Here is a 104,311-nt window from a genome sequence, read left to right on the forward strand (position 1 = left end):
CTCACCCGGATCCAGCGCACCAATTCGGCGACCGGTTTGACCGAACGCCCTTGGCGTCAGCGCGATCGTATGTTCGTTCTCGGTGATCCGGCTCACGGTTCGCACCGCCACCACAAAGAAAACGCTGTACTCGTCTCCAGCTACCTCGAAGCCTTGGAACTGGTGCGAAAAGGCTTCGCCATCCGCATGTCGGATGGTCGATCAGCGCCCAGTCTCGTCGCGCCGGGCTCGCTTGAGTTTATCGTCGAGCCCGTCAACCGGCTCGACGACCTGTGGACTTACACCATGCCCGAGCCGCCCTTTTCACTGGAAGCGGTCATGGTTGAACTGAAGCAGCACCTGCGATCGCAAGCCGCGGATTTGGGTCTAATCGCCAGCGGGGACGCAGCGAGCGCATTCATCGGCTTTCCATTCGATCCGGTCGACGATGGCGAGAGCAGCGAAGCGCTGGAGCGCATCGACTTATCGCGGTTCAACATGACGCGCATCGTCACCGCCTCCTATCATAGCGCGTTCCGTCCAACCGCCGAGAGCCGATCGATCTCGGAGGACGACGTCGAAGAGCTGGAGCAGATCATGGTCGGCTCACTCGCTCGGTTCAGCCGTCGGCACGGTTCGCCGCTCGACCGCGAGGGAAGTGCGCTCCAGCGAACGATCCTTTCGGCCTATTACAGGTGGAAGATCGCTGATGGCTGTTTCCTCGCAAGCGAGGCGTCAGACGGAAAGGACGGCGCAATCGATCAAAGCGTTACCGAGGCAGTGGCGGCTCTCACCGGCATGCCGGCGACCGCTGTACGCAACACGCTCAGCCGCGATGGCCTGAGCGTGGTCAGGTCGAAACTCGACCTGCCGGCGCTGACAGACTGGGTCGTCACCCGCCGTAACTTCTCGCCTCTACGTGAAGAGGAGACATACGAGGGGCGGTGGGCTTGGAGGATCGCCAACGATCTTCACGATCAGCCGGGACCCACAGGGTTCGCGAAAGCCCGCTCCCGGATTGCCGACCCTTTGCCCGACCTCGACGAGGCCGAAGCCGCTGTCATGAAACGCCGCGCCTCTAACGAGATGCCGACCGCGGCCGAACTGCGACGCTACGCTTTGGCGCTGCATGTCTCGCCTGACTCTCTGTTCTCAGCGCTTCAGACCCTTTTCGGTCGGCGCTGATCTGCGTCCGCAACTCTAAATCCACAAAGGAAGCTATGGCCCAGTCTCTTTTTCCGCGCTTCGCCACGACCGTCCGCGATCTCACCGATGTCGAAGTCTCCGACCCGCGCACTTCGGCCAAACTGGCCTTGGCGCATGCCGATGCGGGCGGCCGAACCGTGTCGATGGTCTACGCTCCATTCGACCATATGAACCCGACAGCGCGCATCGCCATTGTCGGCCTGACGCCAGGCCTTCAACAAGCCCGGAACGCGCTTTCGGCTGCACGAGCCGCCCTGCGTCGTGGTGCCAGCGTAAATGACGCAGCTGCGGAAGCGAAGGTGTTCGCCAGCTTTTCGGGTCCGATGCGCGCCAACTTAGTCGCCATGCTCGATCGGATCGGCGTTGCGCGGCGTCTCGGGCTTGCGTCCACCGCCTTGCTCTGGAGCGAGCGCGCAGACCTCGTCCATTTCACCTCGGCGCTACGCTACCCGGTCTTTGTCGATGGCGAAAACTGGTCCGGGCAGCCCGACGCGCTTCGCATCCCGCCTATGCGGCACTGGCTGCTGACCTATCTGGGCGAAGAACTGCGCTCGTTGCGCGGCGCGCTCCTGGTACCGTTAGGGCCGAAGGTCAGCATGATGCTCGATTACCTAGCGGATCAGGGCATCGTAGATCGCTCGACCATTCTGGACGGTCTTCCCCATCCGAGCGGGGCGAATGCCGAGCGCATCGCCTACTTCCTTGGACAGAAGCCCCGCGATCGGCTTTCGGCGAAGACGAACCCGACGCGGCTGGATGCTGCTCGTGCGTCGCTCGAGGCGAAGCTCAAGGCCGGGTAGCGAGCAAATGAGCGGAGGCCTTCGTCCTCTGCTTGAGTTTCAGCGCGACAAGCTCGACAGTTTCCCGGCCACGGCATGGAGTCTTTTGGTCGGCCGGTTCCTCGGCGGCATGGCGATTACACTGATCGCGCTCGGCATCACCACATCGCTGTTGCGTTACAGGCTTTACGACGCGGACCGGGCGATCAGCCGCTCGGTCGCGTTCGGCGCGTTGACGCTGGCGCTGCTCGCGGTCTTCGCCGGCAGCGAAAAAATCATCGAAGTGCTGGGAGAGGAATATTTCGGCGAAAGCCTGGGCGCACTGGCCGGCGGGATCGGCGCGGCGATCGCGGCTGTGATGATTGCGCCGTTGCATCACCGCGTGACGCATTGGGCAGAACATCGTTTTCAGGGCGCACTGATCAAGCTGCGAACCGGCCTGCCGCTGCTGGTCGGCGACATGCGCGAAACCGCGACGCCCACGCATCTCGCTGAGGTGCTGCTCGATCGTGTCGAGAGCGGCGTGCGAGCAAGCCGCGGCGCTATCGTAATCGATAGTAAGGTGGCGGCGGCCAAGGGGATCGCTGTTGATGCGGTACAGGAATGGCTTGGCGCTTGGGTCGTGTCATCACAAGTCAGCGCACTCGATTGCGATCGAACCGACACGTTGTTCCCGTTGCGCGCCCCATTATACGCCGACGGTGTCGGGATGGTCGGCTGGCTGCTATTGGGCGGGCGGCCCGATGGAAGCTTCTACGGCAAGGACGAGCGCGTCACTATCGCCACGATATCTGAGCCCACCGCCCGCGCGCTGGCGATTGCCTTACAGCGCGCCGCACGAGAAGCGGCACGCGCCGAGGAGATTGGCGCGCTGCGCGGGGAAATCGGCGATCTTCGCGCGATCGTTGCGCGTCTCGGAAGCCATCGTCGCGCGGGATTCCGCCCTGCCGCGGAGGGTGCGTAACTGCCGCCATCGATTGATCCAGCGAACGACAGCTGGGCAATCCTCGTTCCCGAAAGGTGTCGGACTGCAAACCACCAGTTCCGGCCGCACGCAGCAGCGAAAAACGATACTGCAGGGGGTCGGGCGATTGGCGCCCCGGAGGCGGACGCTAGGGCGGCGCGTAGGAATGCGCGATCGGCTTAGCAGCCGGGGCCGCGGCAGCCGAGCGTTACATAATTGTGGGAGACGAGACGCCACTCGGTCGATCGTTTCGACCAGTGCGCTAAATAGGTGCCGTATGGCGTCGCGGCACCCGATGGCCGTTCCGCCGGGCATCGCCAGTTGCCGATTTCGGCGGCTCTCAACACGCCGCCGGCCTGGCCCACGGTGATGTTCGCGGGCTGCCTGACACAGCGGTTCGCGGGGTGCGGCGAGGCAAAATCATCCGCCCAGCGTTGCCGCATCTCCTCCTTGCTGCGAATGATGCCGTCATTGCCGCCAACCAGCACATAATCGTCGGCCGCCATGCGCATCGTGCCGTCGAGATCGCTGGCGGCGATGGCCGCGTTGTTGGCGCGGCGAAGTTCGATGATGGCCGCTTTCTCGGCTTTCATTTCGGACGCTGTCGGCGGCTTTGCCATGCCGGCGGCGCTCAGCGACACGGCGAGGGTCAGGCCCATCGGCCAGCTATAGCGAAATGACATGATCCGGACCCCCAGTCCGCCGCACCTTAGTGGGGATGGCCGACGAGGGAAATGCTTCTTCGGTTGGCGATGGTGCCGGCTGTTGGCGAGGAGAAGAAGCGGGATCCCGGGCCGAGCCCAAGTGAAAATTGACGATGTCCGCTCCCCACCAGCTTCGGACCCTCATAAACGCGCGACGGAGGGCTCGCGTGAGCGTCGGGTTTTAGGGACACCGATCCGCGTGCTGAACGGCGGCAGTTAGGGCGCAAAGCTGCCGTTGCACTCCTGCTAAATAACCGTGCCCTTACTTCAGATCGCCGCCCCAAAGCGGCCGACCGCTACCCACCATTTGTCCAGCTCGCGCCTATCTGCACGAATGCACCTTCGAGTTTTCCCCATCGCCGACAGCGACCGGCACAATGCCTTGCCAATTCACCAATCAAGATAACGCGCGAAAAACGGCGGTCTGGCAGGTAACACGAGCTACATGCTGCCTCCTGAAACGCTATTGCGCACTTTCGATCGTTTTTACAGATTGATGGTAAGTCATTGAGTTTCTTTTAGCCTAAGAACTCAATTTTTACACCGTTGCCCGCAGAAAAACGTTGTTGTTAGTAGCTTGGGAAGCTTCTGCTCTGCCATTGAGCTACACCCGCGACAACAACGACTTGACGCCGTTCTGACCGCCTTTGGAGGACCGGTTTACAAAGCCGGATTACGATCCTCCTGCAATCCGACGGTCACCTGCCACGTTACGAGCGGTGTCGTCAACGTCGATACGACGCACGCATTCACCCACGTCTGGCCACCTCCGTGGCAAGATCGGTGGGCGTCATGGCTTGGCCACCTAGAAGACCGCGTCTACCAATTGCCTGAAGGCGTCGGCGCGGTGGCCGATCGCATGTTTTTGCGTGAATTCCATTTCGCCGAAGGTCCGGTCGTGGCCGTCGGGCAGGAACATCGCGTCGTAGCCGAAGCCGTTCGGTCCACGGGGGGGCCAGACGAGCGTGCCGTCGACGCGGCCTTCGAACCATTCGACATGACCGTCGGGCCAGGCGAGCGCGAGCGCGCAGACGAAATGCGCGTCGCGGGGCGGGTCCGGCTGGTCGTTCAGGCGGTCCTCGACGAGCCGCATCGCGAGATCGAAATCCTTGGCCTCGCCCGCCCAGCGCGCCGAGAAGATGCCAGGATCGCCGCCCAACGCATCGACGCACAGCCCGCTGTCGTCGGCAAGCGCGGGGAGGCCCGACAGGTCGGCGGCCTGGAGCGCCTTAAGCTCGGCGTTGGCGACGAAGGTGGTGCCGGTTTCTTCGGGTTCGGGCAGGTCGAGATCGGCAGCGGACACGACCTCGAGCCCGTGGCCCTGGAGCAACTCGGCGATCTCGCGGACCTTGCCCGGATTGTGGCTGGCGATGACGAGCTTGCCCGCGGCGAGCTTGCGGATCGCCTGCGGATCCCTGCCTTCGCCGCTCATTTTACGGCTTCGGCCTGGGCGCGGAAAATGTCCTGGCAGCCCATCCGCGCGAGGCGGAGCAGCCGGAGCAGGGCTTCCTCGTCATAGGTCGCGCCCTCGGCGGTCGCCTGCGCCTCGGCGATGTTGCCGTTTTCGAGGAGGACGAAATTGGCATCGGCGTCGGCGTTCGAATCCTCGTCGTAATCGAGGTCGAGCACGGGGTTGCCCTTATAGATCCCGCAGCTGACCGCGGCGACCTTCTGCGTCAGCGGGTCGGTCGTCAGCTTCCCGCTCGCCATCAGCCCGTCGATCGCGAGCCTGAGCGCGACCCACGCGCCCGAAATCGCGGCGGTGCGGGTGCCGCCATCGGCCTGGATCACGTCGCAATCGAGCGTGATCTGGCGTTCACCCAGCGCCTTGAGGTCGGTTACGGCGCGCAAACTGCGGCCGATCAATCGCTGGATTTCCTGCGTCCGTCCCGATTGCTTGCCCTTGGCGGCTTCGCGATTGCCCCGGGTGTGCGTCGCGCGGGGCAGCATGCCATATTCGGCGGTCACCCAGCCTTCGCCCTTGCCGCGCAGCCACGGCGGCAGCCGTTCCTCGACGCTGGCGGTGACGAGCACCTTGGTGTCGCCGAACCCGATCAGGACCGATCCTTCCGCGTGGCGGGTGAAATGGGGTTCGATCGTAATTGCGCGCATCTGGTCTGGCGCACGGCCGCTGGGGCGCATGGGTGTTCCTTCGATTGGTTCGGCGGCGGGCGTAGCCTTTCGGATCGGCGCTCGCCAGCCTAGATGTCCACCATGGTCACCACCCCCGTCACCGAATTGACCGATCGTGCGCGCGACATCTTTCGCGCGGTGGTCGACGGTTATGTCGAGAACGGGATGCCGATTGGGTCGAAGACGATCGCGCTGGCGTCGGGGCTCAATCTGTCGCCCGCGTCGATCCGGGGCGTGATGCAAGAGCTCGAGGAACTCGGCCTGCTCGCCAGCCCGCACACCAGCGCGGGGCGGATCCCGACCGAGCGGGGGCTGCGGCTGTTCGTCGACGGGATGATGCAGGTGCTCGAGCCGAGCGAGGACGAACGCGCCGCGATCGAATCGCGGGTCGGCGGCGGCGGCCCGGTCGAGGAAGCGCTGGCGGCGACGACCGCGGCGCTGTCAGGGCTGTCGGCGTGCGCGGGGCTGGTGATGGTGCCCAAGCGTGAACTGACGCTGCGCTCGATCGGATTCGTGCCGCTGTCCCCCGATCAGGCAATGGCGGTGCTGGTGAGCGAGGACGGATCGGTCGAGAACCGCGTCGTCGCGCTGCCGCCGGGGATGAACCCCAGCGCGCTGGTGGAGGCGGGCAATTACATGACCGCGACGCTCGGTGGGCTGACGCTGGTCGAGGCGCGGGCGCGGGTCGAGCGCGATCTGGCCGCGGGGCAAGCCGCGGTCGATATGGCGGCGCGCGCGCTGATCGAACAGGGGCTGGTGGTGTGGAGCGAGGATGCCGCGCGGCGCCCGGTGCTGATCGTGCGCGGGCAGGGACGGCTGATCGACGCCGCCGCCGCCGCCGATCTCGACCGGGTGCGCGATCTGCTCGACGATCTGGAGGGCAAGCAGGAGATCGCCGGGCTGCTCGACAGCGCGCGCGCGGGCGACGCGACCCGGATCTTCATCGGGGCGGAAAACAAGCTGTTCGCGCTCAGTGGCTCGTCGGTGATCGCGCGCCCGTTCCGCGGGCCGGGCGGGCGCGTAGTCGGCGTGGTCGGGGTGATCGGGCCAACTCGGTTGAACTATGCGCGCGTCGTGCCCATGGTTGATTTTACCGCAGCAACGCTCGCCCGCTTGATGGGTTGAACACTGATGGACGTGAACACAGGAACCATGATGACCGACAACGACGATACGCAGGCGACCGATCTGCGCGAAGAGACCGCCGACGCCGCGCCCGAACTGGCCGAGCACGACCGGATCGGCGAGCTCGAACACCAGCTCGCCGAGGCGAAGCAGAATGTCCTGTACGCGCAGGCGGAGGTCCAGAACGTTCGCCGCCGCGCCGAGCGCGAGGCGCAGGACGCGCGTGCCTATGCTGCGACCAACTTCGCGCGCGACATCCTGTCGGTGAGCGACAATCTGGCGCGCGGGCTGGCCGCGATGCCCGCCGATCTGCGCGCGGACGACAAGATGAAGGGCCTTGTCGCGGGGCTGGAGGCGACCGGGCGCGAGCTCGACACCGTCTTCGCGCGCCACGGGATCACCAAGATCGAGGCGATGGGCGCGATGCTCGACCCCAACAAGCATCAGGCGATGGTCGAACTGCCTAGCGATGCCGAACCGGGGACGATCGTCCAGGAAATGCAGGTCGGCTATATGATCAAGGACCGTTTGCTCCGCCCCGCGTTGGTCGGAGTCGCCAAGAAGGGAGAATGATGCCCCATCATGATACCGGTCGCGACGACGTCGGTCGGTTTGCCCGCTTGTTCGGGCGAGCCGACCCCTATCGTCTGGCCGCAGTGCTGAAGCGGCGCCCGCGCAAGCGGCGCGGCAAGGACGATGATGGGCACGAGCCGTGCCCGGTCGAGCCGAACCGGCCGCTCGATCTGTCGGGCGGCGCAGCGGCGGCGCTGGAATTCGACACCTAATATCGTCCCACCGTCATGCCGGACCAAGTCCCGGGGTGACGGCGTGGCTTGGTTGGGGTTAGGGCGGAATCATGAACCAGAACCTCACCGCCGAACGCCCGACCTTCGTTACCCATCTCGAATGCTCGCTGACCGGGCAGTGTTATGACGCCGACACGCTCCATGGGTTGTCGGAGGCGGGGCGACCGCTGCTCGTCCGTTACGATCTCGATGCGGTTGCGGCGAATCTGCCCAGGCCGATGCTCGACGCCCGCCCGACCGACCTGTGGCGCTGGCGCGAACTGCTTCCCGTGCGCCGGACCGCGAACGTCGTCAGCCTGGGCGAGATCGAAACCCCGCTGGTGGCGATCCCAGTTTCGGGCGGTGCCAATGTGCTGGTGAAGGACGAGGGACGGCTTCCCACCGGCAGCTTCAAGGCGCGCGGGCTCGTCATGGCGGTGGCGATGGCAAAGGAACTGGGGGTGACGCGGATCGCGATGCCGACCAATGGGAACGCGGGCGCCGCGCTCGCCGCCTACGCCACCCGCGTGGGGATCGAGACGATCGTGTTCTGCCCCGAAGACACCCCCGAGGTGAACGTCCGCGAGATCGCGCTGCAGGGTGCGCGGGTGTGGCGCGTCAACGGGCTGATCGACGATTGCGGCGCGATCGTCGGCAAGGGGGCGGCCGAGGGGCGATGGTTCGATTTCTCGACACTGAAAGAACCCTATCGGATCGAGGGCAAGAAGACGATGGGGCTGGAGCTCGCGGCGCAATTCGGGTGGAAATTGCCCGACGCGATCTTTTATCCGACCGGCGGCGGCACCGGGCTGATCGGGATGTGGAAGGCGTTCGACGAGCTGGAGGCGATGGGCTGGATCGGCGCCGAACGCCCACGCATGTACGCGGTTCAGGCGTCGGGCTGTGCGCCGATCGTCAAGGCGTTCGAGGCGGGCCAGGAACATGCCGAGCGGTGGGAGGACGCGCATACCGTCGCGGCGGGCATTCGCGTGCCGAAGGCGGTGGGCGATTTCCTGATCCTGCGCGCGGTGCGCGCGAGCGGCGGCAAGGCGGTCGCGGTGGGCGATCCCGCGATTCTGCAGGCGGTCGACGATGCCGCGCGGCACGATGGCTTGCTGCTCTGTCCTGAGGGCGGCGCGACGCTGGCGGCCTATCGCGAGGCGGTGAAGATCGGCGAGGTCGACCCCGGTGAAACCGTCGTCCTGTTCAACTGCGCGACGGGGCTGAAATACCCGATGCCCGCCGCGCCGCGCACGCTCGACCGGCACCAGCCGATCGACTTCGACGCGCTGTGAACCGTCGCGGCGCGGGCCGATTTGCATATCGGCCCGCCACCGCCCATATTCACGATTATCCTAGTCGCATATCGACGGATTGCCCGGCGAGTCGAATCGGCGGGATCCGCCTTTCCCTGCTGCGTCCATCCCGAATAGGAGCAGCCCTTGGCCGATAATCCCGCTTTCTACCGTGCGCGTGCCGCCGAACAGCATGCCGCTGCCGAAGCCGCCACTCTCGACAATGTCCGCGATCGCTGCGAGCGCGCTGCCAAGGCGTGGGACGAAATGGCGGCCCGCGCCGAACGCACCGAAACGATGCGCCATGCGCGCGAAGCGAAGGCGCAACAGGCGCGGATGGAACTCGCCGCCGCCGGTTGAGCGGCCGACTCGCAACCTTTCTGCCCTCCCAACCATTCTCACCCCGTCACGATCGTTGCGTGGCGGGTTCAGGGAGATGGGATATGCGTAGGTTGTTATTGGGTGTCGGCGCGGCGATGACGCTGGCAGGGTGTTCGGCCTTGGGCGGCTATGGCAGCAGCGGATTGGGTTCGGGCTATTCGGCTTATGACTACAACCGGCCTGACCCGAGCTACAACGGCTATTACGCCGATCGCTACTACACCCAGAATTCGCGCTATGGCGAACGCCGGATGGCGAACAACGACCGCGTCTATGTCGGCCAGAACGGCCAATATTATTGCCGTCGTCCCGATGGCACGACCGGGTTGATCGTCGGCGGCATTGCGGGTGGTGCCCTGGGCGCATTGATCACCTCGGGCGGATCGCAGACGCTGGGTACGCTGCTCGGCGCGGCAGGCGGCGCGATCGCGGGTCGCGCGATCGACCGCAACAACGTCAAATGCAAATGAGTCGACACGGGGAGCGGTAACGCTCCCCGACGATTTTCCGGCGGTATTTCGAGTTTGACTGCCTAGGCAATAATTGCCACGGCAACGAGATGCCGTTTTATTCCGCTTCGGATTTCTATCCCGATTCGTCGTTGGGCTATCTGGCGCGGCGGGTTTTCCAAATTTCGACCGTGGGACTCGAACCGGTGTTCGAGCCCGAGGGGATCACGCTAACCCATTGGTTGGCGCTGGTGTCGATCCACCTCAATCCGGGTAGCACCTGCGCCGATCTCGCGCGCGACATCGCGCATGACAAGGGCGCGACCACCCGGCTTATCGATGCGCTGGTCGAACGGTCATGGGTTGAGCGCGACCGCGACGGCGCTGATCGCCGGGTCGTGAAGCTGTCGCTCACCGATGCGGGCGAGGCGGTGGCGCAGCGCGCGCGGCTGAAGGTGATGGCGCGCTGGAATGCGTGGCTTGCGGACTGGTCGAACGAGGACGCGGCGGAACTCGTCCGGCTGTTGCAGAAACTCCATACGACGCTCGCCGATGCTAGCGAGGACGGCGCATGAACGGGCACCGCTGGCTGGCGCCGACGCTGTTGCTCGCGGGCTGTGCGATTCCGGCGGCCAAGCCGGCGGTCGCGCCGATCGCGCCCGAAACGCTCGGATTGGCGACGCTGCCCGCGCCGACGATCGCCGATTCCTGGTGGACCGCGTTCGGCGATCCGCAGCTCGATCGGGTTGTGACCGATGCGATCGCGGGCAATCCGACGCTCGATGCCGCGCTGGCGCGTTTGCGTCTGGCGGAAGCGACGCTATCGACCCGGCGCGCCGCGGATGGACCCGACGTCACGCTTGACGGGTCGGCGGCGATCGCGCGGCTGTCGGGCAAATATACGATTCCGCCGCCCTATGCGGGGTCGGTGCGATTCGTCGGCGATAGTCATGCCGGACTGGCGTGGAACCTCGACCTGTTCGGGCGTCAGCGGGCGGCGATCGCGGGGGCGCGGGCCAGCGCGGATGCGGCGCGGCTCGACCTCGTCGCGGCGCGGATCGCGCTCGCGGGATCGGTGACGCAGATCTATATCGATCTCGCACGCGCCGAAGAGCAGGCACGAATTGCGCGGCGTACGATCGCGGCGCGGCAGGATTCGCTGCGGCTCGTCAGGGTCCGCATTCGCAGCAAGCTTGCGAGCAATCTTGAAGCGACCGCGGCGCAAACGCTGCTCGCACAGGCGCAGGGCGCGCAGGTGCGGGCCGCGGGCGCCCGCGCGCTCGCCGCCAATGCGCTGGCTGCGCTCGCGGGGCGGGGGACCGACTACGCCGCCGCGATCGGCCCGACGTCGCTGCGCTTCGACGCCGCGATTGCGCTGCCCGCGCGCGTTCCCGCCGATCTGCTCGCGCGGCGGGCGGACATCGCCGCCGCGCAGGCGCGGATCGAGGCGGCGGCGGCGGGACGACAGGTCGCGCGCCGATCCTTCTATCCCAACATCAATCTGTCGGCACTCGCTGGGTTTCAGGCGATCGGGATCGGCAACCTGCTGAGCCTCGATGCGGGCACCGCCAATGTCGGCCCCGCGATCCACCTGCCGCTCTTCGACAACGGTCGGTTGAAGGCGGGGCTGGCGGGTGCGACCGCCGAACTCGACGTCGCGACCGCGGATTACAACGATCGCGTGATCGGTGCGGTGCGCGAGGCCGCCGACGCGATCGCGCTGATCGGCAACCTCGCCGACCAGCGCGCGCATGCACGCGAAGTCGTGACAGGGTATGCCGAAACCGGGCGGCTCAATGCGATCCGCGTCTCGAGCGGGCTCGGCAGCAAGCTCGACCTGGTCGACAATGACGTCCGCCAACTTGATGCGGAACTCGCCCAGGCCAACCTTGCCGCCGATGCCGCGCGCCAGCGGGTCGCGCTGGTGATGGCGATGGGCGGCGGTTTCTCGACGTCACAAGAGTATCAGCCATGACCGCCGACGCCCCTGTCCTCGACGCCCCCGTTGCCGAGACCCCCAGCACCGTGGTGCAGCCCGCCGCCCCGCAGGCATCCGCCCCGATCACCCCGGAAACACCCCCGGTTGCACCCGCGGGCAAGCCGCGCGCCCGGCGGCGTGGGCTGACAATCCTGGCGATCGTCGTCGTCATCGGGCTGATCGTCTGGGCGCTGGCGCATTTCCTGCTCGCCAAGCCCGAAGAAGTGACCGACGACGCTTATGTCGCGGGCGACGTCGTTGCGATCACCGCGCGCGAATCGGGCACCGTGCTCGCGATCCGCGCCGACAATACCCAGACCGTCACCGCGGGGCAGGCGTTGATCGACCTCGATCCCGCGACCGCCGACGTCAACCTTTCCTCGGCGGCGGCAGACCTGGCGACCGCGGTGCGATCGACCCGCGCCGACTTCTCGAAGGTCGGCGCGAGCGACGCGGGTGTCGTCCAGGCGCGCGCGTCGCTATCGGCGGCTGAGGGTGACTATACCCGCCGCCGGTCCGCCGCCGCCGCGGGCGCGATCTCGGGCGAGGAACTCAGCCACGCCGCCGACGCGGTGAAGGTTGCGCGCGCCACCCTGCAGCTCGCGCTGGCGCAGCAGAACCAGTCGCGCACCGCGGTATCAGGCACCGATGTGGCGTCCAATCCGTCGGTCCTCGCCGCGATCGCCGCGTATCGCCGCGCCGCGATCGCGCGCAGCCACATGCACATCGTCGCGCCGATCACCGGCGTCGTCGCACAGCGCACCGTCCAGCTCGGCCAGCAGGTCGCGGCGGGTACCCCGCTGATGGCGGTCGTCCCGCTCGATCGGGTCTGGATCGACGCCAATTTCCGCGAGACGCAGCTCAAGGATCTGCGCATCGGCCAGCCCGCGACCATCACCGCGGACATGTATGGCGGCGATGTCGTCTATCACGGCAAGGTGGTCGGCGTCGGCGCGGGTTCGGGCAACGCCTTCGCGCTGCTGCCGCCGCAGAATGCCAGCGGCAACTGGATCAAGATCGTCCAGCGGGTGCCGGTGCGGATCGCACTCGATTCGCGGGAACTCCATGCCAATCCGCTCCGGATCGGGCTGTCGGTCAAGACGACCGTCGATACCGCGAACCGCTCGGGTCGGCGGCTGGGCACGCCCGCGAAGAACAGCGGAGCGACCTATGGCGGCGAGGCAACCGGCGCGTCCGATCCCGCGGTCGAGGCGCGGATTCGCCAGATCATCGCGGCCAATCGCTGATGGCTGGGGCGCCGCCTGGCGGCGCTGAATTGCCCCCGCTCCGGGGGGGATCGCTCGCGCTGGTTTCCATCGCGCTGGCGCTCGGCACCTTCATGATGGTGCTCGATTCGACGATCGCCAACGTGTCGCTGCCGACGATCGCGGGCAATCTAGGGGTGTCGGCGGATAATTCGATCTGGATCGTGACCGCCTTCGCGGTCAGCCAGGGAATCGCGGTACCGCTGACGGGATGGCTGATGGGCCGGTTCGGGATGGTCCGCACCTTTTGCGTCGCGGTGGCGCTGTTCACGCTCGCCTCGTTCCTCTGCGGGATCGCGTGGAGCCTGCCCTCGCTGATCGTGTTCCGCGTGCTCCAGGGCGCGGTCGCGGGGCCGATCATGCCGGGCAGCCAAGCGCTGCTGATCTCGGTCTTCCCCAGCGACAAGCGCGCGACCGCGCTCGGCATCTGGTCGATGACGACGCTGGTCGCGCCGATCATGGGGCCGATCCTGGGCGGCTATATCAGCGACAATTACCATTGGGGCTGGATCTTCCTGATCAACGTGCCGTTCGGCATCTTCGTCAGCCTGATCTGCTGGCGCGGGCTGAAGACGCGCGAGACGCGGACGCGCAAGCTGCGGATCGACAGTGTCGGGCTGATGCTGCTGGTGGTGTGGGTGGGATCGATGCAGGTGATGCTCGATCTCGGCAAGGACGCCGATTGGTTCAACGATCCGATGATCGTCGTCCTCGCGGTAATCGCCGCGGTGGGCTTCGTCGCGTGGATCATCTGGGAATTGACCGACGCCAACCCGACGGTCGACCTGTCGCTGTTCGCGAACCGCAACTTCGCGATCGGCAACATCGCGTTTTCGCTGGGCTATGCGGTGTTCTTCGCGAACATCCTGCTGTTGCCGCTGTGGCTCCAGACCCAGCTTGGCTACACTGCGACCTGGGCCGGGCTGATCGCGGCGCCGAGCGGACTCGTCGCGGTGCTGATGACCCCGCTGGTCGCGCGGCTCAGCGGCAAGTTCGACGCGCGGTTGCTCGCGACGGTGGCGTTCGCGGCGTTCGCGGTATCCTATTGGATGCGCTCGGAGCTGACGACCAACGCCAGCGCGTGGGATTTCATGCTGCCGCTGCTCGTCCAGGGCATCGCGATGAGCACTTTCTTCCTGTCGATGCTGACGATCGCGCTCGATCGCATCCCCCCCGAACGGATGCCGTCGGCGACGGGGATGTCGAACTTCACCCGGATCGTCGCGGGATCGTTCGCGGCGTCGATCATCACCACCGCGTGGGATCGCCGCGAGGCGTTCCACCAGAGCCGCCTGGCGGACGCGGTCGGAACGGGCATGCCGCTCAATATGGCGCGCACCGCGCTCAATAATCTGGGGCTGACCGATGTTCAGGCCGCCGGGGCGGTGACCCGGCAATTGGTGGGGCAGGCGTATCTGCTCGCGTCGACCGACCTGTTTCGGGTGTCGGCGTGGCTGTGCGTCGCGCTGATCGTGATCGTGTGGTTCACCCGGCGGCCCTCGGGCGGGGGCGCACCGGTCGCCGCGGACTGAGCCTTATTGCTTGACCACGGTGCGATGCATCGGTGCGAGTTTGGCGAGGAAGCGGTTCTGCGCGTCGAACCGGATATGTTCCTTGCGCATGGCGGCCTGGAGATTCTCGACCAGCGCCGCGAAGTCGGCCTGCTGGACGCCCATGTCCTTGTGCGCGGCGGCCATCGTCCGCCCGCTATAGTCGCAGGGTCCGTGGAGGATGTAGCAGAACTGCTCTTTCAACGTCCGCCGCAACCGGACCATGTCATGGCCCTTGAAAATATCGGAGATGCGTGGATCGATCAGGCTGCGATCGACCGTGTCGTCGACGATCCGCGCGATTCCGGCGGCCTCGTGGAAGGCGCGCCACATTGCGGTCCCGCGGAACGGCGTCGCCCCGGCATTGGCGCTGTCATGCACATAGGACGCGACCGGCTGTTCGGTGGGGACGACCGCGGCCTGCGGGCCGAGGACTAAGAGGAGGGCCAGCGTGAGCATCGCATATATCCTTGCGCTAAAAACCGCCTTGAAGCGACATGAACAGCCCGCGTTGCTTCTCGACGGTGGCGATGGCGCCCAGATCGGCATAGGCGGCGGTAATCGAGAGATGACGCTGGATCGCCCACGCGGCGAAGAGGTCGTAGCTGTCGGTTTCGCGCGCGAAATTCAAATTATTGGGCTTCATCCGATATTCGACACCGACGAGCAGGTTGCGCGCGAGCAGCTTGCCCGCCGATCCCTCGACCTGCGCGGTCCGGCCCGGCTGTTTGTCGCCACCGAAGCCCAGCAGGCCGAACTGGTTGGCCTTGGTGAACCGTACGGTGGCGTTGAACACCATCGATGCGGGTAGCCAGACCTTGGTCGCGGCGACGTAGAAATCGACGCCCTTATAGTCTCGCCCGCCGACCGCGCGGATGATGTTGCCGTGCTCGGCGATCTTGTACTGCGCGCCGACCGCGATCTGCGGCAGCAGCGTGTCCTGATCCCACACCGCATCGCCGATCACCCGCAGCTTCGCGCCGAGAACGTGCTGGCCGAAGGTGAACCCACGACCCAGCCCCAGCGCCGCGCCCGCCGCGCGGGTGTCGAACCGCTGGTAGGCATAGGACAGCTCGACCAGGTCGGAAATGCCGATCGCCGCCCCCGCGGATGCCAGGTCGAAATCGGGGAGCGCGACATACGTCGCATGCGCGGTGCCGCCGGTGCCGTCTTCGGTCTCGTCGCCCGCGATCACCGCCCAAGTGGCCAGCCCGCCGCCCGCCGCGCCCTCAATGCTAGACATGCCCCCGGTCAGTAACAGTTTGCCGCCCTCGCGCCGTTCCGCGGCATCGGCGGGGGCGACAACCGCAATGATGCTAAGCGCGGCAACGACGGGCAGTAATTTCCTGGTAGACAATGACATCGACGGCCCCCGGCTTCGATGCTCAGGTGGCGGATAATGGTTAACATTCGGTAGGGGCGCGCTTCACCGATCGGCAACCACGTGGCCCTATTGACGAGTAATATGACCCCTCGCCATGCCATCATCGCCATTGCGCTTGCCATTTCCGGGGGCGCCCACGCGGCCACCGTAACGATCGACGTTCGCGGTCCCGATGGGCAGCCGCTGAGCGATGCGGTGGTCGTCGTCGAGGCCGCAGATTCACCCCGTGCCCCCCCTCACGGCACCTATGTGATGGAGCAGCGGGGAATCGCGTTTCAGCCGCACATCCTCGTCGTGCCGGTCGGAGCGACGGTGGCGCTGCCCAATCGCGATGCGGTGCGGCACCACGTCTATTCGTTTTCGAAAGCGAAGAAGATCGATCTGAAGCTCTACGGCAAGGAGGATCAACGCAGCATCGTGTTCGACAAGGCGGGCGTCGTCGCGCTGGGCTGCAACATCCATGACAGCATGAGCGGGTTCATCTACGTCACCGCCAATCCCTTCGCGGACCGCGCCAATGGTCAGGGCCGCGTCCAGATGACCGATGTCCCCGCCGGGAAAGCCACCGTCCGCGTCTGGTCGCCGTCGATCCGGGCGCCGAACAACACCCTCGTCCAGTCGGTCGTGATCCTCTCCAGCGGCTTTGCGACCACCTTTACCATCCACCGCTGATGATTCTCCGCACCCCCCGATTCCGGACGCTCCGCACTAGGCTGGCGGTCCTCTACACCGCGCTGTTCGCGGTGGCGCTCGCGCTGCTCGGCGGGGTGGTGCAGACGATGATCTGGTCGCACGCCCGCAACTCGGTGCGGGCTGAGCTGTCAGCGAGCGGGAGCGTGTACGACGGGCTGTGGGCGCTCAAGGCGAAGACGCTGACCGACACCGCGGATGTGCTCACCCGCGATTTCGGTTTCCGCGCGGCGGTGGCGAGCGAAGACGTGCCGACGATCGAATCCGCGCTGGCGACGCTGCGCGGCCGCGCCGGGGTCGACCATGCGGTGCTCGTCAACCTTGACGGATCGGTGGTCGGCTCGGCGGGACGCCTTACCGCGATGATGGCGACGATGCCGCATCGGCTACGTGGGGGTCGCCAGGATGCCGTTGTGAATGCGGGCGGAGCGACCTTCAGGGTCGTCGTGTCGCCGATCCTCGCCCCGACCGAAATCGGCTGGGTGGTATTCGTCGTTCCACTCGACGCGCCTGAAATGCGTACCTTGGCACGGTTGTCGGCGATTCCTCTCACCGTAACCATCCTGCGTTTGGGAGCAGGAGGGCATTGGACATCGGGCGATGGAACGGTAATCGCGGACAAGGCGGTTGATCAACTCGTCGCCGCATCGACGCGTGAACGTCCACTCGCGACGGTCTCGCTCCCCGATGGCCGCGCGTTTGCGTCGGCCAAGCCGCTGATCGGCGTCGGCGGACGCCCCCAGGCGGCGCTGTTGCTGCGGTACCCGCTCAGCGCCGCGCTCGCGCCCTATATGCCGCTGGAGGTCGGATTGGCGCTCGCGGGGATCATCGGCATCCTTCTCGTCGTGATGGGTAGCATCAGGCTGGCGCGGGGCATCGCGGGGCCGATCGCGGCGCTCGATGCTGCCGCGCGTGCGCTCGAGGAGGGATCGCGCACCGAACTCGCGGTCGTCGGCGACGACGAGATCGGTCGCCTAGCGCATAGTTTCAACCGCATGTCGGCAGGTATCCTCGAACGCGAACATCGCATCTCGCACCTCGCGTTTCACGATTCGCTCACTGGCCTGCCCAATCGTTCCTATTTCCGCCAGTCGCTCGACCAAGCGATCGCGCGGGCCCCGCGCGCGGGCGAGCAGGTCGCGGTCCTGTGTCTCGATCTCGACGGGTTCAAGGGCGTCAACGACACGCTCGGCCACCCCGTCGGCGATTCGCTGCTTCGCGAGCTGGGCGATATCCTGACCGAACTCGCGCCCGACGGGCTCGTATCGCGGCTTGGCGGTGACGAATACGCGATCATCCTCCAGGGCCGGTTCGACCCCGATCGCCCGCGCGCGCTGGCGCAAGCGATCCTCGATCGCACGTCGCAGCCGATGAAGACCGATGGCCACCAGATCGCGACCGGGTTCAGCATCGGCATCGCATTCGGCCCCGACGACGGCGACGATCCCGACCAGTTGCTCAAGAATGCCGACCTCGCGCTCTATCGCGCCAAGCGTGACGGGCGGGGGGTCTTTCGCTTTTTCGAACCCGCGCTCGACGCCGCCGCGCGCAAGCGTCGCCAACTCGAACTCGACCTGCGCGAGGCGATCCAGACCGGGCAGTTCCGCCTTAATTTTCAACCCGTCTTCAATCTCAAGGAAAACCGGATCGCGGGATTCGAGGCGCTATTGCGCTGGAATCATCCGACCCGCGGCGAGGTCGGCCCCACCGAATTCATCCCCGTCGCCGAGGAAACCGGGATGATCGTCGCGATCGGCGAATGGGTGATGCAGGAGGCGTGTCGACAGGCGGCGGCGTGGCCCGAGGATGTCCGCGTTGCCGTCAACGTCTCGCCGCTGCAGTTCCGCAACCTAAGATTCAAGGCGGTGATTCTCCAGGCGCTGGCGCACAGCGGCCTCGCGCCGCACCGGCTGGAGGTGGAGATTACCGAGACCGTGTTCCTCGACGGCGAGGATCATGTGCTCGACTTGCTGCATGGCCTGCGCGAAATCGGGGTCCGCGTCGCGCTCGACGACTTTGGCACCGGCTATTCGTCGCTGAGCTACCTGCGTAGTTTTCCATTCGACAAGATCAAGATCGATCGGTCGTTCATCACGGGAGTCGCGACCGACGATGGCGCCGCGGCGATCGTGCGCGCGATCGTTGATCTCGCCGGTGCGCTCCACATGGAAACCACCGCGGAGGGCGTCGAGGACGGCGACCAACTCGCGCTGCTGCGTGGGCAGGGCTGCGGCAATATCCAGGGCTATTTCTTCAGCCGCCCGGTCGAGGGGGCAGGGGTCGCAGCGCTGCTCAGCACCGTGTTCGCGCAGGCTGCCTGACCCGTCGGTAGCCGACAATCCGGCGCGCGTCGCCGCGGAGCTATTTCCTACCGGGGGCGGAGCGAAAAGCCCCCTCAGCCACGCGCCGCATACAGCGCGCGCGTCCGCCTTGATGCCGTTACCGAGGCGCTCGATACCGGCGATGCGCTGGCGGGGGCGCGCCGCGCCTTCCTGGCGGATCATGGCCGGGTGTTCCGCATCCTCGACCTCCTTCAAGCGGGGTGGTACCGCAACGACTGGCTGCGCGAACGCTTCGTGTCGATGTGCCGCGATCCTGACGTCCAGCGGCTGACATGGGAGGCGTATATGAACAAGGAGCTGGTGACGGCGCAGCCCGAGGCGCATCTGCGGCTGTTCTTCGCCAATGTCGGCAATGTCGTCACAGCGCGGTTCGGGAAGCGGCCATCGCCGCCCGCGAACGATCAGTCTGTGGCAGGCAGTGGCGCGGCGATCGCGCGATCGATCGCCTGACCATCGGGCGCGAACACTGCGACCTGCACGCCATGCGCGCGCGTTGCTTCGGCGTGCGCCGCCAGCAGGTCGCGCACGGTCGGATCGCCGACCAATTGGCGCGCGCGGCACAGCATCAGGATCAGGTGGATCGCGACTACGGGATACTGTGCCGCGGCATGGCGCAGCGCCTTTAGCGGCGCATCGAACAGATCCTCGAACGGTTCGATTGCGACATGAACGCGCGCGGTGCCAGCCTCGTCGCCTAGCCACGGGGCATCTTGGGATAATTGACCCTGGGCGGTCATCGCCGACCCGAGCGCATCGACGCACGCGAGCGCGGTGTAGAAATCGTTTACCGCGGGGGACAGCGCGCGCGCCGCGATCTCGACGAGCAGCCGGACGGTGAAGCTCGATCCTTCCGACGCCGAGCGATAACCGCTGAGCGCGAAGTGCTTGGTCAAGTGCTCGTCATCGGTGCGCGCGCCGACAATGCGTCCCAACGCCTCGCCCTTGATCCGGTAATCACCGGGGAGTGCCGACACCTCGATCCGCACATCGAGCCGCTGTGCCGCGCGCACCAGCGAGCCGAAGTCGATCGATTCGACGAACCCCGATCGCGGCGCTGCGATCACCGCGCCACGCGTCCAGTCGGTGTCGACGGGCGGCGCGACGACGTCCGAAAACGCGCTGGCATCGTCGACGATGCGCCGCCTGAGATAAGCGATCACGGTATCGATATGGATCGTCCGCGCCAGGTCGTGCAACGCCATTGCGAGCCAGCCGAGCAGCAAGATCGTCGCCGCAGTCAGCACGACCAGCGTCAGTCGCGCGACGTGCGCGCCGCTCGCGTCGGGGTCGACCGCCAGCAGCGCGATCAGCGACGCCGCCAGTCCCGACAGCAGCAGCCCCAGCGTCACACGCGTCAACCGCCGTGCAATCCAGATGTCGATCAGCCGCACCCCGAGCGTGCCCCCCGCCAGCGTCAGCACGAGTAGCGTGATCGAAAAATACAGTGCGATCAGCGCGACATGGACGGCGACCAGCGAACTAGCCAGTTCCTGCGCGGCCTTGCCCGGAATCGCGAGCGGCCAGCCCTGGTTGGCCAGCGCCGTCGACGCACCCACGGCATCGAGCCACAGCAAGACCGCGACGATCACCAGGGTCGCGACCAGCATCGCGATCGGCACGCTCCAGAAGCTTCCCCATGCGACGCTGCCGAGCCGCCGCAGCGGCGATCGCGCCCACGACACTGGTTTCATGCAACATGCCCAAACGGCTGGTTGAGCCGCACGATCGCCCGGTTGAGCACCGCGGCGAAGCTGACCCAGACGAAATAGGGCACGATCAGCCACCCCGCCAGCGAGGACAGGCTGCCGAGTCCCAGCATCATCGCGCCCACCGACACCCACAGGAAGACGACCTCAATGAGCGACCAATCGGGGCGCTTCCACTTGAAGAATAGTGGCGACCAGAGAAGGTGGAGTATCCCGTTTACTGCAAAGAAGAGGATCACGTCGGTGTGCGCCGCCGCAGTGGGCGCGGCACGCCAGGCAAGCACCCCCGCCCAGGCAGCAAGACCGAGGATGATGGTCCAGGCAGGGCCGAACAACCAACTGGGTGGCTGAAACGAAGGCTTCTTCAGCCCGTGGTACCACGCACCGATCTCGGTCAACACGCCGCCGGCGCCGCCGAGTACCAACGCCCATGCCACTGCGGCGATCGTCTCTGTCATGGCGATCATCCTCGCTGGCTTGGGATAGGTTGAATGCGCTCAGCGTAGGTCGCGGTTACTGAAAATGGCAAGGCGGGGATCAGCTCATCGCGATTGGATCAGGTGATCAATCGCTTGAGCGTCGCGAGCTGGTCCGCCTCCGCGGCGGGTTTGTCGGTGCGGATCCGCGCGATGCGGGGGAAGCGCATCGCGATGCCCGATTTGTGGCGTTTCGATTCGTGGATCGAATCGAACGCAATCTCCAGCACGAGCGATTTTTCGACCTCGCGGACCGGTCCGAACCGATTCAGCGTGTGGTTGCGGACGAACTTGTCGAGCATCTTGAGCTCCTCGTCGGTAATGCCCGAATACGCCTTGCCGACCGGTAGCAGTTCGCCCTCATCGGTCCAGCAGCCGAAAGTATAGTCGCTGTACCAGCTCGACCGTCGTCCATTGCCGCGCTGCGCGTACATCATCACGCAGTCGGCGGTCAGCGGATCGCGCTTCCATTTGTACCACAGTCCCGCGCGACGCCCGCCGGTGTACGCCGAATCGCGGCGCTTGAGCATCACGCCCTCGATCGCGGCGTCGCGGCTGCCCGCGCGGATCGTCTCGAGGTCGGTAAAGTCGGTGGCCTCGATCACCGGGCTGATGTCGAACCGATCGGGGTCGAGGCGGGGGAAGAAGGCTTCGAGCCGACCGCGGCGCTCGGTCCAGGGCAGCGCGCGCAGGTCTTCCTCGCCATCGACCAGGATGTCGTAGAGCCGGACGAATGCGGGATAATCGGCGAGCATTTTTTGGCTTACCACCTTGCGGCCCAGCCGTTGCTGGAGCGCGTTGAAGCTGGCCGCCCCAGCGCCATCATCGAGCGCGCCGCCCTGCGCGTCGCCCTTCACCAGCAGTTCGCCATCGACCGCGCCGGGTTCGGTAAAGGCCGCGGCCACATCAGGGAAGCTGCCGGTCACATCGTCGCCGGTGCGGCTGTAGAGCCGGGTCTGACCCGCAACGTGGACGATCTGGACGCGGATGCCGTCCCATTTCCACTCGGCGGCATAGTCGGCGAGATCGACGCGAACGTCTTCCAATGGGTGTGCGAGCATGAACGGGCGGAAGACGGGAACGTCATGCGCGGTGGGCTGCGGCGCGGTGCCCGCGCCCCAGGCGAACAGCGCGGCATAGGGCGGATCGATGCCGTGCCACACCTCCTCGACCGCCTCGACATCGAGCTCGAATGCCTGCGCGAGCGCGGTTTTGGCGAGCCGCGCGGACACCCCGATCCGCATGCCCCCGGTCGCCATCTTGAGGAGCGCATAGCGTTCCTCGGCATCCGATCGATCGAGCATCGCGGCGAGCGCGGCGGGGGCATCCGAGCGTGACAGCCGCAACAACCGCTCGACCGCTTGCGTGATTGTGAGCGGGTCGTCCGCGGGGGCGGGGGCGGGGTTCGGCCAGAGCAACGCCACGGTTTCGGCGGTGTCGCCGACATAGTCGCGGCTCATCCGGAACAGCACCGGATCGACCCGCGCCTCGATCAGCGCCCGGATCACCGCGGGCTTGACCCCGGGGATGTCGATCTCCCCGGTCAGCGCGGCCATCGCCCAGCCGCGATCGGGATCAGGCGTGGCGCGCAGATAGTCGGCGATCAGCTTCAGCTTGGCATTGCGGCTGCGCGTGTAGATCAGCGAATCGAGAAGCGCGGCGAAAGCGTGCATGGTCGCTGCGTCAGTCGACGATGTCCTTGACCGCTTTCCCCGCGAGCAGGCCCAAAACGAGGAATATCACGAACAGCGCGATCGCGATGAAGAACAGGATCTTGGCGATGCCGATGAAGGCACCACCGATGCCGCCGAAGCCGAGCAACGCAAGGACCAGACCGATGACGAGGAACAGGACGGCGAATTTCAACATCGATGGTCTCCGGTAGAGAGGCGGTAGATCAGCCCTTGCGGCTGGCTTCGAACAGGAACCAGGCGCGTTCCTCGGCCTGGTCGGTCCATTCGTCGACGATCCCGCTGGTGGCGTTGTCCTTCGCATCTTCGGCGGCGTCCTTCACCGCGCGAAAGGCTTCGACGAGCTTGAGATTGTCGTCGCGCAACTCGGCGAGCATCGTGGCAGGCGCGACAAACTCGCTGTCGTTGTCCGCGATCGTCTGCCGGCGGGCGATTTCGCCGATCGAGCGCAGCGTGGTGTTGCCGGTCTTACGGACGCGCTCGGCGATCGCGTCCGTAACACCCAGAATCTGCGCGGCCTGCGCGTCGAGCAGCAGGTGGTAGTCGCGGAAATGCGGGCCGGAGACGTGCCAGTGGAAATTCTTGGTCTTGAGGTAGAGCGCGAAACAATCGGCGAGGCTCGCGTTGAGCGCATCGGCAACGCTGCGGGTATTGCCAAGGCTCGTCGGGGTGTCGAGCGCGGGGTTGGGCTTCTTTTTGGTCATGGTCGCTCCAGCGATGGTCGGTTCGCTGGATGAACGTCACGGTTGCGAAATGGGTCCGTGGCCAACTGATTTCTGGTGAGGGACCTCAGAGCAGTCCGAGCGCGCTCATCGCGACCCCGACGCCCGCGACGATGAACAGCGCCGCGATGATGCGCCGCGCGATCACCAGCGGTAGCGCGATCCAGGCATTCTCCCCCAGGCTCGCCGCGGTCGCGACGACCGCGAGCGAGCCGAGCGTCGCGCCGACGACCGCGAGCGACGGCAGCGGTGACCGCGCGGCGAGCGCGAGGACCACGAACTGGATGCCGTCGCCGAACGCCAAGATGAAGAACCCCAGGAAACTGGTCGCGGTGGCACCGATCCGCCACCCGGTCAGCCGGTCGGGAGGCTTGACCGTGCCGACGACCCCGGTGCCGAGCAGGAGCAGGGCGATCGCGACGAACAGTTGTTTCGCTTCCGGTGTCAGCCTGGGCGCCAGCCATGTACCGAAGGTCGCGGCGATCGCGCTTGCAGCCGCCAGCGCCAACGCCGCCATCGCGACGATGAGCCATGGTTTGCGGTAACGATCGGCGAGGATCGCGGCGAGCCAGGGGATGCGATCGCCGATCTGGGCGAGCGCGGCCACGACCAGCGCCGCCATCAAGGCGTCCATTATCCCGCCAGGCGCACCGAACAGGCGGCGGCGAACGAATCGCACGCGGCCAGGTCCTGGCGCTCGCTCGTCACCGCGTCGTGGAGGACCGACAGCCAGCCATGGACCAGCGCGCCATGTTCGCCGCGTGACAGCGCCGAATCGAGGAAATGCGCGACCGTCACCGCGGGATTGAGCCCGTTGCGATGCGCAATTGCGCGGATCGCATCGACGTCCAACGCCAGTTCGCAGGCCCGCGCATAGGGGGCCTTCACGTCAAGCGCGGCGATTCGCGCCGCCAAATCCGCCTTTACCCCGTCGATGTCGATGCTCTGCCCCATGGTCCCGCTCCCGTTGTCGTGCCCCCGTCTGAGGAAGCTGCGCCTCGAAGGGTAAACAGGCGGTAAAGCGTGTCGTCCGGTTGACTTCGCGCGAGGCTTGCGCCATGCGCCGCCCCTGATCGAGGGGCCGCGCCTTTGCTGCCGCTCTCGTCGTTTTATGCAGGATTGAGGGCTCATGGCCAAGCCAACCACCGTCAAGATCAAACTCGTCAGCTCCGCGGACACCGGCTTCTTCTACGTCACCAAGAAGAACCCGCGGACCAAGACCGAGAAGCTGAGCTTCAAGAAATACGATCCCGTCGTGCGCAAGCATGTCGAGTTCAAGGAAGCCAAGATCAAGTGAGGCGCGGCCCCGCGGGGCCGTCCGGCTGGAGTGTGGGAGCCGCAAGCGATTCGCTTGCGGCTCTTTTCACGCGTCTGACGTGAAATTCCTCCCCGGCACGGGGAGGGGGACCGCGCCGAAGGCGTGGTGGAGGGGCAGCCCGAATGCTAGCCCTGCTTGGCTACCCCTCCACCGGCGTTGCCGGTCCCCCTCCCCCAATGGGGGAGGAATGTCGCGGGCTAATCAGCGCGCCGACCGCATCCATGAACCGCGCCAAGCTGATCGGTTTGGAGACATAGGCGTCCGCGCCCGCCGAACGGATGCGCTCTTCGTCCTCACGCCCGGCATAGGCGGTGACCGCCATGATCGGGATCGCGCGCAGCGCCTCGTCGGCCTTCAGCTCCAGGATCAGCTCGTAGCCGGTGACGTGCGGCATCTGGATGTCCATCACGATAAGGTCAGGGCATACCTCCCTTGCGCGCGCCACCGCTTCGCGCCCGTCGCGCACCGGCTCGGCGACGAATTCGTGCGCGCGCAGCAGGTCGCAGAAAAGCTTCAGATTGAGTTCGTTGTCCTCGACAACGAGCACCCTTTTTGCCACCCGCGCACCGATCCTTTCGTTTCGGGGTGATTAGGCAATGCGCGAGAGCGAAGCAATCGACAGCAAGAAGGGCGCGCGCGACGCCGCCGAAGCGTTGGCGCTGCGCGCGCTGGTGTGGACGCTGGTCGAGCCCGATCGAGCGCTGCGGTTGCTCGACGTCACCGGCCTTACCCCCGCCGACCTGCGCAGTCGCGCCAGCGATCCCGCGGTGTTGACCGCCGCGATTACCTTTCTCGAAGCCCACGAACCCGATCTGATCGCGTGTGCCGAATCGCTCGCGGTACGACCCGAGGCACTGGTGCGTGCGCGCGAACTTCTGGAGACGACATGAAATCCCTGCTGATCTGCGACTGCGACGAAGTGTTGCTCCACATGGTCCGCCATTTCGGGACCTGGCTCGACGAAGCGCACGATATCGATTTCGACCTGACCGGCGGCAGTTTCGAAAACAGTATGACGCGACGCGATGGCAACTCGGCACCGACGCGCGACGACATGTGGGCGATGCTGCGGCAATTCTTTCCCGGCGAAATGCATCGCCAGACGCTCGTCCCCCACGCTGCCGAGGCGCTCGCACGGATCGCGGTGCGCGCCGATATCGTGATCCTCACCAATTTGCAGGACGATTGCCGCCAGCCGCGGATCGAACAGCTCGCCGCGTTCGGGATCGCGCACCGCGTCGAGTGCAACCAGGGCGGGAAGGGCCGCCCGGTCGCGCGGCTGGTGGCGGAATATGGCGACCCGGTCACGGTGTTCGTCGACGATCTGGCGGTGCATCACGAATCGGTGGCGGAGCACGCCCCGGGGGTGTTCCGGCTCCACATGATCGCCGAACCCGAGCTGGCGGGACACGTTCCCCCCGCACCGCACGCCAGTGCGCGGATCGACGACTGGCGTGCGGCGGCAGACTGGATCGACGCGCGGTTTGCCGAGGGGTTGACCGCGACCGGCGAGCGACCCAGAGCGGCAGCATGACCGATCGTATCGATACCAAGCTCGCCGAGCTCGGCCTCTCGCTTCCCGAGGCCGCCGCTCCCGTCGCCGCCTATGTTCCCGTCGTCGAGGCGGGGGGGCTGGTCCATCTGTCGGGGCAGTTGCCGTTCAAGGACGGCCAGTTGATCACCGGGCGGCTCGGCGATGACGTCGACCTCGAAGGCGGGCAGGATGCGGCGCGCGCGTGCGCGCTGATGATCGTGGCGCAGCTCAAGAAATATCTCGGCGATCTAGCGCGGGTCGAGCGGATCGTAAAGCTCGGCGTGTTCGTGAATTCGACCGGCGATTTCACCGACCAGCCCAAGGTCGCTAACGGCGCGTCCGACCTGATGGTCGCGCTGTTCGGCGATGCTGGCAAGCACGCGCGTTCGGCGGTCGGCGTGCCGACGCTGCCGCTCGGCGCGGCAGTCGAGATCGACGCGATCGTCCAGGTGTCGGCGAGCACGCTTTCCTGATCCGCCCGGTTGAGTGCAACCCGGTGCGCTCTATCTTGAGGCGTACATGACCTCGCTCACCGCCCGCCTCGCCGATGGCGTCGCCGCGATCCCCGCCGACCAATGGGATGCGTGCGCCGGGCGTGACCATCCGTTCATGTGTCATGGCTTCCTCACCGCACTCGAGGAATCGGGTAGCGTCGGTGGTCGTTCGGGGTGGCAGCCGATCCCGATCGTCGTTGATGGCGCCGATGGCGCGCCTGCAGGAATCGCGCCCGCCTATGCGAAGAGCCACAGCCAGGGCGAATATGTCTTCGACCATGCCTGGGCGGATGCGTGGGAGCGCGCCGGCGGCGCCTATTATCCCAAGCTCCAGCTCGCCGCGCCGTTCAGCCCGGTGCCGGGGCCGCGGCTGTTGCTCCGCGACCCCGCCGCCGCGCCCGCGCTGATCGCGGCGGTCGAGGCGGTGACCGACCAGCATAATTTCTCGTCGGCGCACGCGACGTTCGTCGAGCCCGATCAACTGCCGCTGTTCGAGGCGGCGGGGTGGCTGGTGCGCGAGGGGACGCAGTTCCACTGGCGCAACCATGGCTATGCGACGTTCGACGATTTTCTGGGCGCGCTCGCCAGTCGCAAGCGCAAGGCGATCCGCAAGGAGCGGGCGGCTGCGATCGAGGGGCTGACGATCCGCCACCTGACGGGCGCGGATATCCGCCCCGAACATTGGAACGCGTTCTGGGTCTTCTATCAGGATACCGGCAGCCGCAAATGGGGCCAGCCGTATCTCAAGCGCAGCTTCTTCCCGCTGCTGGCGGCTGCCCTTGGCGACAAGGTGTTGCTGATTCTCGCCGAACGCGACGGCGTGCCGATCGCGGGGGCGCTCAACCTGATCGGTGCGGATACGCTGTATGGGCGCTATTGGGGGTGCATCAAGGAGGTGCCATTCCTTCATTTCGAGCTTTGCTATTACCAGGCGATCGACGCCGCGATCGCGCGCGGGCTGACGACGGTCGAGGCGGGCGCGCAGGGCGAGCACAAGCTCGCGCGCGGTTATGTGCCGGTTCCAACCTGGTCGGCACATTACATTCCCGACCTGAATTTTCGCCGCGCGATCGCGGATTTCCTGGTCCGCGAGCGCGCGGGGGTCGAGGCCAATCAGGCTTATCTCGGCGAGCTGACGCCCTTCCGCCGGGGGAATAACGGCTGACCGTTGCCGATCCCTTCGTCGCGTAGCGCCGCGTCGTCTCGGTGGTCGACGCGGAACAGTACGTCGGTCCCCGATCGCCAGACGGGAACGAGCCCGCGGTTGAGCGACGGATCATAGGCCGGTGGGTTGAGCAGCCACACATAGTCGAACGCGTCGCGCGGGAACCAACGCATCGCCAAATCGATCGGCCGCCACCATTCGCCGCGGCAATACTGGTCGGTGACGATCTGGGATGGGTCGTGCGCGAACCCGCCCGCGGGCCAGTAGCGCGCGGTCAACAGCTGCGCGCCGGGCATCGACCATTGGTCGTTGGTGTAGGCGAAGCGCCGCTCTAGCCCGATCGCGGGGATGTGTTCGAGCCGCGAATAGGTCCAGTCGTCCTGGCACCGCCGCCCGACAAACGTCACCATCTTCGCGCCGCGTGGGATGTGATCGAGCGCGGGCAGGACGCGGTCGTAGCGTTGCGCATACAAGTAATAGCTTGCGGTCGTTGCCGCGATCCGGACCCCGAAGAAAGCAAGGCCCAGCGAGGCGATCACCGCCGCGCCGCGCATCGACAGTCCCGGCTTGGGCCTAAGCGCAATCAGCGCGATCGCGAACACGAAGGGGGCGAGCCGCATGTCGGCATAGGCCGACCCGAACACGATTCGCGGCAGCAGCAGATAGACCGCGAACAGGAACAGCGCGGACAGGCCGAGGTTGCGCGAATATTCGACCCGGGTGTCGCGCACTCCCTTGAGCAGGATTACGAACAGCACCGTGACCGAGGCGATGTCGAGCGCCATCCAGCGATCACGCAGGACCATCAGCACCCAGTTCATCTTGGCGCGCCAGTGGAACCAGTCCGCGGTCTGCCCAGTGACATGATCGCCCGATCGCCATACGATCATCAGCACGAACGGCAGCGCGAGCGGCAGGCACCCGAGCCCCGCGCGCACCCAGCTTTCGAGCCAATGCCCGCTCGCCCGATCCCTGCGCAGGTCGTGCTGTCGGATCATCTCGGCGGAAAAGGCAAGGACACCGAGCACGCCCCAGCCGAAGGTGTGGCAGACCCACAGCGCGCACGACAATGGCACGAACAGGATCGCGCGCCACCGCAGATGGCCGAGCCGCGCGAGCCGCAGCCACAGCGCGAACAGGTTAAGCGCCAGCGCGATCGATAGGGCGAAATTTATGAAGCCGAACTGGAATGGATAGCTATATGCCAGCGGCAGCGCGAATAGTGCGGTCGCAGGAATACGGCCGTGAACTTCGCGCGATATCCACAGCAGCCCGGATACCGTGAGTGCGGGGATCGCGATCACGATCAGCTTTACCGCGGGTTCGAGCCCGACGATCGGCGCGAGCGGGACGATCATGAGGTCGATGCCGAGATTGCCGATCAACGACCAGTTGAAGTCGAACCAGTCGGCGAGCCAGGCGTGCGCGTCCCCGTCGAGCTGTACGCGATACCGGCCCATGTGGCCGGGCAGGTCGACGAGCGGCGGAATCGTCGGCCAGAGCAGCGGCGCGATCGACATGAGCACCATCAGCAGGACGAACGTCCGCGTCTGCCACCAGTGCGCCTTCTCCTGCCCCTGCATGGCGGACGCCTTAGAGCGCGGGGGCAGCCTTCGACAAGCGATTGCGCGTGAAGTTCATGGAGCCGTCGCGCGCGCGCAGCCGCGCGACGGCTGGCATGCTCGCGCATGCCATCAAATAATCCACCCGCTACCGATCGGTGCTCGCGCTGCGGCGCGCGGTCTCGGTAAAAGCGATATATCGCCAGATCAGCGGTATCGTTGCGATGATAGGGTGCCGCCACCATATCATGCCGCGTGGCACCGAGAATGCACGACACTGCATCGATCGAGACCAGCACGCGCGCGTGCACAAGGGTGGCTAGCGCGGTGATCGCGGCGGGCGATCCGCAATCCCCGTTACGCTTGACGCGCGCGTCGCCGGTAGTCGTCAGCGCGCTTGCGGCGAGCGGGTAGAGCATTTCCGCCGACGCCAGCCCTGCCGCCGCCATTCGGACGCCGCCGAGGGCGTGCGCCGGCATAGGCACCGCACAACTGGATCGCGGTTATCGCCAGCGTGGCGATTTGGAGCGCGGCGCTAGGCGCGACCAGTGCATCTGAAGCCCCATGCCCCACCGATGTTGCGCAAGATCGATCCAGGACTGCCCCTCCAGCCAGTCGCGCACCTGCTGGAGCGGCATGACATCGGCAGTGTCGGGCAAGCGAAGCTGCACGAGGTTTGCCCAGTTGCGCCACGCCCAGACCATGCTGAGCACAAATGCGAGCGCGGTGGCGATCGGAATGTCGTGGCGCGTGCGCGTGGTCACCCCCGAGGCGTAGCATAGCCGCGCGTAAGGCTGCGTTAGAGACACATTTACCTTCACCCGGAGGTACCCGGGTGTGAGGATGACGTCAGCCTTGGTCGCGTCGCCCCAACAGCCGCAGCCGCAACGCGTTGAGCTTGATGAACCCCGCCGCGTCGCGCTGGTCGTAGGCGCCCTGATCGTCCTCGAACGTCACGACCTTTTCCGAATAGAGCGAGAAGGGTGATTTGCGCCCGGTGACAGCAACGCTGCCCTTGTAGAGCTTCAGCCGGACGGTGCCGGTTACCTTTTCCTGGCTGTGGTCGATCGCGGCCTGGAGCATCTCGCGTTCGGGGCTGAACCAGAAGCCGTTGTAGAGCAGTTCGGCATAGCGCGGCGCGAGTTCGTCCTTGAGGTGCGCGGCCCCGCGGTCGAGCGTAAGCTGCTCGATCCCGCGATGCGCAAGGTGATAGATCGTTCCGCCCGGCGTCTCGTACATGCCGCGGCTTTTCATGCCGACGAAGCGGTTTTCGACGAGATCGAGTCGCCCGATGCCGTGCTTGCGACCGAGGTCGTTGAGCGTTTCGAGCAAGGTCGCGGGGCTCATGCCGACGCCGTTGATTGCGACGCCGTCGCCACGCTCGAAATCGATCGTGATCGTCTCGGGCTCGTTCGGCGCATCCTCGGGATTGACGGTGCGCGAATAGACATAGTCGGGAACCTCGTCCCACGGATCCTCGAGCACCTTACCCTCGGATGAGGTGTGGAGCATGTTGGCGTCGGTCGAGAACGGCGCTTCGCCGCGCTTGTCTTTGCTGACCGGAATCTGGTGCTGTTCGGCGAATTCGATCAGCCTCGTGCGGCTGGTCAAATCCCATTCGCGCCACGGTGCGATCACCCGGATATCCGGGGCGAGCGCGTAGTAGCCGAGTTCGAAGCGGACCTGATCGTTACCCTTGCCGGTCGCGCCGTGGCTGACGGCGTCGGCATTGACCTGGCGGGCGATCTCGATCTGGCGTTTGGCGATCAGCGGGCGCGCGATGCTGGTGCCGAGCAGGTATAGTCCCTCATACAGCGCGTTCGCACGCATCATAGGAAACACGTAATCGCGCACAAATTCTTCGCGCAGATCATCGATGAATATGTGCTCGGGCTTGACCCCAGCCATCTCCGCCTTCTTCCGCGCGGGCTCGAGTTCCTCGCCCTGACCCAGATCGGCGGTGAAGGTGACAACCTCGCATTGGTAGGTCTGCTGGAGCCATTTCAGGATCACGCTGGTGTCGAGCCCTCCCGAATAGGCGAGGACGACACGGTTTACGGACTCGGTCATAAAAACAGCTCCTTCGAAGGCGCGGCGCTTAGGGGGACGACAGCGTATTCGCAACCGTGCGCAGCCGCGTGGAGCTCATCGTGCGGCGCGCCGCGGCGTTCATCCGCGATACAAGTGGGGGCGTTCATGCGCCCGAGCATGACATCCATGCTCTGTAAATTGCTGACCCTTCTCGCCCTGTCCGGCCTTGCCGTGTCCGCGCTGGCACAGGAAACCGAAACCTCGGCGGCGGCGAAGTTCAAACGCGAATTCGCGCTCACCGATGCCAACAAGGACGGGGTTTGGAGCCGGTCGGAGGTCAACGCGCGGATCGCGCGGATGCGGGTCGGCAAGGGCAAGGCGGACCAGGCGCAGGTCAAGAAGCTCGCCGACCTGTGGTTCACGACCGCCGACATCAACGACGATGGCAAGGTCACCGAGCCGGAGGCGGAAACGCTGCTCAAGACGATGTTCCATAGATATGACGCCAACCGCGACGGCAAGATCGGCGGTGGCGAGCGCGCTGCGGCGAAAGCGGATCTAAACAAACGGTGACGCTACCAGTCTAAGCGGCGAGTGCCCGTTCCGCCTCCGCGATGTAATCGCGCGTGAGCGGCAGTTCCAACCGGCTGCGCGATAGCTGGACCTGATAGTTGCACAGCCCGCCGTGGCGGAATGCCGCGCTCGCGCCGGCCAGATAAAACAGCCACATCCGATAAAACCGCTCGTCGTAGAGATCGACGATCGCGTCGCGCGCGGCGACGGTGCGATCGTACCAGTGATCGAGGGTCAGCGCGTAATGGACGCGCAGCACCTCGATGTCGGTGGGGAACATTCGCAACCCTTCATAGCCCCGCACGATCTCCGACAGCGCGGGGTTGTACCCGCCGGGGAAGATGTATTTCAGCGTGAAATCGTCGGTGACGCCGGGGCCACCCATGCGCCCGATCGCGTGCATCAGCATCACGCCGTCGGGGGTCATGAGGTCACGGCACTTGGTGAAGAAGGTCTTGTAGTGCGCGGGGCCGACATGTTCGAACATCCCGACCGACACGATCCGGTCGAACTGCCCGGTGACGGCGCGATAATCGATCAGTTCAAACGTGACCTTGTCGCCGACGCCCGCTTCTTCGGCGCGGCGGCGCGCCACCTTGATCTGCTCCTCCGACAGCGTGACGCCGAGAACCTCGGCCCCGGTCTTCTGGTGGAGGTACAGCGCCATTCCGCCCCATCCGCACCCGATGTCGAGGACGCGCATCCCGGGCTTCAGCGCCAGCTTGGCGGCGATATGCGCCTTCTTGTCGGCCTGCGCCTGTTCGAGCGTGTTCGTCGGGTCGGTAAAATAGGCGCAGCTATATTGGCGGTCGGCATCGAGGAAGAGATCGTAGAGCCGATCCGACAGATCGTAATGATGCGCGACATTCTTCCTCGATCGGCGCGCCATGTTCACGCGGTCGATGCGGTGGGTCACCGCCTGGAGCATTCGCCTTCCGCGCGAGGGGACCAGCGCGTTGGCCCCCGCTTCCCACGGATCGTTCGCGGTCAGCAGGTTAACCAGATCGCGGATATCGCCCTGCTCGACGACCATTCGCGCGTCCATATACGCCTCCGCTGCGCCCATCGCGGGGTTGCGGACGATGTAGTTCGCCGCACCCTTGTCGGTGAAGCGGATCGTGACATCGGGGAACGCCGGGTCGGGCGCGCCATGCGTGGCGCGCTTGCCGTTTGCATGGATGACAGTGAGTTGCCCGCGCTTGACCCGGCGGGCGAGGAACAAATCGATCAACGCCATGCGCGTGCGCTTAGTCGGTCAGATGCCCGCGTACCAATCGTAATCGACATTGTCTTCCCAATAGCCACCCTTGCCCTTGCCGATGCCCTCGAGGCTCGCGACCGCCTTGACGCCCATCACATACTTGGCGTGCTTGTAGCCGAGCTGGCGTTCGACCCGCAGCCGCACGGGGGCACCGTGCGCGACCTCGAGCGGGGCACCGTTCATCTTCAGCGCCAGAATCGTCTGCGGGTGGAACGCGTCGATCGTGTCGATCGATTCATAATAGGGTTCGCCATTGTAGAGATCGGCGCAGGTGAACACGACGTAGCGCGCCGACCGGCGCACCCCCGCCGCCTTCAGGACGGTGCCGAGCATCGGGCCCTGCCACTGGCCGATCGCGCTCCAGCCCTCGACGCAATCGTGTCGCGTGATCTGGGTGCGCGCGGGCATCGCGGCGAGTTGCGCGATGCCCAGCGACAGCGGGCGGTCGACGAGCCCATCGACGGCAAGCCGGTAATCGGCGAAGCGGTTGGCGACCATCGCGTCGTAGCTGGGGGTGGCGGGATTGCGAGTACCGTTGGCGCGGAAGATCGGCGACATCTGGTCGGGACGGTATTCTGGCGCGAGCGCACCGCGATCCTGGAGCGCGCGCTGGAGCCCGTAATGGATGTCCTCGCCCGAAAACAGGATTTTGCGCGCGGCGGGGATCTGCGCGACCTTGTCGCATCCGGCGAGCAGCAGCCCCGCCCCGCCCGCGATCAGGGTGCGGCGCTTCACGAGAAGATCAGTCATTTGGCGGGCTCCGCGGAGGGGGTGTCGTCGGCGGTGTCGGCGGGGACGCGCCAGCGCCCGGTGATCATCGATCGCAGTTCGTTGCCGACCCCTGCCAGGATCACCAGGATCAGGTGGACGACGATGAACAGGCTGATCCCGCTCATCGACAGAAAATGGATCGACCGCGCGGATTGCCGCCCGCCAAGAATATCGAGCAGCCACGGCCACGCCGCGTCCATTCCGGGCGAAATCGCCAGCCCGGTCAGGATAACCAGCGGCAGCAGGACGAAGATCACAGCGACATAGGCCAGCTTTTGGAGGATGTTGTACGCGCCCGGGTGGTCGGGATCGTGGAATCGGAAGGCAAGATGCTCCCTGATGTCGTGGAGCAGCGTTGACGGCTTCAGTTCACCCGCACGGATCCTGAGGTCGCGCTGGATATGCCGGTTGACGAGGCTCACGATCATGAACGCGAGCATGCCGAAGGCGAGGACTAGCGCGAACAACAGATGCCAGCGGCGCGACAGCGCCAAGTTGTAATGCCCCGGGATCGTCAGCCACGCCGGGAAATGGGGCGGCTGAAACCAACTGTAGTCAAAATTCGCGCCGTACGGTCCCCAATAGAGCCGCGGATGCGCATTCGAGATGCCGAGCCCGCTGCCGATCAGGATGAAGATCGCGAGCGCGTTGATCCAATGCCAGATTCGGGTGGTGAGCGCGTGGCGACGGATCAGCGTGCCAGATGGGGGGGGGGAATCGTCCATGGGCTCCCGTTCGCTCTAGCCAGTGCCGCGGTTACATAGCAGAGATTGCGGTATGAGCGACTGGCATTTCTATGAACCCCGCGACGGCCACAGGCTGCCGCACGATCCCTTCAACGCGATCGTCGCACCGCGCCCGATCGGATGGATCAGCACGGTGTCGGCCACGGGGGCTCACAACCTCGCCCCTTACAGCTTCTTCAACGCGCTGAATTATCACCCGCCGCTGATCGGCTTTTCGTCGACGGGGCGCAAGGACAGCCTGGCGAACGCGGAGGCGACCGGCGAATTCGTCTGGAATCTGGCCACACTCGGCTTGGCCGACGCGATGAACGCCAGTTCTGCCACGGTTGACGCCGATGTCGACGAATTCGCGCTGGCCGGTCTGGAGACCGCGCCGTCCCGGCTCGTCGCGCCGCTGCGGGTCGCGAACAGTCCGGTATCGTTCGAATGCAAGGTGACCCAGATCGTCCGCCTGACGACGAAGGAAGGCACCGAGCTCGACCAGTGGTTCGTCGTCGGCGAGGCGACCGGCATTCATATCGATACCGCGATGCTGGAGGATGGCGTCTACCAGACCGCGCGTGCGCGCCCGATCATGCGCGGCGGTGGCCCCGCGGATTACTTTTCGATCGCCGAGGAGCAGTTGTTTCGGATGCGCCGCCCCGCCTGATCGGTGCAACCAATCCGCGCGCGACACGTCGTTTGACCGATGCGTGTCGTGACCTTGCCCGAACCCGATGATTTCGACGCCTGGCGCGATGCGGCGCGCGCGCTTATCGCCGACGCGGTGCCGCCCGAGGATGTCGTCTGGCAGGTCGGCGATGCGCCCACCGACCTGTTCGCGGGCGAAGCCGAATCGCGCGCGACCGCGCCATCGACCGGATTCGTGGTGCCGCGCGCATTCCTCGATCTGGCGCGCACCGTCGTGCTGGGCAGCGACCCCGAACGCTTCGCCCTGCTCTACACCTTGCTCGACCGGCTGCGCCGCGAGCCCCGGCTCGTCGAGGACAAGGCCGATCCGCTGGTGCGGCGGCTTGAGCGAATCGCCAAGGACGTCCGCCGCGACATCCACAAGATGCGGGCGTTCCTACGTTTCCGCGAGGTCGAGGAAGCAGCAGGCAAGCGCTTCGTGGCGTGGTTCGAGCCCGACCATCACATCGTCCGCGCCAACGCCGCCTTCTTCGTCAACCGGTTCGCCAGCATGCGCTTTTCGATCCTGACCCCGACGGTGTCGCTCCACTGGGATGGAAAGAACCTGAGCGAAGGCCCGGGTGCCAGCAAGGCGGACGCGCCCGACGGCGACCCGATCGAAGCGGTGTGGAAGACGTATTACGCCAGCATCTTCAACCCCGCGCGCGTGAAGATCGGCGCAATGCTGAAGGAAATGCCGCGCAAATACTGGAAGAACATGCCAGAAACCACGCTGATCCCGGCGTTGATCGCGGGCGCACAGGGACGCGAGAGCGGGATGATCGAGGCCGCGCACGGTGCCATCGGGGGGAACAGCGTGATCGCGTGGGACGCGTTGCGCGAAGAGGCGATGGGGTGCACCCGCTGCCCGCTCTACCGGCCCGCGACGCAGACTGTGTTCGGCGAAGGCCCGGTCGATGCCGCGCTGATGTTCGTCGGCGAACAACCCGGCGACCAAGAGGATATTGCCGGACGCCCCTTCGTCGGCCCCGCGGGACAGGTGTTCGACCGGGCGCTGGGCGAAGCGGGGATCGACCGCAGCCTCAGCTACGTCACCAACGCAGTGAAGCATTTCAAGTTCGAACAGCGCGGCAAGCGCCGCATCCACGCCAAACCCGGCACCGGTGAGATCGAGGCGTGCCGCTGGTGGATCGAACAGGAGCAGGCGCTGGTGAAGCCGCGGATGACGGTGGCGCTCGGCGCGACCGCGGCGCGATCGCTGTTCGGCCGGACGATGACGATCGGCCGCGAACGCGGGCGCGTGCTGGAACTGCCCGCAGGCGGAGCGGCGTGGATCACGGTGCATCCGAGCTACTTGTTGCGACTGCCCGACGAGGCGCAGAGGGCCGACGAGTTCGCGCGGTTCGTCGACGACCTGCGCGGAGCGCACGCGGCAATCGGTTAGCCGACGACGCGCCGATTGACCGCGTTGCATCGGCGTTGCGACGCGGATTTGATTCGGAACGAAACCGGAATCATGCTAGGGGTTATCCATCATCGGACATGTTTCCGCAGGCCCCTTATGACCGTGAGCGCGCGACGCTCTCGCCTGCCCATCAAGTTGAACTCTATGGATACCAATTACCTCCTCCAACGCGAACAGGTGTCGCTGTGGATGGCCGTGAACGCTGACTGCCGTGAGGCGCGCTATGCGCATCGCGGGCTGGCGCGGGGCTATGGCGCGCTGCTCGCTCAGCGCGATTTCCCGCACCGCCATCCGACTGGTCGGGTGACCCGGGCGTGACCGACGGTACGACCTCGCCCCAAGTCTCGCCGCAGCCCACGACGTCACCACCGCCCTCCAACCACCGACCGTCGACGATCGAACGCGCCTATCAACTGGCGCGGTCGGGCAGTTGCGGTAGTGTCGACGACGTGCGTCGCTCGCTGGTGGCGGAGGGTCATGACAGCGTCCTCGCGCATCTCAGCGGCCCGACGATCAGGCGCGCGCTCGCGGCGCTGTGCAAGAGCGCGGTCGAGACGCGCTAGCCGCGCCGTCGGTCACATCGATCGCGGATCGGGTCCCATCCGGCCGTCGGCGCGATCGAGCGCGTCGATTGCGGTCATATCCTCGTCGTCCAGCGTCAGATCGAGCGCAGCGACATTGTCGCTGAGGTGATCGGGGCTCGACGCCTTGGGGATCGGCGCCAGCCCGTGCGCGAGGTGCCAGGCGATGACCACCTGCGCCGCCGATCGCGCATGCTTATCCGCGATCCCGACAATCGTACCATTGTCGAGCAGCGTCTTGCCCTGGCCGATCGGGCTCCAGCTCTGCGTCACGATCGCGTGGTCGGCATGATAGGCGCGCAGTTCGCGCTGCTGGAAATCGGGATGCAGCTCGATCTGGTTGACGACCGGCGTCACCCCGGTCGCACCGATGATCGCGTCGAGATGGTCGGGCAGGAAGTTCGACACGCCGATTGACCGCGTCTTGCCCGCCGCACGCAGGTCGATCAGCGCCTTCCACGCACCGACGTACTGCGCCTGTCCGGGGGCGGGCCAATGGATCAGATAGAGATCGACCGCGTCGACCCCGAGCAGCGCCAGGCTTTCGTCGAGCGCGGCGGCCGGGTCGCCTTGACGATCGTTCCACAGCTTGGTCGTCAGGAACACGTCGGTGCCCTGCATCCCCTGTCCGACGCCGCGTTCGTTACCGTAGATCGCGGCGGTGTCGACCAGCCGAAAGCCGGTATCGAGCCCCTGACGGACCACCATCGCGGCCTGGGTTTCGGGGACTTGGTAGGTGCCCATGCCAAGCTGGGGCATGGTGCGGCCATCGTTGAGGGTCAGGTTGATCATGCTCCCGTGAACCCGCCGCGCCGCAGCAATGTTCCGCATCATCGCGGCCGTGCGCCCCCAGCCGCAGAGGCCCCGTTGAGGAGGTCATCGCTCGCATCCTTGCCGCTTTGGGCTTTTCATCGCACGCACGATGGCCCAAGTCGCAGCCCCATGATCGACAAATTCCTGGCCGCAATTGCCACCTTCGTGATTGGCGTCATTTCCAGCGGGGGGTATCTCGGCATCGCGCTGCTGATGGCGATCGAGAGCGCGTGCATTCCGTTGCCGTCCGAGATCATCATGCCGTTCGCGGGCTATCTGGTCTCGACCGGGCAGTTCAACCTGTACCTCGCCGCGACCGCGGGGGCGATCGGGTGCAACATCGGATCGCTCGTCGCGTACGAGGTCGGCAAGCATGGCGGGCGACCGTTCGTCGAACGCTGGGGCAAGTATCTGCTGATCGGCCCCGACGAGATCGACCGCGCCGACCGGTTCTTCGACCGGTTCGGCTCCGCGGCGGTGCTGATCGGGCGGCTGTTGCCGGTGATCCGGACCTTCATCGCGTTTCCCGCAGGGGTCGCGCGGATGCGCTACGTGCCGTTCCATCTGTATACCTTCATCGGATCGTGGCCGTTCTGCTTCGCGCTGACCTGGATCGGGATGAAGCTGGGCGACAAGTGGAACACCGATCCCAGGATCAAGGCGGCGTTCCATTCGGCGGACGTGGTCATCGTCGCGGTGCTGGCGGTGCTGATCGCGCTGTACGTCTGGCACCGGATCAGCGCGATTCGGAAGAGCCGCGCCTGAGCGGATTTACTGCGGCGCCGGGTCAGGCGATGACCGTGTCGCTCGACCGGTCGCCATAGTGGAGCACGCCAAGCACGACCGCGACGAGCAGCAGCGCGGGCACGTCGCCTGCCAGATGCCCCATCCGCATCGGATCGGTCCACGATTGCACCGCCATGATCACCGCATGGACCAGGCTGGACCAGATCGTGAATTCGATCAGCGCGGCGTGCGTGGCGGGGGCACGCGCGGCGCGGATCAGGAACACGCCGAGCGTCGCGTAGATGCCGACGATCATCATGAAATAATGCGACGCGGCGGGCGGGCCTTCATGCCACGCCCAGCCCGACGGCCACACCATCGCGAGCGGATAGACCAGGCAGAACACGATGCCGAACGCGATCAGCGCGGCCTGCAATAGTTGGTGACGAGACATGGTACTGCTCCCCCGGGATGGTTGGACGCGACCTGTTACTGAGCATCAAGATTATAACGGATGCGAACCGAACGCAATCAGGGGGTCAGAACCCGGCGAGAGGGAGCCAGCCGCCGCGCCAATGGTTATGCCCTCCGAAGGAGACGATGATGACCCAGGCCAAGTGGAACGACACGCTGATCGCGGAGAGCGACGATATCGTCACGGTGGAGGGGAATGCGTATTTCCCGAAGGAGGCGATTGCGCCCGCGATGCTGAAGGACAGCGCGACGACGAGCGTGTGCCCGTGGAAGGGGACCGCGCATTACTACACGCTGGTGGTCGACGGCGCCGAGAACAAGGACGCGGCGTGGTATTATCCCGAGCCCAAGGATGCCGCGAAGGAGATCAAGGGGCGGGTCGCGTTCTGGAAGGGCGTAACGGTGGGGTGAGGCGCGGGGGGGCGCCTAAAGTTCACATAAGGTCACGACCGTACGCATTGCGCGCGGGGGCCGCGCGGGGGGCGATGTGCCCAAAGTTCACAAAAGGTCACGCCACGACGTGATGCGCGTGCGGTCGGCGTCCATGTCGTCAACATCGTCAATGTCGTCCAACTCGTCCAAGTCGTCCAGGTCGTCCAGATCGTCCAACTCGTCGTCGTCGTCATCGTCGTCGTCGAGGTCGGCGTCGGGATCGAGCGACCGTTTCACCGCCTCGATCCGGGCCTCGATCCGCGCCTGGGATTCGGCGTCGGGGACGAGCGCGTCGTCGCCCGCTTGTCGCCGCCGCAGCCAGGGGGGCAGCTCGCCGCCGCTCAGGTCGGCGATCGTCAGCGCGGCATTGAGATCGTCGGCATCGAGCAATGCGGCGGGATCGGCGGGGCGCGGCGGCGAGAGCGATTCGATCCGGTCGGCGAGCGCCGCGCGCGGCGGTCGCGCGCGGATCGCCCCCGCGGCGGGGGCGTCGCGCCCGGCATCGCCGAACCGTTCGGGCTGGAGTTTCCGCAGCAGGAACATCAGCAGTCGGTCGTTCTGGCGAAAGCGCCGCCCGACGCGGCGGCCGTCGCGATCGAACACGGGTTCCTCGCTGCCGTGGATCGCGCGATCGAACGCGGTCGCGATGAGCACGTGCGCGCCCTGTTCGAGCGCGGCGTCCCACGCGGCGGCGAACGCCGCCCCGTCGCGCGCGCGGCGCAACCGATAGGCGGACGACGCCGACATCCCCACCGCCTCCGCCGCGGTGGTGACGCACGCGGTGTCGGCGAGCGTTTCAACGAACAGCCGCTGTTTGTCGGGCGACCAGCCATCGGGCCGCCGCCGCCGCAGCACCGGCACCCAGTCGTAATCGTCGGGGTTCGGCCCGCCGTGCGCATCGGCGGGGATCGGTAACGCTGGCGGCGCGGTCGTCACGAGCGCCGCGGCGCGCGGGGGCGGATCGGCGAGGATCGGGATGGCGAAGGCGCCGGTCGGCAAAGCGTCGACGGTGCGGCGAAGCGGGCGTCGGTGGGTCATCGACGAGGATAAGCCATAACCGCGGCGTGTAGGACAGCGGTTTTTTCGAGGTGGCAGGGGTAGGGGAGTCGCTGTGTGACTTGCGTTGTTCGACTGTGTGTATCACATAGCTAGTTGTGATCGTCGACTTCGATCCGGCGAAGGACGCCATCAATCGCGCCAAGCACGGCGTGTCCTTGGCGTTCGGTGTGCGGGTGTTCGAGGATCGCGAGATGTCGATCGTGCCGACGGTGCGGATCGGCGATGAGGAAGAACGGTTCAAGGCGATCGGGCTGATCGACGGCAAGCTGTGGACGGCGATCCACGTCTGGCGCGGCGCGGTCGTGCGGCTGATCTCGGTAAGACGGAGCAATGTAGGTGAACAAAGAGACTATGATCGCGATTCCGGCGGACCCGAATGATCCCGAAGACCGCGATGTCAGCGTCGCGGGGGTCGAGCGTGGCCTGATGGGGCGGCGTATCCGGCGGCTGCGGCACCGGCTGGAGCTGAGCCAGGAGGCATTCGCGGCTGCCTATGGCATCCCGCTCGCCAACATCCGCCAATATGAGATCGGTCGCCACATGCCCCCGCCCGCGGTGCGCGCGTATCTGAAGGTGATCGAGGCGGAGCCAGAAGCGGCGGCGCGCGCGGTGGCGGCGTGAACGAGAGCCGCCGCCATTCCCCGTTCGTGGGCAACACGACCGCCCCGAGCGACAAGCCGTGGAAGCAGCAGCATGCGCGGCGCGTTCGGCGGGCGACGCATCAGGCGCTCGGTCAGACGCTCGGTCAGACGGGGGACGGCGATGCGGTGTCCGCCAGCCGCTATGCGTTCGGGAGCGCGGCGTGGGATGGCATCAAGGACGGCAAGCAGCGCGTGGTCGACCCGGCCTCTAGGTGGCTGCGGAAGTAGCGGTTGCTGCGTCGGCGTATTGCAGGTGGTGCCGTGCGGGTATCATTATTGAGGGCGATGCGCCGCAGCGAGTTTCGTGCATTTAATAAGCTGTGAACGTAATTCGTAACAAACCCAAACTGCGCCGAGCTAAAAACCAATTCCATTTTGCAACTCGGCAAACTTGTCAAAACCACTAATCGCTTCATCCAGCTTACCTCGACGTTCAAGGGCGACGAAGAAGGCGCAAGAGCGCGCTTGGCAGTTAATCGATTTTTCCGGATTGAATTCAATATCTGTGAAGCCGTCTACTTTGAAAAGCCTCTGCAGCCATGCCCGCTCTGGTAGAATAGCGTTGACATACAACCAGTCATAGAAAACGCTTTTAGGACATAGCGGAAAAATCTCTCCCTCAAAATCGAAGCGCGTCAAATTTCCTGATTCTTTTAATCTATTATCTCGCTTGGCATCTCGCGGATCAATGTAATAAAGGTCATTATAAGGGCCGCCATCTTCGAAAACCTTGCTGCCTTGAAATGCACATTCCAGCGGAACAAGTAGTCCATCTTTCAGGCGTACCTTTTGATGAAATGCGCTCAAGCGTCTGCCAATTTCACGATCAGATTTACTCGAAACTTCCAGCAGATATGTCAGACCGCGAGAATGCGCCGCTTCATGCAAGGCCTCGACATTCTTCCGTTTTTGGCTGGCAGCCATTCCAGGATGCCATTTGAACGCAATTGGCATCTCGAGCACAAGGCTTTTGCCTGACAGATTAGGCACAAAAACTGGTCGTTCAGCCATTGGGAATGTTCGTTATTAGGTTGATAGGGATGTGGCTGGGCACCAGTATCTCACATTTTTTTGCTGCTTTAAGCCGTTCTTGTACGGCGGGATCCTTCCAGTCGGTACGAGTATATATGACTTTGAGGTCCAAATTTCTAATCATCTCTTCAGCAGGTCGCGGTACTGCGTCTGCACGGTTTGAAACCGTATCAACGATCAGTGTGTCGGGGATACGTAGCACTTGGGGCGATATTTTCAGGAACAGAGAGTCCGCAATCCGCCCCTGCTGGCGCGCAATCCATTCCATCGGGTGATCGTCGAAGAAACAAAGGTGAACGAAGGCATCCATGCCGCTCCGCCGATCGGCATCAAGACTCCAGTCATTTCCCCCAGGAGCAATCGCAACGCGCTCCTTTTCTTTTTGCGCTCGCGTATATAGAAGGCCGCTTGCTCTAATTAGAGCCAAGTTTCGCGTGTCGGTAAAATGATAAAAGCCACCCCGGATCTTCGTCAGTATCTCAATCAGCTTATCGATATCGCTCACCTTCCTCTCCTCTCTTGAATCAATCGTGTTCCCGCCCGCCAGCCCCGATATACAACTCGCTCCCCTTCTCCCTAAACCGCTCACTCATCTCCGCCATCCCCTTGAGCGCCGCCGCCTTGCTGGCAGCCGCGGTCTCCGCACCCGTCGGACCACCCGTAGCGATGAACGCGTCGGCGGGCTGGTTCTGCTTGGCGGCGAACTCCCGCACTTCCTGGCTGATCTGCATCGAGCAGAATTTGGGGCCGCACATCGAGCAGAAATGCGCGGTCTTGGCGCCTTCGGCGGGGAGGGTCTGGTCGTGGTAATCCTCGGCGGTGTCGGGATCGAGGCTGAGGTTGAACTGATCGCGCCAGCGGAAGTCGAAGCGCGCGCGGCTCAGCGCGTCGTCGCGCATCTGGGCGGCAGGGTGGCCCTTGGCGAGATCGGCGGCGTGAGCGGCGAGCTTGTACGTGACGACGCCGACCTTGACGTCGTCGCGGTCGGGGAGGCCGAGATGCTCCTTGGGGGTGACGTAGCAGAGCATCGCGGTGCCGTACCAGCCGATCATCGCGGCGCCGATGCCGCTGGTGATGTGGTCGTAGCCCGGCGCGATGTCGGTGGTGAGCGGCCCGAGCGTATAGAAGGGGGCCTCGCCGCAGACCTCGAGCTGCTTGTCCATATTCTCCTTGATCTTGTGCATCGGCACGTGGCCGGGGCCTTCGATCATGACCTGGACGTCGCTCTGCCACGCGCGGTGGGTGAGTTCGCCGAGGGTGTAGAGTTCGCTGAACTGCGCTTCGTCGTTGGCGTCGGCGATGCTGCCGGGGCGGAGGCCGTCGCCGAGGCTGTAGGCGATGTCGTACGCCTTCATGATCTCGGTGATCTCGTCGAAGCGCTCGTAGAGGAAGCTCTCGCGGTGGTGGCTGAGGCACCATTTCGCCATGATGCTGCCGCCGCGGCTGACGATACCGGTGACGCGTTTGGCGGCCATGGGCACATAGGCGAGGCGGACGCCGGCGTGGATCGTGAAGTAATCGACGCCCTGTTCGGCCTGTTCGATGAGGGTATCGCGGAAGATTTCCCAGGTCAGCTCCTCGGCGACGCCGCCGACCTTTTCGAGCGCCTGATAGATCGGGACGGTGCCGATCGGGACCGGGCTGTTGCGGATGATCCATTCGCGGGTGTCGTGGATGTTGCGGCCGGTGCTGAGGTCCATCACCGTGTCCGCGCCCCAGCGGATCGACCAGACCAGCTTGTCGACTTCGGCGGCGACGTTGCTGGCGACCGCGCTGTTGCCGATATTGGCGTTGATCTTGACCAGGAAGTTGCGGCCGATCGCCATCGGTTCGGATTCGGGGTGGTTGACGTTGTTGGGGATGATCGCGCGGCCCCTCGCGATTTCATCGCGCACGAACTCCGGCGTGACGTAATCGGGGATGCTCGCGCCGAAGGATTCACCGTCCCGCGCGTATTCCTTGAGCTGCTGGCGGCCGAGGTTTTCGCGGGTCGCGACATATTCCATCTCGGGGGTGATGATGCCGCGGCGGGCGTAGTGCATCTGGCTGACGTTCTGGCCTGCTTTCGCGCGGAGCGGGCGGTGGACGACGCGGGGGAAGCGGGCAACGCCGCCGCTGCGGTCGGGGCCGAGCTGGCCGTTATCCTCGGGGCGGAGCGCGCGGGCGTCGTAGCTTTCGACATCGCCGCGTGCCTCGATCCACTGGCGGCGGAGCTGGGGGAGGCCCGCCATGATGTCGATGTGCGCGTTCGAGTCGGTGTAGGGGCCGCTGGGGTCGTAGACGCGCAACGGGGGCTCGCCGCTCGACGGGTCGAGGTGGATTTCGCGCATCGCGACGTTCAGCGGACCGACGTGGATTTTCTTCGAACCGCGGATCGGGCCGGTGGTGACGCCGATTTCGGTCTTCGCTTGAATGTCGGCTCCTTCGACTTCGCTCAGGACAGGCATGCGTCTTGCTCCAAATATGCACGGAGCAAGGATGGCCTGTTCGCGACCTCCCTCCCTCCGCCGGTCTCAACCGGATCAGGTTCGGCGGGTCGCAGCCGGATAGCTGCCTCTCAACCGCTCGTGCGGTCCCCCGGGGATGCGCGCAACATAGGCGCATCCCCGGGCGGGGCAAGCATCATCAGAAGGTGTAGGCGAGCCCGACGGTGCCGAGCCACTGGTCGCGCGAGCCCGCGACGCTGACGATCGGGCTGTCGCCGAAATCGTTGAGCAGCCGCGAATAGGTGCCGCCCGCGACGATCTTGAAGCCATGGAGCAGGTCGCCGCTCAGCGCATAGGTGCCGATCGCGCCGAGCGTGTAGTTCTTCCAACCGCCGCGCGCGGTATAGGCGGGCAGGCCGCTCGCGACGCTCTGCGCCTGGGTGACGGTGAAATAGCTGCGCGCATAGCCGTCGCCGACATGCTCGCCGGACACGAACAGCCCGACCGCCGCCTTGGTGCTGAGCGGGGTGAAATAGTTGATCGTCGGCTGCCAGATCCCGCTCTTGTGGACGCCGTTAACGTCGTAGCGATAGCTGAGCGACAGCGAGAGCCGGTCATAGGGGCTGGTGATGACGCCGGTTTTGCCGATCCCGACGAAGCCGCCGAGTTCGATCGCGGTGCCGAGTTCGCCGAGCGCGCGGACGCGGCGATCGTCGATGCTCTTGATGCTCGATCGGTTGAAGTTGACGACCCCGATCGGCCCCGCCTGGAAATCGATCGTGTCGCCCGCGCGGTTGGGGATCAGGTCGACGCTGGCGCGGTTGCCCGCGAGCGTGAACGCGAACCCGTCGTACGACCCGATCGCGCCCGGCGCGGGGGTGAAGCGATAGTCGTTCGAGCCTTCGTAATCGGGCAGATAGACGCCGCCCGCGCCGATCGTGATCGAATCGCCGTCGACATCGAAATCGGCCGCGGTGCTTGCGGTCGCGCCTGCATCGGGGGGTGACCCCGGTGACGACTGGGCAAGGGCGGGGGTGGCGACGCCAGCGGCGGCGAGCGCCAGCAGGGCAGTGGGGAAAAGGCGCAAGGGGGGTGGCTCCAAACCTGTTACGTGCGCGCAACGCACGGGGATGACATTCTTTCCGTCGGCGATACTCTAGAAGATGTAGCGCATCCGCACCGGTTGCGTGTCGGTATCGCTGGCGATGTCGAACTGCGCGGCGGTGAAGCGCGGCGGGCCGAACGTCACCGCGGGATTGCGCGAAAAGCCGAAGCCTTCGCGCGGGATGCCGGCAAAGGTATCGAGCTTGGCATTGCCGTTCTCGTCATGGATCACCGCGATCGCGTATCGACCGTGAGGCAGCCCGGCGAAGCGAATCGTGCGGACGTTGGCGGCGACCGATCGGGTGGCGGCATCGCCGTCGTCGACACAGGCGGGGAAATTGTCGGGGTCGGCGGTCAGGCAGACGCGGATCAGCCCCTTGGCATTGCGCAGGTGATCGACATCGACGTCAAGCGTCGCGATCGGTGCCGCCCCTACCGCGAGCAACCCCGACCCCAGCGCGCCGATCGTCACCAGCACGGCGCGCCGCGCGCGCGTGCGCCGCGGCGAAGTTGCCGAGCCCCCGGTCGGTGGCGCATAGTCGGTCCCAGAAGCGGAAATACAGGCCATAATTGCATCCGTACTGATCGTGATGCCGCTGATGGTGGCTCGCGGTGATCAGCCAGCCCCCGAACGGCCCACCCCACAGAAAACGCGGGAAGATTTCCCATCCCATGTGATTGGTCACGCCCATAACCGTCATGATCGCCAACACCAAGCCGAGAGCGGCGACGTGGATCGGAATGACGAGCACGAGTAGCGGAATTATCACAGCCCCGGTCAGCGCCTCGATCGGATGGAACGCCATCGCCGCCCAGGCGGTGGGCGGGCGGCTGGCGTGGTGGACCGCGTGCGCGAGGCGGAACGGGCGCGGGCGGTGCATCCAGCGGTGGGTCCAGTAGAACCAGGTGTCGTGCGCGAAGAGATAGACCAGCACCGATACGGGCAGATACCAAAGCGGCATCGCTTCGATCGCGGTATAGACGCGGGTCCAGCCATGCGCCCGCCAGCCCCAGGCGAGGATGCCGGCGGGGATGCCGTAGATCGCGGCGGACGCGAGGCTCCACAGCACCTCGCGCCGCATCTGCGCATCCAGTCCGCGATAGAGGCCGGGGTGGCGCAGTCGCGTCGCCAGCGCAAAGCCCCCGCTCGCCACCAAGTAGCGCACGCCGACGATCGCGGTCATCGCCAGCGCAGAAAGCAGGAGGGGCAGCCAGACCGACATCGGCCACTGATACGCATCGGTGAAGCGTGACGCCAGCACCGTCGCGCCCGCGTGACGCACGAGGCGTTGCGGGGCCGGGGGCGAAACAGGCGCCGCCATGCGCTTTACGCCATTTGGGGTAGCGCACGCGTTCACATATCGCCTACGCGTGGGAGCGTGACTGCGTGATCGGGCACCCGGCTTTATCCGATTTTTGTGGAGCCCGCCGCATCCGCGTCGGGCATGCGGCTCAAGGGACGGGCATGAAGCACTTCATTGGGCGATTTCTGCAGGAGGCAGCGGGTTGAGCATCGTCGCCGTCGGCGCCGCGATGCTGATCGCGAACGCCTATCAGCCACTGGTCATCGTCGGCATCGATCCTGCCCCGCCGCCGATCGCCCCGCTGCCGATCGCGGCGCCGCCGCGCGAAGCGCAGGCAAGCGCCGCGGCGGAGGGGATGGCTGCGGAGGTCGAGCCACAAACCGCGCCGGGCGAGCGGGCCGCGGCGGCGGTGCCTCGGCCCCCGATCACGATCCCCGCGCCGACGCCCCCGTCCGCCCCGGCGACGATGGATGCCGATCCGCCGATCACGATCCAACCGCCGACGCCCCCGCCCGTACCGCTGACGATGTACGCGGATCCTCCGGCGCAGCAGGCGCTCGCGCCCGTGAGCGATGGCGAACCATCGATGATCCAGGGTGCGCAGGCGGATATCGTGGTCGTCGGGCGCGCCGGTCACCCGCCGGGAGACCCCTTAGAGGCGATCAACGAACAATCATTTGCGTTGACGCAGAAGGCGGACACGGCGGTGGTCGGACCGATCTCGCGGGTGTACCGCAGCATCGCGCCCCAACCGCTGCGCGACGGGTTGCGCAATGTATTTCGCAACCTCCACGAACCCGACAATTTCCTGAATTTCGTGCTGCAACACAAGATCGGCAAGGCCGCCGAAACCGTGGCGCGTTTCGCGATCAATTCGACGCTGGGCGTGTTGGGGCTGTTCGATATTGCACGGCGCAAGCCGTTCAAGCTGAAGCCGCGGACCAACTCGCTCTCCAACACGCTCGGCTTCTACGGGGTCGGACCCGGCCCGTTCTTCTTTCTGCCGCTGATCGGGCCGACGACGCTACGCGACGCGCTCGGCAATGCGGTGGACGGGCTGGTGCTACCGACCGCGGTCGGGAAACCGTTTACCGGGACGACCTATACGGTGCCGAGCAGCGCGTTCCGGTCGCTCGACCACCGGGTACGGATCGACGACAAGTTGAAGGACATCAAGGCGGCGCCCAATCCCTATGCCGCGGCGCGAACCTATTATCTGGCGCGTCGCCAGGCCGAGATCGACCAATTACGAGGCCGGAATACGCCGAAAGCGGACGGCAACACGCTTCCCGGCGGCACGCCGCCTCCCGCGACCGACAGCGAAGGCGGGGGCACACCACCATAAGATGAGTGGCTTGGCTGCCACGGCGGCGGCGGTAGTCGACGCGATTGCTGCAGTGCCCAGGAACCAGCGAGCGCGGGTCACACCCCGGAGGGGAACGAGCCGATCGCAATGCCGTTGCGCGGCAGTTTGAAGCGGATTTCGCGGTTGGCGAAATCGATCGCGACCGAGCGGAACAGGCGGAGCGAATCCATCCCCAGCAGCACTGCGGGGCGCTTTTCGAGCCCGAACCGCTTGAACGGCGGCGCATCGGCGAACGCGATCTGGAAATTCTGGAAGCCAATGCCGCCGATCTCGATCCCGTCGACGCTGAACGAATTGGCGACGAGCGTACCCCCGGTCGCCGACAGCATCGAGATCGGGCCGAGCGGGCGCAGCTTGCTGGCCATCATCGTCTGGAGCGCGATGTTGCCGACGCTCATCGCCGAGCCGGTGTCGATCACGACCGCGATCTTCTTGCCGCGATAGCGCGCGTCGGTGACGATCAACTGGCCGTAGAGCGATTGCGCGGTGATAACGATGTCGTCGGAATTGCGGCGGATCGTGGAACTGCGCTTGCGCGACGGCCGGAGCACCATGCGGTTGCGATCGAAATCGATGTCGACGCTATGCCCCTGGAGCGCGTCGATCCCGAGCATACCGGGCGCACCGAGGTTGCGAGTTTCGAGCGCGGGGGCGTCGATCGTTTCGTGGCTGATCGTGCTGACGCTGAGTTCGGGGACGATCACGGTGGCGACGCTGGTGGTGCCCGTCATCGCGATCACGCGGACGCCGGGCCCGGCGGGAAGGCCGAGGATTCCCGCGAGTTCACGGCTGACGACGGTGCGTTCGGCGCCGGTGTCGATGATGAAATTCCACGGCCCCCGGTCCTTGATCGACACGGGGACGGTCAGCCGGGTCTGCGCATTGCCCAGCGCGATGTCGAAATCGGACAGCGGGGCGACGGGATCGGTCGGCGGGGGGATGACGATCTGCGCAGACATCACCGTCGCCGCCGCAGCGGCCAGCGTGGCCAGGATCGCTCCGTTGATCATGATCCGCGGAGGATGCGCCCGATCCGGGCCTTTGGCAAGGCGTGCGTTTCGTTCGCCCTTCGCCCCACCTTCCGGCGGAGGCCGGGGCGACATGAAGGAGGCTGGCGCGCGCCGACGTAAGGTCGATCCGGTTTTGGAACCGTTCGCCCTGAGCTTGTCGGGCTCCCATGAAAGTATCACTTTCATGGGGCCGGGTCGAAGGGCTTCAGTCTCGCCGTGCTTCGACAAGCTCAGCACGAACGGATCAACGTAACGTCATCGCGCACTAATCCAGCCGCATCGCCTCCGCCGCGAGCGCTTCGGCCTCGATCAGCAGCGCGTCGTCGGCGGTGTTGGTGGCGACCTTTTCGCGGCCGATCAGCGTCAGCACGGGCACCGCGAGCGGGGTGACGCGGTCGCGGTCGACATGGACCATCGTGTCGGCGGCGCGATCGAGCAGGTGCGCGAGCCGCCCGACGTCGGTCATTTTCGCGCGGGCATCGTCCCATGCGGCCTGGAGGAGGAGGTGCGACGGTTCGTATTTGCGCAGGACGTCGTAGATCAGGTCGGTCGAGAAGGTGACTTGTTTGCCGGTCTTGCGCTTGCCGGGGTGCTGGCGCTCGACGAGGCCGCCGATCACCGCGACTTCGCGGAACGCGCGCTTCAAGAGGTGCGATTGCTGGACCCAGTCGACGAATTCATGTTCGAGGATGTCGGGGTTGAACAGGCTCGCGGGATCGGTGACCGGGTCGATCGAATAGGTCGCGAACGCATAGTCGTTGGCGACGAATCCCAGCGGTTTGAGCCCCTGCGTCTCCATCCGCCGCGTGATCAGCATCCCCAATGACTGGTGCGCGTTCCAGCCTTCGAAGCTGTAGGCGACCATGTAATGCCGCCCCTCGCGCGGGAAGGTCTCGACGAGCAACTGCCCCGGCCCCGGCAGGACCGACCGATACGCCTGGAATTCGAGCCATTCGCGCACGTCGTCGGGAAAGCGCGCCCATTCCTGCGGGCTGGCCAGGAAGCCGCGGACGCGGTCGGCGAGGTTGGTCGACAGCGGCATCCGGCTGCCGCCATAGGTCGGGATGCGCGCCGGTTTCGACGAGGCGCGGACGATGACGTCGGCGGTGTCGATCTTCATCACCTCGCAGCTCAGCCCCGCGAAGAAGAAGGTGTCGCCGATCGACAGCGACGCCGCAAATCCCTCCTCGACCTTGCCGAGGTTGCGCCCGTTCTTGAAGCGGACGGCGAGCATCGTCGATTCGACGATGATCCCCGCGTTGAGACGGTGTTGCGTCACGAATTTGGGGTGGCTGACCCGCCAGAGTCCGTCGGCGTCCCGGGTCAGCCGCTTGAACCGGTCGTAGGCCTTGAGGCTGTAGCCGCCGTCGCTGATGAACTGGAGCACACGGTCGAACAGCGCGTCGGTCAGCGCCGAATAGGGGAGGGCGGAGCGCACCTCGTCGAGCAGCGCCGCCTGGTCGAACGGGGCCGCACACGCGCACGCCATGACGTGCTGCGCGAGGACGTCGAGCGCGCCGAGGCGGAAGATGTCGGGATCGAGCTCGCCCGCCTCGACCGCGTCGAGCGCGGCGCGCGCCTCGAGATATTCGAAGCGGTTGCCGGGGACGACGATCGCCTCGCTGGGTTCGTCGAGCCGGTGGTTGCTGCGCCCGATCCGCTGGAGCAGGCGGCTCGATCCCTTGGGTGCGCCCATCTGAATGACGCAATCGACATCGCCCCAGTCGACCCCGAGATCGAGGCTCGCGGTCGCCACGAGCGCGCGCAACCGCCCCGCCGCCATCGCGCCCTCCACCTTGCGCCGCGCCTCCAACGCGAGGCTGCCGTGGTGGACCCCGATCGGAAGGCTCATGTCGTTGACCTTCCACAGATCCTGGAAGATCAGCTCGGCAAGGCTGCGGGTGTTGCAGAACACGATCGTCGTCTTGTGGGTCTCGATCTCCGCCATCACCTGTTCGGCCGCATAGCGCCCCGAATGCCCCGACCAGGGGACGCGCCCCTGCGGCAACAGGATCGCGATGTCGGGGTCGGCGCCCTTGTCGCCGATGACGAGGTCGACGGTGTCGATGTCGCCGTCGGGGGCGAGCCACGCGCGATAGCCGTCGGCGTCGGCGACGGTTGCGGACAGCGCGACGCGGCGCAGGTCGGGGCTGATCCGCTGCAACCGCGCCATGCACAGGTTGAGCAAATCGCCGCGCTTGCCGGTTGCGAAGGCGTGGACTTCGTCGATCACGATCGTCCTGAGCCCGGCGAACATCGTGAAACTGTCGGGGTAGCTGAGCAGCAGCGACAGCGATTCGGGGGTGGTGAGCAGGATCTGCGGCGGCTTGACGCGTTGGCGCGCCTTGCGGTCCGACGGGGTGTCGCCGGTGCGGGTTTCGACACGCAGATCGACCCCCATCTCGTCGAGCGGGGTGACGAGGTTGCGCTGGATGTCGACCGCGAGCGCCTTCAACGGCGAGACGTAGAGCGTGTGGAGGCCGTCCCTTGGGTGGTCGATCAGGTCGGCGAGGGTGGGGAGGAACCCGGCGAGCGTCTTGCCCGCCCCGGTGCTCGCGACGAGCAGCGCGTGGTGACCGGCGCGCGCGGCGTCGAGCATTGCGAGCTGGTGGCGGCGGGGTTGCCAGCCGCGGGTCGCGAACCAGTCGGTGAGGGGTTGGGGGAGGGCGGTCAACGCGCGCCGCGCTCGCTGCCCTCACCCCGTGGCGGCGATGCCGCCTTGCCCCTCTCCCGGTGGGAGAGGGGAGGAGCGCCGCAGGGTTCTGCGGCGTGGGGGGGTGAGGACAGGATGGAACCGGGCGTCATCCCAACCATATAGTCACGATGGCAAAGCTCGGCGACTGGATCGAACCGCATCCGCACGGAATCTACGTCAAGCCCGCCGATGCGTGGATCGATCCGTCGATTCCGTCGGCCAGGGCGCTCGTCACCCACGGCCATGCCGACCACGCCCGCGGCGGCCATGCCGCGGTCTGGGCGACGCCGGAAACCCTCGCGATCATGGACGCGCGTTATGGCGAACAGGCGGGGCATCCGGTCGGTTATGGCGAGACGATTCGGCTGGGGCCCAAGGACAACGGGGTCGATGTCGGCTTCGTCCCTGCTGGGCATGTGCTGGGATCGGCGCAGATCGTGCTCGATTATCGCGGCGAGCGCGTGGTCGTGTCGGGCGACTATAAGCGCCGCGCCGACCCGACCTGCGCGCCGTTCGAGCCGGTGAAATGCGACGTCTTCGTGACCGAGGCGACGTTCGGGCTGCCGGTGTTCCGCCATCCCGAGACGGGGGACGAGATCGACAAGCTGGTCGCTGCGCTCCACGCCAATCCCGATCGCTGCATCCTCGTCGGCGCCTATGCGCTCGGCAAGGCGCAGCGGGTGATCGCCGAGCTGCGCGAACGCGGGCATGAAGCACCGATCTATATCCACGGTGCGCTGCAGCGGCTGTGTACGCTGTATGCCGAGCATGGCGTTCGGCTCGGCGAGCTGATCCCGACCGCGGACGTGCCCAAGGCGGCGATGATGGGGCATGTCGTGATGTGTCCGCCGGGCGCGCTCAACGATCGCTGGTCGCGGCGGCTGCCCGATCCGATCACCGCGATGGCGAGCGGGTGGATGCGCGTCCGCCAGCGCGCGCGGCAGAAGAATGTCGAGCTGCCGCTGATCCTGTCGGACCATGCCGACTGGGATGAACTGACCGCGACGCTGATCGAGATCGCGCCGAAGGAGGTGTGGGTGACGCATGGCCGCGACGATGCGCTGGTCCATTGGTGCATGACCCGCCAGATCAAGGCGCGCGCGCTGGCGCTGGTCGGGTTCGAGGACGAGGACGATTGAGGGCTAGCGATCGAGGGGCTCCCCGGCAGCAGGCGATAATCCGTTCGTCCTGAGCTGGTCGAAGGACGCGTGACGCGAGACTCGCGATTGGGGCACGTGCTTCGACAGGCTCAGTACGAACGGAAGTTTGGGGTGCTGGCTGGACAAGCGCTCTTGCGCAGGCCCGAAACTGCGGCATGATGCTTGCCCTACCGCTTTTGACCGAGGACCTTTCATGCATCGTTCGCTGCTGCTTCTCCCGTTGCTGTCGCTCGCCCTCAGTCCTGCGGTCGCGCAGGACATGCCCCAATCCGGCGGCAAAGGTGGCGACAAGTCGGTGATGGAACAGGCGAACGAGACCGCCAAGGACGAGGCCGCGGCGGGGGTCGCGCTGGCGCCGGTCGCCGAGCGCGAGGAAAAGTCGAAGGGCGCGGTGACGGTCGACGGGCGGCGATTGGGCTATACCGCGACCGCGGGAACGCTCACCGTCCGCGATACCGAGGGCAAGCCGACCGCGAGCATGTTCTACGTCGCCTATACGCTCGACGGGGTGAAGCCGGGGACGAAGCGACCGATCACGTTTTTCTACAACGGCGGACCGGGCAGCCCCAGTTTCTGGCTCCACATGGGGTCGTTCGCGCCGGTGCGGCTGCGCACCGCCAACCCCGAATTCATCAAGCCCGCGCCGTTCGATTTCGGGCCGAACCCCGACACGTTGCTCGACAAGACCGACATCGTGTTCCTCGATGCGATGGGCGCGGGCTATTCGCGCAGTCTGGGCGATACCAAGCCCGCGGCCTTTTATGGCGTCGACGAGGACGCCGACATCTTCGCCAAGGCGATCATCCGCTATTCGACCAAGTTCGGGCGGTGGAACAGCCCGAAGTTCATTTTCGGCGAAAGCTATGGGACGACGCGGTCGGGGGCGCTGGCGTATCAGTTGCAGGACCGCGGGATGGCGCTGAACGGCGTCGTGCTGCTGAGCTCGATCATGAACTATGGCTATCGCCAGCCGGGGCTCGACCAGGTGTATATCAACTATTTGCCGAGCTATGCCGCGACCGCCTGGTATCACAATCGCCTCCAGAATCGCCCGGCCGACGTCGCGACGATCGTGGCGCAGGCGCGCGCGTTTGCGAACGGACCCTATATGGCCGCGCTCGCCAAGGGGCAGACGATTTCGCCGGTCGAGCGCGACGCGGTGGCGACTCAGATGAGCCAGCTGACCGGGCTGTCGGCGGACTTCATCAAGCGCGCCAACCTGCGCGTCGATCTGGCGCGATTCCAGAAGGAATTGCTCCGCGACAGCCGCCAGACGATCGGGCGGTTCGATTCGCGCTACATGGGGGTCGATGCCGACGCGGCGGGCGAGCGCCCCGAAACCGACGCGTCGTCGGACGCGATCTCGGGCGCGTTCATCGGCACCTTCATGGACTATGTGACGCACACCTTGGGGTACAAGACCGAGATGCCGTACCGCCTCAGCGCGCGCGATTCGGCGGGATGGGCGTGGAACTGGAAGCACGAGGCACCGGGGCGCGGCGGCGAACAGAACAACCCCAATACCGCGGTCGACCTGGGCGCGGCGATGCGCGGCAATCCGTATCTGAAAGTGCTGTCGCTCAACGGCTATTACGACATGGCGACGCCGTTCTTCGGGACCGAGTTCGATCTCAACCACATGCTGCTCGAGCCGGGGCAGCAGGGTAATCTGGCGTTCCGCTATTATCCCGCGGGGCACATGACGTATCTCAACCCCGAGGCGCTCCACGCGATGAAGCGCGACCTGTCGGCGTGGTACGACGAGGCGGTGTCCGACGCCAGGCGTGCGACGCCGCCGCAGGCACCGTCGCTGTCGGGTGACGTCGCGGGGGATACGCCGCCGGGGTGACCCGCCGCCGTGGTCGCGCAAGCCGCCGAGATCGCTTGACAAGTCGGGTCGTTCGGCTGACGCGGCGGGGCTGCCAGCCGCTCACAGGCTGGACGTCCTGGGGGAGATGTCATGCTTCGTTGTTCGCGCGCGCTACTGCCGCTGTTGTTGGTCTCGGTCGCCACCCCGGCGCTGGCGCAGACCCAGCCGCAAGCGAGGGCGGGGACAACCGCCACCGCCGCAAAAGAACCGGTCGACCGGATCATCGTGTTCGGCGACAGCCTGGCCGACGGCGGCTTTTTCGTACCGCTGATCCCGAACCTGCCCGCGGGGGCGGGCAGTTTCACGACCAATCCCGATCCGGTCGCACCCGAAGTCATGGCGGCGCGGCTCGGCATCGACCTGAAGACCGCCTATGGTACCACCGCCGCGATCGGCACGAACTACGCGATCGGTGGCGCGCGCGTCACCGCCGCCAATGGCGCGAGCATTCCGATCGCGAGCCAATTGTCGGGCTATCTGGCGCGCGGCGGCACCTTCGGCCCGCGCGATCTGGTCTATATCCAGGGCGGGGGTAACGATTATTTCGCGTACAACGCGCTGGGCGCGAACAACGATGCGATCCTGACTACCGCGGCGACCCAGCTGGCAGCGGTCGTCCAGCGGGCGCAGGCCGCGGGCGCGCAGCGGATCGTGACGCTGGCGGTGCAGAGCGGCGGCGCACCCGCGCTCCAGCTGTTCAACCGCACCTATGCCGCCGCGCTCGCCGGCGCGAACGTCAACGCGCTGTATTTCGACACCAACAAGCTGTTCAACGAGATCGTCGCCAACGCCGCTGCGTTCGGTATCACCAACGTGACGGGGCAGGCGTGTACCGTGTCGTCGTCGCTCTTTTGCACGCAAGCGACTTTGGTCTCGCCCAATGCGAACCGCACCTATGTCCTCGCCGACAGCGTCCACCCGAGCGGGATCGTGCAGGAAATCCAGGGCAATGCGATCGCCAGCCTGGTGCGCGCGCCCGAACAGGTCGCGGGCCTCGGCTATGCCGCGCAATCGATGTTCCGCGCGCAGCGTGACCTGATCGAGGGCGCCGAACGCGGCAATGCGGCGCGCGCGGACCAGCGGCTCGCGCTGTTCGGCAGCGTCGGCTATCATTATTACAGCAAGACCGGCAGCAACCAGGTCATCGGGATCACCGAACGCGGCTTTGCGGCGACGCTGGGGGCCGACCTGTCGCTGAATGACACATCGGGGATCGGCATCGCTGGCGGCTATGGCGACGGCCATGGCGATTTCTCGCTCGGCACGGGCAGCTATCGCGCCAAGACCTGGACGGTGAACGGCTATGCCCGCGCCGGGGTAGGGCCGTTTCGCGTCATCGCCGACGGCACCTATGGCAGGATCAACTACGACCGGATCTCGCGCCGGGTGCAGCTGGGGCCGGTGTCGCGGACCAACCGGGGTGAAACCGACGGCGATTATGTCGCTGGACGCGTCAGCGCGGCGGTCGACCTGTTCAGGGCGGCGGGCGTCGGCGTCGGCCCCGATGTCGCGGTGCAATACGAGAAACTGACGATCGATGGCTATGCGGAAGGCGGCACGACATCGACCGATGTGGCGTTCGGTCGCCAGCGGATTCAAGGCTGGACGGGGCGGGCGGGGATGGTCGCGCGGGCGCTGCCGGGATCGCCGGTCGGCTTCTTCGCGCGCGCCGATTACGAGCGCAATTTCACCGACGATCCGCGCCGGTTCACGATCACGCCCGCGGGCGCGCCGATCAGCTATACCACCAGCGTGACCAGAGCGGATCGTGAATATATGAGCTATGCGATGGGGGTCGATGGCCAGTTGATCGGCCCGCTATCGGCCCGGGCGGGGGTCAGCGGCTACGCGCTGCGCGACGATCGCGATATCGTCACCGCCTTTGCCGGATTGTCGATGGCGTTCTGACCCGACGTGCTGGAGGGGCGCGTCGGCTACCCCTCCAGCGCGCGTTGGCGGCGGCGCTGGACCGAGCTGCCGATTCCCAGCGCCTCGCGATATTTGGCGACGGTGCGGCGCGCGATGTCGAAGCCCTTGGCGTTGAGCAGGTCGACCAGCGTGTCGTCGGAGAGGATCTTGGTGCCCTCGGTCGCGATCAGCGATCGGATCGCGGCCTTGACCGCCTCTGCCGACACCGCGTCGCCGCCGTCCGCCGCCTGAATCGCGCTGGTGAAGAAATATTTGAGCTCGAACTGGCCGCGCGCGCAGCTCAAATATTTGTTGCTGGTGACGCGGCTGACGGTCGATTCGTGCATCTCGATCGCGTCGGCGACGCGCGCGAGGGTGAGCGGTTTGAGGTGCGCGACGCCGTGGAGGAAGAACGCCTCCTGCTGTTTCACGATCTCGGTCGCGACCTTGATGATCGTGCGCTGGCGCTGGTCGAGTGCCTTGACCAGCCAGTTGGCGGACGCGAGCGCGTCGGACAGCCAGGCCTTCGACGATTTGTCCTGCGGGCCGGTGCTGAGTTCGTTGTAATAGCGGCGGTTGACGAGGACGCGGGGCAGTGTCGCGCCGTTGAGTTCGATGCCCCACCCAGCGACCGTCCGGACGACGAACAGGTCGGGAGTCACCGCCTGCGCGGGTTCGCCGCCATAGCGGCAGCCGGGCTTGGGGTCATAGCCGCGCAGTTCGCGGATCATGTCGGCCATGTCCTCGTCGTCGACGCCGCACAGCCGCTTGAGCCGCGCGAGATCGCCGCGCGCGAGCCAATCGAGGTTCGCGATCAGCTTGGCCATGCACGGGTCGTAGCGATCGGCTTCCTTGGCCTGGAGCGCGAGGCATTCGGCGAGGTCGCGCGCGCCGACCCCGGTGGGATCGAGCGTGTGGATCAGCGCCAGCACCTGTTCGACCCGCGCGAGCGCGACCCCGAGCCGGGTCGCGACATCGAGCAGCGGGACGGTGAGATACCCCGCCTCGTCGATCTGGTCGATCAGATGCTGCGCGATGAACCAGTCGCCGCCGCTGACCACCGCGCCCGCCTGCGCGAACAGATGGTCGGCGAGCGTCGCGCCGGTATCCGCGAGGGCGTCGAGATCGGGCGCCTCGCCGCCCATCGACCCGGTCGCGCCGCCGGTCATCGAGAGGCCGCCGTCGAAGCTGCCCCCGCCATCGGCGACGCTGTCCTGCTGATGGCTTTCGGTTGCGTAGTCGAGGTCGAGCGGTTCGGCCGCGGCGGTGCCCGCGGCGGACCCCGCGACCAGTTCGTCGGCACCCGCGGGATCGGGCGCCTCGGCGCGTTCGGGGCGGACGATTTCGTTGGTCTGCGCCGCCTCGAGCAGCGGGTTCTTCTCGACCTCTTCGGCGATGAACCCTTCGATTTCGAGGTTCGACAGCGCCAGCAGCTTGATCGCCTGCTGGAGCTGGGGGGTCATCACCAGCGATTGCGACTGGCGCAGGTCGAGGCGGGGGGCGAGACTCATAAAGTCCTTCTCCCCTTGTGGGAGAAGGAGGGAGCGGTGCGCAGCGCCGCGGAAGGATGAGGGGGAGTGGTGGGAGGTGACGTCCCCCTCACCCTTCCCACTGCCTTCCGCAGCGGGCCCCTTCCCTCTCCCACAAGGGGAGAGGGAGAACTTGGCCGAGGCGCATGTTCCCTCATGATCCTACAGCGAAAATCCCTCGCCCAGATACAGGCGGCGGACGTTGGCGTCGGCGACGAGTTCGGCGGGGCTGCCGCTGAACAGCACGCGGCCGTCGTAGATGATGTACGCGCGATCGACGATGTCGAGCGTCTCGCGGACATTGTGGTCGGTGATCAGCACGCCGATGTCGCGCCGCTTCAGATCGATCACGAGGTCGCGGATGTCGGCGATCGAGATCGGGTCGATCCCCGCGAACGGTTCGTCGAGCAGCATGATCTTGGGATCGGCGGCGAGCGCGCGCGCGATTTCGGCGCGGCGGCGTTCGCCCCCCGACAGCGCCATCGCGGGGCTGGCGCGCAACTTGGTCAGCCCGAAATCGTCGAGCAAGGTTTCCAGCTTGCGCGCGCGTACGGCCTTGTCGGGTTCGGAGAGTTCGAGGACGGTGAGGATGTTCTTTTCGATCGACAGCCCGCGAAAGATGCTGGTTTCCTGGGGCAGATACCCCAGCCCCATGATCGCGCGGCGGTACATCGGCAGCCCGGTGATATTCTCGCCATCGAGCATGATCCGGCCCGAATCGGGCTTCACCAGCCCCATCACCGAATAGAAGCACGTCGTCTTGCCCGCGCCATTGGGGCCGAGCAGCCCGACGACCTCGCCCTGGCCGACCGTGACCGACACGTCGGTGAGGACGGTGCGCTTGTCGTACGACTTGGCGATCGAGACGACCTGGAGCCCGACGCTGACGGGGGCTTCGTGGATCGGTTCGGCGTGGTCCAGTGTCTCGGTGACTGCGTCCATGGATCGGATGCCTCGCAACAAAGGGTTACCGGATGCTTACCGCATCGGTGGTTGGCAGGAAACGTGCATGGCGCATGTCCGGCCTGAGCGAAACCCCCGAAACGGTGGAACGCCGACCGGCGTGCGATCAGTTGCTGCGGTCGGGAACCGAAAAGGTGCCGGTGACCCGGCCACCGCGCTGGGTGACGCCGCTGCCCGCGCCGCTCGACCCCGCGACCGAGGATCCGTCGATCACCGCGCGACCGGAATCGAGGTTGAGCGTCAGCCGCCCGCCGTTGACGGTGTTGCCGCCCTGGTCGAGCGTCACCGCGCCGAGCATCGTAACGACGCGGCGGTTGAGGTCGTAGATCGCATATTGGCTGCGCGCGGTCTGATCGGGGCGGTGGACGATCACCCCGCCCGCGGCATCGAGCCGCGAGACCTGCGGATTGCCGCCGACGACCTGGCCGGTGTAGCTCACCGTCATCCGCGCCGCGTTGAGCGTCATTTCCGCCTGCTTGACCGCGACGCTGCCCGACAGGACCGCACGATTCGCCTTGTCCTGCAGTTCGATATGGTCGGCGGAGAAGTCGATCGGCGCGCGCGAATTATGCGCGCGCTGCGCCAGCGCAGGCGACACCGCGATCAGCGCGCCGAGCGCGAGGGTCAGGATCGGGGCGGGGAGAGGGAAGACGCGCATCGCAGCTATTTCGTGCGTCCGGGGACGATCCGCAAGCGGGCATGGCCATCGAGCGTCACGGTGCGATTTTCGAGGTTCGCGCTCATGCTGTTGGCGCTGAACGTCCCCTGCGGCACGGTGCCGGTCGCGGCACCCTCGCTCTGCATCCGGCGCTGCTTGAGGTCGATCGTCGCGTCGCTGGTCTGGAGCCGGTAATTGTCGGGGGCGCGGACGACGACGGGGCCGTCGATCTTCACCCGTTCGGTGTCCATGTCGTAGCGCCCGGTGTTCGCCTTGATCTGCGCGGGGCCGTCGGGCAGCTGGATTTCGGCGGCGAGCTGGTTCAATTGGACGATCGGTTCGGCCGAGCTCTGCTGGATCGCGGAGCCCGCGTTCAGCGCGAACTTCTGGCCCTTGGCATCCTGGCCGCGATAGGTGGCGGACTGGATCTTGAGGCGTTCCTTGGCGACGGCGACCTTGTTCTTGTCGAGCACGAACGACACATCGCCGCCCGCGGTGAGCGGCGCCATGACGAGGAACGCCGCCAGCACCCCGATCGCGATCGGCAGCGCGACGCCGAGCACGCCGACGAGCTTATCGTGGCTCGATCCCGGCGCGGCCCAGGACTGGCGCCCCGACCGGTCGCGCTGCGTTATCGTCGACATCGCGGGCTACGCATGCGCGAAAATGTCGGTTTCGGGCCAGCCCGCCAGATCGAGCGCGGCGCGCGCGGGGAGGAAATCGAAGCACGCCTGCGCAATCCCCATCCGGCCTTCGCGAACCAGCCGCCGGTCGAGTTCCGCACGGAGGCGGTGGAGGAAGCGCACGTCGCTGGCGGCATAGTCCTTTTGCGCGTCGCTCAACTCGGGCGCGCCCCAGTCGGACGATTGCTGTTGTTTCGAGATATCCTGGCCGAGCAGTTCGCGGACGAGTTCCTTCAGGCCGTGGCGATCGGTATAGGTCCGCACCAGCCGCGAGGCGATTTTGGTGCAATACACCGGCGCCGCGACGACGCCGAGATAATATTGGATCGCGGCGATATCGAACCGGCCGAAATGATAGAGTTTGACGCGCGCCGGGTCGGCCAGCAGCGACTTGAGGTGGGGCGCGGCATAGTCGCTGCCGGGGCTGAAGCGGACCAGATGCTCGTCGGCGCCGCCATCGGATAGCTGGACCACGCAGAGCCGGTCGCGCGGGGTCAAAAGCCCCATCGTCTCGGTATCCACCGCGATCGCGGCGCCGGGCGCGAACAGATCGGCGGGGATGTCTTCTTCGTGGAAATGGACGGTCATCGTCGCGCCCTACGCCACGTTGCCTGATCGCTCAATGGGCCTGATCGCTCAATGCGTCGTCGGGGGCCGGGGCGTTGGGCTGCGGGCCACCTTGCGCCGCCGGGCGACGATGTTGAGCGTCTCGACCAGCGCGGAGAACGCCATCGCGGCGTAGATATAGCCCTTGGGCACATGCACCCCAAAGCCATCGGCGATCAGCACCAGCCCGATCATCAGCAGGAACGACAGCGCGAGCATCACGACGGTGGGGTTGCGGTTGATGAAATTGGCGAGCGGATCGGCGGCGACCATCATCGCTCCGACCGCGACGATCACCGCGACGATCATGATCGGCAACTCGTCGGTCATCCCGACCGCGGTCAGGATCGAATCGATCGAGAACACCATGTCGAGCAGCAGGATCTGGACGAGCGCGCTGCCCACCGTCATCGCCGCCTTTCCGGGAACGCCGGGAGCGGTATCGCCGGTGTCGGTATCGTGATCGACATTGTGGTGAATTTCCTTGGTCGCCTTCCAGACCAGGAACAGCCCGCCCGCGATCAGGATCAGGTCGCGCCATGAAAATGCGGTGTCGAAGGTCGGTTCGCCATGCGGACCCGGCGCGCCGACGAGGCCGAGGTCGATCACCGGCGCGGTCAGCCCGACCAGCCACGCGATCATCGACAACAGGATGAGCCGGAGGATCAAGGCGAGCCCGATCCCGAGTCGCCGAACCTTGCTGCGCTGCGCCGCGGGGAGCTTGTTCGACAGGATCGAAATGAAGATCAGATTGTCGATCCCGAGCACCACCTCCAGCACGATCAGGGTGAGGAGCGCGGCCCAGGCGGCGGGGCTGGCAAGGAGGATAAACAGGGCGTCCATCGCTACCCTGTGCCGTCTGCGCCACAAGGTGGCAAGTATTCGTGGCGAACCCGCGCGCAGACCACCGAATTTACATGCAGCGTCTTGCATATTGCGCTATGGCGATTCTCAAGGCGCAAAAGGTTTCGCGCCCGGGGGTCCGCGTTCGTCGTCCGGCGCGTGGGGTTTCGACGGGATGGATTGCGGGCGAACCGGGAAGACGAACAGGGTTATGGGTTTTGATAAAGGTGGCCGCGGAAATCGTGGCGGGCGCGGTCGCGACAAGCGTGACAATTTCGGTGGCGACGAATTCGGCGGCGGCGGAAGCAGTTTCGGCGGCGGTGATCGCGGCGGCTTCGGTGGCGGTGGCGGTGGCGGCGGCTTTGGTGGCGGCGATCGTGGCGGCTTCGGCGGCGGCGGCAGCAGCTTCGGGGGCGGCGGTGATCGCGGCGGCTTCGGTGGCGGCGGTGGCGGCGGTGGCTTCCGCAGTGGCGGCGGCGGCGGCGGCGGCTTCAGTGGCGGCGGTGGCGGCGGTGGCCGCGGCATGCCCCCCCAGGTGGTCGGCGAAGGCACCGGCATCGTCAAATTCTTCAACGGGCAAAAGGGCTTCGGCTTCGTCGTGCGCGATGATGGCGGCGAGGACGTGTTCGTGCATATCTCGGCGGTCGAACAGGCGGGGCTCACGGGTCTCGCCGAGGGTCAGCCCCTGGGCTTCACGCTCGTCGATCGCGGTGGCCGGATCTCCGCGACCGACCTCAAGATCGACGGCGAGCCGATGGCGGTCACCGATCGCGGTCCGCCGCGCGAGCGTGAAGAGCGCGGCGGCGGCGGCGGCGGCGGCAATGCCGGTGGCCCACAGCGCGAGCTGACGGGCGAGAAGGCGACGGGCACGGTCAAGTTCTTCAACGCGATGAAGGGTTTCGGCTTCATTCAGCGCGACGATGGACAGCCCGATGCGTTCGTCCACATCTCGGCGGTCGAACGCGCGGGGATGCAGACGCTCAACGAGGGTGACCGGCTCGAATTCGAGCTCGAGGTCGATCGGCGCGGCAAATATGCGGCGGTCAACCTGCAGGGCGCGTCGTCGTAACGACCGACTCGTAAAGCGCGGGTTCACCCGCGATCATCGAACGAACGGCCCGCCCGGCATCGTCCCGGCGGGCCGTTTGCGTCTTGGCGTGGACGGCGAGCCGTTTGCGGATGGCGCCGATGGCGAACAGCGAAGGATGAGCGGATGACGAAGCGCGGATGGGGATGGCTGACGGCGGGGCTGGCATTGTTGCCCGCCGCGGCGATGATCCCGCGCGCGCAGCAGGCTACGCCCGCGATCACATCTGCTCCCGCGCCCACGCCAGCCACGACGCCCGCGCCGGTCCCGTTGCTGACCGCGCGCGTCGTCCACCGCTATCCGCACGATCCTGCCGCCTTCACCGAAGGGCTGATCTGGCACGACGGCGCGCTCTACGAGAGCGTCGGGCTGGAGGGACGGTCGGAGGTGCGCCGCGTCCGGCTCGCCGATGGCATGGTCGAACGCCGCGCGACGATTCCCGCGAGCCAGTTCGGCGAAGGGCTGGCGGCATGGGGCGACCAGCTCGTCAGCCTGACGTGGCACGATGGCGTCGCGCACCGCTGGAGCGCCGCGACGCTGACACCGGTGGGGACCGCGCGTTATACCGGCGAAGGCTGGGGGCTGACCGCCGACGCGACCTCGCTGATCCGTTCCGACGGCAGCGCGACGCTGACCTTCCACGATCCCGCGACGCTGGCGGTGCGTCGCCGCGTGAATGTCACCGTCGGTGGCCGCGCGCTGACCGAGGTCAACGAACTCGAATGGGTCGACGGCGCGATCCTCGCCAATGTCTGGCACCAGCCATTCCTGATCCGGGTCGACCCCGCCGACGGTCATGTCACCGCGGTGATCGACCTCAGGCCGATCGTCGCCGAGGTGAAGGCGCGCGACCCCGAGGCAGTCGCCAACGGGATCGCATGGGACGCCAAAGGGCGACGGCTGTTCGTGACGGGCAAGCTGTGGCCGATGCTGTTCGAGATCGCGATCGAGGGGTGAGCGATCAATAACGGGAGAGTCTGATCGACCCGCCCTCAGCGCCGACAGGCTCAGCACGAACGGGTTATGGTGGTGCGATCAACTATGATCGCGCCCTACACGCCGACGACCTTGGTGATCGGTGATCGTCTCAGTCACTCACGATGCACGAGTTTAATCGTTTTTGTCGTTCTGTGTAACCGTGTAGAACGACCGGGACTTTCGCATTTTCAGGAGAACAGAGATGGATGCTCACACCAGCGGCGATCCCCTGGGCAATGGTTGCCCGATGAAGAACGAGGCGGCGGTGCGCTCGCTGCTCGGGCGGACCAACCGCGATTGGTGGCCCAACCAGATGTCGATCGACATCCTCCACCAGAACGGCCTGACCGGCGACCCGATGGGCGACGATTTCGACTATGCCGAGGCGTTTCAGACGCTCGACCTCGCCGCGGTGAAGCAGGATCTGACCGCGCTGATGACCGACAGCCAGCCGTGGTGGCCGGCCGATTACGGGCATTACGGCCCGTTCTTCATCCGCATGGCGTGGCATTCGGCGGGTACGTATCGCACCGGTGACGGGCGCGGCGGCGCGTCGTCGGGGTCGCAGCGGTTCGCGCCGCTGAATTCCTGGCCGGACAACGGCAACCTCGACAAGGCACGCCGCCTGTTGTGGCCGATCAAGCAGAAATACGGCCGCAAGCTGAGCTGGGCGGACCTGATGATCCTGGCGGGCAACGTCGCGATCGAATCGATGGGTGGCCCGGTGTTCGGCTTCGGCGGCGGTCGCGCCGACGTGTTCGAGCCCGAAAAGGACATTTATTGGGGCACCGAGGAGGAATGGCTAGGCGATACCCGGATCGACGAAGAGCAGGAGAAGGTGCTCGAGAACCCGCTCGCGGCGATCCAGATGGGGCTGATCTACGTCAATCCCGAAGGGCCGGGCGGCAACCCCGATCCGCTGGGATCGGGGCGTGACATCCGCGAGACGTTCGCGCGGATGGGGATGAACGACGAGGAGACCGCCGCGCTGACCGCGGGTGGCCATACTTTCGGCAAGGCGCATGGCGCGGGCGACGCGAATCTCGTCGGGGTCGAGCCCGAGGGCGGCGATATCGCGGCGCAGGGCTTTGGCTGGATGTCGACGCACGAGACCGGGATTGGCGACCACACCATCACCAGCGGGATCGAGGGCGCGTGGACGCCGACGCCGATCACGTGGGACATGACCTATTTCGACAACCTGCTCGATCACGACTATGAAATCGTGACGAGCCCGGCGGGCGCCAAGCAGTGGCAGCCGGTCGGCAATCCGGCAGAAACCCAGGCACCCAAGGCGCACACGCCCGGCGTCAAGGTGCCGACGATGATGACCACCGCCGACATGGCGATGAAGAAGGACCCCGCCTACTTCGCAATCATGCAGCGGTTCCGCGCGAACCCCGATCAGTTCGCGGATGCGTTCGCGCGCGCATGGTTCAAGCTGTGCCACCGCGACATGGGCCCCAAGGCGCGCTACCTTGGCCCCGACGTTCCCGCCGAAGACCTGATCTGGCAGGATCCGATCCCCGCCGCCGATTATGACATGATCGACGCGGACGACATCGCGACGCTGAAGCAGGCGATCACCGATTCGGGGCTGTCGGTCGCCGAACTGGTGACGACCGCCTGGGCATCGGCGGCGACCTATCGCGGGTCGGACCATCGCGGCGGCGCCAATGGCGGGCGCATCCGGCTGGCGCCGCAGAAGGATTGGGAGGTCAACCAGCCCGACCAGCTTGCCAAGGTGCTCAAGACGTATGAGGGCATCAAGGCGGACTTCGACGGCAAGAGCGGTTCCACGCAGGTGTCGATCGCCGACCTGATCGTGCTCGGCGGTTGCGTCGGGGTCGCGAAGGCGGCGAAGGATGCGGGTCATGCGGTCGACGTGCCGTTCACCCCGGGCCGGACCGACGCGAGCGCCGAACAGACCGACGCCGAAGGATTCGAGGTGCTCGAACCCAAGGCCGACGGATTCCGCAACTATCTGCAGGTCAGCTTCAGCGTGCCGACCGAGGAACTGCTGCTCGACCGTGCGCAGTTGCTGCGGCTGAGCGCGCCCGAGATGACGGTGCTGGTCGGTGGTCTGCGCGTGCTCGGCGCGACCCACGGCGGGTCCCAGCACGGCGTGCTGACCAAGCGTCCGGGACAGCTCACCAACGACTTCTTCGTCAACCTGATGGATATGGGCACCGCGTGGAAGGAAGTCGACGAGAGCGGCGATGAGGAATATGTCGGCACCGATCGCGCGACCCACGAACACAAGTGGACCGCGACGCGCACCGACCTGGTGTTCGGATCGAATTCGCAGTTGCGCGCGATTTCGGAAGTCTATGCGTCGAACGACGCGGGCAACAAGTTCGTCCGCGATTTCGTGTCGGCGTGGATCAAGGTGATGGACGCGGATCGGTTCGACCTGGCGGCATAAGCCGCTCACCCGATCGGTTCGATGAGATCGGCCCCTCGCGGTAACGCGGGGGGCCGGTTTCATGTCAGCGTGGCACGCGGCGATGGTGACGGGAGCGAACCGGTCGATCGGGCGTTTGGCCTTCACATGACCATCACACCCCGCACTATCGTCGCCGGAGCCGCGCTTGCCGCCGCGCTGGCATCTCTCACCGCCTCGCCCGCGCTGGGCGCTCAATCGACCCCGAATGCGGCGGTTGCGCCATCGCCGATCGACGCCGCCGCGCTGAAGTCCGCCGCGTCGGAGTCGGCGACGCAGGCATTCTACCAGCGCAACGGGTGGCGGCCAGTGTGGACCACCGACGCGGCGCAGGCGTTTGATGCGGCACTTGCCGATCGCGCGCAGCACGGGCTCGACAAGGTCGAGTTCCTCCAGAATCCCGACAGCCAGAACAAGGCCGTGCAGGAAGTCGCGCGCACCGGGGCCGCGCTGCGCTATGCCTCGGCGCTGGCCAAGGGCGTGGTCGACCCCTCGACGCTGCACGACGTCTATACCATCCCGCGCCCCGGCCCCGATCTGATCGGCGGGCTCACGAAGGCGGTGGCGGAGGGGAATCTCGGGGCGTGGTTCGCGAGCCTCGTCCCGCAGGATGGTGATTATGCCGCGCTGTCGAGCGCGTACCGCCGTTATGCGGAGCAATCGGGCGGTGGCACTGCAGCGATCGCGGATAACGGGCTGATCCATATCGGCGACCGCGACCCGCGCGTTCCCGCGATCGTCCAGCAGTTGCGCGGCGGCGGTTATTATTCGACCGCCGGTGGCTCGACGGGGCAGGGCGCGAGTGCTCCCGCGACTGGCGGCGCTGCGTCCGGGAACCAGTATACCGCGCGGATCGCCACCGCGATGAAGCAGCTTCAGCGCGATTATGGGATCCGGGCGGATGGCGTCGTCGGCCCCGATACGCTTACCGTGCTGAACCTGAGGCCGGGCGACCGCGCCCGCGCGCTCGCGGTGGCGATGGAACGGCTGCGCTGGCTGCGTCGGGCCCCGCCCGCGACTCGGATCGACGTCAACACCGCGGCGGCGAGCCTGAACTATTATCGCGACGGCACGCTGGTCGACACCCGCAAGGTGATCGTCGGGCAGCCGGGCCGGGAAACCCCGTCGTTGCTGGCGCCGATCTATCGCTTGGTCGCCAACCCGACCTGGACGGTCCCGAAGTCGATCGAGAAGGCGGAGATGGCGCACGTCGGGGCGAGCTATCTCAAGAGCCACAATATGGTCCGCCGCGGTGGCTATATCGTCCAGCTGTCGGGGCCGACCAACGCGCTCGGGCTGGTGAAGTTCGACATGAAGGACGATCAGGCGATCTATCTCCACGATACCGAAGCGCCATCGCTGTTCGATCGCAGCCAGCGGCAGCTCAGCCACGGCTGCGTCCGGGTGTACGATGCGCTCGGCTTCGCGCAGATGATCGCGGCGGACGAGGGCGTCACCGAGGCCTGGGACAAGGCGCACGCGGGCAGCGACCAGAGCTTCGTCGCGCTGCCGCACGAAATTCCGGTGCGGTTGCTCTACCACAATGTGTTCGTCGATGCGGGGGGCGACATCGCGTTCCGCACCGATCCCTATGGCTGGAACGCGCCGATCGCCAAGGCGCTCGGGTTTCGCGATACGTCGAATGCGCGCGCGCACGCAGACGCGATCGACCTGGGGCCGTAGGAATGGCCGTGGCACCACCGCATGGGAGTTTGAGAGCATGACCCGCCTGACCATCGATTTCGTCTCCGACGTCGTCTGCCCGTGGTGCGTGATCGGGCTGCGCGGGCTCGAGATCGCGCTCGACCGGATCGACGATGTCGAGGCGGATATCCGGCTCCATCCGTTCGAACTCAATCCCGCGATGGGGCCTGAGGGGCAGGACATCGGCGAACATATCGCCGAGAAATATGGTGCGACGCCGCAGCAATCGGCGGCCAACCGCGACGCGATCCGGCAGCGCGCGGCGGAAGTGGGCTTCACGATGAGCGCCGCGCCGGGTGGGCGGATCTACAACAGCTTTGACGCGCACCGGTTGCTCGATTGGGCCGGGGAACAGGGTAAGGCGCTCGCGTTGAAGCACGCGCTCTTCACCACCTATTTCACCGAGCGGCGCGACATCGGCGATCACGCGGTGCTGGTCGACGCGGCGCAGGTCGCGGGGCTCGATGCCGACGCGGCGCGGGAAATCCTGTCCAGCGATGCGCATGGCGACCGCGTCCGCGAGGAAGAAGCGCGCTGGCGGCGCGAGGGCGTCACCGCGGTGCCGACAATCGTGATCGACGACCGCTATATGATCTCGGGCGGGCAGCCCGCCGACGCGTTCGAACGCGCGCTCCGCCAGATCGCCGCCGAGGTCGAAGCGCGCGCCCCGGCCTGAGCGTGATGACATGCGATCGATCAACTCCCAACCGTTCGCCCTGAGCTTGTCGAAGGGCGTGAGTCTCACCGTGCTTCGACAGGCTCAGCACGAACGGGTCGGTGAACGTGTCCGCGCGCTACGATGAGCGCGTAAGGTTGGCGCTTCCCCCGATTGCCGATAAGCCTCCGCGTCAAACGGGGAGGGGGACGATGAGCGCCACGATCGATGATACCGCGCGGAGGCGCCACGGGCGGCTGTTTTCGATCATCGGCGGGTCGGCGGGCAATCTCGTCGAATGGTATGATTTCTACGCCTATGCCGCGTTCGCGATCTATTTCGCGCGGGTGTTCTTCCCCGCGGGCGACCGGACCTCGGCGCTGCTCGGCACCGCGGCGATCTTCGCGGTCGGGTTCTTCATGCGGCCGCTCGGCGCGTGGATCATGGGCATCTATGGCGATCGGCATGGGCGCAAGGCGGGGCTGACGCTGTCGCTGGTGCTGATGGCGGGCGGGTCGCTGATGGTCGCGGTCGCGCCGACCCACGCGATGGCAGGGGTAGGGGCGCCCGCGATGCTGCTGGTCGCGCGGATGCTGCAGGGGCTGAGCGTCGGCGGCGAATATGGGGCCAGCGCGACCTATCTGTCGGAAATGGCGACCGACCGGAACCGGGGTTTCTGGGCGAGTTTTCAATATGTCACGCTGATCGGGGGCCAGTTGTGCGCGCTGCTCGTCGCGTTGTTGCTGGGTGCGGTGCTCAGCGAAGCGCAGCTCCAGGCGTGGGGGTGGCGGATCCCGTTCGCGCTCGGCGCGGTGCTCGCGCTCGGCGTCTATCTGATCCGGCGGCGGCTCGACGAGACCGACGCGTTTCGCGCGATGCCCGCGGATCGGCCCGCATCCTCGCTCGGCAGGCTGTGGCGCGAACACCCGCGCGAATTCCTGCTGGTCGTCGTCATCAGCGCGGGCGGCGGGCTCGGCTTCTATGCGTACACGACGTACATGCAGAAGTTCCTGGTCAACACCACCGGCTTCGCGCGCGACACCGCGACCCAGATCATGACCGCGGCGCTGGTCGTCTACATGCTCGCGCAGCCCGCGTTCGGCGCGCTGTCCGACCGGGTCGGGCGCAAGCCGCTGCTGCTGTTCTTCGGGATTGGCGGGATGATCGCGACGATTCCCGCCTTCTCGCTGCTCAGCCATGCCGGCTCGCCGCTCGTGGCATTCGCGGCGATCGTCGGGCTGCTGATGCTGTTGTCGGGCTACACCGCGATCAGCGGGCTGATCAAGGCGGAGCTGTTCCCCTCGCACATCCGCAATCTGGGGGTGGCATTCCCCTATGCGATCGGCAACGCGCTGTTCGGCGGGACCGCCGAATATGCCGCGCTGTTCGCCAAATCGCGGGGGTATGAGAGCGGCTTCTACTGGTATGTCGCGGTGATGCTCGCGATCACCAGTTATGCCTTCTGGCGGCTCCCCGAAACCCGGTCGAGTGCGCTGGTCGGGCGCTGATTTTGCGCCTAGTCTGGCGACATAAAAGATAACGGGGACGGACCAATCGATGCGTAACGACGTGACCGCGGTAATCGCGATGCTGCTGGCTGCCCCCGCGACCGCGCAGACCGCACCGCCGCAACAGACCGAGAAGCCCGCACAATCGCAGGCTCCCGAAAACCAGGTGCTCAACCCCGATCAGCGCGTCACGGGATCGTTGCCGCTGCCGACTCCCGCGCCGACGCCGACCCCCGCCGCGGCGAAGAAGCCCGACAAATGGAACGTCGAGGCGCCGCGCGGCCTCACCACGCACACCGTGCCGATCGCGGTCGACGAGGGGACGTGGATGAACGTCGACGTCGCACGAGACGGGCAGCGAATCGCGTTCGACCTGCTCGGCGACATCTACACGATGCCGATCGCGGGCGGGACGCCGCGCCGGATCGCAGCTGGGCTGAGCTACGAACACCAGCCGCGCTTTTCCCCCGACGGCAGGCGGATCGCGTTCGTCTCCGATCGCGCAGGGGGCGACAATATCTGGATCATGAACGTCGACGGCAGCGACAAGCGCCAGCTGACCAAGGAGGATTTTCGCCTCCTCAACCAGCCGAGCTGGAGCCCCGACGGGCGGTTTATCGTCGCCAAGAAGCATTTCACGACCGGGCGGTCATTGGGCACCGGCGAGGTGTGGTTATACTCGGTCGCGGGCGGCGGCGGGGTGCCGCTCGTCAAGAAGCCCGACGAGGTATTCCAGAAAGAACTCGGCGAGCCGATCTACGCCGCCGACGGCAAATCGGTGTTCTTCACCAAGAACGTCACCCCCGGCCCAATCTTCGAATATGCGCAGAACAGCTATACCGACCTGTTCGACATCCTGCGCTACGACATGGACACCGGCGAGACGACGACCGCGGTGTCGGGGGCAGGCGGGTCGGTCCGCCCGACGCCCTCGCCCGACGGCAAGCGGATCGCGTTCGTCCGGCGCGAGGCGGGCCGCTCGAAGCTCTACGTCAAGGATATGGCGAGCGGCGAGGAGCGCAAGATCTACGACGCGCTCGACCAGGACGTCCAGGAAACCTGGGCGGTCACCGGGGTCTATCCCAACATGGCGTGGACCCCCGACAATCGCAGCGTCGTGTTCTGGGCGGGCGGCAAGATCCGCCGCGCGAACGCCGATGGCGCCGAGTCCAGCGTGATCCCGTTTGCGGTCAACGACGAGCGTGTCGTGATCGATGCGACCCACCCGCAGGTCGCGGTGTCGCCCGACAGCGTCATTACGAAGATGCCGCGCTGGGCGAGCGTGTCGCCCGACGGGCGCACGGTGGTGTTCGAAACGCTCGGCAAATTGTGGACCAAGCCGGTCGCGGGCGGTGCGCCCAAACGGCTCGTCAGCGGCGACGGCGACGCGTTCGAGATGTGGCCGAGCTGGTCGCGCGACGGCAGCCGGATCGCGTTTATCGGCTGGACCGATGCGGGGCTGGGGCAGGTCCGCACCGTGGCGGCGGGGGGCGGATCGGCGAAGGACGTGACCAGCCTCGCCGGGCATTACAGCTTCCCGCGCTTTGCGCCCGACGGCAAGACGATCGTCTTCCAGCGGACCGAGGGCGGCTTCCTCACCGCGGCGCGCGGCAGCGAAAATCCCGGCATCTACAAGGTCGCAGCCACTGGCGGTACCGCCGGCCTCGTCATCGCCAAGGGCAGCGAGCCGCAATTCGCGACCGCGAGCGACCGCGTGTTCTTCATCGCGACCGAAAAGGGTAAGCGCCAGCTCGTCAGCACCGACATGAGCGGCCAGGCCAAACGCGTCCATGCCTCGGGCGAGCTCGTCAACGATTACCAGGTGTCGCCCGACGGACGCTTCGTCGCGTTCCGCCAGAATTACGAGGCGTTCGTGATGCCGCTGATGCCCGGCGCGCAGGAGGTGAGCGTCGAAACCAAGAAGGGGGCGCTCCCCGTGACCCGCGCGAGCGGCGAGGGCGCGGACTTCATCAACTGGTCGAACGGCGGCGACCGATTGCACTGGTCGCTCGGCCCGACGCTCTACACCGTCGCGACCGACACGCTGTTCCGCGACGCCCCGGTCGCCGACGATGCGCCGAAGTTCGTGCCCCCCGCGACCGGGGTGTCGCTGTCGATGGACGTCGCCGCCGACAAGCCGACCGGGACGATCGCGCTGACCGGCGCGCGGATCGTGACGATGTCCGACACGGCAGGCGGGATCGTCGATGACGGCGTCATCGTCATCCGCGGCGACCGCATCGTCGCGGTCGGCCCGCGCGCGGCGGTGGCGATCCCCGCGGGCGCGAAGACGATCGATGTCGCGGGCAAGACGATCATCCCCGGCCTGGTCGACGCGCACGCGCACGGGCCGCAGGGCGAGGACGACCTCGTCCCGCAACAGAATTGGGTATCGCTGCTCAACCTGGCGATGGGGGCGACGACGATCCACGATCCCTCCGCGCGCGCCGCCGAAATCTTCGTCGCGTCGGAAATGCAGCGCGCGGGCAAGATTGTCGCGCCCCGCATCTTCTCGACCGGGGAGATCATCTACGGCGCGAAATCGCCCGATGTGTATGCGGAGATCGACAGTTATGAGGACGCGCTCGCCGATGTCCGCCGCCTCAAGGCGGAGGGCGCGCATAGCGTCAAGAACTACAACCAGCCGCGCCGCGAACAGCGCCAGATGGTCGTCGCTGCCGCGCAGGCGGAGGGGATGGAGGTCGTGCCCGAGGGCGGATCCTTGTACCAGATGGACATCAGCCTGATCCAGGACGGCAATTCGACGCTCGAACATAATCTGCCGGTCGAGCATTTCTACAAGGACGTGGTCGATCTGTGGACGCAGACCAAGACCAACTACACGCCGACGCTCGTCGTGACGTACGGCGGGCTCGCGGGCGATCCGTATTGGCGCCAGCACATGGACGTGTGGAAGCACCCGATCGTCTCGAAATACGAGCCGCCGGCGATGCTGCTCGCGCAGAACGCACGGCGGACGATGGCGCCCGAGGATGCGTTCGTCGACGACGAGAGCGCACGCGAGGCCAAGAAGCTCGCCGACAAGGGCGTCCAGGTGTCGATCGGCGCGCACGGCCAGCAATCGGGGCTGGGCCCGCATTGGGAGATGTGGAGTTTCGTGCGTGGTGGCTGGTCGCCGGTCGAGGCGCTGCGGGCGGGGACGATCATGCCCGCGACCTCATTGGGCTATGCCAAGGACGTCGGCTCGCTCGAAGTCGGCAAGCTCGCCGATCTGGTCGTGCTCAACGCCGATCCGACCGTCGACATCCGCAATTCGGACAAGATCGAGTCGGTCATGCTCGGCGGGCGGCTCTATGATTCGGCGACGATGAACGAGGTCGCGACCGGCACCCGCAAGACCGCGCCGTTGTGGTGGCAGCAGGCGGGCAACGGCCTCGGCGGGATGCCCGCGGTGGAGAGTGCGACCGGCGGGGATTGACGCCGTCGTGCGCTACGAATCAAACAGCATCACCGCGGCGGGGCGTTTCGCGGCGGGGATGGCGCGGCGTTCCTTGACGAAACCGGCGCGCGCATAGGCGCGGCGCGCGCGGTAGTTGCCGATCGCGGGGTCGATCGCGACGATCGGCACGCCGCGGCCGCGCAGATGCTGCGCGAGCAGCCGGACATAGGCGCTGCCATGCCCCATCCCGATCATCGCGGGATCGCCGATGAAGGTGTCGATCGCGCGGGTGCCGCGGGGCAGGTGCGCGAACTGCGGCGAAGGCCAGGTATGGACCGCATAATGCTGCGCGAAGGCGAACGGCGTGCCGTGATGCGCGACGATCAGCATCGCCATCGCGGGTTCGTCGAGATCCTCGGTCAGCAACCCCGCCTCGCGTTCGGGTTCGCCCCACCAGCGCCGCGCGCCGGGCGTGTCGAGCCAGCGCCTGACCATCGGCAGGTCCGCGCGGATCATCGCGCGGAAGCTGTAGCGGTCACCTAAGATCGCGCGCGACCTTGGGATCGCGCAGCAAGCCGTCGATGTGGCTGCCCTCGTCGAAGCTGTCGTCGGCAAGGAATTTCAGCTTCGCGGCATATTTGTTCTGGACGCGGCCCGCGACCTCGCGCTGGAGGTAGGCGGTGTTGGTCCTGAGCGCCTTCAGCACCGTCGCCTCGTCCTTGCCGAGCAGCGGCTTCACGAACACCGTGGCGTGGCGCAGATCGGGCGACATCCGCACCTCTGTGACCGAGACCATGTGTTTCGCGAGCGTTTCGTCATGCACGTCGCCGCGCGCGAGGATTTCGGACAGCACGTGACGCACCTGTTCGCCGACGCGCAGCGTGCGGACCGACTTTTCCTGGGGTTCCTTGTTCATTTCATCCTCCAATCCCTCTCCCCCTGTGGGAGAGGGAGGGAGCCGACCCGGAGTCGGCGGAAGGGTGAGGGGGAGTAAGGGGGTCGCAACGTCCCCCTCACCCTTCCCACTCGCTAACGCGAGCGGACCCCTTCCCTCTCCCACAAGGGGAGAGGGAGATTCCTACAGCGTGCGTTCGCGCATCTCGACTTCGAAGGTTTCGAGATAATCCCCGGCCTTGATGTCGGTGAAGTTCTGCGTGAACGTGACACCGCATTCGAGCCCGGTGCGGACCTCGGCGACATCATCCTTGAAGCGACGCAGCGACGCGATTTCGCCCTGGTAGATGATGACATCGTCGCGGGTGATGCGCGCCTTGAGCGCCTTGCGGATGACGCCTTCGGTGACGAGGATACCCGCCGCCTTGCCGTGCTTGCCCGCGGAGAACACGTCCTTGATCTCGGCGCGGCCGACGACGGTTTCGAACGCTTCGGGGCCGAGTTCGCCCGCCATCCCGGCGCGGATCTCGTCGATCAGGTCGTAGATGACATCGTAATATTTCAACGCCACCTTGTGCCGATCGGCGATCTCGCGCGCCTTGGCGTTGGCGCGGACGTTGAAGCCGATGATCGGCGCGCCGCTGGCACCCGCCAGCGTCACGTCGCTCTCGGTGATCCCGCCGACGCCCGAATGAAGCACGCGCGCGCGGATGAGATCGGTCGAGATCTTGTTGATCGACGCGACGATCGCCTCGACCGTCCCTTGGGTATCCGCCTTGACGACGAGCGGATATTCGATCGCCTGCTTGTCCTTGAGCGCGGAGAACATCGTCTCCAGGCTGGCGGGCGCGGTCGTGGTGCGCTTTTCGAGCAGCACGCCCTGGCGATATTCGGCGACCTCGCGCGCACGGCCCTCGTTCTCGACGACCTGCATCGGATCGCCCGCCGACGGCACGCCCGACAGGCCGAGCACCTCGACCGGCATCGACGGACCGGCTTCCTTGACCTGGCGACCCTTGTCGTCGACCAGCGCGCGGACCTTGCCGCTTTCGGCGCCGACGACGAACACGTCGCCGACCTTCAGCGTGCCGCGGTTGATCAGGACGGTCGCGACCGGGCCACGGCCCTTGTCGAGCTTCGCCTCGATCACGGTGCCTTCGGCGGCGCGATCGGGGTTGGCCTTCAGTTCGAGCAGTTCGGCCTGAAGCTGGATCTTTTCGATCAGCGTATCGAGCCCGGTTTTCTTGAGCGCCGAGACCTCGACGTCCTGGACGTCGCCGCCCATGCCCTCGACCACGACGTCTTCGCTGAGCAGGCGTTCGCGGATCTTCTTTGCGTTGGCCTCGTGCTTGTCGATCTTGTTGATCGCGACGATCATCGGGACGCCCGCGGCCTTGGTGTGCGCGATCGCCTCGATCGTCTGCGGCATCAGCCCGTCGTCGGCGGCGACGACCAGCACGACGATGTCGGTGACGTCGGCACCACGCGCGCGCATCTGCGTGAACGCTTCATGCCCAGGCGTATCGAGGAAGGTGACCTGGCTCTTGTCCTTGAGCGTCACCTGATACGCGCCGATGTGCTGAGTGATGCCACCCGCTTCGCCGCGCACCACGTCGGTGCCGCGCAATGCATCGAGCAGGCTGGTCTTGCCGTGATCGACATGGCCCATGATCGTGACCACCGGCGCCCGCGGCTTGAGCGATTCGGGCGAATCGTCGGTGGTGTCGAGCACCAGGTCGATGTCGCTGTCGCTGACGCGGACGATATTGTGGCCGAATTCGGTGACCAGCAATTCGGCGGTATCCTGGTCGATCGTCTGGTTGACGGTAACCGGCATTCCCATCTTGAACAGCGTCTTGACAAGGTCCGCGCCCTTTTCCGCCATGCGGTTGGCGAGTTCCTGGACGGTGATCGTGTCGGGGACCTGGACGTCGCGGACCTGTTTGATCTGCGGTTCGCGCGGACCGCCATAGGACCGCTTTTCCTTTTCACGCGCACGCTTCAGCGCGGCGAGGCTGCGCGAGCGCGCGCCATCGTCGCCGAGCGCGCGGTTGACGGTCAGCTTGCCGCCGCGCCGTTCGTCGCCCTTGCGGTCGCGCGGTTGCGCCCGGCTGGCAGGCGCGTTGTTGCGCGGGGTCGCGACGCCGCTGGGCAGCGCACGATCCCTGGACCCCGCCGCACCCGCCGCGACGGGTTGCGCCGCGGGTTCGGGCGCAGGCTTGGGTTGCGGCTTGGGAATATCGGGACGCGCGACCGGCGAGAAGCGGCGCGGCGCGGGCATCGAGGGATCGAGACCGAGGCCTGCGAGCGGTGCGGGCTCAGGCGCTGGCACTGGCTCGGGGGCAGCCGTTGCCACCGGTTCCGCGGCCTTGCCGACCTCGGGCTCGGGCGTCGCAGCCTTGGGCGCAACCGATTCGGGCTTGGCGGGCGCGGGGGCGGCAGCGGCAGGCTCTGCCTTGGCGGGCGCCTTGGCGGCTTCCTCCTCGGCGCGCTTGTTCTCGTCGGCGCGGCGGCGTTCCTCGTCCGCGCTGGCGGCGCGTTCGGCGTCCTGACGACGGCGCGCGTCTTCCTGCGCGTTCATCCGCTGCTCTTCGGCTTCGCGCAACAGCTTGGTCTGGCGTTCCTGCGCCGACAGATTGTCGGTGGGCGCGCGCGGCGTCGGCGCGGGCGCGGGGGCCTTGGCCTCGACCGGGGCGGGCGTCGGTTCGGGCGCGACCTCGGCGGCAGCAGGCGCAGCGTCACCCGGGCGCAGCACGCGGCGACGCTTGGTCTCCACGATCACCGTGTTCGAGCGGCCGTGGCTGAAGCTCTGCTTCACCTGGCCGGTCTCGACCGTGCGCTTCAGCCCGAGGGGCGCGCGCATGCCAAGCTTCGGCTTCTCGTTGTCGGTCTCGCTCACTCAAGTTCCTCGTATTCGTCTGTGCCCATGGGGGCCGTGTCGGGGCCGGACGATTCCGGCGCGGATGAACCTCGCGAGGGGGATTCGCGGGGCACGCAGGGCAGGTCAGGTCCGATAAAATGCAGCCAGCGAGCGAGCGCCTTGCTCACCCGCTCCGCTGCAGCGCGGTCGGTCAGACCGATATGTACCACATTCTCGCGGCCTAGCGCCAACGACAATATGGGTCGCGGGATCGGCAGTGCCAAGCCCCTGAGGTCGGACCCCTCGCGATCCGACCCGACGCGCCATGCCTGGTCGAGTTTGCGGTTGCCGTCGACCGCCGCATCGGCGGCGTGATAGAGCGCGGCGAGCTGCCCCGATCGCGCCGCGGCGGCGATCTTGTCCGACCCGGTCAGCAGCGTGCCGCTTTTCGATTCGAGGCCGAGCCGATCCATCGCGTTGCGGTGGAGCGCGGTCTCGATCAGCGTCGGCAGGTCGTCGGGAATCGTGAAGGGCTCCCCCTTGAACGCGCGCGCCAACGCTCCGCGCAAGCGCTTCTTGGCGATTGCGGCTTCGAGTTCGGTGCGGGTCACCCCGATCCACGCGCCGCGCCCGGGGGCCTTGGCGCGGACGTCGGGCCACACCTGACCGTCGGGCGCGAGCGCGAGCCGCACGAGATGATCGCGCGCCTCGCGGTCGCGGGTCAGGATGCACGAGCGGATGGGGTCGCCCCCATCGCGGTCGGTTACCGTCAGCGCCTCATCGGTCGGGTGCCGCATGCGCGTCCTCCCGACTTCCCGGCGCATCGCGGTCGGCGATCAGTTGGCCGCCCGCGGCGTAGTTTTCGGTCGAGACTTCCTCGATCACGATCTGCACCGCCGCCGGATTCTTGCCCAGCCGATCGACGAGCGAGCGCGTGACGTCCGCGACGACGGCGGCCTTCTGGTCCTTCGTCGCGGACCCCGAGATGCGGATCGAGACGAACGGCATCAGGCTTCGTCGCCCTCCGCGGTTTCGGTCTCGCTGGTGTCGGCAGGCTCGGCGGCATCGGACGGCGCGGCGGCGGGTTCTTCGTCGAACCAGTGCGCGCGCGCGGCCATGATGATCTCGTTGCCCTGTTCGTCGCTGAGACCATAATCGCTGAGGATGCCACCCTTGGGCTCGGGGCGCTTGGGGGCGTCCTCGTTGCGGCGGCGCGGTTCGACGCGCTTCTTCTCGACCAGTTCGTCGGTCGCGAGATCGGCGAGATCGTCGAGCGTCTTGATCCCCGCCTTGCCGAGCGTCACCAGCATCGCCTCGGTGATGTACGGCATGTCGGCGAGCGCATCCTCGACGCCCATCGCCTGGCGTTCTTCGCGCGCGACGGCTTCGCGGCGGTCGAGCGCTTCCTGCGCGCGGCTCTGGAGCTCCTGGCCCAGATCCTCGTCGAAGCCTTCGATTCCCGCGATCTCGTTGAGTTCGACATAGGCGACCTCTTCGAGGCTGCCGAAGCCTTCGGCGACGAGCAGCTGCGCGAGCGTCTCGTCGACGTCGAGCTCGCCCTGGAACAATTCGGTGTTGGTCGTGAATTCCTTCTGGCGCTTTTCGGACGCGTCCTGTTCGGTCAGGATGTCGATCGCCTTGCCGGTGAGCTGGCTGGCGAGGCGGACGTTCTGGCCGCGGCGACCGATCGCGAGCGACAGCTGGTCATCGGGAACGACGACCTCGATCCGGTCCTCTTCCTCGTCGATCACGACGCGGCTGACCGATGCGGGCTGCAACGCGTTGACGACGAAAGTCGCGGTGTCTTCGGACCACGGGATGATGTCGATCTTCTCGCCCTGCATTTCCTGGACGACCGCCTGAACGCGGCTGCCCTTCATGCCGACGCACGCGCCGACCGGGTCGATCGACGAATCGCGGCTGATCACGCCGATCTTCGCGCGGCTGCCGGGATCGCGGGCGGCGGCCATGATCGTGATGATGCCGTCGTAGATTTCGGGGACTTCCTGCGCGAACAGCTTTTTCATGAAATCGGGGTGCGCGCGGCTGAGGAAGATCTGCGGGCCGCGGTTTTCGCGGACGACCTTCAGGATCAGGCTGCGGATGCGATCGTTGACGCGGACGACTTCGCGCGGGATCTGCGCGTCGCGGCGGATGACGCCTTCGGCGCGGCCGAGGTCGACGACGACGTGGCCGAATTCGACGCGCTTGACGACGCCGGTGATGATCTCACCTGCGCGGTCCTTATATTCCTCATACTGGCGCTCGCGCTCGGCATCGCGGACCTTCTGGAAGATCACCTGCTTGGCGGCTTGCGCGGCGATCCGCCCGAATTCGATCGGGGGCAGCGGATCGACGATATAGTCGCCGATCGCGGCACCCGGCTGGAGTTTTTCGGCACCCTTGACGTCGACCTGCTTGAAATAATCGTCGACCGCCTCGACCACCTCGACGACGCGCCACAGGCGCAGATCGCCGGTGGTGGGATCGAGCTTGGCGCGGATGTCGTTTTCGGCGCCGTAGCGCGATTTGGCGGCGCGCTGGATCGCGTCCTCCATCGCCTCGATCACGATCGCCTTGTCGATCATTTTTTCGGTCGCGACCGCATTGGCGATCGCGATCAGTTCCGCGCGGTTGGCGGTGGCGACGCCAGCGGAGGCGGGGCCGGAAGCGGCGGGGGTGGCCATCAGTTCAGTTCCTCAATGGGCGTCTCGTCGGACGCATCGTTGTCGTCAATATCGTCGAATTCGTCGGCGCCGTCGCTCGGCGCCGCTTGATAGAATACCTCGTCGGCTTCAGCCGACGAGAGGGGGGCGGTGGCGGCGAGCAACCGGTCGGTGATCGTCAACTTGGCGTCCTGAATCTGCACGAACGACACCGTCATCGCGTGATGCCCGCGGACATCGATCGTCACCGCGTCGCCCTCAGTTCCGACCCCGACTCCGACGATGTCGCCGGTCAGGATCTTGCGACCCTCGATCGGCTCGACGAGCTTGACCCGGACTTCGTGGCTCGCCCAGTCGCCATAGTCGGCAAGGCGGGTCAGGGGGCGATCGATGCCGGGCGAGCTCACCTCGAGCCGGTACGCCGCCTCGATCGGGTCCTGCTCGTCGAACAGGTCGGAGATGCGGCGCGACAGTTCGGCGCAATCGTCGATCGTCAGCTGGCGGGTGTCGGGGCGTTCGGCCATCACCTGGAGCGTGGGATCGGATTTGCCGCCGATCATCTTGACGCGCACAAGGTCGAAGCCGAGGCTGCGTGCCTCGGGCTCGATCAATTGCGTCAATGCGGCGATGTCCGCCATGGGGTGCTCCGGATATAGGTGGCTAGATACAGGTGGCCAGATACAGGTGGAAGGCGCCGCGGAGCTGAGCCCCGCGACTTCTTTCACCTGACGATGTAAGAGTTCGAGGATGATATACGCGCAGCCGTCGCGCGGCGCAAGGCGGCAACCGCGCGCCATCCGGGGCGTTGGTCTTGACACATCCAGGAGTCTCCCATGAATCGCGTCCTTCTGATCGCCACGCTGCTCGTCGGCACCGCGTGCACCGCGCAAACCAACCCCGCGTCCCCGAACGCGCAACAGCCCGGCGCCGCAGCGGAAACGCCGACGATGCCGCAGCCGCCGGGCGCGACCGACGCGGTACCGAACAATGCGCCCAAGGCGACGGTGGCGAACGTGCCCGCGACGACGGGCCGCGCCAACCTGGCCGACAGCAAGCCACCGTTTGCGATCACGACGCTGGGGACATTCGATTCGCCGTTCGCGATGGCGTTCCTGCCCGACGGACGGCTGCTCGTCACCGAGAAGGGCGGCACGCTGAAGCTGCGCGAAACCGATGGCGGCATCGTCGGCGTTGCGGGTGTGCCGGCGGTCGAGACCGGCGGGCAGGGCGGGTTGCTCGATGTCGCGGTCGCGCCCGATGTTGCAGACAGCGGCGTGGTGTATCTGAGCTACGCCGAATCCGGCGCGGGCGGCCCGGCGTTGGCGCTGGCCAAGGGCAGGCTGGTGTCGAAACCGGTCACCTGCGTGCGCGCGCCCTGTTATCCGGTGGTATCACTCGAGGGCGTGCAGGTGATCTGGCGGTCGGGATCGAACGGGCCGGGCGGGCAGTTCGGATCGGTCATCGCGTTCGCGCCCGATGGCAAATCGCTGTTCCTGACCTCGGGCGAACGCCAGCGCTTCACGCCCGCGCAGGACCCCGGGCAGGCGCTCGGCAAGATCGTCCACCTGACGCTCGACGGCAAGGCCGCGGCGGACAACCCGGCCTACGCCAGGGGTGGTGTCGAGGCGATGACGTGGTCGAGCGGGCATCGCAACCCGTACGGGCTGGTCTTCACGCGTGACGGGCGGCTGTGGGAAGAGGAGATGGGGCCGAAGGGCGGCGACGAACTCAACCTGATCGAACCGGCCAAGAATTACGGCTGGCCGATCGTTTCGAACGGTGACAATTATTCGGGCCAGCCGATCCCCGACCAGCCGAGCCGCCCCGATCTCGCCGAACCGGTGCTATGGTGGAATCCGGTGATCTCGCCGGGTGGGATGATCGAATATACCGGCGCAATGTTCCCCGAGTACAAGGGTTCGCTGTTGATCGGCGCGCTCTCTGCCAAGGCGCTGATCCGGGTCGCGCTCGACGGCGCGAAGGCGACCGCGGTCGACCAATGGGCCATGGGCGCGCGCATCCGCGATGTCGCGCAGGCGCCCGATGGCGCGATCTGGGTGCTCGAGGATGGTGGCCGCGGGTCGAACGGGGCGTTGTTGCGGTTGGCGAAGCCGTGATTAATCCTCCCCCGCCAGGGGGAGGTGGGCCGCGTAGCGGGTCGGAGGGGGAGGGAACGACCAACCATCGTTGGGGGTCCTCCCCCTCCGTCAGCCAGACGGCTGCCACCTCCCCCTGGCGGGGGAGGATTGCAATCAGTCCCGGACGATCAGATAGTTCATCCTTGCCGCCGAGATCGGCTTGGCGGGGTCGTCCTGCCAGGCGGTGGCGACGACGTTGGCGACGCGGTTGCCGAGCCGGGTGATCGTCCCCGAGGCGTAGGTGGTCTTGTCGCGCCCGCCGCGCATGAAATCGATCGTGACGTTGATCGGCTTGATCCGCGCCGCGCCGCCGCCTTCATCGCCGCCTTCATTGTCGCCTTCGCCTTCCAGCGCATACTGGAGCGCGGCGATCGCGGCGACCTCCAGCAACCCGGAGATCGCGCCGCCCTGAAGGAAGCCGGGGCGCCCGACCACGTCGTCGTGGAACGGCATGACCAGGATCGGTGCGCCGTCGGCGTCGCGCTCGACCTCGGCCTTCAGCACATCGGCGTAGGGGGGCAGCTTCATCGCTCGGTTCCCGGGTACGCGCCCTGCGGCAGCATGAAGGTCGCGGCGACGTTAGCGATCGGATCGGCGGGGTCGCCGTCGTGCGCCAAGCCGCGCGTGAACGCGATCGAGCGCGTCACGCGCAGACATTCGGCGCGGCCGATCACGGTGCGGCCCGGCGTCGCGGGGCGCAGATAATCGATCCTGAGGTCGAGCGTCGCGTGCGGCACGAACGCGTCGACGCGTCGCCACACCGCCAGGCTGGTCGTCATGTCCATCAACGCGATGATCGGGCCGGACGCGAGCACACCGCTCGCCGGATCGCCGATCAGGTCTTCCGAATAGGGCAGCGCCATCTCGACCCACGTCGCCTCATGCGCGTGAAGGCGAATGCCCAGCCGTCCGCCATGCCCCCAGGTGCCGCGCGCCATGAACCGATCGAGATCGAAACCACTCATCCGGCGCTCTCCTACACGCCGAACGCGGTAGCGTAACGTGCCTTGCTTGGGTTAGCGTGACGCCGAGCAGGAGAGAACCATGACCGACCGCGTCACCATCACCGTCACCGACCAGATCGCCGACGTCCGCCTGACCCGCGCGGACAAGATGAACGCGCTCGACCCCGCGATGTTCGCCGCGATCGGCGCGGCGATCGATTCGCTTGCGCGCCGCACCGACGTGCGCTGCGTCGTGCTGTCGGGCGAGGGGCGCGCGTTCTGCGCGGGGCTCGACATGGCGAGCATGGCAGGGGGTGGTTCGGGGACCGGGCGCGAGCGCAACGACCAGGGCAGCATCCTGCCGCAGCACGTCACCTGGGGCTGGCGCAACCTGCCGATGCCGGTGATCGCCGCGGTCCATGGCGTCGCGTTCGGTGGGGGTTTCCAGATCATGTCGGGGGCGGACATCCGGATCTGCGCGCCGGACAGCCGGTTCGCGATCCGCGAGACCTATTGGGGGCTCGTCCCCGATATGGCGGGGTTCCCGATCTGGCGCGGGCTGGTGCGCGACGACGTGCTGCGCGAACTGGTCTATACCGCGCGCGAATTCGATGCGGGGGAAGCGTTCGTCCACGGTTTCGTGACGCGCATCGCCGACGATCCGCATGCCGCGGCGATGGACCTCGCGCGGGCGATCGCGGCGCGCAATCCGCACGCGATCCGTGGCGCGAAGCGGCTCTGCAACATGGCGCACGACGCCGATCCGCGTGCGATGCTGGAGGCGGAAACGACCGAGCAGATCAAGGTGATCGGCCAGCCCAACATGATGGAGGCGGTGGCCGCCAACATGGCCAAGCGCGAGGCGGTGTTTGTGGATTGAGGCGGCACCCCCCCCCGTCATGCCGGGCTGGTCCCGGCATCCAGAGCCAAACAGCGCAATACTCGTGACCCTGGACCCCGGGACAAGCCCGGGGTGACGAAGGCTACTCCACCCAGTCGAGCCCGATGTCGCGATAGGTCTCGCGGTCCTCGTCCCAGCCCGGCTTTACCTTGACGTGGAGGTAGAGGTGGACGGGCTTGCCCATGATCCCCGCCAGTTCCGCGCGGGCGCGCGCGCCGATCTCGCGAATTCGGGCGCCGCCCTTGCCGAGCACGATCGCGCGCTGGGTCGGGCGCTCGACCAGGATCTGCTGGTGGATTTCGACCGATCCGTCGTCGCGCTCGGCATAGGTTTCGGTCTCGATCGTGCTCGCATAGGGGAGTTCGGCGTGGAGCTGGAGATAGAGTTGTTCGCGGGTCACCTCGGCGGCGAGGCTGCGCTCGCTGGCGTCGGAGACCTGATCCTCGGGATAATGCCACGGTCCTTCGGGCATCGCGGCGGCAAACGCGGTCTTGAGTTCGGCCACGCCATCCCCGGTGCCGGCGCTGACGAAAAACGTCTCGGTGAATGGCAGCAACGCGTTCAGCCGCTCGGCGTGGAGCAGCAGCTTGGGCTTGTCGGCGACATCGACCTTGTTGAGGATCAGATAGGTGGGCTCGGGACGCCCGACGAGGCTCTCGATGATCGCGGTCACCTTGGCTCCGACCCCGCCCTTGCCATCGACGACGAGCGCGAGGACGTCGGCGCCCTCCGCCCCGCCCCAGGCGGCGGCGACCATCGCGCGATCGAGCCGCCGCTTGGGCTCGAAAATCCCCGGCGTATCGACCAGCAACAGCTGCGTCTGGTCCTCGATCGCCACCCCCATTAACCGCGCGCGCGTCGTCTGAGCCTTGGGGCTGACGATCGCGACCTTCTGCCCGACGAGCGCATTGACGAGCGTCGACTTGCCCGCATTCGGCGCGCCGACGATGGCGACGAGGCCGCAGGATTGGGTCATGATCGTTGGTCTTTCGGAGCAAGGGAATCAGGCTCAGCCCGAACGGTCGGGGATGAACGCACCACCTCCGTTCGCCCTGAGCTTGTCGAAGGGCATTGTCGATTCCTCGCCAATAGGCTGAGCCGATCCCAATCGCCATCGATCAATGCCTGTTTCTTGGCACGCGACCAGCCCTTGATCCGGCGTTCTGATTCCAGCGATTCCATTCGCGAGGGAAATTCCTGGCACCAGACAAGGGTTACTGGCCGACGTTTGCGGGTGTGCGCGCACCCGATCCCCAGGTGATGAGCGCCAATGCGCGTTTCCAGATTGTCGGTGTGACCGGTGTAGAAGCTGTCGTCTGCGCAGCGCAGGATGTATGCCCAGAACGACATTGGCCGGAGTTTGCGCGCATCAGCGCCCTTCGACAAGCTCAGGGCGAACGGGGGGAGAGTATCGGCCCTACGTCACTTCGTGGCGAGCTTGTCGACGCACGCTGGGCCGATCAGCCGCCCAGCTTCGCCAGCAACGCTGCCGCGGCCGCGGTCTCGGCTTCCTGTTTGTTGGTGCCGGTCGCGCTCGCTTCGTCTTTGCCGACCGTCACCGTGATCGTGAAGCGCGGCGCGTGGTGCGGCCCCGACCGGTCGGCCACCGCATAGCTCGGCGCGCGGCGGTTGTGCGCGGCGGCCCATTCCTGGAGTTGCGACTTGGGGTGTTGCGGTGCCTTGGCGTCGGCGTGGACGCGGGTTCCCCAGGTGGTGCGGATCAGAGTGCGGGCCGCGTCGAGGCCGGCTTCGCGATACCATGCGCCGATCAGCGCCTCCATCACGTCGCCCAGGACATTGTCGCTGTCGATCGCGCCGTCGTCGCGCGCCTGTTTGCCGAGCCGCAGGTGATCGCGGACGCCGACCTCGCGTGCGACGTCGGCGCACACCGCGCCGGTCACCAGCGCGTTCAGGCGTTTCGACAATTGTCCTTCGGCATCATGGGGAAATACTTCCCACAGCCATTCGGCGATCACCAGCCCGAGCACGCGGTCGCCGAGAAATTCGAGCCGCTCGTAATTCTCGGTACCCTGGCTGCCGTGCGTCAGCGCGCGCGCGAAGGGCGCGGGGTCGGCGGGCGCGCGGCCGAGCAGCCCCGCGAGCCAGTCGTCAAGCGGCTCGCTCAGAATCCCTCCCCGATCCGGTCGAGGCGTGCGGCGCTCACCCACGTCCACGGCTTCAACCATGACGACGATCCGTCGGTCGAGAAGAAGGTGACGACCGCCTTGCCCTCGATCCGTTCCATCGGGATGTAACCCATGCCCTCGGGGTAGGCGAAGCGGCTGTCGGCGCTGTCGTCGCGGTTGTCGCCCATCAGGAACACGTCGCCTGGCGGAACAGTATAGACGTCGGTGTCGTCGGCCTGCGGGATCATCCGCTGGTCGAGCACGTCGTAGCTTTTGCCGCCGGGCAGCGTCTCGCGGAACCGCGGGTAGCGACAGACCGGCTGGCCGTTGGAACCGACGCCCTGGAACGGGGTGTCGCACAGCCGCGCGGGGAAATTCGCGGTCAGCGGCAGCACGAAATCGGCGACGCGTTGCTTGGGGATCGCCTTGCCGTTGAGCCACAGCTGGCCGTGGCGCATCTGGACGGTATCGCCAGGCAGGCCGATCACGCGCTTGATGACGTCGTGATCGTCGTCGCCGGGCGAGCGGAACACCACGACGTCGCCGCGCGCGGGGGTGTGCGGCAGGATGCGACCGGGGATCAGCGGCAGCCCCCAGGGCAGCGACCAGCGCGAATAGCCGTAGTTCCATTTCGACACGAACAGGAAATCGCCGATCAGCAGCCGCGGCAGCATCGATTCGCTGGGGATATAGAAGGACGCGAACACGAAGCTGCGCACGATGAACACGATGATCGCGAGCTTCAGCAGGAAACTCAGCGTCTCGCGGGTTTCGGATTGGGGAGCGCGCTTGGTCCTGGCCATGCGTCGCGGGGTGCCGCGGGGTCGCGTCCGCGTCAAGCGGAGCCTTGCGCCCTACCGACCGTTCCGCGATGGCCTATATGCGGCTGCTACCCGACGAAGGAGTGACATGATGAGCGACTGGTCCACCATCGAGGCGTTGCCGTCGCCCACGCTCGTCGAGCTGTTCGCCGCCGACGCCGAGCGGCTCGCGATGTTCAGCACCGATGTCGCGGGGATCCATTTCGACTGGTCGAAGACGCATCTGACGCGCGAGGCGGTCGCGGCGTTCGAGCAATTGTGTGCGGACCGGGACCTGGCGGGCAAGCGCGCCGCGCTGTTCGCGGGCGAGCACGTCAACGTCACCGAGGATCGCCCGGTGACGCACACGATGGAGCGCGGCGAGGGCAACCCCGACATCGTCGCCGAGGCGCGGAAATTCCACCAGCGGATGCGCGCGCTGATCGACGCGATCGAAGGCGGCGCGCTGGGCGAGATCAGGAGTATCCTGCATGTCGGGATCGGCGGATCGGCGCTCGGGCCGCACCTGCTGGTCGACGCGCTGGGCCGTGACGAGAAGCGCTACGAGGTCGCGATCGTCTCGAACGTCGATGGCGTCGCGCTGGAGGATGTGTTCGCGCGGTTCGATCCCACGACGACATTGCTCGCGGTCGCGTCGAAAACCTTCACGACGACCGAGACGTTGCTCAACGCGGCATCGGTGATCCAGTGGATGACCGAGCACGGCGTCGACGACCCCTATGGCCGCGTCGTCGCGCTGACCGCCAATCCCGACAAGGCGGTGGAGTGGGGGGTCGACGAGACCCGCGTGCTGCCGTTCAACGAAGGCGTCGGCGGGCGCTATTCGCTCTGGTCGTCGATCGGTTTCCCTGCCGCACTGGGCCTCGGTTGGGGGGTGTTCGAGGAACTGCTCGAGGGCGCGGCCGAGATGGACCGGCATTTCCGCCTGACCGCGCTCCACGAAAACGCCCCCGCGCTCGCGGCGTTTGCGGACCTGTATTACACCCAGGTCCGCCACGCCGAGACGCGCGCGGTGTTCGCGTATGACGAACGGCTGCGGCTGCTGCCGAGCTATCTGCAACAGCTCGAGATGGAATCGAACGGCAAGAGCTTCACCGTCGATGGCGAGCCGGTCGGCCGCCCGACCGCGGCGATCACCTGGGGCGGGGTCGGCACCGAGGCGCAGCACGCGGTGTTCCAGTTGCTCCACCAGGGCACGCATCTGGTGCCGGTCGAATTTCTCGGCGTGATCGAGGGCGGCGATACGCTCGACGAAAATCATCATCGCCAGCTGCTGCTCAACATGTTCGCGCAAGGCGCGGCGCTGATGAAGGGCAAGCCCAACGCCGACGATCCCGCGCGGAGCTATTCGGGGGATCGCCCGTCGTCGACGCTGCTGCTCGACGATCTCGACGCGCGGACGTTGGGGGCGCTGATCGCGTTCTACGAACACCGCGTGTTCGTGAACGGGGTGCTGCTCGGGATCAATTCGTTCGACCAGTTCGGGGTCGAGCTCGGCAAGGAAATGGCCAAGGCCGCGGACGAGGGCGGGCAGGAATTCGATGTCTCGACGACCGATCTGATCAAGCGCGCGGGACTCGATTGACCCGATTCGCCCACTAACCCCCGTTCGGGCTGAGCTTGTCGAAGCCCGGTACCGGACCGCCAGCGCCCTTCGACAAGCTCAGGGCGAACGGAGTTTATCATGACCAACTACGACTACGACCTCTTCGTCATCGGCGCCGGTTCGGGCGGCACCCGCGCGTCGCGCGTCGCCGCTGCACATGGCGCGCGCGTCGCGGTGGCGGAGGAGTATCGCGTTGGCGGCACCTGCGTCATCCGCGGCTGCGTGCCGAAGAAACTGCTCGTCTACGGCGCGCATTTTGCGGAAGATCTGAAGGACGCCAAGCGGTTCGGCTGGCAGGTGCCCGACGATTGCGATTTCAGCTGGCCGACGCTGCGCGACAATGTGCTGGAAGAGGTCGACCGGATCAACGCCGCCTATACGACGACGCTCGAAAGCCACGGCGTCGACATCATCCACCAGCGCGCGACCGTTTCCGGCCCCAATGAAGTCACGCTCGCCGACGGGACCAGGAAGACCGCTGCCAAAATCCTGATCGCGGTCGGCGCGCATCCCGCGGTGCCCGACTGTGTCGGCCACGAACATGGCATCACCAGCAACGAGGCGTTCCACCTCGACGCGATCCCGAAACGCGTGCTGATCGCGGGCGCGGGCTATATCGCGAACGAATTCGCGGGGATTTTCCACCAGTTCGGCGCGCACGTCATCATCATCAATCGATCGAAGGAAATCCTGCGCGGGTACGACCAGGCGATCCGCGACCGGTTGCTCCAGATCAGCCTGATGAAGGGCCTGGAATTCCGTTTCGATGCGACGTTCGAGGGGATCGAGAAGGGCGACGACGGCTGCCTGACGGTCACGATGGCGAACCACGAACCCGCGGTCGTCGATCTCGTCATGTTCGCAACCGGGCGGCGCCCGAATACGCGCGACCTGGGGCTCGACACCGCGGGGGTCGAGCTCGACGACATGGGCGCGGTGGTGGTCGATGCGGACAATCGCTCGACGTGCGACAGCATCTTCGCGGTCGGCGACGTTACCAACCGCATCCAGCTGACCCCGATCGCGATCCGCGAAGGGCAGGCGTTCGCGGACACTTTCTTCGGCGGCAAATCGGTCCGGATCGATTACGACAATGTCCCGAGCGCGGTGTTCAGCCATCCCCCGCTCGCCGCAGTCGGGATGACCGAAAGCCAGGCCCGCCAGAAGCTGGGGTCGGTGAAGGTCTACACCAGCGATTTCCGCGCGATGAAGAACGTCCTCGCAGGGCGCGACGAACGCGCGCTCTACAAGATGGTCTGCGATGGCGATACCGGCAAGATCGTCGGGCTCCACATGATCGGGCCGGACGTCCCCGAAATCCTTCAGGCCGCGGCGATCGCGGTGAAGGCGGGGCTGACCAAGGACCAGTTCGACGACACCGTTGCGCTGCATCCGACGATGGCCGAAGAACTGGTGCTGATGAAGTGACGGGCAGTTCTGCTTCAACCACCCCGGCGGAGGCCGGGGCGCAGGTGGGATAATCGCAGTTGGTTGGCGGTGCGCCGCGTTACCGCGACCTCTCCAACTGGGCCCCGGCCTTCGCCGGGGTGGTAGTTGGTGGCGTCACTCCCCCCGAAACACCCCCGCACGCCGCTCGTTCACCGCTCTTACGCCCTCGGCGAAGTCTGCGGTCTTCTGCAACCACGCTTGTTCCGCCAGCTCGTGATCGGTCTGCCGCTGGACGAGGTCGAACAGGTCGCCGCGCATCGTCTGGCGCGTCGCCTGCACCGCGAGCGGCGCGCCCGCCGCGATTTCGTGCGCCAAGTCCAGCGCCGCCGCGGCGGGATCGTCGGCCAGCGTATCGGCAAGGCCCCAGGCCGCCGCCTCTTCGGCACGGATCCGGCGCCCGGTCAGGTTCATCAGCAGCGCGCGTTGCTTGCCCACGATGCGTTCGAGCACCGCGGAGATGCCGAACCCCGGATGAAAGCCGAGCGACACGAAATTGGCGGCGAATTTCGCGTTCGGGCCAGCGACACGGAAATCGGCGACCAGCGCAAGCCCCAGCCCCGCGCCGACCGCGGCCCCCTGAACCGCCGCGACGACCGGCTTCTTCACCGCGAACAGCCTGGCGGCGGCGACATAGAAAGGGTTGCGCTCGCCCGGGGCCTGCGCGTCGGCGACCGGATTGGCGTTGGCGAGGTCCGCGCCCGCGCAGAACACCTTGCCCTCCGATCGCAGCACGATCGCGCGCACATTGCGATCTGCGTCTGCCCGGGCGAACGCCGCGCCCAACCCCTCGATCAGCACGAGGTCGGCGAAATTCACCGGTGGTCGGGCAAAGGTGACGATCGCCACATGGCCATCGTGCGTGGTCGTTACCGTCATCGTCTCGCTCCGCTTCCCAAGCGCCCGGTGACGCCCTAGACCGACGCCATACCCGTCACTCGAAAGGCAAGTCCATGCGCGAAGCCGCCATCGTCTCCACCGCGCGTACCGGAATCGGCAAGGCGTACCGCGGCGCGTTCAACGCGACCGAGGCGCCGGTGCTCGCGGGCCATGTCATGAACGCCGCGGTTGAGCGCGCCGGGATCGACCCCGCGCGGATCGACGACGTGTTCTGGGGAGTGGGCAACCAATGGGGGACGCAGGGCGGCAACGAAGGGCGGATGGCGATCTTTGCGGGGCAGTTGCCGCAGAGCGTTCCCGCCTTCACGCTCGATCGCAAATGCGGGTCGGGGCTCACCGCGGTCGCGCTCGCGGCGCGCACGATCATCGCGGGGGAGGCCGACGTCGCGCTCGCGGGCGGGCAGGAATCGATCAGCTTCGTCGTCACCAAGGACGCACCGCGCTACGTGAACCAGTCGGTGATCGCGCACGAACCCGCGGCCTATATCCCGATGATCGAAACCGCCGAGATCGTCGCGACCCGCTACGGCATTTCCCGCGAAGCGCAGGACGCCTATGCCGCGATGAGTCAGCAGCGCGCCGCCGCGGGGATCGCCAGTGGCGCGTTCGTCGAGGAAATCGCGCCGATCACGGTCGAAAAGGCGCTGTTCGACAAGGAAGGCAACCGGACCGGCACCGAAACCGTGACCGTCACCCAGGATGAGGGCATCCGCGCCGGGACCACCAAGGAGGCGCTGGCGAACCTCAAGACCGTCTGGCCCGGCGGCCAGTTCAGCGGCCCCGGCACCCGCGTCACGGCGGGCAACGCCAGCCAGTTGTCCGACGGTGCCGCCGCGCAGATCCTGATGGATCGCGCCACCGCCGAGAGCGAGGGCAAGGAGATCCTTGGCATCTATCGCGGCTTCCAGGCGGCGGGCTGCGCGCCCGACGAGATGGGAATCGGGCCGGTATTCGCGGTCCCCAAACTGCTCGCGCGCGCCGGACTGTCGGTTGGCGACATCGGCTTGTGGGAACTCAACGAAGCGTTCGCGTCGCAATGCCTTTATTGCCGCGACACGCTCGGCATCGATCCCGAGAAATACAACGTCAACGGCGGCGCGATCGCGGTCGGGCATCCGTTCGGGATGACCGGCAGCCGGTTGGTCGGCCACGCGCTGATCGAAGGCCGCAAGCGCGGCGTGCGTTATGTCGTCGTGACGATGTGCACCGCGGGCGGGATGGGTGCAGCGGGGTTGTTCGAGATCGTGTGAAGGGCTCACCCACCCCGGCGAAGGTCGCGGTGGAGGAAGGAACAGACATGGCGACAGTGATTACCGGCGCATCGGCGGGGCTCGGCGAAGGGTTCGCGCGGGCGCTCGCGGCGGAGGGCAAGGACCTGATCCTCACCGCACGGCGCGGCGACCGGCTCGACACGCTGGCGGCGGAACTCCGCGGCACGGGCGTGAAGGTTGACCTTTTTGCCGCCGACCTCGCCGATCCTGCCGCCCCGACCAAGCTCATCGCCGACATCGCCGCGGCGGGGCTGGGGATCGACACGCTGATCAACAACGCCGGGTTCGGGCTGCGCGGCCCGGTCGCCGATCTCGACACCGACCAGCAACTCGGGATGATCGACGTCAATTGCCGCGCGCTCGTCGCGCTCAGCCGCGCAGTGCTGCCCGGCATGATCGCGGCGGGGCAGGGGGGCATTTTGAATGTCGCCTCGACCGCGGCGTTCCAGCCCGGGCCGTGGATGAGCGTCTATTACGCGACCAAGGCGTTCGTGCTCAGCTTTTCCGAAGGTCTCCACGAGGAAGTGAAGGACCGCGGCATCCGCGTCGCCGCGCTCTGCCCCGGACCGACCCGGACCGAATTCGCCGAGGTTGCGGGGATGGGCGACAGCGCGCTGTTCCAGCGTTTCGCGAGCGATGCCGACGCGGTGGTGCGCGATGGCCTGAAAGCGCTCGCCGCGAACCAGGCGGTGAAGATTTCGGGCGCGATGAACCTGGTGAGCGCCGAGGCGATCCGCTTCACCCCGCGCGGCCTCGCGCGCCGGATCGCGGGATCGCTGCAAAAGGGCCGGGCACCCGCGCGATAATCGTTGCAGCGCCGGAACGCTTTGGGATTTCTCAACGTTGATATTCCGACCGCGCAGCGGCGTGGTGACGCTTGGGAGAGTTTTAATGCTTTGGACGATCGCTGTTATCTTGCTGGTGCTGTGGGTGCTCGGCTTCTTCGCGTTTCACGTCGCCGGTGGTTTGATCCACCTGTTGCTTGTGATCGCGGTGATCGTCGTGCTCGTGAAGCTGTTCACCGGTCGCGGCGTCTAGCCGATCGGCCCGTCGGGTTTGATGCCCGACGGGCCGACCTTTATTGCGCGAACAGCAATACCGGGGTTTCGAGAAATTTCTTGAGGCTCTGGACGTAACTCGCCGCATCCCAGCCATCGACGACCCGGTGGTCGCAGCTGATCGACAGGTTCATCAGTTTCGCGCGGCGGATATCATCGCCGCCAAATACGGGCCGTTCGACGATCTTGTTCGGCCCGATGATCGCGACTTCGGGACGATTGATGACCGGGGTCGTCGCAATCCCGCCGAGCGGCCCCAGCGATGTTACCGTGATCGTGCCGCCGCCCATTTCGTCGGGCTTCAATTTGTTGGCGCGAGCCGCTTCGGCGAGCCGCCCGATTTCGGTTGCGAGCTGCCAGACATTCTTGTCCTGCGCGTCGCGGATCACCGGCACGGTCAGCCCCGCGTCGGTCTGCGTCGCCATGCCGAGGTGGACCCGCCCCGACCGCGTCACGATCCCCGCCTCATCGTCGTAGCGCGCGTTGAGCATCGGAAATTCGGGCAGGCTGCGGCAGATCGCGACGATCATCAGCGGCAGCATCGTGAGCTTGGGCCGACCCCCGCGATTCGCGTTGAGATCGGCGCGCATCGCCTCGAGCGCGGTGACGTCGATCTCGTCGACATAGGTGAAGTGCGGGATGTTGCGCTTCGACGCCGCCATGTTCTCCGCGATCCGGCGGCGCATCCCGATGACCTTGACGGTTTCGTCGTCGCGCGCGCGCGACGCGTGGGGCTGATGATAGCCCTCGCCCGCGCCGTAGCGGAGGAACGCGTCGAGATCGGCATGGCGAACGCGATCGGAATCGGTCTTTACCTGCGAGAGGTCGACCCCGAGATCTGCGGCGCGGGCCCGGACCGCGGGGGAGGCGAGCGCCTTGTCCCTCTCCCCTTGTGGGAGAAGGGGGGACCCGCTGGCGGAGGCAGTGGGGGGGTGAGGGGGAGTTGGCGCGGACACCGCTTCCTCACTCCCCCTCACCTTCCCACTCGGCTCTGCCGAGCGGGCCCCTTCCTCTCCCACAGGGGGAGAGGAGATTTTCTCGACCCCCGGATTTTCCGCCTCATACTGCTCAGCCGTCTCGACCTGCGCTGCGGTCGGCGGTGCCGCCTCGACGACATCGGTCGCGACCGCGTCTTCGGTTTCGATCACGACCAGCGCGGCGCCAATCGACACCTGGTCGCCGACCTCGCCCGCCAGTTCGACGACGGTGCCCGATACCGGCGATTCCATCTCGACGGTCGCCTTGTCGGTCATCATGTCGGCGATATTCTGGTCTTCCTCGACCGTGTCGCCGACCGCGACGTGCCAGGCGACGATCTCGGCTTCGGCGATGCCCTCGCCGATGTCCGGCAGCTTGAAGGTGAAGCGGGCCATCTATGCGTCCTTCATGATCTTTTTCAGTGCCTCGCCGATGCGGACGGGGCCGGGGAAATACGCCCATTCGAGGCTGTGGGGGTAGGGGGTGTCGAACCCGGTGACGCGCTCGATCGGCGCCTCGAGGTGGTAGAAACAGCGTTCCTGGACCAGCGCCGACAGTTCGGCGCCAAACCCGCTGGTCCGCGTCGCTTCGTGGACGATCAGGCAGCGGCCGGTCTTCTTCACCGATGCCTCGATCGTCTCGATGTCGAGCGGGACGAGCGTGCGCAGGTCGACGATCTCGGCATCGACACCCAGTTCGGCGCAGGTCGCGATGCAGACATGAACCATCGTGCCGTAGCACAGGATCGTCACCGCCTCGCCCGCGCGGACCACCGCGGCCTTGCCGAGGTCGACCTTGTAATAACCGGTCGGCACCTCGCCCGCGGGGTGTTTCGACCAGTTCTGCGAGGGCTTGTCCCAATAGCCGTCGAACGGGCCGTTATAAATGCGCTTGGGTTCGAAGAAGATCGTCGGATCATTGTCCTCGATCGCCGCGATCAGCAGCCCCTTGGCATCGTACGGGGTCGAGGGGATCACGGTCTTCACGCCCGAGATATGGGTGAAGATGCCCTCGGGGCTCTGGCTGTGGGTCTGGCCCCCGAAGATGCCGCCGCCGAACGGCGAGCGGACCGTGATCGGCGAGATGAACTCGCCCGCCGAGCGATAGCGCAGCCGCGCCGCCTCGCTGACCAACTGGTCGAGCGCGGGGTAGATGTAGTCGGCGAACTGGATTTCGGGGACGGGGCGAAGGCCGTACGCGCCCATCCCCACCGCGACGCCGATGATGCCGCATTCGGTGATCGGGGTGTCGAACACGCGGGTCTTGCCGTGCTTTTCCTGCAACCCCGCGGTCGCGCGGAACACGCCGCCGAAATAGCCGACATCCTCGCCCATCACGATCACGTCGGGATCGCGCGCCATCATCACGTCGAGCGCGGAGTTGATCGCCTGGATCATGTTCATGCGGGTGGTGGGGGGTTCTTGGTCGGTCATGCTGTCACTCAAAACCCCTCTCCCCTTGTGGGAGAGGGAGGGGCCCGCTCGACGCAGTCGAGTGGGAGGGTGAGGGGGACGGATGCGAGACACACTCCCCCTCATCCGGCGCTACGCGCCACCTTCTCCCACAAGGGGAGAAGGGATTTACTTCCGATCCCATGGCCGGCCGCTCGCGGTTTCTTCGGCGAGCATCTGCGCGCGTTGTTCCTTGAGGTGCCACGGCATTTCCTCGAACACGCCGTCGAACAGCGTGTCGAGCGGCTGGTGGAGACCGTGGCCGAGGATGCCGTTCTTCTCGGCTTCCTTCTGCTCGGCCTTGACCAGATCGGCGAGTTCCTTGTCCTGCGCGGCATGGCGGTCCTCGTCCCATTCGCGGAGTCCGATCAGGTGATCCTTGAGGCGGCGGACGGGATCGCCGAGCGGCCACGCGTTGGGCTCGCCCGCGCTGCGGTATTGGGTCGGGTCGTCGGAGGTCGAATGGCCCTCGGCGCGGTAGGTGAAATGCTCGATCAGCGTCGGCCCCTGGTTGGTCCGCGCGCGCTCCGCCGCCCACAAGGTCGCCGCATAGACTGCGAGCGCGTCGTTGCCGTCGACGCGGAGCCCGGCGATGCCGTAACCGACCGCGCGCGCCGCGAAGGTCGTCGATTCGGCGCCTGCGAAGCCCGAAAAGCTTGAGATCGCCCATTGGTTGTTGACGATGTTGAGGATCACGGGCGCGCGATACACCGCGGCAAAGGTGCAGGCGGAATGGAAATCGCCCTCCGCGGTCGATCCCTCGCCGCACCACGTCGCGGCGATCCGGGTGTCGCCCTTCGCCGCGCTCGCCATCGCCCAGCCGACCGCCTGCGGATATTGCGTCGTCAGGTTGCCCGAGATCGAGAAGAACCCATGATCCCGCGCGGAATACATGATCGGCAGCTGCTTGCCCTGGAGCTTGTCGCCGCGGTTCGAGTAAATCTGGTTCATCATCTCGACCAGGGGATAGCCGCGGGTGATCAGGATGCCCTGCTGGCGATAGCTCGGGAAGCACATGTCGTCGGGGTCGAGCGCGTGGGTCGCCGCGACCGCGACCGCCTCCTCGCCGAGCGCCTTCATGTAGAAGCTGGTCTTGCCCTGCCGCTGGGCGCGAAACATGCGCTCGTCGAACGCGCGCAGCAATGCCATGTTGCGCAGCATCTTGCGCAGCATATCTGGAGACAGCCTGGGGTTCCACGGGCCGACCGCGTGGCCGTCGTCGTCGAGCACGCGGACCAGCGTATAGGCCAGATCGGTGAAATCGCCGGGGTGCGCCGCGGTATCCGGGCGTCGCGCCTCGCCCGCGGGGGGGATGCCCACCGCGGCGAAATCGACCGCATCGCCGGGCCTGAACTTGGGTTCGGGCACGTGCAATGACAGCGTCGGCAAATTGGCACGCGGATGCTCGCTCGCCATCGTCTCTCCATTCGATTGGCACGTGGACTCGCTTCCACAACGCCTCACGACCGCTGTCGTGCCTTTGTAATAAAATTTCAAGGCTCTCTTTTCTTCCCCCGGTGGGGGAGGAAAGGCTCACCCCACCGTTTGCTCAATCACCCCGAAGATCGGATGGCGATGATCGTCTTCCGCCCAGATGCGGACGGTGTCGCCCGCCTTCAGGAACGGCGTGACCGGCTTGCCGCCCTCAATCGTCTCGATCGTGCGCAGTTCGGCGAGGCAGGAATAGCCGACTCCACCCGCGGCGATCGTCTTGCCGGGACCGCCATCGGCATCGCGGTTCGACACGGTGCCCGAGCCGACGATCGTCCCCGCGCCGAGCCGCCGCGTCTTGGCCGCGTGCGCGACCAGCGTGCCGAAATCGAACGTCATGTCCTCGCCCGCCTCCGCGCGCCCGAACGGCGTGCCGTTGAGGTCGACCATGAGCTTGCGGTGCAATCTGCCGTCGCGCCACCAGTCGCCGAGCGCATCGGGGGTGACGAACACCGGCGAGAAGGCGCTCGCGGGCTTCGACTGGAAGAAACCGAACCCCTTGCCGAGCTCGGCGGGGATCAGGTTGCGCAAGCTGACGTCGTTGGTGAGGCCTACCAGCACGATCCCCGCCAGCGCCTGTTCGCGGGTCGCGCCGAGCGGCACGTCGCCGGTCACCACGACCACCTCGGCCTCGAGGTCGCAGCCCCAGCTTTCGTCGGCGAGCGGGATCGGGTCGCGCGGCCCCAGGAAGCCGTCGGAGCCGCCCTGGTACATCAGCGGATCGTGCCAGAAGCTGTCGGGCATCTCGGCGTTGCGCGCCTGCCGGACCAGCGCGACATGGTTCACATAGGCCGACCCGTCCGCCCATTGATACGCGCGGGGCAGGGGGGAGGCGGCATCATGTTCGTGGAACCGTTCGCGCGGGATCGCGGCATGGTCGAGATCGGTCGCCAGGTTGGTGAGATCGGGCAGCACCCGGTCCCAATCGTCGAGCGCGGCCTGCAAGGTCGGCGCGATGTGGGAGGCGTCGGCGTACCAGGCGAGGTCGTCCGACACGACGACGAGCTTGCCATCGCGGCCGTGCTTTAGGCTGGCCAGTTTCATGATGATATTCCTCTCAACCGTTCGCCCTGAGCCTGTCGAAGGGCAGTCCGCAACACCGGTAACGACTGTCACCGCCCTTCGACAAGCTCAGGGCGAACGGAAACCCTGCGGAAGCGACCATAACATTTGTTACTTGACCCCTTCCACGCGATTCCGCACGCTTGCCCAAACCAGATCAGAGGATGCCCATGTCGCTCGATACCCTGCCCGGCCGCACCGCGTATAACGAGGATCACGAGGCGTTCCGCCAGACGGTGCGCAGCTTCCTGCGGAAGGAGGGGGTTCCCAACGTGAACGCATGGGAGGAGGCGCGGCTCGTCCCCAAGGAGTTCTGGCGCAAGGCGGGTGCAATCGGGATGCTGTGCCCGACGGTGCCCGAGGCCTATGGCGGGCTGGGGCTCGATTTCGGCTATAACGCGATCGTCGACGAAGAGATGAGTTACAACGGCGTGCCCGCGGGCTTCTCGCTCCAGTCGGATATCGTCGCGGGCTATATCGAACATTATGGATCGGAGGAGCAGAAGGCCGAATGGCTCCCCAGGATGGTCGCGGGCGAGGTCATCACCGCGATCGCGATGACCGAACCGGGCACCGGCAGCGACCTCCAGGCGATCCGCACGAGCGCCAAGAAGGATGGCAATCATTACGTCATCAACGGATCGAAGACATACATCACCAACGGCCAGAACACCGACCTGACGCTGGTCGTCGCCAAGACCGATCCGACCGCCGTCCCGGCGTGGAAGGGGATGTCGATCATCCTGGTCGAGAGCGATCGCGAGGGGTTCAAAAAGGGCCGCAAGCTCGACAAGATCGGCATGGAAGCGGCGGACACGTCGGAGCTGTTCTTCGAGGACGTCCGCGTGCCGATCACCAATTGCCTCGGCGAGGAGGGCAAGGGCTTCATCTACCTGATGAGCCAGTTGCCGCAGGAGCGGCTGTCGATCGCGGTCAGCGTAATGGCGTCGAGCCAGAAGGCGTTCGACGAAACGGTCGAGTTCACCAAATCGCGCAAGGCGTTCGCGGGCATGGTGTTCGATTTCCAGAACACCCGCTTCGTGCTCGCGGACCTCAAGGCGAAACTGCAGGTCGGCTGGGCGCATCTCGACTGGGCGATCGCGCGGCACCTGAGGGGCGAACTGACCAACGAGGAAGGCGCGGCGGCGAAGCTGTGGCACACCGACCTGCAATGGGAGGTGATGGACCAATGCCTCCAGCTCCACGGCGGGGCTGGTTATATGAACGAATATCCGATCGCGCGTGCGTGGCGCGCGGCGCGGGTGACGCGGATTTTCGGTGGGACGAACGAGATCATGAAGGAACTGATCGGACGTTCGCTGTGACAATCCGCTGCGTTCGCGGGGTCGTGACGCGATAGTCTGATGAGCCCCACGACGCGCCACGTTCCATAAAAAAAGGGCCGCGCTCCCGAAGGAGCGCGGCCCCGTTTTTACCAGCAGGACTAGAAGTGGATCTTCACCGATCCGCCATAGGCCTGGTTCTTGATGTCCTGGCGCTCGAAGGTCGAATTCGCGCTCACCGACAGTTCGATCGCGCCGGTGTTGTACGACACGCCGACCGCGGCCTCGCCCCAATTCTGGTCGTCGCTCGCCAGCGCGAAGGTCGCGCTCGGCCCGATCCCGCCGACGAAGTTCGCGCCGAACAGGCCGGGGCGATTGACGAAGTCATGGACGTAATAGGCCGAGGCGAACGGCTTGAACGCGCCGTTGCCCGCCAGCGTCAGCCCCGCACGGGCCTGTTCGCTGTCGAGATTCTGGCGATCGTAGCGCAATGCCGGGCCGCCGGGGGCACCGGTTTCGACCGTCGGGGTGAACTCGATCCGGTTGGCGCGGAACGCGACCCGCGGGCCGACGTTCAGCGTGCCGAACTGATACGACTTGCCCAGTCCGATCTCACCCGAGAAGGTGAACGCATTGTCCTGGCTGCGCAGCGCGTAGGGCGTGCCCGCCAAGCTGACGTTGCGACGGGTTTCGGCGCGGTAGAGCCCCGCACTCGCCTGCGCATCGAGCGAGAAGCCCGAAACCACGCCCTTGGCGTAGAGCGTGCCCTGGAACAGCTGGCCACGCGCTTGCTGGGCCACCCCGCCGGTGGTGCCGTCGACCTTGGTGTAGTTGAGGCCGAACCCGATCACGCTGTGGTCGTCGAGCTGCGCGTCGATCCCCGCGACCGCATAATAGCCGTCGAAATCGTCACGTCCGCCGAACGGCACCGCAGTGGGCATCGAGGCGCTGTCGCCATTGATATAGCCACCGCCGATAAAGACGTTGGCGCCTTCGGCGATGACGCCGTCGGTCACCGTCGATCCCGACGCATCGGTCATCGTCTGCGCGCTGCCGGGCAGGTCGGTCGCCAGCAACGACGCGAACTGCTGCGGCTTGCCGATCATCGTCAACGTGCCAGACAGCGGCACCGACGGATCGAGTTCGGAGAGATGCTGGCGATAGAAGCGGGCGGCGTTGTCGGTGACGACGGTACCGATCGCGTATTTCAGCGTCTCGGTGCGCGGCGCCAGCCCTTCGAGCGTCGACCTGATCGTCGCCTGATTCTGGAGATCGAGCGTGCCGTAGAGCGCCGAAAGATTGTCCTGGTTCGACCGGTTCTGGTCGAGCAGCCGCGCATAGGCGGTCTGAACCGGGGTGTTGGCGACGACGTCGCGGTACAGCCCGGCGACGATCCGCGCCTGCACCGCATTGGCCGAATAGACGAATTGCGGCGTCAGGATCGCCGACAGCGGAACGGCGGGGTTAAACACGCCCGAGATTCCGCCCTGCGAGGTAACGATCGTGTAGGTATCGCCCGAACGGATCGTATAGCCCGCGACCGGTGCGAAGCCGACCCGGCCGCCGACATTGACGAGGCCGTCCACGGGGGTCGTTCCCTTGAAAATGGTCGAAACCCCGGCGAGCCGATCCGACGTGCCGTTCGGCCCGACATCGACCAGCAACACGCTGCCCGACGACAATACGACATTGCCGCCGACCGTCAGCGTGCCGATCGTGCCCGTCGTGCCGGGCGCGATCATGCCGCGGACGCTGGTCAGGTACGGCGCGTTGATGCGCCCCGATCCGGTCAGCCCGCCGGTCAGCAGGAAGTAATCGCCGCCGGAATTGATCGTCCCGTCGACCTGGACTACGCCATCATATTGATTGACGCCGATCAGGCTGGTGAGCGACCCGGCGGTGGTGACGTTGAGCTTCGCCTGCGCGTTCAGCACGCTGAACCGGTCGATCGTCACCTTGGTGTCGAGTGTCGTCGTCCCCGCGGCATCGAGCGTGATGTCGTAATAGCGCGCGTTGGTCTTGGTCGCGGCATTCGGGTCGATGTTGTTGGGGACGAAGTTGGTCGCACCGGGCAGCCCGTTGGCGAGCGTCGCGGGCGGCAATGCCAGCGTCGTAACGGTGCCGGCCGCGGCGATATCGGTCGTGCCGTCGGTCGCCTCGTTGACCATCCCGTCGAGCGAGCTGACCGCCGCGCCGCCGTCCTGCGCCTCGTGGATCGAGGTCATGCCGTGGTCGCGCGCGGCGCCGATCGCCACCTTGGCGTTGTAGGCGGCGCGCACCGCATCGGTCGAACTCGCGACCTTCGCGACATCGGCTGCATTGCCCGCAGGCACGGTCGCGTCGACCGGCCTGCCGTTGACGGTCTCCACGCCGGTCGCATTATCGTAGCAATCGCTGACCGTTTTCGTGTCGAAGCAGATCTGACCGAACTTGCCGCTGGTGCCCTTGATGCCGTCGCCCGGCGCGGTGGGGATGCCGTTGACGAGCTGGCCGCCGACGATGATGTTGTACGCCGGGTCGAGCGTCGTCTGCCAATGCGTCGGGTCGCTCCACTTGCCGTCGCCCGCCTTGGCCGCGGCGTAACGATAGGGGTTGTTCGCGGCGATATAGTCCCAGAGAGGTGGCTCCGGTCGTCTGCACAGGCTCGCGGCTTGGATAAGTGGATCGCCGCTGGTTGATCATGCCGCTGCGAGAAGCGGCTGGTCGAAGTATATCTGGTCGGGCGTGCGGCCGCCAAGAGCTGAGTGCGGCCGGATGCCATTATAAAATGCGAAGTATCGGCCGATGCCGGCGCGGGCCTCGGGGACCGATGCGTAGGCGTGCAGATATACCTCCTCGTATTTCACCGAGCGCCAAAGGCGCTCAACGAACACGTTGTCGCGCCAGCAGCCCTTGCCGTCCATACTGATGGCGTATCGGCCGATGCCGGCGCGGGCCTCGGGGACCGATGCGTAGGCGTGCAGATATACCTCCTCGTATTTCACCGAGCGCCAAAGGCGCTCAACGAACACGTTGTCGCGCCAGCAGCCCTTGCCGTCCATACTGATGGCGATCTGCTCGCGGTGGAGGACGGCGGTGAAGGCGGTACTGGTAAATTGCGAACCCTGATCGGTGTTGAAGATCGTGGGTTTGCCGTAGCGTGCCAGCGCTTCTTCCAGCGCCTCGATGCAGAATGCGGTGTCGAGCGAGATCGAGACCCTCCAGGCCAGCACCCGCCGGGTGAACCAGTCGACGATCGCGACCAGATAGACAAAGCCGCGCGCCATCGGGATGTACGTGATGTCCGTCGCCCACACCTGGTTCGGCCGCCAGCTTGCGCAGCAGATACGGATAGATCTTGTGTCCCGGCGCGGGCTTCGAGGTATTCGGCCGCCGGTAGATCGCCTCCAGTCCCATCCGCTTCATCAGCGTCGCGACATGCCGCCGCCCGACTTGCACGCGGTCCTGCCGGAGCAGATCGCGCAGCATCCGGCTACCCGCAAACGGGTAGAGCAGATGTAGCTCGTCGATCCGCCGCATGATCGCCAGATCGGCCTCCGATACCGGCCGCGGCAGATAATAGATGCTGCCGCGACTGATCTCGAGCTGCTGTGCCTGACGGGT

The 104,311-nt window shown here is 66.3% G+C and carries 105 protein-coding genes, 1 pseudogene and 1 riboswitch; of the genes and pseudogenes, 50 read left to right on the top strand and 56 right to left on the bottom strand.

The window, feature by feature from the left end:
* The first annotated feature begins 69 nt into the window (after nucleotides 1–69).
* Genes EAH84_RS05515 through EAH84_RS05525 form a run of 3 tightly spaced genes read left to right on the top strand, consistent with a single transcriptional unit; the run spans nucleotide 70 to nucleotide 2,928 of the window.
* Nucleotides 70–1,164, top strand: coding sequence for a hypothetical protein (locus tag EAH84_RS05515; protein ID WP_140868959.1), 1,095 nt, complete (start codon nucleotides 70–72; stop codon nucleotides 1,162–1,164).
* A 35-nt stretch (nucleotides 1,165–1,199) separates the two neighbouring features.
* A complete protein-coding gene (locus tag EAH84_RS05520; protein WP_140868963.1) occupies nucleotides 1,200–1,985 on the top strand; it encodes a hypothetical protein in 786 nt (261 codons plus the stop codon).
* Complete coding sequence (locus EAH84_RS05525; RefSeq protein ID WP_140868966.1) at nucleotides 1,942–2,928, top strand: hypothetical protein; 987 nt, start codon at nucleotides 1,942–1,944, stop codon at nucleotides 2,926–2,928. The genes EAH84_RS05520 and EAH84_RS05525 overlap by 44 nt, the downstream gene beginning before the upstream one ends.
* A 179-nt stretch (nucleotides 2,929–3,107) precedes the next feature.
* Here EAH84_RS05525 and EAH84_RS05530 read toward each other — a convergent pair whose 3' ends face one another.
* The 3 genes from EAH84_RS05530 to rph form a co-directional block, all read right to left on the bottom strand.
* Complete coding sequence (locus EAH84_RS05530; protein WP_140868969.1) at nucleotides 3,108–3,611, bottom strand: YybH family protein; 504 nt, start codon at nucleotides 3,609–3,611, stop codon at nucleotides 3,108–3,110.
* Between the two features lie 826 nt (nucleotides 3,612–4,437).
* Complete coding sequence (rdgB, locus tag EAH84_RS05535; RefSeq protein WP_140868972.1) at nucleotides 4,438–5,064, bottom strand: RdgB/HAM1 family non-canonical purine NTP pyrophosphatase; 627 nt, start codon at nucleotides 5,062–5,064, stop codon at nucleotides 4,438–4,440.
* Entirely contained in the window at nucleotides 5,061–5,774 is a 714-nt protein-coding gene (rph, locus tag EAH84_RS05540) for a ribonuclease PH (protein ID WP_140868975.1), read from the bottom strand. The genes rdgB and rph overlap by 4 nt, the downstream gene beginning before the upstream one ends.
* Before the next feature lie 72 nt (nucleotides 5,775–5,846).
* Between rph and hrcA the strand changes: the two genes are divergently transcribed.
* From hrcA to EAH84_RS05590, 10 genes are all read left to right on the top strand, one after another.
* Complete coding sequence (hrcA, locus tag EAH84_RS05545) at nucleotides 5,847–6,890, top strand: heat-inducible transcriptional repressor HrcA (protein ID WP_140868978.1); 1,044 nt, start codon at nucleotides 5,847–5,849, stop codon at nucleotides 6,888–6,890.
* 30 nt (nucleotides 6,891–6,920) lie between these two features.
* A complete protein-coding gene (gene grpE / locus EAH84_RS05550; protein WP_140868981.1) occupies nucleotides 6,921–7,463 on the top strand; it encodes a nucleotide exchange factor GrpE in 543 nt (180 codons plus the stop codon).
* Nucleotides 7,460–7,675: a hypothetical protein gene (locus tag EAH84_RS05555; protein WP_140868984.1), complete on the top strand. Its 216-nt coding sequence runs from the start codon at nucleotides 7,460–7,462 to the stop codon at nucleotides 7,673–7,675. The genes grpE and EAH84_RS05555 overlap by 4 nt, the downstream gene beginning before the upstream one ends.
* Before the next feature lie 71 nt (nucleotides 7,676–7,746).
* Nucleotides 7,747–8,970: a threonine synthase gene (locus EAH84_RS05560; RefSeq protein ID WP_140868987.1), complete on the top strand. Its 1,224-nt coding sequence runs from the start codon at nucleotides 7,747–7,749 to the stop codon at nucleotides 8,968–8,970.
* A 147-nt stretch (nucleotides 8,971–9,117) separates the two neighbouring features.
* Nucleotides 9,118–9,330 (top strand): hypothetical protein, encoded by a 213-nt coding sequence (locus EAH84_RS05565; RefSeq protein ID WP_140868989.1) that lies wholly within the window; start codon nucleotides 9,118–9,120, stop codon nucleotides 9,328–9,330.
* A gap of 83 nt (nucleotides 9,331–9,413) precedes the next feature.
* Nucleotides 9,414–9,821: a glycine zipper 2TM domain-containing protein gene (locus EAH84_RS05570; protein ID WP_140868992.1), complete on the top strand. Its 408-nt coding sequence runs from the start codon at nucleotides 9,414–9,416 to the stop codon at nucleotides 9,819–9,821.
* An 89-nt stretch (nucleotides 9,822–9,910) separates the two neighbouring features.
* Entirely contained in the window at nucleotides 9,911–10,375 is a 465-nt protein-coding gene (locus EAH84_RS05575) for a MarR family winged helix-turn-helix transcriptional regulator (protein ID WP_140868995.1), read from the top strand.
* Nucleotides 10,372–11,775: an efflux transporter outer membrane subunit gene (locus EAH84_RS05580; protein WP_140868998.1), complete on the top strand. Its 1,404-nt coding sequence runs from the start codon at nucleotides 10,372–10,374 to the stop codon at nucleotides 11,773–11,775. The genes EAH84_RS05575 and EAH84_RS05580 overlap by 4 nt, the downstream gene beginning before the upstream one ends.
* Nucleotides 11,772–13,025 carry an efflux RND transporter periplasmic adaptor subunit gene (locus EAH84_RS05585; protein ID WP_140869001.1) on the top strand — a complete coding sequence of 418 codons (1,254 nt, stop codon included), beginning with the start codon at nucleotides 11,772–11,774 and terminating at the stop codon, nucleotides 13,023–13,025. The genes EAH84_RS05580 and EAH84_RS05585 overlap by 4 nt, the downstream gene beginning before the upstream one ends.
* Nucleotides 13,025–14,575 (top strand): DHA2 family efflux MFS transporter permease subunit, encoded by a 1,551-nt coding sequence (locus EAH84_RS05590; protein ID WP_140869004.1) that lies wholly within the window; start codon nucleotides 13,025–13,027, stop codon nucleotides 14,573–14,575. Before EAH84_RS05585 ends, EAH84_RS05590 begins: the two co-directional genes overlap by 1 nt.
* A 3-nt stretch (nucleotides 14,576–14,578) precedes the next feature.
* Here EAH84_RS05590 and EAH84_RS05595 read toward each other — a convergent pair whose 3' ends face one another.
* On the bottom strand, nucleotides 14,579–15,052 hold the full coding sequence (locus EAH84_RS05595) for a group I truncated hemoglobin (protein WP_194150359.1): 474 nt from the start codon (nucleotides 15,050–15,052) through the stop codon (nucleotides 14,579–14,581).
* Nucleotides 15,053–15,068: 16 nt separating this feature from the next.
* The gene (locus EAH84_RS05600) at nucleotides 15,069–15,956 is read right to left on the bottom strand and encodes a DUF3034 family protein (protein WP_140869007.1); all 888 of its coding nucleotides are present in this window, start codon (nucleotides 15,954–15,956) and stop codon (nucleotides 15,069–15,071) included.
* A 102-nt stretch (nucleotides 15,957–16,058) separates the two neighbouring features.
* On the opposite strand from EAH84_RS05600, the gene EAH84_RS05605 reads away from it, so the two are divergent.
* The 3 genes from EAH84_RS05605 to EAH84_RS05615 all read left to right on the top strand — a co-directional run bounded on the left by EAH84_RS05605 (nucleotide 16,059) and on the right by EAH84_RS05615 (nucleotide 19,459).
* Nucleotides 16,059–16,649, top strand: a complete 591-nt coding sequence (locus EAH84_RS05605) for a methylamine utilization protein (protein ID WP_241656480.1) — start codon at nucleotides 16,059–16,061, stop codon at nucleotides 16,647–16,649.
* A complete protein-coding gene (locus EAH84_RS05610) occupies nucleotides 16,649–18,988 on the top strand; it encodes a putative bifunctional diguanylate cyclase/phosphodiesterase (protein ID WP_140869010.1) in 2,340 nt (779 codons plus the stop codon). Before EAH84_RS05605 ends, EAH84_RS05610 begins: the two co-directional genes overlap by 1 nt.
* A 189-nt stretch (nucleotides 18,989–19,177) precedes the next feature.
* Complete coding sequence (locus tag EAH84_RS05615; RefSeq protein WP_140869012.1) at nucleotides 19,178–19,459, top strand: hypothetical protein; 282 nt, start codon at nucleotides 19,178–19,180, stop codon at nucleotides 19,457–19,459.
* On the opposite strand, the gene EAH84_RS05620 is transcribed toward EAH84_RS05615, so the two are convergent.
* The 7 genes from EAH84_RS05620 to EAH84_RS05650 form a co-directional block, all read right to left on the bottom strand.
* Nucleotides 19,411–20,700: a DUF2254 family protein gene (locus tag EAH84_RS05620; RefSeq protein ID WP_140869015.1), complete on the bottom strand. Its 1,290-nt coding sequence runs from the start codon at nucleotides 20,698–20,700 to the stop codon at nucleotides 19,411–19,413. The genes EAH84_RS05615 and EAH84_RS05620 overlap by 49 nt on opposite strands.
* Nucleotides 20,697–21,173: a TspO/MBR family protein gene (locus EAH84_RS05625; protein ID WP_140869018.1), complete on the bottom strand. Its 477-nt coding sequence runs from the start codon at nucleotides 21,171–21,173 to the stop codon at nucleotides 20,697–20,699. Before EAH84_RS05625 ends, EAH84_RS05620 begins: the two co-directional genes overlap by 4 nt.
* A 98-nt stretch (nucleotides 21,174–21,271) precedes the next feature.
* Nucleotides 21,272–22,864 (bottom strand): cisplatin damage response ATP-dependent DNA ligase, encoded by a 1,593-nt coding sequence (locus EAH84_RS05630; protein WP_140869020.1) that lies wholly within the window; start codon nucleotides 22,862–22,864, stop codon nucleotides 21,272–21,274.
* Between the two features lie 10 nt (nucleotides 22,865–22,874).
* Nucleotides 22,875–23,060, bottom strand: coding sequence for a DUF1328 family protein (locus tag EAH84_RS05635; protein WP_140869023.1), 186 nt, complete (start codon nucleotides 23,058–23,060; stop codon nucleotides 22,875–22,877).
* 28 nt (nucleotides 23,061–23,088) lie between these two features.
* Complete coding sequence (locus tag EAH84_RS05640) at nucleotides 23,089–23,586, bottom strand: Dps family protein (protein WP_140869026.1); 498 nt, start codon at nucleotides 23,584–23,586, stop codon at nucleotides 23,089–23,091.
* Between the two features lie 85 nt (nucleotides 23,587–23,671).
* A complete protein-coding gene (locus EAH84_RS05645) occupies nucleotides 23,672–24,238 on the bottom strand; it encodes a TMEM165/GDT1 family protein (RefSeq protein ID WP_140869029.1) in 567 nt (188 codons plus the stop codon).
* On the bottom strand, nucleotides 24,238–24,558 hold the full coding sequence (locus tag EAH84_RS05650; RefSeq protein ID WP_140869032.1) for a hypothetical protein: 321 nt from the start codon (nucleotides 24,556–24,558) through the stop codon (nucleotides 24,238–24,240). The genes EAH84_RS05645 and EAH84_RS05650 overlap by 1 nt, the downstream gene beginning before the upstream one ends.
* Before the next feature lie 175 nt (nucleotides 24,559–24,733).
* On the opposite strand from EAH84_RS05650, the gene rpmG reads away from it, so the two are divergent.
* A complete protein-coding gene (gene rpmG, locus EAH84_RS05655; RefSeq protein WP_066648079.1) occupies nucleotides 24,734–24,901 on the top strand; it encodes a 50S ribosomal protein L33 in 168 nt (55 codons plus the stop codon).
* Nucleotides 24,902–25,061: 160 nt separating this feature from the next.
* Here the strand turns inward: rpmG and EAH84_RS05660 are convergent, their stop codons facing one another.
* The gene (locus EAH84_RS05660; RefSeq protein WP_140869035.1) at nucleotides 25,062–25,481 is read right to left on the bottom strand and encodes a response regulator; all 420 of its coding nucleotides are present in this window, start codon (nucleotides 25,479–25,481) and stop codon (nucleotides 25,062–25,064) included.
* 37 nt (nucleotides 25,482–25,518) lie between these two features.
* Between EAH84_RS05660 and EAH84_RS05665 the strand changes: the two genes are divergently transcribed.
* From EAH84_RS05665 to EAH84_RS05680, 4 genes are read left to right on the top strand one after another with little or no spacing between them, the layout of a single operon-like run.
* The gene (locus EAH84_RS05665) at nucleotides 25,519–25,812 is read left to right on the top strand and encodes a DUF3572 family protein (protein ID WP_140869038.1); all 294 of its coding nucleotides are present in this window, start codon (nucleotides 25,519–25,521) and stop codon (nucleotides 25,810–25,812) included.
* The gene (locus tag EAH84_RS05670; protein WP_140869041.1) at nucleotides 25,809–26,456 is read left to right on the top strand and encodes an HAD family hydrolase; all 648 of its coding nucleotides are present in this window, start codon (nucleotides 25,809–25,811) and stop codon (nucleotides 26,454–26,456) included. The genes EAH84_RS05665 and EAH84_RS05670 overlap by 4 nt, the downstream gene beginning before the upstream one ends.
* Nucleotides 26,453–26,929, top strand: a complete 477-nt coding sequence (locus tag EAH84_RS05675) for a RidA family protein (RefSeq protein ID WP_140869044.1) — start codon at nucleotides 26,453–26,455, stop codon at nucleotides 26,927–26,929. The genes EAH84_RS05670 and EAH84_RS05675 overlap by 4 nt, the downstream gene beginning before the upstream one ends.
* Before the next feature lie 46 nt (nucleotides 26,930–26,975).
* A complete protein-coding gene (locus EAH84_RS05680; protein WP_140869047.1) occupies nucleotides 26,976–28,115 on the top strand; it encodes a GNAT family N-acetyltransferase in 1,140 nt (379 codons plus the stop codon).
* On the opposite strand, the gene EAH84_RS05685 is transcribed toward EAH84_RS05680, so the two are convergent.
* The 3 genes from EAH84_RS05685 to EAH84_RS05695 form a co-directional block, all read right to left on the bottom strand.
* Nucleotides 28,070–29,698 carry a hypothetical protein gene (locus EAH84_RS05685; protein ID WP_241656481.1) on the bottom strand — a complete coding sequence of 543 codons (1,629 nt, stop codon included), beginning with the start codon at nucleotides 29,696–29,698 and terminating at the stop codon, nucleotides 28,070–28,072. The genes EAH84_RS05680 and EAH84_RS05685 overlap by 46 nt on opposite strands.
* Nucleotides 29,699–30,180: 482 nt before the next feature.
* Entirely contained in the window at nucleotides 30,181–30,441 is a 261-nt protein-coding gene (locus tag EAH84_RS05690) for a hypothetical protein (RefSeq protein ID WP_140869050.1), read from the bottom strand.
* Between the two features lie 85 nt (nucleotides 30,442–30,526).
* Nucleotides 30,527–31,747 carry an argininosuccinate synthase gene (locus EAH84_RS05695; protein ID WP_140869052.1) on the bottom strand — a complete coding sequence of 407 codons (1,221 nt, stop codon included), beginning with the start codon at nucleotides 31,745–31,747 and terminating at the stop codon, nucleotides 30,527–30,529.
* Nucleotides 31,748–31,885: 138 nt separating this feature from the next.
* On the opposite strand from EAH84_RS05695, the gene EAH84_RS05700 reads away from it, so the two are divergent.
* Nucleotides 31,886–32,281, top strand: coding sequence for an EF-hand domain-containing protein (locus EAH84_RS05700; protein WP_161978340.1), 396 nt, complete (start codon nucleotides 31,886–31,888; stop codon nucleotides 32,279–32,281).
* Nucleotides 32,282–32,291: 10 nt separating this feature from the next.
* Here the strand turns inward: EAH84_RS05700 and EAH84_RS05705 are convergent, their stop codons facing one another.
* The 3 genes from EAH84_RS05705 to EAH84_RS05715 are packed head-to-tail and all read right to left on the bottom strand — an operon-like array spanning nucleotide 32,292 to nucleotide 35,038.
* Nucleotides 32,292–33,518 carry an SAM-dependent methyltransferase gene (locus EAH84_RS05705; protein WP_140869058.1) on the bottom strand — a complete coding sequence of 409 codons (1,227 nt, stop codon included), beginning with the start codon at nucleotides 33,516–33,518 and terminating at the stop codon, nucleotides 32,292–32,294.
* A gap of 18 nt (nucleotides 33,519–33,536) precedes the next feature.
* Nucleotides 33,537–34,292 (bottom strand): molybdopterin-dependent oxidoreductase, encoded by a 756-nt coding sequence (locus tag EAH84_RS05710; RefSeq protein WP_140869061.1) that lies wholly within the window; start codon nucleotides 34,290–34,292, stop codon nucleotides 33,537–33,539.
* On the bottom strand, nucleotides 34,289–35,038 hold the full coding sequence (locus tag EAH84_RS05715) for a cytochrome b/b6 domain-containing protein (protein ID WP_140869063.1): 750 nt from the start codon (nucleotides 35,036–35,038) through the stop codon (nucleotides 34,289–34,291). Before EAH84_RS05715 ends, EAH84_RS05710 begins: the two co-directional genes overlap by 4 nt.
* A 52-nt stretch (nucleotides 35,039–35,090) precedes the next feature.
* Between EAH84_RS05715 and EAH84_RS05720 the strand changes: the two genes are divergently transcribed.
* From EAH84_RS05720 to EAH84_RS16060, 4 genes are all read left to right on the top strand, one after another.
* Nucleotides 35,091–35,708 (top strand): flavin reductase family protein, encoded by a 618-nt coding sequence (locus tag EAH84_RS05720; RefSeq protein ID WP_140869066.1) that lies wholly within the window; start codon nucleotides 35,091–35,093, stop codon nucleotides 35,706–35,708.
* Nucleotides 35,709–35,747: 39 nt separating this feature from the next.
* Entirely contained in the window at nucleotides 35,748–37,133 is a 1,386-nt protein-coding gene (locus EAH84_RS05725) for a UdgX family uracil-DNA binding protein (protein ID WP_140869069.1), read from the top strand.
* A 165-nt stretch (nucleotides 37,134–37,298) separates the two neighbouring features.
* Nucleotides 37,299–37,472, top strand: a complete 174-nt coding sequence (locus EAH84_RS16055) for a hypothetical protein (RefSeq protein ID WP_170209838.1) — start codon at nucleotides 37,299–37,301, stop codon at nucleotides 37,470–37,472.
* Nucleotides 37,469–37,717 carry a hypothetical protein gene (locus EAH84_RS16060; RefSeq protein ID WP_140869074.1) on the top strand — a complete coding sequence of 83 codons (249 nt, stop codon included), beginning with the start codon at nucleotides 37,469–37,471 and terminating at the stop codon, nucleotides 37,715–37,717. The genes EAH84_RS16055 and EAH84_RS16060 overlap by 4 nt, the downstream gene beginning before the upstream one ends.
* A 12-nt stretch (nucleotides 37,718–37,729) precedes the next feature.
* Here the strand turns inward: EAH84_RS16060 and EAH84_RS05740 are convergent, their stop codons facing one another.
* Nucleotides 37,730–38,527, bottom strand: a complete 798-nt coding sequence (locus tag EAH84_RS05740) for an aldo/keto reductase (RefSeq protein WP_140869077.1) — start codon at nucleotides 38,525–38,527, stop codon at nucleotides 37,730–37,732.
* 150 nt (nucleotides 38,528–38,677) lie between these two features.
* Between EAH84_RS05740 and EAH84_RS05745 the strand changes: the two genes are divergently transcribed.
* A complete protein-coding gene (locus tag EAH84_RS05745) occupies nucleotides 38,678–39,313 on the top strand; it encodes a DedA family protein (protein WP_140869080.1) in 636 nt (211 codons plus the stop codon).
* Between the two features lie 22 nt (nucleotides 39,314–39,335).
* Here the strand turns inward: EAH84_RS05745 and EAH84_RS05750 are convergent, their stop codons facing one another.
* A complete protein-coding gene (locus EAH84_RS05750) occupies nucleotides 39,336–39,728 on the bottom strand; it encodes a DUF6632 domain-containing protein (protein ID WP_140869083.1) in 393 nt (130 codons plus the stop codon).
* Between the two features lie 149 nt (nucleotides 39,729–39,877).
* Here EAH84_RS05750 and EAH84_RS05755 point away from each other — a divergent pair, with 149 nt between their 5' ends.
* Nucleotides 39,878–40,159: a DUF427 domain-containing protein gene (locus tag EAH84_RS05755; protein ID WP_140869086.1), complete on the top strand. Its 282-nt coding sequence runs from the start codon at nucleotides 39,878–39,880 to the stop codon at nucleotides 40,157–40,159.
* An 87-nt stretch (nucleotides 40,160–40,246) separates the two neighbouring features.
* Here the strand turns inward: EAH84_RS05755 and EAH84_RS16065 are convergent, their stop codons facing one another.
* Nucleotides 40,247–41,218 carry a hypothetical protein gene (locus EAH84_RS16065; RefSeq protein WP_140869089.1) on the bottom strand — a complete coding sequence of 324 codons (972 nt, stop codon included), beginning with the start codon at nucleotides 41,216–41,218 and terminating at the stop codon, nucleotides 40,247–40,249.
* A 116-nt stretch (nucleotides 41,219–41,334) separates the two neighbouring features.
* Here EAH84_RS16065 and EAH84_RS05765 point away from each other — a divergent pair, with 116 nt between their 5' ends.
* The 3 genes from EAH84_RS05765 to EAH84_RS05775 are packed head-to-tail and all read left to right on the top strand — an operon-like array spanning nucleotide 41,335 to nucleotide 42,108.
* Nucleotides 41,335–41,619, top strand: a complete 285-nt coding sequence (locus EAH84_RS05765) for a BrnT family toxin (RefSeq protein WP_140869092.1) — start codon at nucleotides 41,335–41,337, stop codon at nucleotides 41,617–41,619.
* Nucleotides 41,576–41,860 (top strand): helix-turn-helix domain-containing protein, encoded by a 285-nt coding sequence (locus tag EAH84_RS05770; RefSeq protein ID WP_206663945.1) that lies wholly within the window; start codon nucleotides 41,576–41,578, stop codon nucleotides 41,858–41,860. Before EAH84_RS05765 ends, EAH84_RS05770 begins: the two co-directional genes overlap by 44 nt.
* Nucleotides 41,857–42,108 (top strand): hypothetical protein, encoded by a 252-nt coding sequence (locus EAH84_RS05775; protein WP_140869096.1) that lies wholly within the window; start codon nucleotides 41,857–41,859, stop codon nucleotides 42,106–42,108. The genes EAH84_RS05770 and EAH84_RS05775 overlap by 4 nt, the downstream gene beginning before the upstream one ends.
* Nucleotides 42,109–42,237: 129 nt before the next feature.
* On the opposite strand, the gene EAH84_RS05780 is transcribed toward EAH84_RS05775, so the two are convergent.
* The 6 genes from EAH84_RS05780 to EAH84_RS05805 all read right to left on the bottom strand — a co-directional run bounded on the left by EAH84_RS05780 (nucleotide 42,238) and on the right by EAH84_RS05805 (nucleotide 47,665).
* Nucleotides 42,238–42,891 (bottom strand): DarT1-associated NADAR antitoxin family protein, encoded by a 654-nt coding sequence (locus tag EAH84_RS05780; protein ID WP_140869098.1) that lies wholly within the window; start codon nucleotides 42,889–42,891, stop codon nucleotides 42,238–42,240.
* Entirely contained in the window at nucleotides 42,884–43,417 is a 534-nt protein-coding gene (locus EAH84_RS05785; RefSeq protein WP_161978341.1) for a DarT ssDNA thymidine ADP-ribosyltransferase family protein, read from the bottom strand. Before EAH84_RS05785 ends, EAH84_RS05780 begins: the two co-directional genes overlap by 8 nt.
* A gap of 19 nt (nucleotides 43,418–43,436) precedes the next feature.
* Nucleotides 43,437–45,359: a phosphomethylpyrimidine synthase ThiC gene (thiC, locus tag EAH84_RS05790; RefSeq protein ID WP_140869104.1), complete on the bottom strand. Its 1,923-nt coding sequence runs from the start codon at nucleotides 45,357–45,359 to the stop codon at nucleotides 43,437–43,439.
* Between the two features lie 35 nt (nucleotides 45,360–45,394).
* Nucleotides 45,395–45,502: riboswitch (TPP riboswitch) on the bottom strand.
* 35 nt (nucleotides 45,503–45,537) lie between these two features.
* Nucleotides 45,538–46,425, bottom strand: coding sequence for a MipA/OmpV family protein (locus EAH84_RS05795; protein ID WP_140869107.1), 888 nt, complete (start codon nucleotides 46,423–46,425; stop codon nucleotides 45,538–45,540).
* A 69-nt stretch (nucleotides 46,426–46,494) separates the two neighbouring features.
* Entirely contained in the window at nucleotides 46,495–46,920 is a 426-nt protein-coding gene (locus EAH84_RS05800; protein ID WP_425326441.1) for a DUF2141 domain-containing protein, read from the bottom strand.
* Entirely contained in the window at nucleotides 46,850–47,665 is an 816-nt protein-coding gene (locus tag EAH84_RS05805) for a sterol desaturase family protein (protein ID WP_140869295.1), read from the bottom strand. Before EAH84_RS05805 ends, EAH84_RS05800 begins: the two co-directional genes overlap by 71 nt.
* A 283-nt stretch (nucleotides 47,666–47,948) precedes the next feature.
* On the opposite strand from EAH84_RS05805, the gene EAH84_RS05810 reads away from it, so the two are divergent.
* Nucleotides 47,949–49,091 carry an MlaA family lipoprotein gene (locus EAH84_RS05810; RefSeq protein WP_140869110.1) on the top strand — a complete coding sequence of 381 codons (1,143 nt, stop codon included), beginning with the start codon at nucleotides 47,949–47,951 and terminating at the stop codon, nucleotides 49,089–49,091.
* Nucleotides 49,092–49,168: 77 nt separating this feature from the next.
* Here EAH84_RS05810 and EAH84_RS05815 read toward each other — a convergent pair whose 3' ends face one another.
* Complete coding sequence (locus tag EAH84_RS05815) at nucleotides 49,169–50,122, bottom strand: aspartyl protease family protein (RefSeq protein ID WP_140869113.1); 954 nt, start codon at nucleotides 50,120–50,122, stop codon at nucleotides 49,169–49,171.
* Between the two features lie 265 nt (nucleotides 50,123–50,387).
* Nucleotides 50,388–52,796, bottom strand: a complete 2,409-nt coding sequence (locus EAH84_RS05820; RefSeq protein WP_140869116.1) for a ligase-associated DNA damage response DEXH box helicase — start codon at nucleotides 52,794–52,796, stop codon at nucleotides 50,388–50,390.
* Nucleotides 52,797–52,945: 149 nt separating this feature from the next.
* On the opposite strand from EAH84_RS05820, the gene EAH84_RS05825 reads away from it, so the two are divergent.
* The 3 genes from EAH84_RS05825 to EAH84_RS05835 all read left to right on the top strand — a co-directional run bounded on the left by EAH84_RS05825 (nucleotide 52,946) and on the right by EAH84_RS05835 (nucleotide 57,755).
* The gene (locus tag EAH84_RS05825) at nucleotides 52,946–53,956 is read left to right on the top strand and encodes a ligase-associated DNA damage response exonuclease (protein ID WP_140869119.1); all 1,011 of its coding nucleotides are present in this window, start codon (nucleotides 52,946–52,948) and stop codon (nucleotides 53,954–53,956) included.
* Between the two features lie 214 nt (nucleotides 53,957–54,170).
* Nucleotides 54,171–55,826 (top strand): S10 family peptidase, encoded by a 1,656-nt coding sequence (locus tag EAH84_RS05830; RefSeq protein WP_140869122.1) that lies wholly within the window; start codon nucleotides 54,171–54,173, stop codon nucleotides 55,824–55,826.
* 111 nt (nucleotides 55,827–55,937) lie between these two features.
* Entirely contained in the window at nucleotides 55,938–57,755 is a 1,818-nt protein-coding gene (locus EAH84_RS05835; RefSeq protein ID WP_140869125.1) for an autotransporter outer membrane beta-barrel domain-containing protein, read from the top strand.
* Nucleotides 57,756–57,781: 26 nt separating this feature from the next.
* Here EAH84_RS05835 and rpoN read toward each other — a convergent pair whose 3' ends face one another.
* From rpoN to EAH84_RS05865, 6 genes are all read right to left on the bottom strand, one after another.
* Nucleotides 57,782–59,266: an RNA polymerase factor sigma-54 gene (gene rpoN / locus EAH84_RS05840; protein WP_140869128.1), complete on the bottom strand. Its 1,485-nt coding sequence runs from the start codon at nucleotides 59,264–59,266 to the stop codon at nucleotides 57,782–57,784.
* 180 nt (nucleotides 59,267–59,446) lie between these two features.
* On the bottom strand, nucleotides 59,447–60,226 hold the full coding sequence (lptB, locus tag EAH84_RS05845) for an LPS export ABC transporter ATP-binding protein (protein WP_140869131.1): 780 nt from the start codon (nucleotides 60,224–60,226) through the stop codon (nucleotides 59,447–59,449).
* A gap of 127 nt (nucleotides 60,227–60,353) precedes the next feature.
* The gene (locus EAH84_RS05850; protein WP_140869134.1) at nucleotides 60,354–60,905 is read right to left on the bottom strand and encodes an LptA/OstA family protein; all 552 of its coding nucleotides are present in this window, start codon (nucleotides 60,903–60,905) and stop codon (nucleotides 60,354–60,356) included.
* 5 nt (nucleotides 60,906–60,910) lie between these two features.
* The gene (lptC, locus tag EAH84_RS05855; protein ID WP_140869137.1) at nucleotides 60,911–61,549 is read right to left on the bottom strand and encodes an LPS export ABC transporter periplasmic protein LptC; all 639 of its coding nucleotides are present in this window, start codon (nucleotides 61,547–61,549) and stop codon (nucleotides 60,911–60,913) included.
* A 6-nt stretch (nucleotides 61,550–61,555) separates the two neighbouring features.
* Nucleotides 61,556–62,176, bottom strand: coding sequence for a ribonuclease D (locus EAH84_RS05860; RefSeq protein WP_140869140.1), 621 nt, complete (start codon nucleotides 62,174–62,176; stop codon nucleotides 61,556–61,558).
* 48 nt (nucleotides 62,177–62,224) lie between these two features.
* Nucleotides 62,225–63,037: a TerC family protein gene (locus EAH84_RS05865; RefSeq protein ID WP_140869143.1), complete on the bottom strand. Its 813-nt coding sequence runs from the start codon at nucleotides 63,035–63,037 to the stop codon at nucleotides 62,225–62,227.
* A 211-nt stretch (nucleotides 63,038–63,248) separates the two neighbouring features.
* Here EAH84_RS05865 and EAH84_RS16535 point away from each other — a divergent pair, with 211 nt between their 5' ends.
* From EAH84_RS16535 to EAH84_RS05900, 7 genes are all read left to right on the top strand, one after another.
* Nucleotides 63,249–64,106: a cold-shock protein gene (locus tag EAH84_RS16535; RefSeq protein WP_140869146.1), complete on the top strand. Its 858-nt coding sequence runs from the start codon at nucleotides 63,249–63,251 to the stop codon at nucleotides 64,104–64,106.
* Between the two features lie 144 nt (nucleotides 64,107–64,250).
* The gene (locus EAH84_RS05875; protein WP_140869149.1) at nucleotides 64,251–65,081 is read left to right on the top strand and encodes a glutaminyl-peptide cyclotransferase; all 831 of its coding nucleotides are present in this window, start codon (nucleotides 64,251–64,253) and stop codon (nucleotides 65,079–65,081) included.
* 223 nt (nucleotides 65,082–65,304) lie between these two features.
* The gene (gene katG, locus EAH84_RS05880; RefSeq protein ID WP_140869152.1) at nucleotides 65,305–67,527 is read left to right on the top strand and encodes a catalase/peroxidase HPI; all 2,223 of its coding nucleotides are present in this window, start codon (nucleotides 65,305–65,307) and stop codon (nucleotides 67,525–67,527) included.
* 126 nt (nucleotides 67,528–67,653) lie between these two features.
* Complete coding sequence (locus tag EAH84_RS05885) at nucleotides 67,654–69,228, top strand: L,D-transpeptidase family protein (protein ID WP_140869155.1); 1,575 nt, start codon at nucleotides 67,654–67,656, stop codon at nucleotides 69,226–69,228.
* A gap of 37 nt (nucleotides 69,229–69,265) precedes the next feature.
* Complete coding sequence (locus EAH84_RS05890) at nucleotides 69,266–69,925, top strand: DsbA family oxidoreductase (RefSeq protein ID WP_140869158.1); 660 nt, start codon at nucleotides 69,266–69,268, stop codon at nucleotides 69,923–69,925.
* A gap of 191 nt (nucleotides 69,926–70,116) precedes the next feature.
* Nucleotides 70,117–71,412 (top strand): MFS transporter, encoded by a 1,296-nt coding sequence (locus tag EAH84_RS05895; RefSeq protein ID WP_140869161.1) that lies wholly within the window; start codon nucleotides 70,117–70,119, stop codon nucleotides 71,410–71,412.
* 49 nt (nucleotides 71,413–71,461) lie between these two features.
* Entirely contained in the window at nucleotides 71,462–74,851 is a 3,390-nt protein-coding gene (locus tag EAH84_RS05900; RefSeq protein WP_140869164.1) for an amidohydrolase family protein, read from the top strand.
* 12 nt (nucleotides 74,852–74,863) lie between these two features.
* Here the strand turns inward: EAH84_RS05900 and EAH84_RS05905 are convergent, their stop codons facing one another.
* The 7 genes from EAH84_RS05905 to rimP all read right to left on the bottom strand — a co-directional run bounded on the left by EAH84_RS05905 (nucleotide 74,864) and on the right by rimP (nucleotide 81,870).
* The gene (locus EAH84_RS05905) at nucleotides 74,864–75,328 is read right to left on the bottom strand and encodes a GNAT family N-acetyltransferase (RefSeq protein WP_140869167.1); all 465 of its coding nucleotides are present in this window, start codon (nucleotides 75,326–75,328) and stop codon (nucleotides 74,864–74,866) included.
* Nucleotides 75,329–75,347: 19 nt separating this feature from the next.
* Nucleotides 75,348–75,728 carry a 30S ribosome-binding factor RbfA gene (gene rbfA / locus EAH84_RS05910; protein WP_140869170.1) on the bottom strand — a complete coding sequence of 127 codons (381 nt, stop codon included), beginning with the start codon at nucleotides 75,726–75,728 and terminating at the stop codon, nucleotides 75,348–75,350.
* Nucleotides 75,729–75,890: 162 nt separating this feature from the next.
* Complete coding sequence (gene infB / locus EAH84_RS05915; protein WP_140869173.1) at nucleotides 75,891–78,605, bottom strand: translation initiation factor IF-2; 2,715 nt, start codon at nucleotides 78,603–78,605, stop codon at nucleotides 75,891–75,893.
* Nucleotides 78,602–79,363: a DUF448 domain-containing protein gene (locus EAH84_RS05920; protein WP_140869176.1), complete on the bottom strand. Its 762-nt coding sequence runs from the start codon at nucleotides 79,361–79,363 to the stop codon at nucleotides 78,602–78,604. The genes infB and EAH84_RS05920 overlap by 4 nt, the downstream gene beginning before the upstream one ends.
* On the bottom strand, nucleotides 79,344–79,574 hold the full coding sequence (locus tag EAH84_RS05925; RefSeq protein WP_140869179.1) for a tautomerase family protein: 231 nt from the start codon (nucleotides 79,572–79,574) through the stop codon (nucleotides 79,344–79,346). Before EAH84_RS05925 ends, EAH84_RS05920 begins: the two co-directional genes overlap by 20 nt.
* Nucleotides 79,574–81,253, bottom strand: a complete 1,680-nt coding sequence (gene nusA / locus EAH84_RS05930; protein ID WP_140869181.1) for a transcription termination factor NusA — start codon at nucleotides 81,251–81,253, stop codon at nucleotides 79,574–79,576. Before nusA ends, EAH84_RS05925 begins: the two co-directional genes overlap by 1 nt.
* Nucleotides 81,253–81,870, bottom strand: coding sequence for a ribosome maturation protein RimP (rimP, locus tag EAH84_RS05935; RefSeq protein WP_140869183.1), 618 nt, complete (start codon nucleotides 81,868–81,870; stop codon nucleotides 81,253–81,255). Before rimP ends, nusA begins: the two co-directional genes overlap by 1 nt.
* A gap of 195 nt (nucleotides 81,871–82,065) precedes the next feature.
* On the opposite strand from rimP, the gene EAH84_RS05940 reads away from it, so the two are divergent.
* Nucleotides 82,066–83,349, top strand: coding sequence for a PQQ-dependent sugar dehydrogenase (locus EAH84_RS05940; RefSeq protein WP_140869186.1), 1,284 nt, complete (start codon nucleotides 82,066–82,068; stop codon nucleotides 83,347–83,349).
* A 135-nt stretch (nucleotides 83,350–83,484) separates the two neighbouring features.
* Here the strand turns inward: EAH84_RS05940 and EAH84_RS05945 are convergent, their stop codons facing one another.
* Both EAH84_RS05945 and EAH84_RS05950 read right to left on the bottom strand, forming a co-directional pair.
* Nucleotides 83,485–83,898, bottom strand: a complete 414-nt coding sequence (locus tag EAH84_RS05945; protein WP_140869189.1) for a PaaI family thioesterase — start codon at nucleotides 83,896–83,898, stop codon at nucleotides 83,485–83,487.
* Nucleotides 83,895–84,335, bottom strand: a complete 441-nt coding sequence (locus tag EAH84_RS05950) for a PaaI family thioesterase (RefSeq protein WP_140869192.1) — start codon at nucleotides 84,333–84,335, stop codon at nucleotides 83,895–83,897. The genes EAH84_RS05945 and EAH84_RS05950 overlap by 4 nt, the downstream gene beginning before the upstream one ends.
* Before the next feature lie 79 nt (nucleotides 84,336–84,414).
* Between EAH84_RS05950 and EAH84_RS05955 the strand changes: the two genes are divergently transcribed.
* Nucleotides 84,415–85,194 (top strand): crotonase/enoyl-CoA hydratase family protein, encoded by a 780-nt coding sequence (locus tag EAH84_RS05955; protein ID WP_140869194.1) that lies wholly within the window; start codon nucleotides 84,415–84,417, stop codon nucleotides 85,192–85,194.
* Between the two features lie 103 nt (nucleotides 85,195–85,297).
* On the opposite strand, the gene era is transcribed toward EAH84_RS05955, so the two are convergent.
* The 4 genes from era to lepB form a co-directional block, all read right to left on the bottom strand.
* Nucleotides 85,298–86,191: a GTPase Era gene (gene era / locus EAH84_RS05960; protein WP_194150360.1), complete on the bottom strand. Its 894-nt coding sequence runs from the start codon at nucleotides 86,189–86,191 to the stop codon at nucleotides 85,298–85,300.
* Nucleotides 86,188–86,565 carry a GIY-YIG nuclease family protein gene (locus EAH84_RS05965; protein WP_140869200.1) on the bottom strand — a complete coding sequence of 126 codons (378 nt, stop codon included), beginning with the start codon at nucleotides 86,563–86,565 and terminating at the stop codon, nucleotides 86,188–86,190. The genes era and EAH84_RS05965 overlap by 4 nt, the downstream gene beginning before the upstream one ends.
* Before the next feature lie 110 nt (nucleotides 86,566–86,675).
* Nucleotides 86,676–87,401, bottom strand: coding sequence for a ribonuclease III (gene rnc, locus EAH84_RS05970; RefSeq protein WP_140869203.1), 726 nt, complete (start codon nucleotides 87,399–87,401; stop codon nucleotides 86,676–86,678).
* Nucleotides 87,338–88,144, bottom strand: a complete 807-nt coding sequence (lepB, locus tag EAH84_RS05975) for a signal peptidase I (RefSeq protein WP_194150361.1) — start codon at nucleotides 88,142–88,144, stop codon at nucleotides 87,338–87,340. Before lepB ends, rnc begins: the two co-directional genes overlap by 64 nt.
* 106 nt (nucleotides 88,145–88,250) lie before the next feature.
* Between lepB and pgi the strand changes: the two genes are divergently transcribed.
* Together pgi and gorA are read left to right on the top strand one after the other, a co-directional pair.
* Nucleotides 88,251–89,747 carry a glucose-6-phosphate isomerase gene (pgi, locus tag EAH84_RS05980; RefSeq protein WP_140869209.1) on the top strand — a complete coding sequence of 499 codons (1,497 nt, stop codon included), beginning with the start codon at nucleotides 88,251–88,253 and terminating at the stop codon, nucleotides 89,745–89,747.
* A gap of 99 nt (nucleotides 89,748–89,846) precedes the next feature.
* Complete coding sequence (gene gorA, locus EAH84_RS05985; protein WP_140869212.1) at nucleotides 89,847–91,196, top strand: glutathione-disulfide reductase; 1,350 nt, start codon at nucleotides 89,847–89,849, stop codon at nucleotides 91,194–91,196.
* Between the two features lie 135 nt (nucleotides 91,197–91,331).
* Here gorA and EAH84_RS05990 read toward each other — a convergent pair whose 3' ends face one another.
* Nucleotides 91,332–92,093 (bottom strand): enoyl-CoA hydratase/isomerase family protein, encoded by a 762-nt coding sequence (locus EAH84_RS05990; RefSeq protein ID WP_140869215.1) that lies wholly within the window; start codon nucleotides 92,091–92,093, stop codon nucleotides 91,332–91,334.
* A gap of 74 nt (nucleotides 92,094–92,167) precedes the next feature.
* On the opposite strand from EAH84_RS05990, the gene EAH84_RS05995 reads away from it, so the two are divergent.
* The 3 genes from EAH84_RS05995 to EAH84_RS06005 all read left to right on the top strand — a co-directional run bounded on the left by EAH84_RS05995 (nucleotide 92,168) and on the right by EAH84_RS06005 (nucleotide 94,423).
* On the top strand, nucleotides 92,168–93,364 hold the full coding sequence (locus tag EAH84_RS05995) for an acetyl-CoA C-acyltransferase (protein WP_140869217.1): 1,197 nt from the start codon (nucleotides 92,168–92,170) through the stop codon (nucleotides 93,362–93,364).
* Between the two features lie 47 nt (nucleotides 93,365–93,411).
* Nucleotides 93,412–94,191, top strand: a complete 780-nt coding sequence (locus tag EAH84_RS06000; RefSeq protein ID WP_140869222.1) for an SDR family NAD(P)-dependent oxidoreductase — start codon at nucleotides 93,412–93,414, stop codon at nucleotides 94,189–94,191.
* 85 nt (nucleotides 94,192–94,276) lie between these two features.
* Nucleotides 94,277–94,423, top strand: a complete 147-nt coding sequence (locus tag EAH84_RS06005) for a lmo0937 family membrane protein (RefSeq protein WP_140869224.1) — start codon at nucleotides 94,277–94,279, stop codon at nucleotides 94,421–94,423.
* 40 nt (nucleotides 94,424–94,463) lie between these two features.
* Here the strand turns inward: EAH84_RS06005 and EAH84_RS06010 are convergent, their stop codons facing one another.
* The 4 genes from EAH84_RS06010 to EAH84_RS06025 form a co-directional block, all read right to left on the bottom strand.
* Nucleotides 94,464–95,816: a dihydrolipoamide acetyltransferase family protein gene (locus EAH84_RS06010; RefSeq protein ID WP_140869227.1), complete on the bottom strand. Its 1,353-nt coding sequence runs from the start codon at nucleotides 95,814–95,816 to the stop codon at nucleotides 94,464–94,466.
* Entirely contained in the window at nucleotides 95,817–96,824 is a 1,008-nt protein-coding gene (locus EAH84_RS06015) for an alpha-ketoacid dehydrogenase subunit beta (protein WP_140869301.1), read from the bottom strand. It lies immediately after the preceding gene.
* 177 nt (nucleotides 96,825–97,001) lie between these two features.
* A complete protein-coding gene (locus EAH84_RS06020) occupies nucleotides 97,002–98,288 on the bottom strand; it encodes a 3-methyl-2-oxobutanoate dehydrogenase (2-methylpropanoyl-transferring) subunit alpha (protein WP_140869230.1) in 1,287 nt (428 codons plus the stop codon).
* 117 nt (nucleotides 98,289–98,405) lie between these two features.
* Nucleotides 98,406–99,407, bottom strand: a complete 1,002-nt coding sequence (locus tag EAH84_RS06025) for a fumarylacetoacetate hydrolase family protein (RefSeq protein ID WP_140869233.1) — start codon at nucleotides 99,405–99,407, stop codon at nucleotides 98,406–98,408.
* 188 nt (nucleotides 99,408–99,595) lie between these two features.
* Between EAH84_RS06025 and EAH84_RS06030 the strand changes: the two genes are divergently transcribed.
* On the top strand, nucleotides 99,596–100,750 hold the full coding sequence (locus tag EAH84_RS06030; protein ID WP_140869235.1) for an acyl-CoA dehydrogenase family protein: 1,155 nt from the start codon (nucleotides 99,596–99,598) through the stop codon (nucleotides 100,748–100,750).
* A 119-nt stretch (nucleotides 100,751–100,869) separates the two neighbouring features.
* On the opposite strand, the gene EAH84_RS06035 is transcribed toward EAH84_RS06030, so the two are convergent.
* The gene (locus tag EAH84_RS06035; RefSeq protein WP_140869238.1) at nucleotides 100,870–103,077 is read right to left on the bottom strand and encodes an autotransporter outer membrane beta-barrel domain-containing protein; all 2,208 of its coding nucleotides are present in this window, start codon (nucleotides 103,075–103,077) and stop codon (nucleotides 100,870–100,872) included.
* A 309-nt stretch (nucleotides 103,078–103,386) separates the two neighbouring features.
* Nucleotides 103,387–104,311: pseudogene (locus tag EAH84_RS06050) on the bottom strand (IS3 family transposase); the annotation flags it as partial.

It is taken from the genome of Sphingomonas oligophenolica (assembly GCF_006438955.1).
Lineage (GTDB): Bacteria > Pseudomonadota > Alphaproteobacteria > Sphingomonadales > Sphingomonadaceae > Sphingomonas > Sphingomonas oligophenolica_A.

Bases quoted from the DNA above. Each gene is read 5' to 3' on its own strand.
- EAH84_RS05515 (WP_140868959.1), top strand. From the start codon at position 70: ATGTTCGTTCTCGGTGATCCGGCTCACGGTTCGCACCGCCACCACAAA.
- EAH84_RS05520 (WP_140868963.1), top strand. From the start codon at position 1,200: ATGGCCCAGTCTCTTTTTCCGCGCTTCGCCACGACCGTCCGCGATCTC.
- EAH84_RS05525 (WP_140868966.1), top strand. From the start codon at position 1,942: ATGCTGCTCGTGCGTCGCTCGAGGCGAAGCTCAAGGCCGGGTAGCGAG.
- EAH84_RS05530 (WP_140868969.1), bottom strand. From the start codon at position 3,611: ATGTCATTTCGCTATAGCTGGCCGATGGGCCTGACCCTCGCCGTGTCG.
- rdgB (WP_140868972.1), bottom strand. From the start codon at position 5,064: ATGAGCGGCGAAGGCAGGGATCCGCAGGCGATCCGCAAGCTCGCCGCG.
- rph (WP_140868975.1), bottom strand. From the start codon at position 5,774: ATGCGCCCCAGCGGCCGTGCGCCAGACCAGATGCGCGCAATTACGATC.
- hrcA (WP_140868978.1), top strand. From the start codon at position 5,847: ATGGTCACCACCCCCGTCACCGAATTGACCGATCGTGCGCGCGACATC.
- grpE (WP_140868981.1), top strand. From the start codon at position 6,921: ATGACCGACAACGACGATACGCAGGCGACCGATCTGCGCGAAGAGACC.
- EAH84_RS05555 (WP_140868984.1), top strand. From the start codon at position 7,460: ATGATGCCCCATCATGATACCGGTCGCGACGACGTCGGTCGGTTTGCC.
- EAH84_RS05560 (WP_140868987.1), top strand. From the start codon at position 7,747: ATGAACCAGAACCTCACCGCCGAACGCCCGACCTTCGTTACCCATCTC.
- EAH84_RS05570 (WP_140868992.1), top strand. From the start codon at position 9,414: ATGCGTAGGTTGTTATTGGGTGTCGGCGCGGCGATGACGCTGGCAGGG.
- EAH84_RS05575 (WP_140868995.1), top strand. From the start codon at position 9,911: ATGCCGTTTTATTCCGCTTCGGATTTCTATCCCGATTCGTCGTTGGGC.
- EAH84_RS05580 (WP_140868998.1), top strand. From the start codon at position 10,372: ATGAACGGGCACCGCTGGCTGGCGCCGACGCTGTTGCTCGCGGGCTGT.
- EAH84_RS05585 (WP_140869001.1), top strand. From the start codon at position 11,772: ATGACCGCCGACGCCCCTGTCCTCGACGCCCCCGTTGCCGAGACCCCC.
- EAH84_RS05590 (WP_140869004.1), top strand. From the start codon at position 13,025: ATGGCTGGGGCGCCGCCTGGCGGCGCTGAATTGCCCCCGCTCCGGGGG.
- EAH84_RS05595 (WP_194150359.1), bottom strand. From the start codon at position 15,052: ATGCTCACGCTGGCCCTCCTCTTAGTCCTCGGCCCGCAGGCCGCGGTC.
- EAH84_RS05600 (WP_140869007.1), bottom strand. From the start codon at position 15,956: ATGTCATTGTCTACCAGGAAATTACTGCCCGTCGTTGCCGCGCTTAGC.
- EAH84_RS05605 (WP_241656480.1), top strand. From the start codon at position 16,059: ATGACCCCTCGCCATGCCATCATCGCCATTGCGCTTGCCATTTCCGGG.
- EAH84_RS05610 (WP_140869010.1), top strand. From the start codon at position 16,649: ATGATTCTCCGCACCCCCCGATTCCGGACGCTCCGCACTAGGCTGGCG.
- EAH84_RS05620 (WP_140869015.1), bottom strand. From the start codon at position 20,700: ATGAAACCAGTGTCGTGGGCGCGATCGCCGCTGCGGCGGCTCGGCAGC.
- EAH84_RS05625 (WP_140869018.1), bottom strand. From the start codon at position 21,173: ATGACAGAGACGATCGCCGCAGTGGCATGGGCGTTGGTACTCGGCGGC.
- EAH84_RS05630 (WP_140869020.1), bottom strand. From the start codon at position 22,864: ATGCACGCTTTCGCCGCGCTTCTCGATTCGCTGATCTACACGCGCAGC.
- EAH84_RS05635 (WP_140869023.1), bottom strand. From the start codon at position 23,060: ATGTTGAAATTCGCCGTCCTGTTCCTCGTCATCGGTCTGGTCCTTGCG.
- EAH84_RS05640 (WP_140869026.1), bottom strand. From the start codon at position 23,586: ATGACCAAAAAGAAGCCCAACCCCGCGCTCGACACCCCGACGAGCCTT.
- EAH84_RS05645 (WP_140869029.1), bottom strand. From the start codon at position 24,238: ATGGACGCCTTGATGGCGGCGCTGGTCGTGGCCGCGCTCGCCCAGATC.
- EAH84_RS05650 (WP_140869032.1), bottom strand. From the start codon at position 24,558: ATGGGGCAGAGCATCGACATCGACGGGGTAAAGGCGGATTTGGCGGCG.
- rpmG (WP_066648079.1), top strand. From the start codon at position 24,734: ATGGCCAAGCCAACCACCGTCAAGATCAAACTCGTCAGCTCCGCGGAC.
- EAH84_RS05665 (WP_140869038.1), top strand. From the start codon at position 25,519: ATGCGCGAGAGCGAAGCAATCGACAGCAAGAAGGGCGCGCGCGACGCC.
- EAH84_RS05670 (WP_140869041.1), top strand. From the start codon at position 25,809: ATGAAATCCCTGCTGATCTGCGACTGCGACGAAGTGTTGCTCCACATG.
- EAH84_RS05675 (WP_140869044.1), top strand. From the start codon at position 26,453: ATGACCGATCGTATCGATACCAAGCTCGCCGAGCTCGGCCTCTCGCTT.
- EAH84_RS05680 (WP_140869047.1), top strand. From the start codon at position 26,976: ATGACCTCGCTCACCGCCCGCCTCGCCGATGGCGTCGCCGCGATCCCC.
- EAH84_RS05685 (WP_241656481.1), bottom strand. From the start codon at position 29,698: ATGCAGGGGCAGGAGAAGGCGCACTGGTGGCAGACGCGGACGTTCGTC.
- EAH84_RS05695 (WP_140869052.1), bottom strand. From the start codon at position 31,747: ATGACCGAGTCCGTAAACCGTGTCGTCCTCGCCTATTCGGGAGGGCTC.
- EAH84_RS05700 (WP_161978340.1), top strand. From the start codon at position 31,886: ATGACATCCATGCTCTGTAAATTGCTGACCCTTCTCGCCCTGTCCGGC.
- EAH84_RS05705 (WP_140869058.1), bottom strand. From the start codon at position 33,518: ATGGCGTTGATCGATTTGTTCCTCGCCCGCCGGGTCAAGCGCGGGCAA.
- EAH84_RS05710 (WP_140869061.1), bottom strand. From the start codon at position 34,292: ATGACTGATCTTCTCGTGAAGCGCCGCACCCTGATCGCGGGCGGGGCG.
- EAH84_RS05715 (WP_140869063.1), bottom strand. From the start codon at position 35,038: ATGGACGATTCCCCCCCCCCATCTGGCACGCTGATCCGTCGCCACGCG.
- EAH84_RS05720 (WP_140869066.1), top strand. From the start codon at position 35,091: ATGAGCGACTGGCATTTCTATGAACCCCGCGACGGCCACAGGCTGCCG.
- EAH84_RS05725 (WP_140869069.1), top strand. From the start codon at position 35,748: ATGCGTGTCGTGACCTTGCCCGAACCCGATGATTTCGACGCCTGGCGC.
- EAH84_RS16055 (WP_170209838.1), top strand. From the start codon at position 37,299: ATGGATACCAATTACCTCCTCCAACGCGAACAGGTGTCGCTGTGGATG.
- EAH84_RS05740 (WP_140869077.1), bottom strand. From the start codon at position 38,527: ATGATCAACCTGACCCTCAACGATGGCCGCACCATGCCCCAGCTTGGC.
- EAH84_RS05745 (WP_140869080.1), top strand. From the start codon at position 38,678: ATGATCGACAAATTCCTGGCCGCAATTGCCACCTTCGTGATTGGCGTC.
- EAH84_RS05750 (WP_140869083.1), bottom strand. From the start codon at position 39,728: ATGTCTCGTCACCAACTATTGCAGGCCGCGCTGATCGCGTTCGGCATC.
- EAH84_RS05755 (WP_140869086.1), top strand. From the start codon at position 39,878: ATGACCCAGGCCAAGTGGAACGACACGCTGATCGCGGAGAGCGACGAT.
- EAH84_RS16065 (WP_140869089.1), bottom strand. From the start codon at position 41,218: ATGACCCACCGACGCCCGCTTCGCCGCACCGTCGACGCTTTGCCGACC.
- EAH84_RS05780 (WP_140869098.1), bottom strand. From the start codon at position 42,891: ATGGCTGAACGACCAGTTTTTGTGCCTAATCTGTCAGGCAAAAGCCTT.
- thiC (WP_140869104.1), bottom strand. From the start codon at position 45,359: ATGCCTGTCCTGAGCGAAGTCGAAGGAGCCGACATTCAAGCGAAGACC.
- EAH84_RS05805 (WP_140869295.1), bottom strand. From the start codon at position 47,665: ATGTCGGTCTGGCTGCCCCTCCTGCTTTCTGCGCTGGCGATGACCGCG.
- EAH84_RS05815 (WP_140869113.1), bottom strand. From the start codon at position 50,122: ATGATCAACGGAGCGATCCTGGCCACGCTGGCCGCTGCGGCGGCGACG.
- EAH84_RS05825 (WP_140869119.1), top strand. From the start codon at position 52,946: ATGGCAAAGCTCGGCGACTGGATCGAACCGCATCCGCACGGAATCTAC.
- EAH84_RS05830 (WP_140869122.1), top strand. From the start codon at position 54,171: ATGCATCGTTCGCTGCTGCTTCTCCCGTTGCTGTCGCTCGCCCTCAGT.
- EAH84_RS05835 (WP_140869125.1), top strand. From the start codon at position 55,938: ATGCTTCGTTGTTCGCGCGCGCTACTGCCGCTGTTGTTGGTCTCGGTC.
- rpoN (WP_140869128.1), bottom strand. From the start codon at position 59,266: ATGAGTCTCGCCCCCCGCCTCGACCTGCGCCAGTCGCAATCGCTGGTG.
- lptB (WP_140869131.1), bottom strand. From the start codon at position 60,226: ATGGACGCAGTCACCGAGACACTGGACCACGCCGAACCGATCCACGAA.
- EAH84_RS05850 (WP_140869134.1), bottom strand. From the start codon at position 60,905: ATGCGCGTCTTCCCTCTCCCCGCCCCGATCCTGACCCTCGCGCTCGGC.
- lptC (WP_140869137.1), bottom strand. From the start codon at position 61,549: ATGTCGACGATAACGCAGCGCGACCGGTCGGGGCGCCAGTCCTGGGCC.
- EAH84_RS05860 (WP_140869140.1), bottom strand. From the start codon at position 62,176: ATGACCGTCCATTTCCACGAAGAAGACATCCCCGCCGATCTGTTCGCG.
- EAH84_RS05865 (WP_140869143.1), bottom strand. From the start codon at position 63,037: ATGGACGCCCTGTTTATCCTCCTTGCCAGCCCCGCCGCCTGGGCCGCG.
- EAH84_RS16535 (WP_140869146.1), top strand. From the start codon at position 63,249: ATGGGTTTTGATAAAGGTGGCCGCGGAAATCGTGGCGGGCGCGGTCGC.
- EAH84_RS05875 (WP_140869149.1), top strand. From the start codon at position 64,251: ATGACGAAGCGCGGATGGGGATGGCTGACGGCGGGGCTGGCATTGTTG.
- katG (WP_140869152.1), top strand. From the start codon at position 65,305: ATGGATGCTCACACCAGCGGCGATCCCCTGGGCAATGGTTGCCCGATG.
- EAH84_RS05885 (WP_140869155.1), top strand. From the start codon at position 67,654: ATGACCATCACACCCCGCACTATCGTCGCCGGAGCCGCGCTTGCCGCC.
- EAH84_RS05890 (WP_140869158.1), top strand. From the start codon at position 69,266: ATGACCCGCCTGACCATCGATTTCGTCTCCGACGTCGTCTGCCCGTGG.
- EAH84_RS05895 (WP_140869161.1), top strand. From the start codon at position 70,117: ATGAGCGCCACGATCGATGATACCGCGCGGAGGCGCCACGGGCGGCTG.
- EAH84_RS05900 (WP_140869164.1), top strand. From the start codon at position 71,462: ATGCGTAACGACGTGACCGCGGTAATCGCGATGCTGCTGGCTGCCCCC.
- EAH84_RS05905 (WP_140869167.1), bottom strand. From the start codon at position 75,328: ATGATCCGCGCGGACCTGCCGATGGTCAGGCGCTGGCTCGACACGCCC.
- rbfA (WP_140869170.1), bottom strand. From the start codon at position 75,728: ATGAACAAGGAACCCCAGGAAAAGTCGGTCCGCACGCTGCGCGTCGGC.
- EAH84_RS05920 (WP_140869176.1), bottom strand. From the start codon at position 79,363: ATGCGGCACCCGACCGATGAGGCGCTGACGGTAACCGACCGCGATGGG.
- EAH84_RS05925 (WP_140869179.1), bottom strand. From the start codon at position 79,574: ATGCCGTTCGTCTCGATCCGCATCTCGGGGTCCGCGACGAAGGACCAG.
- nusA (WP_140869181.1), bottom strand. From the start codon at position 81,253: ATGGCCACCCCCGCCGCTTCCGGCCCCGCCTCCGCTGGCGTCGCCACC.
- rimP (WP_140869183.1), bottom strand. From the start codon at position 81,870: ATGGCGGACATCGCCGCATTGACGCAATTGATCGAGCCCGAGGCACGC.
- EAH84_RS05940 (WP_140869186.1), top strand. From the start codon at position 82,066: ATGAATCGCGTCCTTCTGATCGCCACGCTGCTCGTCGGCACCGCGTGC.
- EAH84_RS05945 (WP_140869189.1), bottom strand. From the start codon at position 83,898: ATGAAGCTGCCCCCCTACGCCGATGTGCTGAAGGCCGAGGTCGAGCGC.
- EAH84_RS05950 (WP_140869192.1), bottom strand. From the start codon at position 84,335: ATGAGTGGTTTCGATCTCGATCGGTTCATGGCGCGCGGCACCTGGGGG.
- EAH84_RS05955 (WP_140869194.1), top strand. From the start codon at position 84,415: ATGACCGACCGCGTCACCATCACCGTCACCGACCAGATCGCCGACGTC.
- era (WP_194150360.1), bottom strand. From the start codon at position 86,191: ATGACCCAATCCTGCGGCCTCGTCGCCATCGTCGGCGCGCCGAATGCG.
- EAH84_RS05965 (WP_140869200.1), bottom strand. From the start codon at position 86,565: ATGTCGTTCTGGGCATACATCCTGCGCTGCGCAGACGACAGCTTCTAC.
- rnc (WP_140869203.1), bottom strand. From the start codon at position 87,401: ATGGTTGAAGCCGTGGACGTGGGTGAGCGCCGCACGCCTCGACCGGAT.
- lepB (WP_194150361.1), bottom strand. From the start codon at position 88,144: ATGGCCAGGACCAAGCGCGCTCCCCAATCCGAAACCCGCGAGACGCTG.
- pgi (WP_140869209.1), top strand. From the start codon at position 88,251: ATGATGAGCGACTGGTCCACCATCGAGGCGTTGCCGTCGCCCACGCTC.
- gorA (WP_140869212.1), top strand. From the start codon at position 89,847: ATGACCAACTACGACTACGACCTCTTCGTCATCGGCGCCGGTTCGGGC.
- EAH84_RS05990 (WP_140869215.1), bottom strand. From the start codon at position 92,093: ATGACGGTAACGACCACGCACGATGGCCATGTGGCGATCGTCACCTTT.
- EAH84_RS05995 (WP_140869217.1), top strand. From the start codon at position 92,168: ATGCGCGAAGCCGCCATCGTCTCCACCGCGCGTACCGGAATCGGCAAG.
- EAH84_RS06000 (WP_140869222.1), top strand. From the start codon at position 93,412: ATGGCGACAGTGATTACCGGCGCATCGGCGGGGCTCGGCGAAGGGTTC.
- EAH84_RS06005 (WP_140869224.1), top strand. From the start codon at position 94,277: ATGCTTTGGACGATCGCTGTTATCTTGCTGGTGCTGTGGGTGCTCGGC.
- EAH84_RS06010 (WP_140869227.1), bottom strand. From the start codon at position 95,816: ATGGCCCGCTTCACCTTCAAGCTGCCGGACATCGGCGAGGGCATCGCC.
- EAH84_RS06015 (WP_140869301.1), bottom strand. From the start codon at position 96,824: ATGAACATGATCCAGGCGATCAACTCCGCGCTCGACGTGATGATGGCG.
- EAH84_RS06020 (WP_140869230.1), bottom strand. From the start codon at position 98,288: ATGGCGAGCGAGCATCCGCGTGCCAATTTGCCGACGCTGTCATTGCAC.
- EAH84_RS06025 (WP_140869233.1), bottom strand. From the start codon at position 99,407: ATGAAACTGGCCAGCCTAAAGCACGGCCGCGATGGCAAGCTCGTCGTC.
- EAH84_RS06030 (WP_140869235.1), top strand. From the start codon at position 99,596: ATGTCGCTCGATACCCTGCCCGGCCGCACCGCGTATAACGAGGATCAC.